We start from the raw sequence: 112,790 nt of genomic DNA, 5'->3' as shown, positions 1-112,790 counted from the left end.
TCTTCCCGATCTCCAACTGGACCGAGTTGGATATCTGGCAGTACATCGCACTGGAAAATATCGACATCGTTCCGCTCTATTTCTCGAAGCCGCGCCCGACGGTGGAACGCGACGGGATGATCCTTGTGGTTGATGACGACCGCTTCCGCCTGGAACCGGGCGAGGAGCCGGAGACTCGCTCCGTCCGTTTTCGCACGCTCGGCTGCTACCCACTGACCGGCGCGACGCTAAGCGATGCGGCCGACATGAACACGATCATTCAGGAAATGCTGCTCGCGACCAGTTCCGAGCGGCAGGGGCGCGCGATCGACAAGGGACAGTCCGCCTCGATGGAAGACAAGAAGCAGGAGGGGTATTTCTGATGGACACGCCCTCTTCCTTCCAGACCGATGCTCTCATCGCCGAGGATATCGACGCCTACCTGCACGCACACCAGCACAAGAGCCTGCTGCGCTTCATCACCTGCGGCAGCGTGGATGACGGCAAATCGACGCTGATCGGGCGGCTGCTGTATGATTCCAAGATGATCTTCGAAGATCAGCTTGCTGCGCTGGAAAGCGACAGCAAGCGCCATGGCACGCAAGGCGAGGAAATCGACTTCGCGCTGCTGGTCGATGGTCTTGCGGCAGAACGCGAACAGGGAATCACGATCGACGTCGCCTATCGGTTCTTCACGACGGAAAAGCGCAAGTTCATCGTCGCGGACACGCCCGGGCACGAACAATATACCCGCAACATGGTGACCGGCGCCTCGACCGCGGACCTGGCGGTGATCCTGATCGATGCGCGCAAGGGGATGCTGCAGCAGACCAGGCGGCACTCGTGGCTCGTCCACCTGCTCGGCATCCGCCACGTGGTGCTGGCGGTGAACAAGATGGATCTGGTTGGCTATGACCAGTCGATCTTCGAGCGCATCGTCGCCGATTACCGCAGCTTCGCGAAGGACATCGGGATCGAGGATTTCACCGCCATCCCGATCTCCGGCTTCAAGGGCGACAACATCACGACCTCCCCGTCCACGAATACGTCCTGGTATGCCGGCCCTGCACTGATCCAGCATCTGGAGACGGTCGAGGTCGACAATGCCGCCGCGCAAGCTCAACCGTTCCGGATGCCGGTGCAGTGGGTCAACCGCCCCAACCTCGACTTCCGCGGCTTTGCCGGGCTGATCGCCAGCGGCACGGTGCGCGTGGGCGATCCGGTGCGGATCGTGCCGTCGGGCAAGACCAGCACTGTCAAGGCCATCACGACTTTCGATGGCGCGCTTCAGGAAGCCGTCGCCGGTCAATCCGTCACCATCAGCCTGACCGACGAGGTCGATTGCAGCCGCGGCGACGTGATTGCCGCTGCGGGCGATCCGCCGCAGGCCTCCGACCAGTTCTCGGCCACCTTGGTGTGGATGGATGAGGAAGCCTTGAAGCCCGGACGCGGTTACTGGCTCAAGCTCGGTACCCAGACCGTCACCGCTACGGTCCAGCCGCCCAAATACGAGATCGACGTCAACAGCCGCGAGCATCTGGCGGCCAAGACGCTTGAAATGAACGCGATCGGCGTTGCCGAATTCGCGACTGATAAGCCGATCACCTTTGAGCCTTATGCCGACAATCGCCACCTCGGCGGCTTCATTCTGATCGACAAGTTCACCAACGCGACCGTTGCCGCCGGGATGATCGCCTTCAGCCTGCGGCGGGCGGATAACGTTCACTGGCAGCCGACCGCAATCACGCGCGAAGATCACGCAGGCCTGAAGAACCAGACCCCGCGGGTGCTGTGGTTCACCGGCCTGTCGGGCTCGGGCAAGTCGACTATCGCCAACGAGGTCGAAAAGCAGCTCAACCTGATGAACCGTCACACCTTTCTGCTCGACGGCGACAATGTACGGCACGGCCTCAACCGCGATCTCGGCTTTACCGAGGCCGACCGGATCGAGAACATCCGCCGCGTCGGCGAAGTCGCCAAGCTGATGGTGGATGCCGGGCTGATTGTGCTCACCGCCTTCATCAGCCCGTTCCGTGCGGAACGACGCATGGTCCGCGATATGCTGCCCAAAGGCGAATTCATCGAGGTTTTCGTCGACACCCCGCTCGATGTGGCAGAAGCACGCGATGTGAAGGGCCTCTACAAAAAGGCGCGATCGGGCCAGCTCAAGAACTTCACCGGGATCGACAGTCCATATGAAACTCCCGAGAACGCCGAAATCCGCGTCAACACGGTGGACATGACCCCGGAAGAAGCGGCACGCTACATCATCGGCCGGATCCTGCCGCTCAAGTAACCGTCACGAGAGGAATCCGACGATGCTGCTTTTCCGTGGTGCCGAGGCCCACAGCCGGTCGCTGGCCAAGGCATTCAGTTGGCGAATATTGGGCAGCATCGATACGTTCCTGCTGAGCTGGCTGTTCACTCGCTCGGCCAAGGCGGCAGGCGCCATCGCTTTCACTGAAGTGCTGACCAAGATGGTTCTATATTACTTCCATGAACGCGCCTGGAGTTCGGTACGCTGGGGCCTGCGAGCGGGCGAAGCCCCGCCTGCAATCGCGGCAAGGGAGGAAGCGGCGTTATGACCGATGCCGCATTGGCCGCGCGTCTGGCCGAAGGGGCCGGGCGTATCGCTTGCGATCTGAGAGCGCGCGGGGAACATTCGGGTAAAGCTCTGTGCGATGCCGGCGATGCGGCAGCCAACCGCTTTCTATGTGACGCGATCCGTTCGGCACGTCCGGATGACGGGTTGCTGTCCGAGGAAGAGAAGGACAATCACGAACGGCTTTCCAAGCGGCGCGTATGGATTATCGACCCGGTCGACGGGACACGTGAATATGGCGAACAGCGCGCCGACTGGGCGGTGCATGTCGCTCTGTGCGTGGATGGCGTGGCCAGCGTCGGCGCGGTCGCCCTGCCCGGCCTTTATGGAGGGGTCGTCTTGCGTTCGGATGCGCCGCGCCCGCTCTCCGCGATGGCCAATCCCCCTCGCTTTCTCGTCAGCCGCACCCGCCCCGCCGCCGAAGCTCAGGCGGTGGCGGCCGAATTCGGCGGAGAGCTTGTGCCGATGGGCAGCGCCGGCGCCAAGGCCATGGCCGTGGTGCGCGGCGAAGCGGAAATCTATCTCCATTCCGGCGGACAGCACGAATGGGACAGCTGCGCACCGGTCGCCGTGGCGCTGGCCTACGGGCTGCACTGTTCGCGCATCGACGGATCGCCGCTGGTCTACAACCGGGCGGACACCTACATGCCCGATCTGCTGATCTGCCGACCGGAATGGGCTGCGCGGGTGCTGGAAGCGGTTGCCCGCCTCTCCCGCGGCGATTGACAGCACAAGAGGCTTGCTCATAGGCGCTCGCATCGCGATTGTGAGGCGCAGCGAACGGGAATGTCGTTCATGGGTAAAGACACGACCAGAGTTCTCGCGGTCGCCTCTGGCGGCGGGCATTGGGAACAGCTGATGCTGCTGCGATCCACGTTGGCACGTTACGACATCCGCTTCGCCACCACCGAACCGGCTATGGCCCTGCAGCATGGCATCACGGAACCCGAAAGCCTGCCTGATTGCAACCAGAATATGCCCTTGCGATCCGCCCTGTGCGCGCTGGTGGCCTTGCGGATCGTGCTCAAGCACCGGCCTCAAGTGATTCTCTCGACCGGCGCGGCCCCCGGCTTCTTCTGCATTCTCGCCGGTCGCCTGATCGGCGCGCGCACGCTGTGGATCGACAGCGTCGCAAATGGCGAGGAGCTGTCGCTGTGCGGCAAGCTCGCCAAGCGTTTCGCGCACGAATGCTGGACCCAGTGGGAGCATCTCGCGCAGGGGCCAAGCCCGCGCTATTTTGGAGCGGTACTGTGATCATCGTTACGGTCGGGATGCAACTCGGGTTCGATCGCCTTATCGAAGCTATGGATGCAATCGCGCCCGAAATCGGAATACCAGTAATCGCGCAGACCGGCATGGGCGCATACCGGCCTCGCAACATGGAAGCGCGCACCAGGATCGCACCCGCCGAGTTCGAGGCACTGGTGGGCGAAGCGCGCCTGATCGTTTCACACGCCGGGATCGGAACCGTGCTGACCACCGCACGTTGCGGCAAGCCGATCGTGCTCATGCCGCGCCGCGCCGATTTGGGCGAGCATCGCAATGATCACCAGATGGCGACTGTCGGCAAACTGGCCGGACGTCCGGGGATTCTGGTCGCCGACGACGAACGTGACCTAGCGCCCCGCATTGCCGATGGGCTGGCGCTGACCGAATGGTCGGCCGCGCAATCGGCTACTGCCCGCCAACTGCACGAAGCGCTCGCCGCGTTCATCGAGAACCGCCCACTCTGAACACCGCGCACCTGTGGCCGGCACCGACACATGGTAAAACTCTCGGCAAGCCTAACGCGATTTTAAGGGCTTTGCGGCCAACGTCCTGCTCGCAAAAGCGGGACCGTTAACTCATGAATGCACCCTTCAATGCCGTCGCCGCGCTCGGCAAGGATGCTCGGCAGCATCCCGCGCCCGACCATCAGGTCGCGGTAATCGGGCTCGGCTATATCGGACTGCCGACTGCCGCGCTGCTCGCCAGCTATGGCTGGAGCGTGTGCGGAGTCGATGTCTCGCAAAAGGTGGTCGATACCGTCAATGCAGGCGGCGTGCATATCGAGGAGCGCGATCTCGACAAGCTTGTGCATGATGCAATCACTGCGCAAACACTGGTCGCTTCAACCGAAGTTCCTTCGGCCAGCTTCTACATGATCGCGGTGCCGACCCCGCTGGGCGCGGATAATGCGCCCGACATCTCCTATGTCGAAGCCGCGGCGCGCGCGATCGCGCCGCGAATCCTGCCCGGTGCCTGCGTTATCATCGAAAGCACTTCGCCCGTCGGCACTACCGAGCGGGTGGCGACGATCATCGCCGAAGCCCGGCCAGATCTGGTGGTGCCGCGCGACGGATCGAACGACGCAGCCGACATCGCGTTGGCCTATTGCCCCGAGCGCGTATTGCCAGGACGGATCGTCAATGAACTGGTGCACAACGACCGCGTAATCGGCGGTGTCACCGCGGCCTGCGCCGAGCGTGCGGCAGTGCTCTATACCAGCTTCGTGAAGGGCGATTGCCTCTACACCACCGCTCGCGTGGCCGAGGCAGTCAAGTTGGTCGAAAACAGCTTCCGCGACGTCAACATCGCGTTCGCCAACGAACTCTCGATGATCGCAGACGTGATCGGCGTGGACGTGTGGGACGTGATTCGGCTTGCCAACCGTCACCCTCGGGTCAACATCCTGCAACCCGGCCCCGGCGTGGGCGGGCACTGCATCGCAGTCGATCCGTGGTTTCTTGTGGCGGGCGCGCCGCAGGCTGCGCGGCTGGTGAAGATGGCGCGCGAGGTCAATGATCACAAGGCAGTGCATACCGAGAACCGCATCCGTACCCTTCTGGATGCAGCACCGCAGGGCAGGGTCGCACTGCTGGGACTCGCCTTCAAACCCGATATCGACGATTTCCGCGAGAGCCCTGCCCTTGAAATCGCGGAAGCGCTCGCGCACACCTACGGCAACCGCATTCTGGTGGTTGAACCCTTCACCGAAGAACTGCCGCCGTGCCTTGCCGGCTCCGGCGCGACGCTGGTCACGCTTGACGCGGCACTGAAGGCAGCGGAGGTTGTTGTCGTGCTGGTCGATCATACCGCCTTCAAACACCTTTCCCCCGATGATCTCACGGGCAAGCTCGTGTTCGACACGCGGGGAATGCTGCGACGATGATCGATACGTGCGCAAAGCCGCGCATCCTCATCACCTTCGGGACCCGGCCGGAAGCGATCAAGATGTTTCCGGTGGTCTTCGCGTTGCGCGATACCGGGCGGTTCGATGTGCGCGTGGCGGTCACCGCCCAGCATCGCGAGATGCTCGATGCAGTTCTGGCGATGGCGGGGATTGAGCCTGATATTGACCTTGACCTGATGCAGCCGGGACAGAGCCTTGATGCCCTGTCGGCCCGAATCATCACGCGCTTCGGCGAGGCGCTGGACACGCTGAAGCCAGATCGTGTGCTGGTTCATGGCGATACGCTGACGACGATGATGGCGACATTGGCGTGCTATTTCAGGCGCATTCCCGTCGGTCATGTCGAAGCGGGTCTGAGGAGCGGCAATATATACTCGCCGTGGCCCGAGGAAGTGAACCGAAAGGTCACCGGCGCGATTGCCGACCTGCACTTTGCGCCGACAGAAACGGCCGCAGCCGCGCTGCGCGCGGAAAACGTTGCCCCCGGGGCCATTCACGTGACCGGCAATACCGTCATCGACGCCATGAGGTTCGCCCGCGCCAAAGTCGCTTCCGATCCGACGCTGGCCCCGGTGGTGGCGCCCCTGCAGGCACGTTTCGCGGGCAGGCGGATCATCGCCGTTACTGCCCACCGGCGCGAAAACTTCGGCGCCGGAATGCAGGAAATCGCCGCCGCGCTGCAGACACTCGCGAAGCGCGATGATGTCGCCATCATCTATCCGGTGCACCCCAATCCCAATGTAGCCGACGTAATGCGTCCTGCGCTGTCGGGCCACGACAACATCGCCTTGCTCAATCCGCTCGACTATCTCGACTTCGTGGCGATGATGGCGGCTTGCGATATCGTGCTCACCGATTCCGGAGGCATTCAGGAGGAAGCGCCGAGCCATCTATTACAGATTATCCGCTCCGGAGCCAGACGATCCTCGCATTTGCAGGTTTCGCGCTGCTGTTGCTGGCTCGGATCGCGGCCGATCAGCGAAAGGTGCGCCAATGATCGGCAGAATTGCATGGCTCGGCAGCTTGCTGGTGCTGGCGGTAATGACTGCCGCTCTCCAGCTGGATCGGCAGGCAGATGCGGACCCGGCGCTGGCTCCGCTGGTGCCCCAGCCCGTGCGCAGCTACGCCCAGACGCAAATAGCCGCGCTTGCAGCCGGTAGCGATAGCGGCGCGCTGGCGGTCGAGGAGGCCCGCCGACTGGTTCGGAGACGTCCCGTCCCGGCGGAGCATCTGACCTTGCTCGCCATCGCCCAGATCAAGGCCGGACAAGCCGAGCAGGCCGGTACGACCATCCAGATTGCCGGACAGCGCGGCTGGCGCGATCCGGTGGCACAGGAAGCGGTTCTGCGCCTCGCGCTCGCAGCCGGCGACAAGCCCGAGGCCGCGCGCCGCTATGCCGCCCTATTCCTGCGTGCCGCAACGCCCAACGAACTGCTGCAGGAAGTCGGACCCGCAGTGCTCGCAGAAACAGGCGGAGCGGGACAGCGCACGCTGGTCGACATCATCAGCGGCACCGATCGCTGGAACGAGGCCTTCCTGCACCGCGGTGCTCAGGTCATGACGCCAGCGACTTTCACGGACATCGCCGCGGCGACCATCGCGCGCGGCACGCGCTTCGATTGCGCTGTGATGGCTCAGACAATCAAGGTTTTGGGACAACGCGATGCGGCATCTGCCGAGCGGCTCAGAGCAGCTGCCGGTGGCCAGTGCGAGAACGTTGCCGGTTGACCGCAGCGGCTTACAGCGTGCGGATGATACCGGAGAAATCCTGTCCCGCATGGTCCTCGGCGAAGGCTTCGTAGATCGCCCGCGCGTGTTCGCCGAGTTCGACCTTGGCCCCCGCTTTCGACGCTGCCTCCATCGCCAGCCGCAAGTCTTTCAGCATCAGTCCGGCAGCGAATCCGCCCTGATAGTCGTTGTCCGCCGGGGTCATCGGACCGACGCCGGGGACGGGGCAATAGGACGTCATCGACCAGCTCTGGCCGGAGGAAACGCTGGAAATGTCGTAGAACGTCTGCGCGTCCAGCCCCAGTTTCTCGGCCATGGCGAAGGCTTCGCAGGTGCCGATCATCTGGATTGCCAGCAGCATATTGTTGCAGATCTTGGCGGCCTGCCCGTTGCCCGCGTCACCAGCGCGGATCACCGCCTTACCCATCGCGGCGAGGATCGGCTTGGCGCGGTCGAACGCCTGCTGGCTCCCGCCGACCATGAAGGTCAGCGTGCCGCCTTTGGCCGCGGCGATCCCGCCGGACACGGGCGCATCGACCATCTGATAACCGTGCTGCTCCGTCACCGAAATCACTTCGCGCGCGGTGGCGACGTCGATGGTGGAGCAATCGAGCAGGATCGCGCCTTCGGGCGCATGGCCGATTACATCGTCCCAATAGACCTGTTTGACGATTGCGCCGTTGGGTAGCATCGAGACGACTGCTTCGGCGCCTGCGCAGGCTTCCTTGGCAGTCGCGAAGGTGCTGCAACCCGCGTCACGCGCGGCGGCGAGCGCCGCTTCGGAAAGGTCGAAGGCGCGGACTTCGTGGCCCGCCTTGACAAGATTGGCAGCCATTCCGCCGCCCATGTTGCCGAGGCCGATAAAGGCGATCTTCATTCTGGCTCCCCTCCTGCTTGCGGAAGGGGCCGAGGGTGGGCCCGCCTCCCAATTATTGTTATGAAGGAGCGGGTTACAGTCCCACCCCTAACCCCTCCCGCAAGCGGGAGGGGGACTGGACTACCGCCCCTTCCACTGCCCTTCACGCTTTTCGATGAACGCCGCCATGCCTTCGGCCTTGTCCTCGCTCGCAGTGAGGATCTGAAAGATTCGGCGCTCAATAATCAGCCCTTGGTCGAGCGTCATTTCAAACGCCGAGTTCACCATTTCCTTGTTCGCTATTGCTGCCATCGGCGGCATTCCAGCGATGGTTGCGGCAGTTTTCAGCGTCTCGGCGATCAGCTCCTCATGCGGCACCACGCGGGCCACAAGATTGCTGCGCTCGGCCTCTTCCGCCCCCATCATCCGGCCGGTGAGGCACATTTCCATCGACTTCGACTTGCCGATCGCCCGCGTCAGCCGCTGGCTGCCACCCATACCGGGGGCAACGCCCAGCTTGATTTCGGGCTGGCCAAACTTCGCCTTGTCGGACGCGATGATGAAATCCGCCATCATCGCCAATTCGCACCCACCGCCCAGCGCGAAGCCGTTCACCGCCGCGATCCACGGCTTGCGGGTCTTCTTGACGATCTCGCTGGTCCAGGGGCTGAAGAAATCGTCGAGGAAGAAATCGGCCGCCGCCTTGTCGCTCATCTCCTTGATGTCGGCGCCCGCAGCAAATGCCTTGTCGCCGCTGCCGGTCAGCACCGCGCACAACTGCGAGCCATCCGCTTGATAGGCGGCGAAGGCGTCGATCAGTTCTTCCAGCACCTTGGAGTTAAGCGCGTTCAAGGCCTGCGGGCGGTTGAGCGTGATGAGCGTGACGGCCTTGTGCCCCTGCGCGTCGGTCTCGGCGGTGATGGTTTCATAAGTCATAGGGGTTTCCATTCCTCATCGGCGGGCAGCGGGGCGAAGATCGCGTCGAGCAATTCCTCGCTCACATCCTCGGGCGTGGCCGGGTCCCACTTGGGATCATTGGTCTTGTCGGTGATCACCGCGCGCACGCCCTCGGCAAAGTCGGGGCGGGTCAGCACGCGGCTGGCGATCCGGTATTCCATGCGCATGTTGTCGGCGAAGTCGGTGAGTTCGGCGCTGGTCGCCAATTGCCGCAGCGCGACCTTGCAGGTCTGCGGGCTCTTGGTGCCGAGCGTGTCGCGCTCCTTCGCCGCCCAATCGTCGCCGCCCTCTGCGGCAGCTTCAAGGCTGGCGAGGATGTCCTCATAGGCGTCGGAGGCGAAATGCTTGGCGATCTTGTCGGCATTCGCTTCGATCCGCGCCTTCGGCGGCGAGCCGACGGGTTCAGACAGGATGCCAGCGATCCGCTCAGGATGATCGTGGATGCGCGCCTTGATATCTTCGAGCATGGCGTGCGGCACGTAATGGGTGGCAAGGCCCGTCCAAAGGCACTCCGCACCATCGAGCCGCGCGCCGGTGAGCGCGAAAAACTGCCCGAGCCTGCGCCCCAGCCGCGAAAGATACCAGCCGCCGCCGACATCCGGGAACAGGCCGATCCCCGTTTCGGGCATGGCGAAGCGGGTGTTCTCGGTTGCGACCCGATACTTGGCGGGTTGCGAAATGCCTACGCCGCCGCCCATGGTGATGCCGTCCATGAAGGCGACGATCGGCTTGGGGTAGGTGAACATCTGGTGGTTCAATTGGTATTCGTCGTGGAAGAACCTGCGCCCCGACACGCCGCCATCGTTCAGCGCCGAATCGCGCAGGAAGGCGATGTCGCCACCCGCGCAGAAGCCACGTCCTTCGTTGTGGTCGAGGATAACGGCCTTGATGCTGTCGTCATTGGCCCATTCGGTTAGCGCTGCGCTCATGGCATGACACATCTCCAGAGTCAGCGCGTGGAGTGCCTTCGGACGGTTCAGCGAGATATGGCCAATCGGGCCATTGGTCGTAATCAGGACGTCATCGGTCATTGGGCCGTGTCTTTCGGTTCGATCAGGTCCCAACGATTGCCAAATGGATCGCTGAAGACCGCAACTGTGCCATAGGGCTCTTGGCGCGGTTGCTCCTCAAACTGCACCCCCGCATCGACAAGACGTGCTTGCGTGGCTGCAAAATCATTAGTGTGGGCAAAGAACCCGACGCGCCCGCCGGTCTGGTTGCCGATGGCGGCAGTCTGCGCGCCATTGGCGGCGCGGGCCAGCAGCAAACGCCCCCCGTCCCCGCCGCCGACCACGACCCAGCGCTTGCCCCCGCCCATGTCGCTATCCTCGATCAGGTCGAAACCCAGTGCGCCGACGCAGAATGCGATGCCGACATCATAATCGGGCACCACCAGCGTTGTCAGGGCAAGCGAAACGCCCATCACTGCCGCAGCAAGTCTCGGCCCACAACCATGCGCATGATCTGGTTGGTGCCTTCGAGGATCGAGTGCACACGCAGGTCGCGCCAGAAGCGTTCGATCGGGTAGTCTTGCAAATAGCCATAGCCGCCGAACAATTGCAGCGCGCGGTCGACGACGGCGCTGCCATTATCGGTCGCGAGCCGCTTCGCCATCGCGGAAAAGCGAGTTTTGTCGGGCGCATTGTCGGTCACCTTGGCCGCGGCGAGATAGAGCAGCGCACGCGCCGCCTCCAGATCGGTCGCCATGTCGGCGAGCGTGAACTGGGTGTTCTGGAACTCGGCAATGGCTTGCCCGAACTGCTTGCGGTCCTTGGTGTAGTTGATCGCTTCGTCGAGGCACCTTTGCGCACCCCCCAGCGAACACGCACCGATGTTCAGCCGCCCGCCGTCCAGCCCCATCATCGCGATGCGGAAGCCTTCGCCCTCGCCGCCGACGAGGTTCTCCACCGGCACGCGCACATCCTCGAGGATCAGCTGAGCAGTCGGCTGCGAATGCCAGCCCAGCTTCTTCTCGGGTCCGCCGAAGCTGACGCCGGGCATGCCCTTTTCGATCACAACGCAGGAAATGCCCTTCGGCCCGTCCTCGCCGGTGCGGACCATTACGACATAGATCTCGTTCGCGCCCGCGCCGGAAATGAACTGCTTGGTGCCGTTAAGCACATAGAAGTCCCCGTCACGGCGCGCGGTGGTGCGCAGCGCGCTGGCGTCCGACCCGCTGGAGGGTTCGGTCAGGCAGTAGCTTGCGATGTGCTCCATCGTGATGAGTTGGGGCAGATATTTCGCCTTCACCGCCTCCCCGCCGAAGCGATCAATGATCCAGGCGGCCATGTTGTGGATCGAGATGAAAGCGCTGGTCGAAGGACAGCCATAAGCCATCGCCTCCATGATCAGCGCCGCCTCCAGCCGCCCCAGCCCGATACCGCCCGATTCTTCGGAAACGTAGATCGCGCCGAAGCCGAGTTCGGCGCTGCGCTGGATCGTGTCGCGCGGGAAGATGTGTTTCTCGTCCCATTCCGCCGCGTGCGGCGTAATGTTGTCGGCGGTGAAGCGCTGGGCCACCTCGCGGATTGCGAGCTGATCTTCGGTGAGCTGAAATTGTCCGTTCATGGCTGGTCCTCTAACGGGGTTGTCGGGCTTAGAAAAGACCGGTGCGCACGGGGGGCTTGCGGATTTTTTATGAGGCGCCGCGCAAATGCTGCAACCTTTTGAGGGCGCGGGACGCATAAGACAGCATGGACCCCAGCCCGCCGCGCCTGATTCTCGTCTACAATGCCGACAGCGGCCTCATCAGCGCCATGAAAGACGCCGTGTGGAAGGTGGTGAGGCCAGCGACCTATCCCTGCTCACTATGCGCGCTGACCTATGGCTGGGTGTCAATGCACGGACGCTGGCGGCGATTTCTCACCAGCTTGCCGACGAACACGATATTTCACCACCGCGATGATTTCGTGCAAGCTTTTCCCGGCATCGACATAGCCTTCCCTGCGATTCTGCTGGCCGAAGGCGATGCAGCCCCGCAAATCCTGGTGAGCGCGGCAGAACTGGATGCCCTGCCGGATCTCGCCGCGTTGATTGTGCTGGTGGAGGCGCGGCTGGCTTGAGGCGGCCTGAGAGCCGGCGTCAGAAGACAACCGCGGGCTCCTGCCAATAGGAGCACGCATCGCCTTCACCAACCTTGAACGCTTTGGCGAAAGCTTGCGCGCTGGGTGCCAGCCTGCGGATCAGGATCACGCCGGTTTCGGTAGGACTGTAGACGGTCAGATCGGGAGCGTCAGGCCCGGTAGCGTAGCCTTGATAGGGCATGATCTTCGCCTCCCGGTCGGCGGTTGCCTCAAGTGCTACCTTCACTGCTTTGCCCGTCCCCCTGATCGTCGCGAAGTTGTTGGTGCGCGCATCGAAGAACGACAGCGACTGGTACGCATCCCACTGCGCCATCGTCACGGTAAGGCGGGGTAGCCCCGGCTCGTCCTCGGGCTGGCTGAGATCATAGCGGCACTAGGCATAGTAGAGATCAGGAGAGGATCGCACCACCGCCTGCGTCTGCGGGGTGATACGCCGGGGCGTGGTGAAATCGTGGAGCGCCACGCCGCGCTGCGCCAGCACGTCCAACGCGCGCGCCATGATAACGCCCGGCGCGAGGTACAGCGTCATTGCATGGACAAGCGCCGCGCTCAACGCCAGCACCGCGACCGGGCCAAGCCAGCGCCTCACGCCGCAACCTCGCACGCCAGCGGCTCGATCCGGGGCGGTCGAAGCACGTCGGCGGGATCGGTCAGCAAGGCATCGTTGGGCATATAAAGCCGCAAGGTAAGATCGAAGCGTCCGGCATTGCGGCTGGAAATCCATAGCCCGCGGCCTTCGGGGCGGCGCGGCGCGACCGTGGCGCCGACCCCTTGGCCGACGATCTCGTCGCCGATGCGCGCGGCCATGTCCTGCCCGGCGTTGATCGACAGTGCCGCGTCGTCATTATCGGGCAGCATGCTGTCGGCGTTGTAGAGCGTGATCGACCACCAGCCCGCAGGCATCGCCCCTGTCGTCAGGCGATAGGTGCAGGCCTCGCGCAGCGGCTGGCCTGCATCATCGGTGGTGCGGGTGAAATAGACGGCCTCGCTCTTGGCCAGCGCCAGCAGACCGTGCCGGGCGACGCGCGCGCGGGTGTAGGCATCCGCCGCTTCGGAACCGATCGCGAAATCGCTGCGCCAGCCGTCCACATCGACATTGCCGAAGGCCAGCGGGTTTGCCCCCGGCAACAGTCCGGCCATCGCCAGCGCCGAGCCGATACCGATACCGCAGCCCGCCGCCACTGCGAACAGATAAACGAAGGCACGCCGCATCAGCCGCTCACCCCTGCTCCGATCACCGCCTCGGCTTCGATCTCCACGCGCCATTCCGGGCGGCAGAGCCACGCCACGCCTGCCATGATCGCCGCTGGCCGCGCAGCGCCGAAAAAGCGCGCATGCACCGCGCCCACCGCCTCCTGATCGGCCGGGTCGGTCAACAGCATTCGGGTGCGCACCACATCGCCCGCACTGCCGCCCAGTTCCTCGATCGCGGCAACGATGATCGCGCAGCAGCGCGTCGCCTGTTGGGCGGCACCGCCGGGCGTTGTGGATCCGTCCGGCTCCACCGGCCCGGTTCCCGCCACGATGATGCGATTGCCGACGCGCACCGCGCGGGCGAAGCCGAACGCCGCTTCGTAAGGCGAACCCGAGGTCGCCCTCTCCCGGATGCTCATCCGCAGGTGATTTCGACGATCTTCATCTGGCCATCGTAACGCACGTTCACACGGTCCTGCCGGTAATCCATCGTCCATGCCGAGTTGGGAGGCCCCCAGCGCAGCGTGCGCGCACCGCTGTCCTTGAGGATCGCCGCACCCATCGCCTGGGTCGCATCATGCCCGATGTGATATTGCGCCGGAGCGGCATTGCAGCTCATCGGCGCCATGCCTGTTTCCGGAGATTCGCCTCCGCTGCCGGTCGCGCAGCCTGCAAGGCCGATGCCGGCCAGCCCGATGCCAGCCAGCCCGATGATTGCAAGTTTCATTGCATCCTCCCTGATACACGCGGCCCATTCCCGCGCCGGAACAGAAGGTATCAGGCGCGCAGCCCTCGTCTAGCCCTTGTGCTTGTCGAGCTCGTCGCCGGCCACCGTCACCACGTGGAGCAGGTTGGTCGCCCCCGGCGTGCCGAACGGAACTCCGGCCAGCACGATTAGCTTGCTGCCCGCCTCGCTGAAGCCGTGCCGCAGCGCCATGCGCTTGCCCTTTGCGATCATCTCTTCGAAGCTGCCGATATCCTTGGTGACAACCGCATGCGCGCCCCACAACAGCGCCACACGGCGGGCAGTGCGGGTGGAGGGAGTGAGCACCAGCATCGGCGTGCCGGGCCGCTCGCGCGCCACCCGCCGTGCGGTCGATCCGCTGGCGGTGAACACCGTGATCGCACTGATCGGCACGGTATCGGCGATGGTCATGCAGGCATGGGCCAGCGCATCCGACGTGGTCGCATCGGGCGGCGTGTCGAGGAACCGCACGCGCTCCTTATAGCCCTCGTCGCGTTCGACCTGCACCGCGATCCGGTGCATCATCGCTACTGATTCCTCGGGCCACTGCCCGGCCGCGCTTTCGGCCGAGAGCATCACCGCATCCGCGCCGTCATAGACCGCATTGGCGACGTCGGAGACTTCGGCGCGGGTCGGAGTGGGCGCTTCGATCATCGATTCGAGCATCTGCGTCGCCACGATCACCGGCTTGCCCGCCCGGCGTGCGGTGTTGACGATCTTCTTCTGCAGCGGCGGGACTTCGTAAGGTTCCAGCTCCACACCCAGATCGCCGCGGGCGACCATAATGCCATCGGCCAGTTCGATGATTTCATCGAGCCGGTGGAGCGCCTGCGGTTTTTCGATCTTGGCGCACAGCGCGACATTGCGGGTGCCGATCAGCTTGCGCGCCTCGGCGATGTCCTCGGGGCGCTGGACGAACGACAGCGCGATCCAGTCCGCCCCGTGTTCGGTGGCAAAGGCAAGATCGCGGCGGTCCTTCGCGGTCAGCGCCGGGATCGGCACCTCGGCATCGGGCACGTTCACGCCCTTTCGGTCGGAAATGACCCCGCCGACCTCGGCGCTGCACAGGATCCGGTCCTCGTCGGCTTCCAGCACCTTCAGCCGGATCTTGCCGTCATTGATCAGCAGGCGTTGCCCGCGCTGCATGATGCCGAACAGTTCGGGATGCGGCAGGCATACGCGGTTTTCGTCGCCCGGGGCATCGTCGCGGTCGAGCGTGAAATGCCCCGAATGGCGGATCACCGCCTGCCCATTCTTGAAGCTGCCGACGCGCAGCTTCGGCCCCTGCAAATCGGCAAGGATCGCGATCGGTCGGGCAAACTGCTTTTCCAGCACGCGGATGGCGTGAATCGCCGCTTCGTGATCGGCGTGCTCGCCGTGGCTCATGTTGAGCCGGAACGCGTCTGCCCCGGCACGCACCAATCGCGCCAGCATATCGGGCGAGCGGCTGGCCGGGCCGATGGTGGCGAGAATCTTGACCTTGCGGCCGCGCGGGTCGATCCTTGACTGGTCGCGTCGTGACATTTTTGGCTATCCCTCTTGGAGGGTGCCTATGGCACAGGCGCGTTTCAACTCAAGGAAAAGCCGCGATGAATAGCAATGCCGATCCGCTCGATAGCCTTGATGATGCGCAGGCCGCTGCAGCCTTCCGCCGGCTGGTGCGCCATCTGCGGCACCGCGACGATGCGCAGAACATTGATTTGATGGGATTGTCAGGCTTCTGCCGCAATTGTCTGGCCGACTGGATCCGCGATGCGGGCTTCCCCGGCGACAAGGAAGACGCGCGCGCGCTGATCCACGGCATGCCGAGCGCGGAGTGGAAAGCGACCCGCCAGACGCCTGCTACCGAGGCGCAACTGGCACGGATGCAAGCCAGTATCGCGAAGAACGCACAGGAATAATTGCGCCGCCGGTTCAATCGGCGCTGCAGGCTGGCTATCGGCACGGGCAACCGATTCTCTTTTCCGATGGAGTTTTCCCATGGCCGATGACGCCAACGCATCCGACGACCGCCTGCGCCTGCTGATCGAGCGCATCGAACGCCTCGAAGAAGAAAAGAAGGGCATCGCCGACGACATCCGCGATGTCTACGCCGAAGCCAAGGCGGTGGGTTACGATCCCAAGATCATGCGCCAGATCGTGCGCCTCAGGAAAATGAAGCCCGATGACCGCAGCGAGCAGGATATGCTGCTGGAAACCTACAAGAACGCGCTCGGCATGGCGTGATCGCGTATGTTTGACCTGGGGGGCGCGCGGCTGTCATTGAATTATCATTCGCCTGTGTTATCTAGATAATACAGCAATAGGAGAACACCAATGGCATCCCCTTGGAAAGACGCGCGCGGCATCACCGTGACCACCACGCCGACGATCGAAGGCCACCCGATCGAGGAATATCTGGGCATCGTCACCGGCGAAGTGATCGTCGGCGCGAACCTGTTCCGCGATATGTTCGCCAATATCCGCGATATCGTCGGCGGGCGTTCGGGCAGCTACGAACGCATCCTTTCCGACGCGCGCAAGCAGGCGATCGAGGAATTGCAGGCCGAAGCGGCCGCACTCGGCGGCAATGCAGTGGTCGGTATCGACCTCGATTACGAAGTGATCGGCAACAGCGGTTCCATGCTGATGGTCAGCGCCAGCGGCACCGCGGTCAAGATTTGACTGCTCACGCCGCGCCATAAAGCGCCGCCAGAACCACGGCATTGTAGACTGCGTGCTGCGCAATGGCCGCGCCAAGGCCCAGCCGCGTACGGGTATAGGCCAGCAGCAACCCGCCGATGATGTGCGGCAGTACCACCAATATGCCCAGCGGGTGGGTGACAGCCTCGTAATTGCCTAGATGCATCAGCCCGAACAACAGGCTGCTGCCCCACACGAACCAGTGGAAATTGCGGGTGAACCATCGCGGCACCTGCGTATCGCGGTCGCGGGTGGCGAGCCATTGCAGCAGGCCCGCCAGCACCACGCCGACCGCCACCAGACCGACGATCCGTGCTGCGCTCTGGTCCAGAAACAGCGCGGCGATGAACAGCGCTTCGGCGGCAAAGCCATAGGCCGCGAACCGCAGCGCCGCCACACGCCCGGCCAACCAGCCGCGATAGAGCAGTTCTTCCAGCAGCGGGGCCAACACAAGAAAGCTGAACAGATCCTCGGCCAATGTGGTGTCCTGTTCGCGCGGCACGGGCAGAATTCCGCCGCCTTTGCCATCGCCTTCGAGCACCGCCAGCGCCTCCCCCGCCAGCCAGCCGATCGTCAGGTCGAGCGCAAACACCAGCGCCAGCACGGCCAGGAGCGCCGTGCTCCACCCCGGCGGCCCACTGCCCGGCGTGGCACGCACCATGAAGCCAGCGAGATCGGCCAGCCTTGCACGCAGACCGATCCGCGCAGGCACGAGCGGCCTTGCGTCCGCGTCCGGCATCGGAGTAAGGCCCGCCCCTAGTTTTCCAACATTCCGGTGAAGTTCGTCCAATGGCAGGCCATTCCAAGTTCAAGAATATCATGCACCGCAAGGGTGCGCAGGACAAGAAACGCTCGGCTATGTTCTCCAAGCTGAGCCGGGAGATTACCGTGGCGGCCAAGATGGGTCTGCCCGATCCCGACATGAACCCGCGCCTGCGCCTTGCGATCAACGCGGCCAAGGCGCAGTCGATGCCCAAGGACAATATCCAGCGCGCAATCGACAAGGCGGCTCAGGCGGGCGGCGAGGATTACGCCGAGATCCGGTACGAAGGCTACGGCCCCGGCGGGGTCGCACTGATCGTCGAGGCGCTGACCGACAACCGCAACCGCACCGCTACCAACGTCCGCACCGCCTTTTCCAAGAATGGCGGCAACCTCGGCAGCGAAGGCAGCGTCAGCCACGGGTTCGAGCGGCGCGGGCTGATCGAATACCCGGCTGGCGCAGGCGACGAGGAAAAGGTGCTCGAAGCCGCAATCGAAGCGGGCGCGGATGATGTCGAATCCTCCGAAGACGGCCACACCATCTGGACTGCCGCAGACGCTCTACACGGCGTGGCGGGCGCGCTGGAGCAATCGCTGGGCGAGGCGGAAAACGTCAAACTGGCGTGGAAGCCGGTGCTCAGCGTCGACGTTGACGAGGATACCGCCGGCACGCTGATGAAGCTGATCGACACGCTCGACGATGACGACGACGTGCAGACCGTGTGGGGCAATTACGAGATCTCCGACGAGGTCATGGAGAAGCTGGGCTGAGAAAGCGCGAATGGCTGCTGGCGATCATGCTCGGGGCCGCGTTCCTGATCGCGATGCTGTGGCGGTTCGGCTTGCGGGTCGGGCTATGACCGCGTGATCATCCTCGGCCTCGATCCCTCGCTGTCCTGCACCGGCTGGGGCGTCATCCGCTGCGACGGCGCACGGATCAGCCATGTCGCCAACGGCCAGATCAAGACAGATGCCAGCGCGCCCATGGCCGCGCGGCTTGCCGCACTTCAGGCGGGGCTGGCGCAGGTCATCGCCGCACACCGCCCGGCGCGCGCCGCCGCCGAGGAAATCTTCGTCAACAAAAACCCGCAGTCGACACTGAAGCTGGCGCAGGCGCGCGGATGCGTGCTGGCGGCGTGCGGGGCGGAGGGCCTCAGCGTCAACGAACACGCCGCGCGGCTTGTCAAGAAGGCCGTGACGGGCACCGGCGGGGCGGAAAAGGCGCAGGTGGCCGCGATGGTGAAGGTGCTGCTGCCGGGCGTGGCGATTGCCGGAGCCGACGCCGCCGATGCGCTGGCAGTGGCGATTGCGGACGCGCATCTTGGGCCGCGAGATTGAACGGCTGGATCGATCATCCCACTCCGGGGAACCCCGGCCGGAAGTAATTTCGCCTGGTCTTCACTCACAGGAAGCCTGAATGACCGCTTTCGGGTAGCGCAGCCGATAGCGGGCATGACTGATGATGGGTGGTTTTTTGCCAGTCAGCGTGAGCGTTTAATCAAATATTTTTAGCAATATCTTATCAGTGCAGAACTGGGGGGCGCTCGAGTTTTACGCTATGCTGAAGTATTTTTTGACCGCTGTCGCGATATTGATCCTTGCAACCGCAACGATCTGGTTTGCGCTACCTCCGAAAGCACGGGAGAGCGAGCGACTTGAGAACCCGCCACCGAAGCCGCCAAACTGCGAAGCTATGCCGAAGGAACTGTTTTACGAAAGCGGAGATGCGTTGCCGGAGGGCATCCGAATAATTCGAGTGGGGGAAACCCGTCTGTTTGTGCCTGCCAAATGGATTGAGAATTATTTTGTTGATTCCCGAAGTGCGCGCCCAGACAGGTACACCTATGATATTCTAGAAAAATTTCGTCCTGACCTTCATGGTGATGAATGCCAGGGCGTTGAGCATACACTCGTTGCAATAGGACAAACTCCACGGTTCGGTGAAAATCGTGGAGATGTTGTCGCTTTTGTTTTGAGGGGTAATTTCGCGCCAAAACAGGTCAAAGGGTCGGATCGGACACGCGGCTTTTCGGTAAGCATCCAAGCGACGAAGAGGCCCGATGGAAGTGTCAGAACCTATCCGCGATACTCATCGACTGGGAATTATTGGGTCCATCCAAGCCCAGACTTCTTCCTAACTAAAGTCGGCCGCGAAACCGCTGCGGTTAGCAAATACGAAGAAGAGCTTCATAAACTTGGAAAATGGCTGATGACCCATCCAAGATATCGAGACAATTCGCACGAATTTTTCCCGCCATCTGAATTCTGAAAGCCCAGCCGTCCATTGATGCCCGCTTCGGGGTCGGAAGCTGAATGGCAGGAAATCGTCGCGACCGCGAAAAGTCTGCCGTTCGGGAAGCGACCCCAATGCAGCCGTTCCTCTCGCAGCAGCCTTGGGTCCCGAGCGGATGGCTGGGAGCTTCTCTTCTATCTAAAGGGGACGCGCCTTTTGGATGGGGAGGTGCTCATCCAGCACGCTCGACGAGGAAAATCTGACGTCCACCGGGTTCGAGTGATGTCACAACCACACGTCGCCCGTCAGGCGATGGACAGGGGTGGAGGTCGCAGCGATTGGGTCCGCGAGCGGGAATGTGGTTTCCGAAAGTCGCGAGGCAGCGCTCTTGCTGGTCGGCTTCGTTGAGGATGTGCAGAGACACCTCTTCCCGATATGGCGTGTCATAGACGTATTCTCCCGGTGAGCCGGGGAGCGCGCGCATGTGTACGTTTTCCTGCAAGATCCCTGGCGCGATCGGCGAGAATGTCTGTTCGTCGGTACCTGCGCGGCGCGCACGGAACACGCCGGGACGCTCGAAAGCCGACGAGGAGAAGAAAAACAGGGTGTCTTCGTCCTCCCAGATAACGTGCGAGGTCGCGCGGGCCATGACCCGGACAGCGCTGCCATCAATATTAGCCAGCAGGCTGACACCCTGGGTGTCGTTCCACCCGCCGTCGAACTGGCGCCAGCGCAGCTTCACGGTAAAGCGTGTGCCTTCCGGCGAAACCTTGGCGTGGTTGAACCAGAAATAAGGGCGCTTGAGCATCAGCTTCGCCCGTTCCTTCAACGGCAGACAGGCAAGCAAGGCATCCTTCGCGGCGCGCAAGGACAGGATCAGGCGGCTTTCGCCCGAATCCAGCGCCATGCTGTAGATGCCATCGTCGTCCGGTGCGCGCCGACCGAGCGGCTCGGTCCCACCGGCAAAGCCATATCCCCCTCGAAGGTAATTCACCCGGTCCATGTTGAGCGCAAGCGCATGGCGACCATCAGGGCAAACGGCATAGACGGCCTTGTCGATCGCCCTGACCTGACCGGTTGCAGGAGACCACGCCCTGGTCACCAGCCGCCCGTCATCACGGTCCGCCCACAGCAGTTCGTCGCTGCCGGGTCGCCACTTCGCCATCGCCCCTTGCTGAAGGCTGAAAGCGGCGCTTTGTCCGACCGGCTCGAACCCGCCATGTTCGCAATCAACCCACCCCACCGTCACGCGGTCATCGGCAGTGACGGGGCGATCGGCATAGTCGAACCGGATTGCAGCGATGCGCGAACTGTCAGCGCTGAAAACCGGGATGTCGTAATAGCAGTGCTGGTGAAACCAGCCCGCAGCGCCGGGCCGCGTCAGTTGGCGCACATGCCAGCCGGTTGCCGCCTGTTCGCTCGTCATGCGACCCGCGTCAGCTTGCGCACGCGGTTTTTGACGGCCCACCACTGTTCCCGCAATTGCTGCACACGCGCCATACGCCGCCAGATTTCGACGCTTTTCTTCCAGTCTGCGGGATCGTTCTTGTCGGGGTCGCGAATACACAGCGCATCGATATCGAATTCGGCTGCACCGTCGAAGAACTCCAGCAGGCGTTCCGCATAGGCCTTTCCTGCGGGCGAGATGCCGGGCGTCAGCAGTCGCTTGCGCATGCGATCATCGACTCCGGCGGTCCATTTGAAGTGATGCACCAGAAACGGCAGGTCGAAGCGCATCTGCGGGTCTTCGAGCCCGTGAAACCGGGACAGGTGCATTCCCAAGGCGTGTGGCCGGACCCGATACTGGGGCAGCGTGCCGTGTCCCCCGAGACCGGGTTCGACGGTTCCGCGGAACAGCATCAGTTTGACCGAGCCGCCCAGATTGATGTCGTCGGTGATTCCGGCGAGAGTGTGCCGCAGTTCTGTTTGCACCGGGTAGGTGTCGAAGATCGATTGACCAGGCGGTGGCAGTTCCTCCAGCCGACCGCTCGCGGCGATCCGATCGATGAAGGGTCCCTGAATGACTTCGTAGCCTGCATTGCTACACCAGGCACACAATTCCGCTGGAGGAACGGGGTATTCATGGAATTCGTCAACGTCCGCCGAGATGACGAAGTCATGCGGCGCCACCTTGTCCTTCTGCAAGGCCCGTCGCTGTTCCCACATGCTGCGACTGGTGTAGGGCGCAATCCAGCGCAGCGCCGGGAGGACATCGAAGGTCCGGGCGATTTCGTCCGCCGCGTCAAGCCCGGCATGATCCGGGTGTGATGCCTGCGACAGGATATGAATATTGGCGGGCGCGATCCCCATCGCGGTGTAATGCGCAAGGAAGTGCGGCAGGTAGCCGAGGTCCGCTTCCACCCCGACGCAGGTGATCAGGTGAAGCTGCACGTCAGCGCCTCCTGATCACGATAGGGTGCAAGCAATTCGCTATCGTTGATCATCATTTCAACCTGCTTGACCTGTTGCGCTTTCCATTTGACCTTATCGCGACTTCGGGAGGCGGGCTTGATCAGGCGGGCCGCGCCTTCGAGCCAGTGTTTGTATGGCGCGATACCAAGCGCTTCGGCGAGCCTCACCAACTCGTTTGTCGGATTGTCCGAAAGATTGTCGTGGTGGATGGTGACGACCGGATTGCCCGCCGCCTCTAACGCGGCGAGGGCGGTTTCCAGCCCGTGAAGCTGGGCAGCATAGGCTTGGACGATCGCTTCGCTCACCTGTTCCGGCACGTCCTCGCCTTGGCTCTTGCGAAGCTCTTGCTCGAACCGGGCGCTGTTTCCGTGCGCAACCCGGAGCCGATCGTAGGTTCGCCCGCGGCGCAGTTCCATCGTTGCGATATTGTCGAACGGGTTGCGCACCACCACGATCCACGCAAGGACCAGTCCGGTTTCGCTATGCAGTCGGTCGGCGAGATCGGGATTTTCCAGCAGCGCCGTCAGCGCCCGGTCGCCCTTCTTGTCGCCGATGACCCTCAGCGTTTCGGCATTGCCCCCGTGGCCGCCCTCCACTTCGTAGCTGTAGCCGTTCCAGAACCGACCCTGTGCCGCGAATCGGCGCGCATTGTCGTGAGCCAGCGCAAGCGCGCTGCGAACCGAAACGCCTTTTGCGACAAGACCCATCAGATCGAGTTCGTGGGCGATGATCGCTTCCGGATGCGCATCCAGCAAGGCTCCGACCACCGAATGGCCGGACCGCGGAAAACCGAGGAACTGGACCAGCATCGACGTTTCGCCGCGACGCATGCCGAGCCCCTGCAGCCGCGCCTTCAGCCCTTTGAGCTTCAGCCGCCAGATCGGGATCGCCCGATGCCGACGCGATTCCTTCCCTTCGAACCATGGCTGGTCGTGCGTTGTCATTCGCCCCAACAGGCCGTTCCTCGTCTATTCGTGTATCAGCCGCCGCGCTCATCCAGGATCGCAGGGCCCTTCGATTTCAAGGCCATGCCAGAGGCTGACTTTCGGCAAGCAAACCTGGTTTAATTTCTCTTCGAAACCCGCCGATATTGATCCGCGGGCGCACGGTTGCACCAGCATGCGCAGGGTGCGGTTTGAGGAGGGCGGCGTATGGAACGGGTGATCGTGCCGAATATCGAGAACGCTCCGGAGTCGAACGGCACAGCACGATTCAGACGGATCGTTGCGTCCTGATATGCAGGGAATCCCTGAGATCAGTGTAGTTTCGAGCTGGTACAATCGTAGCCATGACCTCGAAAATTCGGTCGAATCGGTCCTCGGTCAGGTAGGGCCGACCCTCGAATACATCATCGTCGATGATGCTTCGGACGAGGATGCGACCATCGTGGGCCTGGAGCAGTTCGCCCAAAGCGACCCCCGCGTGCGGCTCTTGCGGAACGACAGGAATCTCGGCTTCACCCGATCGATGATCCGCGCTGTCGGGGAAGCGCGCGGGGCGTATGTCGCGGTCCATGATGCAGGCGATATTTCTCTACCCGGAAGGCTTGCAGCGCAGGTCGACTTTTTCGAGCGCCATCCGGAGCACGTCATGTGCGGAACGCGGGTGCGGAACCATGACCTGAGATCGGGAGTGTCCGATGTCCTGCCGACGAATGTCGATTCTCCATTCAAGGGGATCGAGGGCCAGATCTTCACCCACGGCGAAGTCATGTTCCGCCGCGAGGCCTACGAACAGGTCGGGGGTTACCGCGATCTGTTCTATTACTCGCAGGATACCGACCTGTGGCGGCGTCTGGGGGAAATCGGCAAGCTTGGGCACTTGGACGAGGTTCTGTACGAGCGGCGGATCTTCGAGGAAGGCGTCGAAGGCAACGTGCGCAAGCTGGTCGCGCAGGCGATCTTCGGTAACCTCGCGCGCATCTCGGCCGAGGCTCGTCGTGCGGGGCAGCCCGATCCGATCGAGCGGTATCATGCACTCGCGCTGCTCCAGCAGGACGACGCCGAACGGTTTCGTGATCGTGCCTACGACAGCTTCCGGCATGGCTTCCGTCACGATCAGGACGCGCTGGGTGACGCGATCGCGCAGGTTCCCGCCGGGCTGCTATCGACCAAGGTGCTCGCAGCCTATCTCCTGCTGCGGATCGGGCGCAAGCTCGGTTTCAAGCACTTCCCGAAGTGAGGCCGGGCGGCTGCGGCAGTGGCCGCGACTTTCCGTCAGCATCGAAGCCGACAATTCTTGCGATCAGTTCCGGACTCGCGCGCGAAACACCTTGACCATCAGGCGGAGGACCTCGCGCTCTGCGCCCTCGGGACGACCGGATGCTGTCCACAACAGCATGATCGCGGCAATGTAGGTCGCGATCCCGGCGGCCACGAACCCGCCCAGAACCACAATCGCTTCGGTGCTGCCTTCGCCCAGACCGAAACCTTTGAGAAACACCAGCGCGCCTGCCATCATCGCTGCCGCGAGCGCAGGCCTGATTGCCACGCCGATCTGCTGGGCAACCGACAGATTGACCAGTTTCTCGATCAGCTTGATGTTGACGGCGACATTAAACACGCCCGCCGCAACTCTGCCAGCTAGCACGCCCACCAGCGCGCCGACCGGTGTCGCTTGCCCGATCAGAAGTCCTGCGACCACCAGCGGAAGGCGCACTGCAAGAACCCGCATGTCGCGTTTGAACAAGCTTTTCGTCGCGCCGAGCGCCATGCCCAGCGGCTGGGAGCTTTCCCATTGCTGGACCGCGCTCAGAATTGCGATCGCCTGCATGACCGGCACGGCCGGTAGCCAGCTCTCCCCGATCGCAACCAGCACCAGTGGTTCTGCCAGAACCGCCAGGCCGACTCCCAGCGGCAGCGCGATCAGAACGAGCGCCGCCTGCGCGTTCAGATAGGCCTGACGCAAGCGATCGGGTTGATCCTGCATCCGGGCGAGCGCGGGAAACAGCAGAGTGCGCAAGGGACTGAGACTTTCCTTGACGGGTAACGAACCGAGCCGCGCCCCGAAGGTGTAGTGACCGACTGCCGCCTGCGGCAGCACCAGCCCCAGAACCAGCGGATCGAACCGCCATGTTGCGGTCTTCAACGTGTTGCTGAGGGTCAGCCAGCCGGAAAACGACAGCAGTTCGCGCCCCCCGCGCAACGACAATCGCGGGAGATAGGGGATCACCGCGTATGAAAGTCCCACCCGTAACACTTGGGCCGCAAGGCTGCCGAGCACGAGCGCCCAGTAGCTTTGGTACACCAGCGCGATACCGAGTGCGACCAGCAGACCCGTCAGCTTCGCCGCCACGCTGAGCAGGAAGTCCTGCCAGAAGATCAGGTTGCGCTGGAAAGTGACCAGCTTGGGGTTTTCGAGGCTACCGAACGCGGCGGCAACCGCCAACACCAGCAGCACGTCGCGCAGCCGATCGTCTCCGTAGCCTTGCGCGACCGGGACGGCGATTGCCGCGATGAACAGCCCCAGCAGGAGCGAACGCCCGAGGTTGAGCGTGAAAGCCGTGTGGTAATGATGGTCTTCAGGCTTGCGGTGCTGAACGAGTGACTGGGCCAACGACATCTCCGTCACCGCAGACGCGATTGCAAAGACAGCTTCGGCAAGCGCGACCAGCCCGAAATCGGCCGGACTGAGCAGTCGCGCCAGAACCAGCGTGCTGACAAAACCGATTGCATTCACAATGACGCGGCCTGAACCCAGCCAGAGCGCGCCCTTGATGATCGGCCGCCGCTTATCGCTGCTCAATCGACTGCTCTGCTATTCTTGCGGGATGTTCCGCCGCGGCTGCATGGTGGATCGACGCGGACGAATTCCCGTTGCATCACTCTCTCCGCCGCCTTTGCCGATAGTTGCCAGCCGAGAGTGTAGCTTCCCTGCGTTTGCGCAATTTGATGTATGTTGGATCGCCGGAGAGCATCAAACTCGAAAGCGAGATCCAGGCGGAGAATGGCGCCCGACTTCCGAACAGCACAAACAAGCGCCGCAAGCGGCTCCACCTCAGGGCGAGGAGGCCCGCAGGAACAAAGCGGCCACTGACCCAGAAGCAGATTTGGGCAATTATTCGGCAATGCGTCTAGGAGCGCTCGCCGGTCTGGCATTTTGGGTATTCTCTGCCGAAGGGATTGGCCGCCTCGACCAGGTGTTCGTTTAGAGGTCGCTAGCCAAACGGCAGCTTTTTTCCAAAAGGGGTGGCAGAGCTGCCGTAAATCGCCGACATGACGGATGGTCATTTCGGGCCAGCAGGGGCGTGCAAACAAACAATGAGCAAGATCGATCTGTATGGAATCCCTAACTGCGACACGGTGAAAAGAGCCCGCGTGTGGCTCGAGGCGCAGGGCCGCGATTACGCCTTTCACGATTTCAAGAAGGAAGGCGCCGATCCTGAGCGGGTCGCCGCATGGATCGCTGCCGCCGGGCTCGACGCCGTGTTGAACCGCAAGGGCACCACCTATCGCAAGCTGTCCGACGCAGACAAGGCGCTCGCTGCCGACAGTCATACAGCTGTCGCTTTGCTCGTTCAGCAACCGAGCATCATCAAGCGGCCAATCGTCGAGCATTCCGGCGGCATTCTGGTCGGTTTCAAGGAAGACGAATGGTCCGCAGCCTTGCTTTGATTGCGCTCCTGGCGCTGGCGACCACTCCGGCGGTAGCAGACGATATGCTGATCATCGCGCATCGCGGCGCGAGTGCCGAGCGGCCCGAACATACGCTCGCCGCTTATGAACTCGCGATCGATCAGGGCGCCGATTATATCGAGCCCGATCTGGTCGCGACCAAAGATCTGGTGCTGGTTTCGCGCCACGAGAACGAATTGTCCGGCACCACCGATGTCGCCACCCGCGAGGAGTTCGAAGACCGCCGCCGCGACAAGACCATTGACGGCCAGCGGGTGGCAGGCTGGTTCGCCGAGGACTTCACGCTGGCCGAATTGCGGACTTTGCGCGCGAAGGAACGCATCCCCTCGGTCCGGCCCGCCAACGCGCGCTATGATGGGCTCTATCAGGTGCCGACCTTTGCCGAGATCGTGAAACTGGTGCGCGCCAAGGAGGCCGCCACCGGCAAGCGCATCGGCCTGTATCCCGAGATCAAGCACCCTGAATTCTTGCTGCAGAATGCCGGGATCGATATGGTCGATCTGCTGCTGCGCGACCTGCGCGAGTTGGGCCTCACCTCCGCCGATCCGGTGTTCATCCAGAGCTTCGAAGTCGGCCCGCTCCAACGCCTCGCCCAGCGCAGCGATTTTAAACTGGTGCAGCTGGCCGCGCCGATCGCAGGTCCGGCGGACGAACCGGCGATGCGCTATGCCGAGATGGTGACGCCGACGGGGCTGGCCGAAATTGCCAAATATGCCGACGCGGTGGGCGCGCATATCGGTCTGATACTCGCTCCCGATGGCACGCCGACATCGCTGGTGACGGATGCCAAGGCGGCAGGGCTGGCGGTACATGCCTGGACGGTGCGGCCGGAGAACGAATTCCTGCCGCCGAGTTTGCGTGCCGGCGATGATCCCAAGGGCGATGGCTGCGATGCGTCGCTGTTGCAGATGCTCGCTGCCGCCGGGGTCGCGGGCGTGTTCGCCGACGATCCGGGCCGGGCAGCGGCCTATGTCAAGGATGGCAAAGAGAACCTGCTCTGCACGATCGCGGCGACCGACGCGCCCGATTAGCGCGGCCTAGACCCGCCGCGCGCTAAGGATGTAATTCAGCGCCATATCGTCCGACAGGTGCAGCCCCTTGCCCGGCCGCCATGCGATGCCGCGCTTGGCCGTAACTGTCAGTCCCGCATCGGCCAGCAACGCCTCCAACTCGTCGGGCGTGATGAAATCTTCCCAATGGTGCGTGCCCTTGGGGACATAACCCACCGCCTCCGCCGCGCCGACCAGCAGCACCCGCGACGTTGCCGTGCGGTTCGGGGTCGACAACACCAGCAGTCCATCTGGCGCCAACCGCGCCGCGACATCGCGCAGGAACGCCGTCTTGTCCGCAACGTGCTCGATCACCTCCACACAGGTGACCAGATCGAAGGTGCCGATGTCCAGCCCCGCAACCTCGCCCGCCATGTAGCGCAAAGAGCCCCTTCCCTCGAGGGAAGGGGTTGGGGATGGGTGTTCGGCATCGGCGGACGGAAGCCCCCCCACCCCCGGCCCCTCCCCCCGGGGGAGGAGAGTTTCAAAGCCCATCATCTCGGCATGGGCCGCCGCCACAGCGATGTTTTCCGACGCAGCGTCCACACCGGTCACGTCCGCGCCCAGCCGCGCCAGCGGTTCGCACACCAGCCCGGCCCCGCAGCCGATATCGAGCGCCGCCTTGCCCGCGAGCGGCCTCGCTTGCGCGGCTGCGCCCGGCCAGTGCGCGTCAATCGCGGCGCGGATGAACGCCAGCCGCACAGGGTTCACCTGATGCAAGGACGCCATCGGCCCCTTGGGGTTCCACCAATCCCGCGCCAGTCCGGCGAAGAAATCGGCTTCTTCGGGCCGGATAGTTACATTCGATACGTTTGCGTTTCCCATATTCCCCCCTTAACAGCGCCCGCGAACACTCACCAGCAGGAGCTGCAACTTGGCTCGTATCGTGATGAAATTCGGCGGCACCTCGATGGCCGGGACGGAGCGTATCCGCCGGGTGGCCAATCTCGTGCGTGCGCAGGCCGCGCTCAAGCCCGACGGGACTCGCGATCAGGTTGCGGTCGTCGTCAGCGCGATGGCGGGGGAGACCGACCGGCTGGTCAATTTCTGCCGCGAGGCCAATCCGCTTTACGATCCGGCGGAATATGACGTGGTGGTCGCCAGCGGCGAACAGGTGACCAGCGGATTGTTGGCGCTGACGCTGCAGGCGCTGGGTTGCAAGGCGCGCAGCTGGCTCGGCTGGCAATTGCCGATCCAGACGATCGAGGCCCATGCCAAGGCACGGATCGACAAGATCGACGCCCCCGGCCTGATCGCGGCGCTCGACGCCGGAGAGATCGCGGTGATACCGGGCTTTCAGGGCGTTTCCGAGGATGGCCGCGTCACCACGCTCGGGCGCGGGGGTTCGGATACCTCGGCGGTGGCGGTGGCAGCCGCGATCAAGGCCGACCGCTGCGACATCTACACCGATGTCGACGGGGTCTACACCACCGACCCGCGCATCGTCGCCAAGGCGAAGAAGCAGAAGGCGGTGACTTACGAGGAAATGCTGGAACTCGCCAGCGTGGGCGCAAAAGTGCTCCAGACCCGCAGTGTCGGGTTGGCGATGAAGGAAGGCGTGCGGGTGCAGGTGCTATCGAGTTTCATCGGCGAAGGCGCACCGCCTGCCGATGATCTGCCGGGCACGATGATCGTCTCGGACGCGGAAATGGATGAATTGGTGGAGAACGGCCTGATGGAACGCCAGCTTGTAACCGGCATCGCGCATGACAAGAACGAAGCCAAGATCATCCTCACCCGCGTGCCCGACCGGCCCGGCGCGGTGGCGAATATCTTCGAGCCGCTGGCGGCGGCCAGCATCAATGTCGACATGATCATCCAGAACGTGGGCCGCGACAAGGGCGAGACCGACGTGACCTTCACCGTCCCGCAATCCGACCTCGCCCGCGCGCAGGCGCTGCTGGAGGATCGCCGCGACGCGATCGGCTTCAACCGCATCATCACCGACAGCAAGATCGCCAAGATCAGCGTGGTAGGCGTCGGTATGAAAAGCCATGCCGGGGTCGCCAGCACGATGTTCCGCGCATTGAGCGACCGCGGGATCAACATCCAGGCGATCTCGACCAGCGAGATCAAGGTCAGCGTGATGATCGACGAGGACGAAACCGAACTCGCCGTGCGCGTGCTACACACCGCCTACGGGCTGGATGCAGTTAGCTGACAGGAAACCCGCTTCACCGCCATTAACCTTTTTCGATAACCCACACTTAGGTATTTGGCCCGGACTCTGCCCGCTCGCAAGAATGCGGAAAAAGAAGCGGAGTCGCACCTATGGCCATCAAGGCCCACCTAGAACCTACCGCACCCGGCGAAGGCCAGCGTGCCACGCCTCGCCGCGATCTACGGCTGGAAGCCAGCGGTGTGCTGCCCAGCGGACGCGAGGCGAATGTCGTCGTCCACAATATCTCTGCCAGCGGATTGTTGCTGGAAACCGGGCTGGATCTCGCGACCGGCGAACAACTGGCGCTGGATTTGCCCGAAGCAGGATCGGTGGAAGCCATGATCATGTGGCGCAGCGAGCAGCTTTATGGCTGCGCATTTGCTGCCCCGCTTGGGGCGGCCGCACTTGCCGCTGCGCAATTGCAGGGGCTGCCGGTCACCGAAGCTGCATCAACGGTGATCGCCGCTGGCGCGCAACCGGCAGGGGCCGACGCCGGAGAGGCGCTCGGCCTGCGGCTCAACCGGCTGCGGCGCGAGGCCGGCCTCACCCTTGCCGATGTCGCGCTCCGGCTCGGCGTCAGCAAGCCGACTGTCTGGGCGTGGGAGAAAGGCAAGGCGCGCCCACTGCCCGAACGTATCGATGCCATTGCCGAAGCGCTGGGCGTGTCGTCCGGCGAACTGGCCGAGACGAGGGGTGCAAGCGCCGACATCGGACTGCTGATCGAAGACTGCCGCAAGCGGATTGCCGAAGCCTGCAGCACCACGCCGGGCGCCGTGCGGATCATGATTGAGATGTAAGACTACAGATCACGCATTGCCGCAAAAGCAGACTGCCTGACCCAATTGAACACGATAGCTACCGAAATTTAGAAATATGGTAAACAAAACCCAGAGGTGATTCGTTTTTTAGTCTATTAGATTTACGAAACTAACGAAAACTACAGTATAATTCAGGAAAACAGGGGAAATGTTCTTCCTGAAGATGCAAGGGTTAGTTTCGATATGAATGTGGCTGAAGGCGAATGGCGAATTTATCGTTAAACCGCTGGGGCATTGTCGGCATGAAAATTGGTTTGAGTGATGTGGAGGGCCGTGTGCTTCACGGCCTGATCGAGGATGCCTCGGGCGATATTGTTATCAGGATCGACCGGCGCGGCTTCATCATCCATGCCACTGCCAACATCGCGCAACTCGGGTTCGATTTCAGCGAAGCGCTGCTGCTGCCGCATATTACCGATCTTGCCGAATGCGATCATGCCGCCACCCTCGGCGATCATGTCAGCGCCGTGCTGCAAGGCGCGCAGCCTTCAGGCTGGGTCGAGTTTCCGGTGGCCGCCGCTGCAGCGCAGGATCCCGCTGGCGTCCCACATGGCCAACGCTGGTACGCGTTCAGCTTGCGCCCGATGATCGACAACGACGGCAGCATCGACGGCGCGCTGTGCCTGCTGCGCTCGGTCCAGCGGCTGCGCCTGCTCGAGGGCGAGCTTTACAACCGCGCCGTCACCGACCCGCTGACCGGGCTCGCCAACCGTCAGGCCTTCTGCGCCGGCCTGCGGCGGCATCTGGCAGGCGGCGGCGGTCAGATGGTCGCAGTGTTCGCTGTCGACGGCACGCGCGCGCTGCTGCTGCGTTATGGCCAGCGCACTGCAGACGAGATCCTGTGGGGGTTTGCCAAGTTCCTCGAAACAATGGCGCTGCCCGGGCACGAACTGGCGCAGCTCGATGGCGAACGCTTTGGCGTGCTGCTGCCGGTGATGAGCCTGCGCGCTGCCCGCGAATGGGCCGAAGACGCGGTGCAGACCTTCGCCGCGCTGGCAGTCCCCGCCTCGGCCCGCGCGCCGCAATTGACCGCCAGCGCCGGGTTGGCGCGGGTGGAATGCACAGTCGACTGGACTCTGCGCGAAGCCGAACTCGGCCTCGTGCTGGCGCGCGCGGGGGGCGGTGGGCGGGTTGCCGTTGCCGGTTATCGCCGGGTGGCGTGAAGCACCTTCTTTTACCCGTTTGTCCTGTGCTTGCCGAAGGACTGCACTTCTTCTTCCCCGTGACATGAACAGACAGCGCGGACGCCGCACGATCTGCCTTCGCTGGACTCGGGCAAGCGTATCGCTAAACCGCGTTCATGAGCCACATTGCCACCATCCTGCTGCTCGGTTCGGGCGAGCTGGGCCGCGAATTCGTGATTTCTGCCAAGCGCCTCGGCGCGCGGGTAATCGCCTGCGACAGCTATGACGAAGCCCCCGCGATGCAGCTGGCCGATGGGCGCGAGGTGTTTTCCATGCTCGACGGCGCGGCCTTGCGGGCGGCGGCGGAAAAGTACCGGCCCGATCTGATCGTTCCCGAAATCGAAGCGATCCGCACCGAGGTGCTGGCCGATCTGGAGACGGAAGGGTTCACCGTCGTGCCTTCCGCGCGCGCCGCACAATCGACCATGAACCGCGATGCGATCCGCGATCTTGCGGCGGGCGAATTGGGGCTCACCACATCGCAATATGGCTACGCGCAAAGCTTTGCCGAAGCGCGCGAGGTGGCCGCGCTGATCGGTTATCCGCTGGTCATGAAGCCCGTCATGTCATCATCGGGCAAGGGCCAGAGCAAAGTCGATTCCGCCGAGGCGCTCGAGGCTGCGTGGGAATATGCGGTCGCCAATATGCGCGGCGACCGGGCGCGGGTGATCTTGGAACAGTTCATCGCCTTCGACTACGAAATCACGCTGCTGACCGTCCGGCACAAGGACGGAATTTCGTTCTGCCCCCCGATCGGTCACCGGCAGGAACGCGGCGATTATCGCGAAAGCTGGCAGCCCGCCGCAATGTCACCGGTCGCGCTTGCCAAGGCGCAGGACATGGCCGCGAAGGTCGTCATGGCGCTGCAAGGCGAAGGTCGCGGCTGGGGGCTGTATGGCGTGGAATTCTTCGTTCGCGGCGAGGAGGTGATCTTCTCCGAATTGTCGCCGCGCCCGCACGACACCGGCATGGTGACGCTGGTCAGCCAAGACCTGAACGAATTCGATCTTCACGCCCGCGCCATTCTGGGCCTGCCGGTGCCGGATAGCATCGCTGCGCGCCCAGCAGCCTCCGCCGTGATCCTGGCCGACCGCGATTGCGACGATTTCGCGTTTGAAGGTCTGGCCGAAGCGCTGGCGCTCGATCCCGCAGCCGTCGATGTGCGCATCTTCGGCAAGCCTGTGACCCGGCCCTACCGCCGGATGGGCCTCGCCCTCGCCCGCGCAGCCGATGCGGGAAGCGCGGTCGATCTGGCCAAAGACGCGGCGGCCACAGTGCGCATCACCTATCGCTGATACGCAAACGGGGCGGCCGCGCATGTGCGAGGCCGCCCCGTCAGGTGTTCAATCCAGCGATCAGAAGCTGGCGAGCAGCCCGATCTTTTGCGCCAGCCCCGCCACCCGGCGGGCATTGGCGGCGTTGAGCGCGACCTCGACCTGCGGTCGGTAGCTCTCGCGGGTCTCGGCAACGCAGGCCTTCTGGTGCCGGATCGTAGCGAGATCGCGTGCCGTATAGGTGCCGCAAACCTGATGTGCGGCGCGGGTCAGGCGGCGTTCGAGCGCATCGCGCCCGGCGGCTTTGGTAAGATCAAGGTCACCATAGGGCACGGAGACAGAAGTCGGCTGGGCAACCACCGGCGCAGCAAGTGCAAGGGCGATGGCGGGCAGGACAAGACGAGCGGCCATAATGAAGGTTCCTTTGTAGGTTTGTCCGTCGAAACTGTGCCAACCGGAGGGGAGAGTGGAGAGGACCGGCTGACGCGCCGCCAATGCCAGAAAATCGTTACACGTTGCGGACACACGTAAGAAAGTTTCGTGAAAGAGTAATCATAGTTCGGTCACAGGTTCGACTTGCAACGGCCGCGGTTGCAATGTCACGGTAACCTTGTCCGCACCCTGTCGCCGCTGCGCCGCTTGCGATGCGCGCCGCTTGCGACTAATCGCCCGCCCATGAACAATTTTCCCATCACCGCTGCCTTCATGCAGCGCGGTACGGACTTCCTCGGCTGCGAAACCGCGATCATGTGCGGCGCGATGAGCTGGGTGTCGGAGCGCAACCTTGTTGCCGCGATCTCCAATGCGGGCGGGTTCGGCGTAATCGCCTGCGGGGCGATGACGCCTGAATTGCTCGACCGCGAAATCGCGGCGACCAAGGCGCTGACGACCAAGCCCTTTGGCGTGAACCTCATCACCATGCACCCCGCGCTGTTCGATCTGATCGCGGTGTGCCGCAAGCATGGCGTCACCCATGTGGTGTTGGCGGGCGGCATTCCGCCCAAGGGTTCTGTCGAAGCCATCAAAGATGGCGGCGATACCAAGGTGATCTGCTTCGCGCCCACGCTGGCGCTGGCGAAGAAACTGCTGCGATCCGGCGCGGATGCGATGGTGATCGAAGGGATGGAAGCGGGCGGCCATATCGGCCCGGTCTCCACCAGTGTTCTGGCGCAGGAAATCCTACCCGCGCTGGCTGCCGAACACCTGATCTTCGTCGCGGGCGGGATCGGCCGGGGCGAGGCGATTGCCGGCTATCTGGAAATGGGCGCGGCGGGCGTGCAATTGGGCACGCGATTTGCCTGCGCGACCGAAAGCATCGCCCATCCCGACTTCAAAAAGGCGTTCTTCCGCGCCTCGGCCCGGGAGGCTATTGCTTCCGTACAGGTCGATCCGCGCTTGCCGGTCATTCCGGTGCGCGCCTTGAAGAACAAGGGCACCGAGGAATTCACCGCCAAGCAGCGCGAAGTCGCAGCCCTGCTCGATGCGGGCGAGGTCGACATGGGCGAAGCGCAATTGCAGATTGAACACTTCTGGGCAGGCGCCCTGCGCCGCGCGGTGATTGATGGCGATGTCGAAAACGGCAGCGTCATGGCGGGGCAATCGGTCGGCATGGTGACGAAGGAGGAACCCGCCGCCGAAATCATCGCCGAGCTGATGAGCCAGTGCGAGACGGCGCTCGCCAAGTAACATGGGCGTGAAAAGCATGGGGCCGCTGATACTTACCCTCGCCTGCGCTGACCGGCCCGGTATCACCGCGCGGGTCACGGGCTTCCTGTTCGAGCGCAATTGCAACATCCTCGACGCGCAACAGTTCAACGATCGCGCGGGGAACGGTGGGGGCGACCGCTTCTTCATGCGCGTGGTGTTCGACCCGGATGGCTCAACACCGGAAACCCTGCGCGCCGATTTCGGAGCGCTGGCGGAAGAATATGCGTTCGAATGGACAATGGTGGCCGAAGACCGCCCGCGCCGAACCATCATCCTCGTCAGCAAGTTCGATCACTGCCTGGTCGATCTGATCTATCGCTGGCGCACCGGCGAATTGCCGATCGATCCGGTGGCAATCGTCTCCAACCACCCACACGACGCCGCAATCCGGGTCGATATCGGCGACATTCCGTTCCATCACATCCCGGTGACGCCCGACACCAAGCAGCAGGCCGAAGCCGCCTTCCGCGCGCTGGCCGACGAAACGGGCGCCGAGCTGATCGTGCTGGCGCGTTACATGCAGGTCTTTTCGGACGAACAATCCGAGCATTTTGCAGGGCGCTGCATCAATATCCACCATAGCTTCCTGCCCGGTTTCAAGGGTGCGCGGCCGTACCATCAGGCGCACGAACGCGGCGTCAAAATCATCGGCGCGACCGCGCATTTCGTCACCGCGGACCTCGATGAAGGCCCGATCATCCATCAGGACGTCGAGCGCATCACCCACGCCGACAGCCCCGCCGATCTGGTGCGCAAGGGCCGCGACATCGAACGCCGCGTGCTGGCCGAAGCGGTGCGCCTGTTCGCACAGGAACGGGTGCTGATGAACGGCGGGCGCACGGTGGTGTTCAGGGGTTAGGTCAACATTGCCCGCCATGGGGCGGCGCGCGGGTCGTCGCTTTCCAGTGGGTTCCACACCATGGCCATACGCGCCACTGCCTCGGCTTCAGGCACGCCTGCCGCACAGTCGATCAGGTAGAAGAATGCAGTCACCCGGTAGTTCATGATGCAATGGACATGATGCGGGCCGTGGTGCGCCGCCAGCGCCTGTTCCAGCGCCGCGACATGGTCGCGGGTCGGCGCATCAAAGGGCACCGGGATGTGGGTGTAGGCGATGCCCACCGCCGCCATAAGCGCGGCCTCATCGGCCAGCGCCTCTGGGTGGCTATCCAGCGCGAGGTTGACCACATGGCGTACCCCGATCGCCGCCAGCCGTGCTGGATCATGCGGCTCGAGCTTGCCCGAAGTGGTGATCCCGTCCATCCGCCGCTGCCAGTTGCGGATATCGACGGGGTCACCGCCGCGCATCATTTGCGAGCGATTTTCTTCGCCGCCCCCTCGATCACCTTGTCCTCGTTGGCACGGTGGATCACGTAGGCGCGGATCGCCTCGATCTCGTCCTTGGTGAGCGATCCGGCAAAGCTCGCCATGCCGTTGTCCTTGAGCAAGCCGTCATGGACGACCGCGCTCCATGCAGAGGCGCTCTCCAGTGACCCCGCACGCCGCAGATCGGGGAGCACGGTCGATCCGACCGCGCCCGGCGCATGGCAGACCGCGCAGTAGCGGCCATACTTGGTCTGTCCCACCGCGATCACCTCGGCGCTCGCACGGCTCGGCGGCGGGTCGAGCGGGGTTGCGGCCAGTTCCGGCGCGGGCGGCAGTTTCGCCGTGCCGCCGAGCTTGAACACCAGCAGGCGGCTGATGTTGCGCACCGGCGCCTTGCGCTCGATCAGGTCGCCATCGACGCTGAGCGCATAGGCCCCGCCCCAGCCCGCCAGCACCGCGACATATTGCTCGCCATCGACAGTGTAGGTGACTGGCGGTGCGACCACCCCGGTCTGCGCGGCGAAGCTCCACAGCTTGTCGCCGCTGCCCGCATCATAGGCGTTGAACTCGCTGCCGGTGGTGCCTTGGAACACCAGCCCGCCGCCGGTTGCCAGCAGGCCGCCGTTCCACGGGCCGGGATGCTCGACCGTCCAGCGCGGTTCCTGCTGCACCGGATCCCACGCCACCAGCATACCCTTCAGCGTACCGGCGACCTCCTTGCGGAAGCCTTCGTCGGGCGGCACATCGCCCGCACCCAGATTGAACCCGACATTGAAGCCGCGCGCAGTATCGGGTTTCCAGTCGGCTTCGGGCGCATAGAGCATCCCCGCCTCGAACGCGGGGATGTAAACGAGGTTCTCGCCCGGATGATACGCCATCGGGTGCCAGTTATGCCCGCCCAGCGCGCCGGGCGTCACCAGCGCAGGCTTGCCAGTCTTGTCGACCCGCGTTTCGGGGTTCTCGATCGGACGGCCCGTGTCGGGATCGATTCCGCTCGCCCAGTTCACGCTAACATAGGGCTTGGCGCTGATGAACTTGCCGGTTTCCCGGTCGATCACATAGAAAAACCCGTTCTTGGGCGCCTGCATCAGCACTTTGCGCACTGCGCCGTCGATCGTCATGTCGGCCAGCATGATGTGCTGCGTGGCGGTGTAATCCCACGTTTCGCCCGGAGTGGTCTGGTAATGCCAGACATATTCGCCCGTCGATGGCCGCACCGCGACGATGCTGGACAAGTAGAGGTTGTCGCCCTCCCCCGTCCCGTCCGCGCCGGGCGAACGATAGGCGCGGTTCCACGGAGAACCATTGCCGACGCCGATATACAGCAGGTCAAGCTCGGGATCGTAGGCCATCGAATCCCACACCGTCCCGCCGCCGCCGATCGCGTCTGTCGCGCCCAGCACGTCCATGTTCCACGTCTCGGCGGCCTTTTGCAGATAGGCGGGCGCGTCCTTGGGGTCGCCGCCTTCGGGAACCGTGTAGAACTTCCACAACTGCTCGCCGTCATTGGCATCATAGGCCGCGACAAACCCGCGCACGCCGAATTCGGCCCCGCCATTGCCGATGATTACCTTGCCATCGATCACGCGCGGCGCGCCGGTGATGGTGTAGCTTTTGGATTGGTCGACCGTGACCTTCTCCCACGCCACGTTGCCCGTATCGCGGTCCAGCGCCACCAGCCGCCCATCCAGCGTGCCGAGGAACAGCTTGTCGCCCCATGCCGCGACGCCGCGGTTGACCGTATCGCAGCAGGCCTTGACCGCGGTTTCGCCCGGCACTTGCGGATCATATTGCCACAATGGCTTGCCGGTAGCGGCGTCGAACGCCTTCACCTTGCTCCACGCGGTGGTCACGTACAGCTTGCCGTCGATCACCAGCGGGGTCGCTTCCTGTCCGCGCGCGGTGTCCATGTCGGCAAACCATGCCAGACCCAGATCGCCGACCGTATCGGTGTTGACCGCGTCGAGCGGCGAATATCGCTGTTCGGAATAGGTGCGCCCGTGGCTGATCCAGTTGGCGCTGTCCGCGTCCGCCCCGACCAGCGCGGCATGGGTGATCCCCTCACCCTCCGCGCCCGAAGCATCGAAAATCTGGCTGCAATTGGCCAGCGCCCCTGCTGACAGCAACAAGGCTGCCCCCAGCCCCCACCGCATGATATCCATCGGCTCTGCTCTCCCCGTGTTGTTTTGCCCGGCATGTTGACGCGTGAATCGCCGCTTGTCCATGCTTGCCGCCTCGGCCTATCAGGCGGTGCGAGGGGCCAGCAGGAGTAAACCATCATGTGCGACGAGAACAAACTGGCCGATTGGGCCCGGCAAACGATCAGCCGCCGCCAGTTCGGCGCGCTCGGCGGTGCAGCGGCGCTGGCGGCCTGCGCGCCGGGTGAAGGCACCGGCGTTGTCCAGCCTGCCGCCGCCGGCCTGACCGAACGCGGGGTCAATTTCGCCACCGCCGACGGCACGCTGGACGGATTTTTCGTCCAGCCCGAAAACGGCAATCACCCCGCCGTGATCCTGTGGCCCGACATTGCCGGGATCCGCGAATCAAAGCGCAACATCGCCCGCAATCTGGCGCGCGAAGGCTATGCCGTGCTGGTGGTGAACCCCTATTACCGCGACGTCACCGGCGAACAATTCGCCGATTTCGCCGCCTTCATCGCGGATGGCGGATTCAAGAAGGTCGGCCCATGGCGCGGCAAGCTGGATGCGCCCGCAATCATGCGCGATGCCACCGCCATCGCCGACTGGCTCGACCGTCAGGAAGGCGTCGATCAGGCGCAGGGCATCGGCACGCAGGGCTATTGCATGGGCGGGCCGTTCACCATCTGGAGCGCGGCCGCCGTGCCGTCGCGGATCAAGGCGGCGGCGAGTTTCCACGGCGGCGGTCTTGTCCGGCCGGATAACCCGATGAGCCCGCATAAGGTGCTAGACAAGGTCGATGCCAGCCTGCTGATCGCCATCGCGCAGGACGATGACGCCGAGGCCCCGCAGGACAAGGTCACCTTCGCCGAAGCGGCCGATGCTGCGGATGTGCCAGCGACAGTGCAGGTCTATGCCGGGGATCACGGTTGGATGGTGCCGGACAGCCCGGCCTATGACGCCGCGGCCGCCGCCAGAGGCAAGGCTGATCTGCTGAAGCTCTACGCTGCGGCGCTCTGATCGCGCGAAGGCGCTTTCCTACCGGGCATGGCGGGGCATAGGTTCCCGCCATGCCCGCCCGCCTTCGTCATCACGCAAGGATTTCGCCCGTCGGAGAGCATATTCGCGCGGCTGCGGGCCGGGTTTTCCGGTTCCTGGACTGTGTCTCATGTGTCTCCTACACGGGCGGCGACCCGGCTGCTTGTGACCGGATCACCCCGCGAGGATCGCTCGCACCGATTCGCGGATCGGCGTCAGCGTGTCGCCTTGGCGCGCTCGTTCTCCGCGCCGAAGCGGCCGTGCTTGCGGTACCGCAGCATCCACTTGTCGAGGAACAGGCCCAGCGGGCGCGGCTCGATCCCCATGTCGGCCAGCGTGCGGTGTTCGCCCGACACCACATTGCCCGCCTTCAGCAGCGTCCACTGGTCGCGGCTCATCGGGGTGCCGGGCAGCGCGGCAAAGGTGCTCGACACGCCATCGGGCATGGCGATGAAGCGCCGCTTGCGCCCTTGCGCGGCGGCGATGCGCTCGTGAATCTCCATCATCGTGAGCTGTTCCGGCCCGCCGAGTTCGTAGATATGCCCGCCGTGGCTGTCCGGATGTTCGAGCGCGGTCCGCACCGCCTCGGCCACATCGTCGGCATAGACCAGTTGCAGCTTCACCTCGGGGCCGAACACCGGAAGGACGGGCAGCATCTCGATCATGCCGCCGAACAGGTTGAGGAAATTGTCGTCCTTGCCGAACACGATCGAGGGACGCAGCACGGTGGCGTTCGGAAAGGCGGCCAGCACCCGCTCCTCGCCCAGCGCCTTGGCCCGGGCGTAGGCTGCGGTGGAGCCGACATCCGCCCCGATTGCGCTGACATGCACCATCGCGCGCGCACCCTTGGCGGCGGCGATTTTGGCCATCGTGCCGGGCGCCTCGCCCATCAGCGTCATGAGATCGCCCTCGAATGCGCCGACGAGGTTTGCGATATAGCTGGCCCCGTCGAGCGCGGCTTCGACATGGCTCTCACGCGTGATGTCGCAGGGCATGAACTGCAGCTGCCCGAGATTGGCGAGCGGCTTCAAGGCAAAGCCGCTCTGCGGATTGCGACTGGCGAGCCGCAGCCGCGCACCGCAATCGAGCAGGCTCTGGGCGACGTAATTGCCGATGTAGCCGCTGCCACCGAAGATCGTGACGAGCTGGCCGGAAAGCGGAGAGGAGGAAGTGGGCATGATCGGTTTGCTCTTGCTGGCGGGCCGGAATGCGCTGCGCAATGCTTCAATGCACCGCAGCGGGCAAGAGTTCCTGTGGGAGTCAGGACAGAATCCCGCCTGCGAAGCCCGGCGCGAAGGAGCAAGGCGAGATATCGCGCGAGGTTTGCGTTGACATGCGCCCCCCGCCCTCGCTAAAGGCCCGCCCCTACCCTGCATCCGGCAGCGAAGACCGGAAGCAAACCGTGCCCAGATGGCGGAATTGGTAGACGCACCAGCTTCAGGTGCTGGCGCTCGCAAGGGCGTGGAGGTTCGAGTCCTCTTCTGGGCACCATTTACCCGTTTAGCAGTGATCGCCGGTGGTTGCTAAAACCCCGAAAAACTGCCATTTTTGTCTCACTTTTGATCGCCAATGTCCGGCCCCGTTCGCCGTCAATCGGGGGCCTCTGGTGGCCGAAGAGGGGGCCCGGCCCCCAATTAGCGCGAAAGTTGGCGGCATTTCTGGATTCGGGGCCCCCATGGCACTCACTGCTGTTGAAATTTCGCAAGCAAAACCGAGAGATAAGGAATATAAGCTCAGCGATGGCGGTGGGCTCTACCTGCTCATTCGCCCGAATGGCGCAAAGCTCTGGAAGCACAAAGTGCGAATCCAAGGGCGGGAGCAGAAGCTCTCATATGGATCCTATCCCCTAGTCTCCTTAAAGGAGGCGCGCACAAAGCGCGATGAGACCAAGCTGGCTATGACGCGCGGAGAAAATCCCGTGCAACAGCGCCGTGAGGACAAGCTCGCCGCCATGTTCCGCAATGCCAACCGCTTCGAAGATGTTGCGGAGGAGTTCATTGAGAAGCGGGAAAAGGAGGGCCTAGCTCCAGCCACCATCAAGAAGAGCCGCTGGTTCCTCGACCTTCTACGGCCGTCGATTGGACACCGACCGATTGCGGAAATCACCCCACAGGAGCTTCTCGCCGCTTTGCAGAAGCTCGAAAAAAAAGGGCACCGCGAAACCGCAAAGAAATCGCGCTCGTTCGCAAGCCGAGTCTTTATGTATGGGTACGCAACCGGACGCTGCTCGAATGACCCAGCCACCCCCCTGCGCGGTGCGCTGCTCGCGCCCGTAGCTAAAAGCTATGCAGCAATAACCGCGCCACAGGAGTTCGGCGTGCTGCTACGTGCGATTGACGCATTCGATGGTTTCCCATCGAGCCACTACGCTCTCAAAATCCTACCGCATGTTTTCGTGCGGCCCGGCGAGCTCCGGCTGGCCGAGTGGCGCGAGTTCAACTTCGACAAAGCGGTGTGGGTCATCCCGGAGGGCCGGATGAAGGCCAGAAGGGAACACCGTGTGCCTCTCTCTCGCCAGGTCGTGGGCATGCTACTCGAACTGGCTGAACTCCAAGGACGAGAGGGACTGGTTTTCGCTTCCCTTCATGCACGTGGCCGGCCGATCAGCGAGAACACTGTGAACCAAGCGCTCAGGCGTCTTGGGTATAGCGGTACTGAGATGACGGGCCACGGCTTCCGATCGACCGCTTCAACGTTGCTAAACGAGTCGAACAAATGGCGCCCTGACACAATCGAGCGCGCACTTGCACATGAGGACTCCAATGCGATCCGCAGCATCTACAACCGCGCCCAGTACTGGACTGAGCGGGTGGAGATGGCGCAGTGGTGGAGTGATTATCTCGACGAACTGAAGCACTCAGCGCAAGCGAGCTGACCGATGAGCGTTCGATAAGCACCGCGCAATGGAGTACGACGACTGGCAAGTTATCAGGGGTTTTCTTCTGTCGGGGCACCGATGTGTCTTTCATTCTGATGACCGGGATTTGAAGATTGCTGGCGTCGCGCTGGTTCGGGCGGTGCTTGCGATGTGTCCGCATCGCCACCCACATCAGCGGAGGCCGCAGACCATGGATGAAGGGCATGAGATGTTTTGCCATCTGCGGGCCATTATTGTGGGCCTGATCGCCACACGCTCTACCGCTTAGCCCCGGTGGGGGTGCTGGCGCTTGCATCGTCCCAATCAGCGCCGAAAGTCGCTTTCATTCCAGCGTGGCTCAAATGCCAGTCAGGCACGTCCGGCAGGGCGTGGCGGAGCTGGTTGTAGGTTGACGCAGGCTAAGCCTGTACTGGGCACCGTGCGCGAGCCGACCCCTAGCTTTGCAATGGCTAGCGCGTTGATGGCTCGGTGGCTCCTGCGGATCGCCCGGGTCGAGCACGTCCAAGATTCTTGGAGGAGGCGCCACCCGCTAGTTGGAGGAGTTTAGTGCGCACGCGCCCAAGAGCTACAACTACACATTGACGAGCCTGATTGCGTCAAGGGCGAAAATCCTTTCGCCAATGTATCGGTAAAAGGTGCGAGGGATGCGCTCCTCTCTGCAACGCCCGAGGCAGATCGCGCTGAGTTAAACAGGGCCGCCAAGTGGTTGTGGCGTGCTGAGAGGGCCGTTCTGCGTCACCCTACCTCACCTGCGGAAATTGCGCAGTGCCCGCACGCTATGGCCACGAAAAAAAATATTTTCTGGCGTGCCCCGCCAACGGGTTGTTTCCGCAGCTAACCTCAATCAGAATATTTATCACCGAAGAACAAATCATAAGTGATGTGTTCCGATGACTGTAGATACGATCTTTAGGTGATTTCAAATGAATATATCACGATCTTGTGAACCGCAAAGATGATGATGAGCGCGAGTGTTTATAAATAAATGAAATTTTATATTTGAAATGAGGTCATCAAAATGGAACGGATATTCTACTCAGTCAACGAGACCGTCCAAGTTTTGGGTATAGGTCGAACTTATACCTATGTTCTTATAAATAATGGGACATTGGAATCTCGGAAGGTGGGACGTCGGCGCTTGGTGCGGATAGACTCGGTTCGGCGCTTTGCGAGCGGGAAGGACTAAAAAAGGCATCAGCCTTTTTATGATCGGTTTATGCTGACTTAGCCGCAGCGCAACCATCATAGGATCGGTCGCAGGCAGCAATGACGCAGGAATTGTTGCCGCTCGTCCTAAGCGTTTAGTGGTCGGTGTCCATGGTGGCCCGGAGCGGACCATTCCGTCAATCAACCTCGATGACCAAACCTGGGACAAAGCCGTCGTTTCCCGACGATGTGTCGAACGGCAGTCTTTGTCCTAGTAGCCGACACTCGCTGTTTATCTGACTGGTAAGGCACCGCGACAGCAGCCGTGCCAGTTGCTGAGCGGCAGCTTATCGGCGATCGACTGGATGAAGCTGGCGCAATTTGGGGAGCTATAAGCCTTGCCCGCTTCCTAGCTCAGCTCCATCTCGGTCAAGCGGCCGCCCGTTTCCCACTCCTGCTCGAAAGATCATCGACACCCTTTTGCTTCGACTTCTACGCGCGAAAGGTACCGCCCACCGGGTTCATAGGGGCCAAGCACATCAGAAGCGTCGGCGCCAGATGGCACATTGAGCGGTGTGTGTCGGAAATCGGGATCTGGAACAACGTGTCGAAGCAACAGCCCACCCTGCGCGCTGTTCGCAGCCGGAAGAAAGGCGATGCCACATTCGAATCGCGCATTGGTCGGTCGGCTCTCGGTTGGCGCAACTACGATCGTGTAGTTCCCCGCCGGATCGAGGGGAATATCTTCGTCAGCGAGGCAGTTCGCAGTGCGGTCGCTCGGGAAACGATAAGCGCAAATCGACCAGTACCGGACGTCTCCATCCGCAACATACTGTGCCCCCTCGCGCGTTGCGGATGTCTTCGGTGCTTTCCCTTTCAGCAACAGGGTCTCACCCAAGGCAAAATCAATCATACTGTAGGCATAGGAGTTGTCACGATTCACAAACAGATCGGCAAAGTCGGCTCCGGCAGGAGTGGCAGAGCCACGCCAGTCGAGCGGATTTGAAAAGTCGCCGGGTGCCGCTGGCAGGCCTGTTGGTCCCGGCTCCTGCGGCCGCGGGAGATTGGCAGTTTCTGGACATTTCTGCCCCAGAGGTTCCTCAGTACCCAATGCGTCGATTCGGCTGACCCGCGGCATTGCAATGCCGCCTCCGGGGTGTTGGGCGTCGGGCAGATAGATACGCAGAAGCACGCGGCCTGCAAACTCGCCTGCCGCGTTTTGGCCTAGGCCAATAATGCCATGACCATGTCCTTTTGGCGCCATTGGATCGACCTCGAGGCGCCAAGATCGATCCTCAGCATCACGATCGACACCTGAACGGAACGGGTTGGCATGGCCCGGGATTGGCTCCATGTCTTGATCGATGACCGAGGCCAGGGCGGCATTGGTCGGTAGTGCGTGGATGTTTATTCCCATGTGCCGCGCATGGGGAAACTCTCCTTCCATCGCTAGGCGCTGGCCATGTTTCAGCTGGAAGTCCCCCCTGAGATAAACAACATTCGTTTCGGGGAGAGGCAGATCGATAGGGACGTGCCAAAAGCAGGACGATGCTGCCGCAATCATGGAAATCATAGTTGTCACTCCCCAAGCTTGCGCGATGTCATTGACCGCCACGAGTAAGTTTCTGACAAAAGTTGACCCCAGACACTCAGCTGACGTTGCAAGATTTCATCAGCTTCAAAGCGGCGCTGACTGTTCGAACGTCACCGGCAAAGCGGCCGCGAAAACGGTTGCGCAGCACCGCAAGCAGCATAAAACATACAAGCCGATTGTTGACAATCAGCTTTCGTGATAGGCCAGTCCCGGCATGAACAACCAGATCAACACCGGGCAGTCGGATGAGGGGCGTTCGCGGAATGCAATCCAAGCCGATCGCCAAAATCGCGATTCTCCGCCGACCCCAGCGGAAATTGTTCAGGACCTCTTGCAGCAAATTCAGATGCGGCGCCTTTATCCAGGCGAGCGATTGAAAGAGCAGGAGTTGGCGGCCCAGTATAATGCCAGTCGCGCCCGCGTGCGGGAGGCTCTGCGCCTGTTGGAGAGCAAGGGGGTGGTGGTCATCGAGCCAATGCGGGGTGCGAGCGTGTCTCCGATGAGCAGCGAGGCAATTTTCGAGAGCGTCGAGATCGCAACGAGCCTTTTTGCTGCAGCTGCGCAGCGGGCGAGCAAACGAATCACAGTTGATGAACTGCTCGAGCTTGGGAAGCGTATCGAAGAACTTGATGCGCTGGCGGGCACGTCTGTTGCCCCGGATCGCTTCTTCCGTGTGACACTCCGCCTCGGCCAACTGGTGCTTGATGCTGCGAATGCGCCGAGATTGGCCAGTCTGCTTGCTGACGTTCGAGCTGGTTGGCCGAACATTCTAGGAGCGACCGGCTTCACCACCCCGCCTCTCCGTCGGCGTGCCGTACGAAACTGGCGCGTGCTGCACGCTGCGCTCGCTTCAGGCAATGGTCGAAAAGCCCAGTCCATGGCCATCCAACTGCACGATGATGTTCGGGCAGAAGTCGAGCGCGTGGGCTGGTAACCGTGTCGCAGATTGTTGACAATATTGTCGACAATCTTTCGCTCATTCGATATCAGGGTGAGCAAGGGCTGCCTGAAGAGCCCACGATCAAGGGGGAAGGGATATGAGGGCACAAAGATTTGAAAGATCGCTCGCGTGGCTGTTGCTCGCAGGCGTCAGTACTCCAGTTTTAGCGCAGAATCCCGAGCCGACGACGGTTGAAGCAGAAGATGCAGAAGGCGAGATCGTGGTTACGGCGCAGCGCCGCGACCAGAGTCTTGCGACAGTTGCCGCGGCCGTAACCGTTCTTAGCTCTGAAGCGCTGGATCTGGCAGCAATACGCGACACGCAGGATCTTGTTCGGCTTGCGCCATCTCTGGTTATAACGACTGCATCGAGCGAGCAAACGAATGCTGTGATCCGGCTGCGCGGCGTCGGAACTTCGGGGGGAAATCTCGGTCTTGAAGGTTCAGTGGGCGTGTTCGTCGACGGGATCTATCGGTCGCGATCCGGTATAGCTCTTTCCGAATTGTTCGATGTAGAGCGCATCGAAGTGCTTCGAGGGCCCCAAGGCACGCTATTTGGCAAGAACACTACAGCCGGTGCAATCTTGCTGACCACCCGTGCGCCCACGTTCGAATTCGGCGGCTATGCTGATGTCGTTGTTCAAAATCGGGACGGCTTGCGCGTCACCGGTGCTCTCAACGCCCCTGTCGTTGATGATCTTCTGGCAGTGCGTTTGTCCGGCGCGTACAACAAGCGGGACGGGTTCATCGACGATATCGGTCTTGATCGCGACATGAATAACCGGGATCGGTTCAGTCTGCGCGGGCAAGCGCTGTTCACGCCGACGATCAACTCCACCTTCAGGATCATCGCCGACTATGCGGAGAAAAACGAAGACTGTTGCGCGGCCCCTTACGTCGCTGTGGGGGCTCGTGCACCGGTCATCGCCAGCCTTGGGGGCTTCGTTCCGTCTGATCTGAACAGTTTCGCCGCGGCGAGTTCAATTCTCCCCCGCGCGCGCAGCAAAGAGTGGGGTCTCACCTTCGATGGAAACGTCGATCTGGGGTTTGCCGAATGGCATACATTGCTTTCCTGGCGCGACTTCCAAGCGAGCCGCTCCGGCGACCTTGACTTCAACAGCCTCGATATTGCTCGCATCGCCTTCGAGGATACGAGAGACAAGTTTTTCACTGCTGAGATGACCTTATCGGGGCAAACCGGGCCAGTCGACTGGCTTGTTGGTGCTTTTGCGTTTGACCAGCAGACGCGGCAGCAAAGCGCCAACGTCTACGGGAGCGACATGGAGGCATTTCTTGTGCGTTCGTTTCCAGGCCAAGCAGGCAACCTTGCCGGTAATTTTCCGGCCGGCACTGGCGCCGTCGACCGTCGCCTTTCCCAATCGTCGCGGGGTTTTTCGTTTTTCACGCATAACATTATCGAAGTGCTGCCCAGCCTGAAGCTGACACTGGGGCTGCGCTGGCTGCAGGAAGAGAAAGATGGTTCCGGCCAGTTCCTCTCTAATGGCCCGATCTGCGATCGTCCGGGCGTGCCGGCTGGATTGCGCCTGCTTTGTGCAACACCTGACTACGATGCTACGTTTGCAGATGAAGCACTGGTCGGCACCGCGGGGGTTGCTTACGAACTGTCCAGTCGCTCAGTCGTTCATGTAACTTGGTCTCGCGGCTACAAGGCCGGCGGCATAAATCTCGACCCGTCAGCAGGCCTTGGTTCAGCCGCGGGATTATTGTTCGAACCCGAGCAAGTCGACAACATTGAGATTGGCGCCCGTTATCGTACAGTTAATGGCAAGGCGGCCTTCGCGGTCAACCTGTTCCAAGCCGACTTTACTGACTTCCAGCAGAACGCCTTCGACGGACAGCAATCGATCATTTCCAATGCTGCTGAGGTCCGCTCGCGCGGGATCGAGATTGAGGCGAACCTCAAGCCGGACCGAGCCGTAAGCGTCGACACTTCTTTGACTTGGAATCCGACAGAATACGGGAATGCAACCTCTCCGGCCAATCTGGTCGGACGGCAGATCGTCAACGCCCCCGAATGGATGTGGCAGGCACAGGCGAGGGTTGATCAGCCGCTCTTTGGAAGGGTGTCCGGCTTCGCCTCAGCGAACATCAGGCTCCAGTCCGATATTAACACAGCTGTCAATCTAGCGCCGCAAGCTGAGCAGGACGGCTATTTCCTGCTGGGTGGACGCGTGGGACTCCGCGACACCGCGGGTCGCTGGGAGGTTTCCGCCTTCACCCAAAATCTTGGCGACGTCTATTATCGGCAAATCGTGTTTGCCAGCGTGCTGCAGCCGGGCAGTTTTAATGCTTTTCTCGGTGAGCCTCAAACTTATGGAATTGAGACACGATGGCGCTTCTGAAAATTCGATCCTGCCTTGTCTCGTGCTGTGTGCTGCTCCTCACAGCGTCTCCTCCTGTGGCAGCACAACAGCAGCAGGTGCAGAGCTGCTCGGACGAGCAGATCGTGGACGCCTTTCACCTGTCATTCCCGATCGGGGAGATGATCCGAACCAGAGCCGCCGCGCTTGCTCGGCCCGGAATGGCAACGGCGCCACCCCTTAATCGATTTCGCCACAGGCAGCGATTGTCCACGCCGGAAGATCGCAGAGTTACCGCGCCCAATGTTGATACTCTCTACTCGGCCGCCTGGTTTGATCTTTCTGAAGGCCCCTTACAATTATCGGTTCCGGTCGTTGCCCCGGGCCGATATGTTTCAGTCGCCGTGATGGATATGGCAGGTGACCATCTCGCAATCGTTCACCCGTCGTCAGTCAAAAAGCGGGAACTCTGGCTGCAAGGCCCGGGTGCAAAGTCCAGCCAAGCGGGACAAGATGACATCTATTTGCCAGTTGCGCGCGGATGGATGATCGCGCGGGTCTTCGTAGCCGGACCCGACGACTTGGCTCAGGCAAGGACCATTCAGGAGGCCCTAAGCCTTGCCGGCCATGTTCCAGCTTTGCCAGAGCTGCCGACTGGCACGTCAAGCGCTGACGCGCTGCTGGCCAGCGTCAATACAGAGTTGGCTGCTGGCCCGCCGCCAAAGTCTATAGGTGCTGCTTTGCCGAAACTGCGCTGTGCAGGTCTTGGACTCGAAGGCCCATCGTGGGAGAATCTCCCCGAGCTCGTGAAATCGCGCTGGCGAACACTCATGCCCGAGCTGTTAGAAGATTTGAAGAAGGGCTTCGCGACCGAAACCGTCGGCAGCTGGCGTTCTGTACACCCTGCGACTGGAACTGTTGCCGCTCCCTCGCATGTGCGTGCAGCGATTGCGCTCTCCGGTCTTGGTGCATTGCCCGTCGAAGAAGCGGCATATTTCCGAACCGACGCCGACCGGGACGGAAATCCGCTTCATGGCCGAAATCATTACCGCATTCAGCTGCCGGCAGATGTGCCGACGAAGTCTTTTTGGTCCCTCACAGCCTATGACCTGCAGCCGGATGGAAGGCTCTTCCTATACAGAAACGATATCGACCGCTTCGCGATCAATAGTGCCAGCCAAGATCTCGTCAGGGAGCCGGACGGTTCAATAGTTGTGACGATATCCAGCGACGGCAAGATGGAGCGACATAACTGGCTACCCGTTCCTCCCGGAGCGTTCTCGATGATATTTCGCATTTATAAACCCGACGATGAAAAAGCTTTTGCCGAGTACACGCCGCCAGGTATCGAAGTACAAGATTGAATGCTGTTTTGCCGTACTCATAGGCTGTGGCCTTCTGCAAACGTTGAAGGCTTATTGAGAGACCGCTCGTTCAATCCGGGCCACAGCAAGAAGATGGTTCGCACACCACGGACCCGCCGAAAGCTAGGTGACGGGCAAAGTTACTCGAACCGACTGGCTGTCTCGGAGTACGGAGCGCGCTTCGATCTCCGATCGAAGGCAACGCTATAAGAGGTAACGCATGAAAAAGGCGATGATGGCGGCTTCCTTCCTCGCTCCGGCGGCCGCTGCCCTCGCGTCGTTGGCGAGCGCTTCGGCCTCGAGCGGTGACGTTCCTGCCAAATCTGAGCATGCCTGTACGCTTCGCTTCGATGAGCGCGGGCCTCATGAATGGACGTCATCCTATGAGGCGTGGGTCGACGAGAACCGCAACAGAAGCGTCCTCGTCAGGGTTGCAGTTCCGAGCGGCAACGGGCCATTTCCAATCGTGCTAATGTCGCATGGTCTGGGTGGGAGCCGAGATGGTCTGACCTATCTTTCGGAGCAACTTGCCAGTTGGGGCTTTATCGTTGTGACGATGCAGCACCCCGGGTCCGACCGGAGCGTTTGGGAATCCAAGCCGCGAGGCGCGAGATTTAGGGCTCTTGCCGAAGCAGCTGCCGATCCAAGAGTGGCGATTGATCGCTTCTTGGACGTTCCCTTCGTTCTTGACGAACTCGAAGCGCGTATAATCAGCGGACGGATCAGAGGTGACATAGGCCGAACCGCAGTCGTCGGGCACTCTTTCGGGGCTCACTCGGTTTTCGCTGCCATCGGACGATCGTATAAGGCACAAGGTCGTGTTGTTTCGTTTGGTGATGCGAGGGTAGACTCAGCCGTTGCTCTTTCGCCCCCGCCGCCCCTCAACGGTATGGCGGACGAAGAACTGGCAAAGCTCTACGACGAAGTGTCGGTGCCCGTGCTTCACATAACCGGTCGGCAGGACACTGTGCCGTTCGAGGCCAATTTGGACCCCGAGCTTCGCACGCGTCCGTTCCGCGTAACGTCCAACCCGGACGATCTTTTGCTCGTGTTTGAGAAGGCAGACCACAACGCATTCGCGGGAACGAAGATACGCTTAGACGGGACGAAGGCCCCTGCTCATTATGCAACGGTGCAGCACGATGTGGCGACTGCTGCAACAGTATTCCTGAGAAAACACCTCGTCGCGGACGCCTGTGCGTCAGAACGCACGACTCCTTCCGGGCTGCGAGCTTTGCTTCGTAGCATGGTCGTCATTGAGCCAAGAGAGTAGGGTTTGGGAGTGTTGCGCTGGATTTCGCTATAGTCTCTTGTGTTCTCGCTTGGATTGTCCGGGCGTGCCAACGACAGGATATCGCCCATTCCCGTCCATAAAAAGAGCCGATACGCGGTCGAACGTGGAATGGCGGCTTCCGGTCGAAGCAGACGTTTCCGGTACTGCATCGGAACAGCGTAAATTGGATCGGCAGCTGCCGCCGTCCTAATGGCGGCTTTGCCTCGCTTCTGAAAAATTCCTGCCGTTCAGCTAGCGACCCCGAAGCGGTCGACCAAAAAGTGTCAGGTGCTTGGCATACAGGACCAGATCGATTGGCCCTGCACCGCGTCCGCGCTCAGGTCCCGAATGGTGCGACGAGCTGCTGCGCGGAGGCTTCGGCGATCAGCTTCCCGTCGTCTGTGCGGAAATCCGCGCGAACCGTCAGTAACTGCTTTGTAGTCGCCACGACCCGGGCTTCGATCAACAATGGCTGCGCCCGGCCGACCCTGATGAAGTTGACCTGAAGGTTGATGGTCCGAAACGCGGCATCGGGCGGCACCATGGTCATAGCGGCAAACGCGAGAGCCTGGTCCGCCAGCGCAGCTATGTAGCCGCCGAACAGTGAGCCATCGGAATTCAGCAACTCGGGCGCTGGCGTCCAGTCCTTCTTGATCCAGCCTTCGCCCCATTCCCGGAGGGTGCCAAGCCGCAGCGTCTCCACAACCGGCGGAGTAATCGCCGTGCCCGCAACAAGTGCATCCAACCGCTCCTTTGCCCAAGTCATCGTCATCTCCCCATCCTCGACTTCGACAACGATATGAGCAAAGCTCCGCTTTTTTTACTCCAGTTCCAAGAGGGGCAAGGCATGGCGAGTATGAACGAACAAGTTGTTCCTGAGCAGAGGGTTATCCCGCGCCAGCAACGCTCGCTGGCCACCGTAGACGTGATTCTTGAGGCGGCTGCTCAGGTTCTGGAGATCACGGGCGAGGCTGGATTCAACACCAACGCCATAGCTGAACGCGCCGGCGTGGGGATCGGCTCAATCTACCGCTATTTTCCGGACAAACATGCGATCCTGGTAGAAATGGGCCGGCGCGAGATGGCGCGCGTGGGCGCGGAACTCACCATCGATCCAGGACCCAAAGCGGGCAGCCTCGCTCCCGACCGACAAGCGATCCGAACCTTTCTGCGCGCCTTCGGCGAACGAACACGTGCGCGGCGAGTGGTGGTGTTGGCGTTGCTGGGTCAGCTTTCAGCTGGAGAGTTGCAGGCGGCCTTCGCCCAAGCTGAAGCGGGCATGGCGAGCCGCAGCGGAACTCCGCTGGATCGGATTCAGCTTTTTGTGCTGAGCCGTGCCCTGCTCGGTGCGATGCGAGCTGCCGTGCTGGAAGACGCCGACTTCCTGTTGTCGCAGCAGTTCGAGGATGAGCTCGTCCTGCTTTCGCGGACTTACGCCAGTGCTGCCAGTCGCAGGCTCTATGACTGATACGACGGATTACTGCCCTTCAGAAATCCACCCATCATCGGCCATGAGCGAGGCGTATGCGCGCTCCCGATACCTGCCGGGCAGCTTCAGCGGGTTTCTCACCGAAAGCCGAGATTCTGAAAGCGACCCCACTGTGGACATCGTTCAGCCATGGTTGAGGTATTCAATGAGATGACCCATTTGGAAATGGCATTCCGCCAGACGCCGGGCCACACGACAGCCCGTCTAACCGAGCCATGAAGGTGGTGTAATTGATGCGGGAGTGATGGATATGTTGAGGGCAATCACTCTTGTTATGTTGTTTTTCACTACAACAAGCTGCTCCAGTCTCGGCTTTCTATTTTTTTCGAATAATGTCGATCGGGATATAGATGTATCGTATCGAGAAGAGTTCATCACTCTCGCACCATCAAGCCATTCCGAACGTTTTCGTCGGTCCAGCAATCCAATCCCCATGTCAGTAGCTGTAGGTGATTGCAAATATGACTATGATGAAAAGCGATTCTTCGATGCTGTTTCAGCTAGAGACTTAGAGAAATTCGACAGGCGGGTTCGTTTCGTCATGGAAATCGCGATCCATCCAAATGGTGAGATTCGATTGTATCAATTTAATCCCGATACCCGGGCTAGGGTCTTTGAAATCCTGCCGGCGGGCTACCGGATAACGCCAATCAACAAGGATGGGGAAGCGGATTGCTAGAGCCAGTAGCCTAGCTTTTAACCAACTGACGTGAGGCCCATATGCACTGCTAGCCCACGTCGGACCGCGCGGGTCTCGGGTTTTCCGCCTTGCTCAGGTGATGAACCCGACATTCCGAAATCCACCCACGACCGGCCGTGAGCAGGGCTGATGCGCGATCCTGAAAGCGGTCTTGCGGCTTTGCCACGCTTCTGAAAAATTCCTGCCGTGCGGGAAGCGACCCGTTGCAGATATTGGCCCCTCATGGATTGATCTCGAATGCTCTCATCTAATCGAATTGGCGCGCTCGAAATTGCCGAAGCACTTTCTCAACACATCGGCTCATACGTCGATCTCTACTCGATTGAATTTCTGGCAGTCGAGGATAGCCGCATCCACTGCTGGTATCAAAACCCGCTGGCCGACGGCACAGTGTTTCACATTGAGATGGTGCGCACTGACAGCAAGTGGTCGCTGCACCTGAGTGAACATCCACCGGGGACTGAGCAGCAGATAGAACCACCGTAGCGGCAGCTTGCCACCCAGAATTGTCATAAGCCAGGCCGAGGACACACGCTGAAAGCTGCCGGTCGCCTACCACGGCATCGGCCGGACGCTTACGAATTCTCATTCATCTTTGCCTCCGCCTTCTGCTTTTCCAGAGCCCGATAGATGGTCATGCGCGACACGCCGAGATCACGGGCAATCTGTGCTTTAGGCACGCCTTCCGATGCCAAGCGGCAAATAGCGTCATCGTTGACCCGCTTCTGCCGGCCTTTGTAGACGCCCTTGTCTTTAGCCGCATCGATACCGGCCCGCTGCCGGTTGCGGAAGAACTTGAGTTCCATGTCAGCCACCATGCCGAGAATGGTGATGACCATGCGGCCCATGTCGCCTGCGGTCGTCACCTCCGGCTCAAGGACCCGCAGTGAAGCTCCCTTGGCGTCCAGCTCATGAACCAAATTTAGGACGTCGCGTGTCGATCGGCCGAGCCGATCAAGTCGATGGACGACCAGTTCGTCACCTTAGCGCAGAAACTCAAAAACCGTGGCAAGCTCAGTGCGGCCGTCGCGGAATGCCCCGGAGCTTGTCTCGGCACGGATAATCTCGCAGCCCGCCGCCTTCAGCTTGGCCTGCTGAATTCCCAGGTCTTGGCTCGTCGTGCTGACGCGGGCGTATCCGATGCGAGGCATGGCAAGATGTCACATTAAGGTGGTTGACGCCCTGATACTGTCACAAAAGCCGATTTGCCACTCATTTGTTACGATTTATCTTGTCACACCCAATGATCGCTTATGAGTGTGCCCAAATGTTATAGCCGGATCCGAAACCGCCCAAGCTCTCCACAACCTCAGAGTTCTGCCGATTTTGGTGTAAAAACTGGCTAAAGTGCACCGTGCATTTTCAATGACATAGCGATTCAGCTGTAAAAATTTTATGGTGCTTCTGAAAGGGCGATTTACCTGCAGATAGCTTGCCAACTTCTAGCTTACCCGATGAGCCCTAGCCGGGCTAAACTTGAACGTTCGGAGGTAGCTCGATGTGGCTCTAGTCCGAACGAAGCCAAGTATCAAGACGGCGTACAACCTCGGATATGTCTGCCCCACGAAGGCAGCATTCCCAAACGATAGCTGTTCGCCAACCTGCGCATTGAAGTTGTGCAAGGTTTCTCGCGTCTCTTGATCTGTTGGAGTCAAATTTTGCCTGCCAGAAGTCAGGACGGGTGGCGGGTGTGCTGGTGTATTTACAGCCAACATGACGGTGCCAGAAGCAACCATGGACTTGGATCGCCGCCTTCCGTCGCGGCATTACAATGTCTGGAGTGCCGGCGAGGTCGCGTGCGTGCAACCGAAAGCGATGACCAAGGGCATGCAGCTCTCGGCGCAAGCGAACCTCGGGTCGAGTATCTCGCGACCTGATGCCGGACATCATCCGAGAACGAATTTCTCTTGATACGATGTCTGTCATTTTTGTCCTGGTAGCGTTGAGCAGACCTGGTATGAAGCCTCAATGAATTCAACTCAGGTCTTTCGCACAATCGATCTTTTCGCTGGTCCGGGTGGTCTCGCGGAAGGATTTACGACGGCGCAAGGGCCAGCGGAATTTAAGATCAAACTTTCCGTTGAAATGGATCCGGGCGCCTTTTCCACGCTCCGACTGAGGAGCTTCTTTCGCAATCTTGAGCCCCCCGGGCGCGACGACTATTTTCGTTTCGCAAGAGGCGAAATTTCGCTCGAAGAGCTTAGGCGCAAGCACTCCTTGGCATGGGAAATGGCGGAAGCAGAAACCGCCATGTTAGAGCTTGGCAAGCCGGAGGACGACGTCCAACTCGATAGGCGCCTCGACGAGCTTCTCAAGGAAGGTGGCGACAATTTTGTGGTTGTTGGGGGACCACCTTGTCAGGCCTATTCGCTTGCTGGCAGATCGCGTAATGCGGGGATCGCTGACTACAGCCCGGAGAAGGACAGGCGCCACTTCCTGTTCCGCGAGTACATCCGAATTCTTGGTAAGGTGCGCCCCCGTGCCTTCGTCATGGAGAATGTGAAGGGCATCCTCTCATCGTCGGTTTCCGGCCGACAAATCTTCCAGCTGATCCATGGCGATCTCTCGAATGCAGCTGGTCCGGGCAGCTATTGCCTATACTCCCTTTCGCCAAACCCAGAAAAGTCAGGTTACCTGCTTCGGGCTGAAGAGCATGGCGTGCCCCAAGCTCGACACCGGGTGATCATTCTCGGGCTGCGACGAGATGTCATTACCAACTTTGATCCCAACGCGATCCGTCTCCCTAAAATGGGCAAGCAAGTCACGGTAAAGGAAGCCATTGGTGACCTTCCTGTCTTGCGAAGCGGGCTCAGCAGGGGAGAGGACACCTTCTTGCGCTGGAAGGAGGCCGTAGCTGGTGCCTTCCTTTCAGCGGCCGATGCAGCTCAAGAGCATTCATGTCTGCAGAGTAAACTCCGTCAGCATTACAAGACCATTTTGAACAGTCCAATGATCGAGCGAACCTCGAATACGTATGGGAGAACGTTTCCTTCCGAGTACGCCGTGGAACTTCGTGACGAACGTTTGGTGTGCCCGCCTAACCACGAAACAAGGGGGCACATGCCATCCGACCTTGCCCGCTATGCCTTCTGTTCGACATTCGCGGAGCTTATAGGGCATGCTCCGTCGGCCCGGAACTTCCCCGAAGCGCTCGCGCCGGATCACCAGAGCTGGAATTCAGGGAAATTTGCGGATCGTTTCAAGGTACAGGTTGGGGGCAGGCCTTCATCGACTGTGACCAGTCATATTTCCAAGGACGGCCACTATTTCATTCACCCCGATCCAACGCAATGTCGTAGCCTAACCGTTAGAGAGGCTGCCCGCCTTCAGAGTTTTCCCGACGACTATATCTTCCTCGGCAACCGTACTTCACAGTATGTGCAGGTAGGCAACGCTGTCCCGCCTCTGCTAGCCCGACAGATTGCCGGGGTCCTTGGGATTCTGCTCTCGGAGGACATCGGACAGGTTAAGGCAGCCTAGCCCATCGACTCCACCGGCGCCCCTTCATCGGCAAGCCGGTTGATCAAAAGCTTCATCGCGTTTCTTTCCGCTCTCGAAAGTGTCAGATTTCCCGCGGCAAGCTTTTGCAGCGCACGATTCGATTTGTCTGAAAGAATGCGTCGCTGATCGGCGCTTGCCCGGACCAAATCAGCTTTCGGAACGATCGAAAAAAGGACAACATCAAGATCGATTTCGGTATCGATCCTTTTGGTATCGCGCCCTGATTTCTTTATATTTTTTGCTTCAAACTCATCAAGTGTGATGTGATCGGGAAGCGAGGGGACCCTCAATTTGCTTTTCGATATGTTCTCCCAACATGCCTGCATCTTGCAGTATTCGCCGACGTTACGGACAGCAGCCGGCGCATCCTTGATCGCCGCAGCGATTTGAGGCGCAAGCTGTTCGAGAAATTCCTGCAGCTCTTCGGGCACATCCTGTGTCGACCAGATCGCATCCCAGTTGATAGTGGCGCGTCCCAACTGCTTCACATGATGGGCAAGCCAAGACAGCGTATATGTAACTGTCTGTGACTTGTAACCACGATCCTCCTGATACCAGTCCGACTGACCGATCATTTTGTCTGTCCACCGGAACAGGAACGCCATCGAACATGCCTTCTTGAACCAAATTTCGTTATATTCAGCCTGTGCGGCCTTCCAAGATTTGGTCGTTTCAGTCGCAAAATGCATGAAGCATTTTTGTGCGCCCTTCGACACGATATCCGGTCTGCACTCAAAGGTGACGACGTATTTGGCAAGGTCAGTCTTCACCATGACCTTCGCCTGCGGGAACTCGAGTTGGTACTTCCTCCGTTCCGCCTTGCTCGCGTAGGCCATACCGTCGCGATATTGGCCTCGTGCTCGCTCATAGAACCACTTCTCGCCAATCAGGGCACCATCCTTTGGAGGGGCTGCCAACACCCGGGAATAGCGCTCCATCTGTAAGTGGAACGGATGGTTCGAGAAGAAATCTGCTTCTGATATTCGGTTCTGCGTGTTCGCCCATCTTGAAATGCGCGGCACGACCGTCTCGACGGAATCGGGCGGAATCACCGACAGTTTCATCTGTACGTGAATTTTGTCGAGCGGCGACTTACCGATATCCTTCGCGTAGAGGATCGAGGCCGTGGTCTGTCCTCCGTTGACGATCTGAAGATCGCGGATCGAAGAAATCCCAAGCTGGCCATCGTTCAGCTGCTTAAGCTCCACGCCAGATGCCGTTGCAGTCAGTCCGTTATTGTAGGCGAAAAACATCTCCGGCTCTTCCCGGATGGTCTTGAGGATCCCCTGGTTTACCTTGGTCCTCGCTTGCAGGTAGGTTCGTACGTTCTGTTCGAGCAACCTGGCGCCGTAGAGACCATAAACGTCAGCCAGAATATCGCCTGGCAAGGCGAGAAGGTACGATTCATGGTCTCCAGACGTCGTCGATGCTCGAAGGCAAGGAAGCGCGTCGCCTACTATACTTTCAAGATCGACCTCGATGGCTTCGGGTGCCGATCGCGACTTCTGAATTTCGGCGTACCTGGAAAGGTCGAGAACAGTGTAGACGACGGGCACCCCGGCGACGTCGGCCATAAGCAACGGAGGTCTGCGCGCGGCAAGCCTTGCATTGGAGAATAGTATAACCCGAAGCCGTCGGATGGACTGTTGGTTCATGTAGACTGGATATGCTGCGGAAAAACACTGGCTGCTGTCCTCCAGTGAGTTGATAAACTCAGGCGCAAGGGCGTTCTCGAAGAAGTTAGTAGCTTGCCTCAGCGCAGAATCCATACGTGCCGCTTGTAGAGACTGCAGTGCACGACCTTCGCGAAAGTCACAGACAGCGAGATAGAGTGTGCCTCGATCCGCATCAAAAGCGTGACCGTCCACCCTGTAGGGCTTCGATCCGCCTTCCTTTCGACAGTGCGCATATTCGAGATCGATCGTGTCGCCATTCTCGCTGGCGGCCTCCGCGTAAATCTCGAAAAAAGCCTCTTCTTGAAAAAGTCCGCTGGCCTCAGCTTCGAGCATGACGTCCTCGCGAAGTTCCTCGAACGCGGCGTCGAGATCATCCATTGATCAGTTCCTCGAATGTAGCTTCGAGATTGACCGCGAACGGCTGGCAGTCAGAAACGCTTACCTTGTATCGAACCTGCTGGACGCCGGATCTGAGCTCGCCTCTCTCGATTCTAGGGAAATCGTCGCGAACCTCGAAAAGTGACCTGTCCAGTAATGTCCACGTTTCATCGTCGTATTCGGGGTGCGGTTCGTATCCACCTCCCAACAACCCTATTTCGAGAAGATTCGATGCGGCTGTCCCGGCATCTTTAGCAATGCCTGCAAGTTCATTTGCGATCAAATTCAATGTGCAGGATCCCAATGAACTTTGTAGGGCAGGGGCAATACCTTGATTGCAAATCATTATCTTGCCCTGAACGGGATCAAGCTGATCCTCTGATGAAATGGAAATCATCCGATCGGCGGTCACGACCTGTGTCTTTACTTCGAATATCATTGAGCCAATCACAAAGTCTTGTTCATGTTTTTCGTGCCCGGTCCACGCATGGAGTGCGGGCGTTATGCCTATCCGAGGTAGTAGCTCATCCCTTAGAAACAAAAGTTCCCCAACGAGCCCTATTCGTTCGCTCTTGGTGAGCCGTTTCTCTTGCCGGCGCTTCAACATCTCGTGCCAGCGATGAATTGCCGCGAGGGTACGCACAAAACCTTCTGAGGTCCTCTGCGTCGTGCTGGATTGTGTGGCGAGCATCAGTCCGGTGCACATGAGAGCGAAATTCTGAAGGTCGGCCTCGTCCTGCAAAAGTAGCACAAGGCGAAGGCGCCCGCTTCTGGGCTCCTCGAGCTCGATTGTGATACCCATCACCCTAGGCAATGTGGGAACTCCGCCAACCGGCCTGTCCGCGTCGAGCAGAAACACGTAGTGTCCGCGATTGTCGCGTCCGATGCGGAAATCCAAAGGATGCTCGCTGTCGGCGAGCAGCACATTTCGCGTTCCAGATTCTGCTGGCGGATCGAGACACTCCCATGCCTCAAGCATCCTGATCTCCCGCTATTGCCTCAGCGTCGTCGTCGTCTTCCTGCTGATATTGAAGTTCCAACTGTGCCCTGTAGACCGCATTGACCTGGTAAGTGTGTTCCTTGGCCGGTTTTCTGGTCTCGGGCATGCAGAAGGAGAGTGTCACGACCGGGCTTCCGATTTTCAGATCATCATCCGACTGTTCCTTGTGATCTTTATCATTCCGTAAAGAAGGCTCGAATACATGAACGAGCATCATCGGCCGCTTGCGAACGCTGCACGCTGCGCGTTCCTTCTTGTACTCGTCATTATTGAAACGCTGGGTCGCGGTTTTTGACTGCACGTCGTCCAGACCGATCCACGCGTCAGGCTGATCGGCGACGCGGCTTCTAGCCCCATAGACCCGATATGCGCCGTCTTTGACGACGCCCTTATCGCGACTTCTCAATCGAATAGTCTGTGCGGCAAAGGGCTTCGATTCGCCCGATTGCTTCATCGGTATCGCCACGTCCCATTCGGACAACTCGTCGGTGATACGATCTTGGACGTAGTCTTGGAAAAGTGAGGAGTCCGAAATCTTGGCGAGATCCACGTGTGGTCCGAAATAGAACTTGCCGATCAGGTCCAGCACGTCTCTGCCCCCGGCGCGCCACGCCACATAAGATGGCGCAACATCTACCGGTTTGCCCAAACTCTCCAGAAATTTGGTGACGGCCGTCATGTTCTCGGCGCCCTTCTGGGCGTCGTTCGGCAACGCATGCCCTTCGACATGCCGGGCTGAATAGTCCTGAGCGACCGTCACTTTTGCAGCGGTCCTCATCTTGTTTGCTGCTGTTACGCGTATCGCCAGCGGACTCTGGCGAACCTTCAGGCCGAAGTCGGCGGGCGTGCGGTTCGCGGCTTTCATGCGCTTCACTTCCTTGCGCAGTTCCTCTGCCGCCTCGTCGACGTATTCGTAGTGGTTGAAAGACATCTTGGGGAGATAGAGCCGACAGATATTCTCGTACCCCAGCCGGTAGCCGAACCAACGGGCCATCTGCATCAGGGTGTCGCTCGCAGCCACGTTCCTTAGAAGATAGGAAACAGTCAGTCCCTCAAGTGTCAGCCCGCGGGAGAGTGCCAAGCCGCCAATGGCGATGACGTGTAGTCCGTGCTCCCTGTTCAGCGAATAGTCTAGCACCCCCCCTTTCATGTTGACCGTGCGGACCTCAATGCTTTGAATTCCCTCGTTGAGACAGGAAAGCACCTTTGGCCATTTCCATTCGGTTACCGAGTATTCCTTCTCGAAGCTGACCCTGAAATCTTCCATTGTTTCGTCTTGGATGTTGTCGGGACTGAGTGAACCATGGACCGAGACCGCATCCTTGAGCTCCGAAAGGTACTCATGGACGTGACCTAGTACTTGCGCTTGAATTGCATTGAAGCGACTCACGTTGATCATCATCGAGCAGTGGGCATTCCCCCTGTCCTGCAACACCCGGATCGCTCGAGTAAGGCAGAATACGCGGACCGCATCTTTCAAGGTTTCTGGGAGGTCGACGACAGGGTCGCCGCTTTTGTGCTTCAGGGGCAGAAGTGCGTGGTAGTCGTCGACGGTCCTGACCATCGTTTTACGGAGGTCTCCGCCCTCCCGAAAGACTCGATGTGAACCGACGTAGTTCGACGGCGGATCGAGGGCCTTGATGAAATTGCTTGGGAAAAGGTCGTCATTCTCCATTTCTTCCGGTGAATCCGGGTCGATGAAAATGTTGGCAAATGGAGTTGCGGTGTAGCCGACATATGCGGACCGTGGGAAACGGGCGAGGATCTGCCGGATGATCCCGTTGATCGCCGTCGTCAGTTTGGGGTCCTTGGCGGTGTTTATGGAAGCATTGTCCGCCTCGTCGTCGATAAGCAGCAGAGGCAATTCGAATCCACCCGTCTGCTCCTGTTCGTCGATCCACTTCTCGAGCCTCTCGAGAACCGCTTTATTCTTCTTGGTTACGAAGATCATCGGCTCCTTGTGTCCCGTCAGGCCAAAGTAGATCCCGTCCATGCCGGCCTTGAAATCCGAATCTCTGGTCGTGCCAACTGCGGGGATCCGCCGCTCTGTCGCAAATCTCTGGATCGGCAGCGACTGCTGGGCGGCGGCGTTTGCAACCGAGATTTTCCCGATGAAGGTTTCGTCGAGACGCTCCTGGGTCTGCGTGCGTAGGGAATTGGTGATGCCAGCAAGAAGTATGATTACGCGATAGCCTGCGTCAGCAGCCTTACAAATGAGCGCAGAGTAATTGGTCGTCTTGCCCATTTGCACATTGCCCATGACCATGCCCCTGACCGCTTCGTAAGCAGGGTCGAGCGGATCGCCGCAAAGGTCGAGGATTTCGTCCGTGTCGGAATCCAAGGTGGCAACGACGTTCGATGGAAGTGCGCCGGTTTCGCGGTAGAATTTGCTCAGCCGGTTCCAGTAGTAGAAACGAAGGTCAGCTTTTTTCCTCGAAAGCCACGGACGGTGACCCTTCGAGATGACCGCTCCGCGACGCTGGGTTACCCGGAAGCTCGCTTCAAGTTCACGGACGATATATACGGTCCCGTCGTCGCCGAGATTGTTGAAAGGTCCGTCGAGCACAATCTCTTCGATTTTGCCTTCCGGCAAACCGGCCCCGCTTGCGAAAAGGTCGACATATTCCCGTTCGATGGTCATTCGGAAATAGGCTAGTTCGGCATCATGCATTCTCTGACCATCCCTTTGCCATCAGATGCTCCTCAACGGTCGCAGTATGTGCCGCCCATGGCTCGGTCACTCGCAGCAACGCTCGAAGCTTTTCGAACGACCCTTCCGAGCATACGAGCAGGGCTGGCAGTGCGGTATCAAGTCGCTCGATAAAGGCATCCCGATCCAGAGCGCTTTGGTTCATCTGTCCTGGCCTGCTCGTGAAGTCTTCCCCGATGCTGATAGCTGGAAAGCAGTCTTCGATGACCCCGAGTGCGGCCCCAAACCACTGCGCAACCTCGGAATCGTCGTGCTCGAGCATATTCGCAATCAGCGGATGTTCCCGGTTGAGATAGTAACGCACTTCGCCGTTGCGGACGTATTTTGCCCAGACGGGCGTCCTGCCATCAGCTGGTTTGATCCTACCACCACGCGACTGGAAAACCTTGCCGGACTGCCCTTTGAGCGCCTTGACGATCTCCCTCAATCGCGATCGTAGCCCAGAGGGCAACTGAGCCTCCGATTTGTCGACCGTAATCTTCCAGATGGCGTCAAGGCTGTTGGGAATGTTGACCGCAATCCTGACAAGCTGCGACAGCTCGCCATGACGGACCAAGCGAAACCAAGTTCCATGCATGATCAATCTGTGCTGGCGGTAGATGTAAAATCCTTGATTTCGCACGAACCCCTCTTCGCCGCCGAGCTTTTCGTGCTCGTGCGAAGATATCTTTGAGAAGTGCGGAAGGATGAAAGCTTGGACATTGAATGGTTTTCCATCCAGTTCGAGGTGCTCGACTGGCTTGATCTGTGTCGCTGGATGGTCGCGAAGAAACGGATCGATTGGGCTGAGCTCCCCTCCGTTAAGAGAAATTTTCAGCTTCCGGAGGCCATGCTCTCCCGCCAGATATCGGTGAAATGTGAGGGCCAGTTCTGACTTGGCATGCGCGACCAGCTCGTTGAACTCTTTGCTTTTTACCCTGCCATATTCGGAAAGCCGATCACACTTGGTCCAGATGATCTCGGTTCCGTCGCGCTGAAGAAGGCGGGGATCTGCAAGTTCCTCGATTTCCTTTAGGTCGAGAATGCCCATCTTCCAGTCCGCAAGATCGTCTAGATCCCAGCTCGCTCCTGATAGTACCCCATCCCGCCGTGTCAGCACCGTTAGATGCCTGCACTGTGACAGAGATGCCGACTTCATACCCCAGCCGAAGCGACCAAGGTCATCAGCTGTGCGTTCTTCGTCGGGGTTGGCGCTTGCTGGACGCATCGCTCTATAGAGCTCGTCCTGTGTCATTCCATGGCCATCATCGAATATGCGGACGACGGGCTCACCATCGTTACGAAAGCAAAGTATGTCGATAGCCCGGGCCTTGGCCTTGATGCTGTTGTCCAACAGGTCGGCTAGCGCGCTTGGCAGATTGTAATTGCCGAAACTCCGCGCCGAGGTCATTAGCGCCGCCGCGTCAGGCGGATTGTTCCTGTAAGTGACCAATTGCTTGTCCCCGCCTTGCTCGCTTAGCCTCCCGTTCTCACATAGTGATCAATAATTTGCAACGAAGCTGACTGCCTGCAGCAGGATCAAACTAGCGGCTGCACGAGCACCCCTATAGCACCATGGTACCGCCCATGCTTCAGCTGTGGCGACGTCGCTGATCACGCTCGACGGGGGCTTGGGAGGCCGCCTATTTCAGCTATTCAATTGAATGAATTTATGCCTATATGATCTCCTGAAAGGAAATCTTATGGTCGCCGCCGCTGTTGCCACCCGTAATAAGGCTGATGTCCTCACTGCTGCCATCGCCCGGATTGCCGAGCTTTGGGGGCTGAGCAACACCAAGCTCGGTACGGTTCTGGGCGTATCGATGGCGACGGCGTCGCGGTTGCGCAGCGGACAGGCGTGGCTCGATCCAGCAACCAAGTCCTTCGAGGCCGGCCAGTTCCTGTTGCGGTTGTTCCGTAGCCTGGACGCCTTACTCGGTAGCGATGATGTGGCCGCCAAGCAGTGGCTGGCGACAGACAACCTCGATCTTGGCGGCAAGCCAATTGAACAGATCGACACAATGAGGGGCCTGATCGAGGTTTGCGACTATGTGGACTTCTACCGAGCTCGCGTCTGAGCATATCGCCTATGCCGGGCGGGTCTGGCGTGTGGTCGAGGCCCAGCATCGGATTTCAACGAACCGGTTGGCGACAAATTCCGGGGACCAGCTTGCGCTTGAGCTGCTCGCCGAGGAGGTAAAGCCGCAGATGCCGGAAAGCGCGCGGCATCTCGATTTCCTGCTCGCAGCGCCCTTTCGTTATGGCCACACCCGGTCCAGTCGCTTTCGGCGCGCCGGTGAGAAGCCGGGCATCTTTTACGCCAGTGAACGCGAGAGCACAGCGATTGCTGAGACCGCCTACTGGCGCCTGCGCTTCTTTTCCCGATCACCTGGTTTCACGCCGCCATCGACGACAAGCGAACACACCAGCTTTTCGGTGAAGGTCGGCACCGAGAAGGCGCTCAATCTCACAGCGGAGCCGTTTGCTGCAACGGTCGAGCTATGGACAGATCCGGACGACTATACCGCCTGCCAGGACCTCGCGGGCGCAGCGCGCGAAGCTGGAACGCAGGTGATCCGGATCATTTCGGTCCGCGATCCGGAGCAGGGGTGCAATATTGTGGTGCTCGATCCAGCGGCTTTGGCAGAACGCGCGCCGCGTCGCGGCAAAACCTGGCATTTGCGCTTTGAGGCGGGTCAGCTCGTGGCGCTTGCAGCTTTTCCGTCGAATGAGCAGTTCGTGTTTTCGGCCAGCGGCTTCGGGATCGGCTAGCGCCTCAGCCAGGCTCGCGGAGCACCCGTTCAAATGCCGTCTGGTAGGCGTGGGTGCGCTCATTAAGCCAGTCGGCCATCCGATCCCAATTGGCCCGGTCATGCGTGTCGATCGATAGGCTCCGAGACAGGAAGCTCGTCTGGCCGCCGGGAGGGGCACCCAGCTCTTCGGAAAGGCGCAGTAGCCATGGTCCGAGTTCGCGCGCCATGTCTTCCATGGCACCGCCGCGGGGCGGTCGCACAAAAATGCCGACAGCGCTCCGGGCAATGTACTGCACCAAGGCCGCATCGGTCCCGAGAAGTGCAGTCCACATCGAGCTGGTCGCAGCTGGCTTGCCGTACGCCGGATGCCGATTGCAGAAATGCGTCCAGAACTCGAGCCGGTGTTGACCGAGGTCGCTCAGCCCCGCCTCCACCGACCGCTTTTGTTGGGCGAGCTGGCGGTTCCAATTGTTCGGCCGCTCGATCACCTCGAACAGTGGCGCAAGCGGGGATTCCCCAATCCGGACGACACGGACGCGCACGGCAAAAAACGCGAAGGGGTCAACCGTATGTTCGTTAAGCCACCGGATGGCAGAGAGGTGCTCGTCGCGGAAATTCGGCGCAACCCAGATCATGGTGTGGGTTTCAAGGCCTGCGAGATAGGTCATGATCTGGCCAAGGTGGGTGTGATCGGAGCCCTCGAGCTGGTTTTCTATCAGCACCACGCTGTCATCAACCGGATTGCGGGCGAGGATATCGGCGCTGAAAGTGCCAACTCTCGCCTCTGTGCCGGTCAGCTCGAGCGGAATGCCGACTGCGGCGGCGAGGCGATCGAGATTTTCCGCGAGCCAGGGAGTGAAGCGGTGGGCCTCATGGGCCCAGGCCTCGCGCAAGGGAACATCGGCTAGGGTTCCGAAGATCGTCTCGCCGGTCATCATCGCTGCTCCCTCGACTGAATAATCAGATAGCGGGGAAGGCCCTGACATGCATAGCCGATTTTCAATGGCTGTTCATTCATGGCGGCTCTCGACCAAGCTGCGGCGCTCTCCTGTCGGACGCACCAAGCTCTGATCAAGGAAAAGCGCCAAAGCTACGGCGACTTTGGTGCACCATCTCGCGCAATCGCTCGGGTTGAAGAACCTCGACTGCCGTCCCCCAAGCATAGAGGTGCCAGCACATCTCGAGCAGTCCGGACGCTTTGAACCGTACCAGTAGAGAGCCGTCTGGCTCGTCCTCGACCGATTGGGTCGGGTGAAAGACGAAGCGGCGGGCATGTGCCGCCGCCTCCGGTGAAAAGCGCCAGACGACGTCGCCATACTCAGCCGAATTCTCGAAGGATCCGAACCCCTTTTCGGCATGGCGTCGGATATCGAAACCGTGATCGAACTCGAAGGAGTCCTCCAGCACCTCAGCCGCTTGGATTTCCTCAACGCGGAAGTGTTGCAGCGGTGCGGATGGCGGCTTCGCGGTGTCTCTCGCGACCAGGTAGCGGCGAACACCCAGCAAGAGACCGTGGGGCGCGACAATACGCTCGACCGGCTTAGTCTGGCCTCGCTTTCGATAGGGAAAGCGGAGCAGAAATGGCCCCTTCAGCGCTTCATAGATCGCCATATCGACGTCGCGGTTGGCGGCAGGTTTTGGCCCGGGACGAGCCGCGTGGCCCAGCGCCTCGAGCAGGGCTTCCTCGTCGACTGCAAGGCGGGTGCCCTTTTCCGGCGGGACAAGCGCCCTCACCTTCTGGTCAAGGTTTCTCGCAAGTGCCGCTTCTTGCAGCATGCCAGCCTGTTCGAGTTGCACGATCCCATTCGATAGTGCGGCCAGTTCTTCTGGCGAGGGCGACAGAAGCGCTGCAACATGGCGAGCGGGCATACGCCACCGCTTTTTGCGATCTTCCCCCTCGTGGGTTTCCGTCTGCGGAAATGCCCCCTCAAGCGCCTCGGTCATCCTTTGCGCGGTCCGATAGACGCAGCCGAATTCTTGCATGATCTCGTCAAGCGACACGCCGCTGCGGCGCGTCGCCATCATCGCGAGCTTCAACAGGTCCTGTGCCTTGGCGAACGACATCGGAAATCTCCATGACAGGTTTTGTCATGCTGAACGGGCATAGCTTATGGTAAGGAGCTATGCATGCGATTTATCGAAGGAAATTTCCGCTTCTCAGCCTCGGACCTGATGCGCTTCAAGGGGTGTCGCCATGCGACCCTCCTCGATCTGCGACTGATTGAACAAGGGGATATCAGCCCCAGGGATGACAGTGCTGAAGCATTGCTCCTGCAGCAGCAGGGAGACGAGCACGAACTGGCCTTTCTGGAACAGCTTCGCGCTGAAGGTCGGTCAATTACCGAAATCCCTAAAGACGGGCTGTCACTCGAACAATCGGTCGAGTTGACTCACGGTGCCATGGCGCAGGGCGCCGATGTCATCTTCCAAGGTGCCCTGCTCGATGGAGCGTGGGGTGGCTACACCGACTTCCTTGAGCGCGTTGAACGCACGTCAGCGCTCGGTCCCTGGTCCTACGAAGTTGTCGATACCAAGCTCAAGCGCAAGCCGGATCCCAAGCATGTGCTGCAGCTGTGCCTTTACAGCGATCTCCTCGCGAAGGTGCAAGGGCTGGCTCCTGAGGCAGCGCATCTCCAGCTTGGCGACGGCAGCCGATACACTGTTCGTTTGGCCGATGTCTCTGCCTATGCGCGGCATGCGCGCTCAATGCTTGAAGGGTTTGTGGCCGAACGCCCTGCGACCCGCGCCGAGCCCAACGCCTCCTGTGGCCTTTGCCGCTGGAGCGATCATTGCAATGCGCAGTGGGAGCGGGGCGACAGCCTCGCACTTGTCGCAGGCATAACCCGCAGCCAGCGCCAGAAGCTCGAGGCGGCCGGGGTTGCCACCATGGCGGCGCTTGCCGATAGGGCGGAACGTGTGCCCAAAATGGCCGCCGAGACGCAGCGAAAGCTTGTGGCGCAAGCCAGACTCCAGACGGCCCGGCGCACCGGCGCAGGCCCGTCCTTCGAGTTGCGCGAACCGGAGCCGGGCAAGGGCTTCGGTCTTTTGCCTGAACCAGCGGAAGGCGACGTGTTCTACGACATTGAAGGCGACCCATACTTTCCCGGAGGCCTCGAATATCTCCATGGCGTCTGGCTCATGGATGACGGCGAATGGCAGTTCCGAGCCTTCTGGGCGCATGATCGCGAGGAAGAAGGGCAGGCAATGCGCGACCTTCTCGCCTTCCTCGTCCAACGCATGCGACGATATTCAAAGGCCCATATCTATCACTATGCCAACTACGAGATTGCAGCGCTTCGGCGCCTGACCGCGGCGCACCGCACCGGCGAGGCAGCGCTGGATCAGTTGCAACGCGAGCGCAGGTTCGTCGACCTGTTCAAGGTCGTCGGTGGCGGCCTTATCGCGTCCGAGAAGGGCTATTCGATCAAGGATCTCGAAGCCTTCTACATGGAAAAGCGCGCCGCAGACGTCTCGACAGCCGGGGCCAGCGTCGTCTTCTATGAGCAGTGGCGGCAGACCAGGGCACAGCGGCTCCTCGATGAGATCCATGACTACAACCGGACAGATTGTATCTCGACACAGCTGCTCAGGGATTGGTTAGTCCGAGATGTGCGGCCTGCGGGCATGCCATGGCCGACCTTGGCAGAAGCACCTGCCGGCGGCACGCTTTCGAACGTCGAGGCGGAGGATGCTGAACTGGAGGCCCTTCGCCAGCGCCTCGAGCCCGTGCGTGTGCGGCTTGGCGATCAAGTCGCCACCTTGCTGCTTGACCTGAGCCAGTTTCACAAGCGGGAGGACAAGCCTGCCTATTGGGCCATCTTCGACCGGCTCGCCCAGGAAAGCGAGGAACTGCTCGACGACCTCGACTGCCTCCAAGGTCTTGAGGCCATAGATGCCCCAGTTCAGGTGACCACCAGGTCCTCGGAACGGACCTACCGCTTTCCGGAGCAGGAGACCAAGCTTCGGGCGGGCAAAGCCCCCTGCATCAAGCCCGCTGCCATGCCGGAAGACGTGCAGCTTCAATCGATCAATCATGACGAGCGCACGCTGGTTCTGCGCCGCTCGCACGCGAAGGGGCCCCTCCCCGACAGGCTCGATCTTCTGCCGCCCAAGCCAATCCGGAACCATGTGCTCCGCGATTCACTGATGGCTGTCATCGAAGAAATGATCGCCAACACGGGACGCGTTCCGGCGCTTGAGCATCTTCTAACCCGCACCCTTCCAGTATTCAGCGATGGGCAGCGGCCAGACGGGATCGTCCGAGAGGATGATGACCTTCCAAATGCGACGAGCCGTGCAATCGCAGTCATGGACAAGACGACCCTCGGCATCCAAGGCCCGCCCGGGACGGGAAAGACCTATGTCAGCGGCCTGTCGATCGCCGATCTCGTACGGTCGGGAAAGCGTGTCGCCGTTGCCTCAAACAGCCACAAGGCAATCGGCAATCTCCTCAAGGCGATCGCCGAAAGAGCGCAGGACCGAGGCCTCGCCTGTTCCATCGTCCAGAAGGTCTCCGATGCCGAGGATGCTGACGATCATCCGGCGATCATTGCCGTCACCGACAATAATGCGCCCGAGATCCGGTCCGCGAATGTCGTCGGTTCGACCGCTTGGCATTTCGCGCGTTATGACGCGCCTGCCTTCGACTATCTGTTCGTCGATGAGGCCGGGCAAGTCTCGCTCGCCAATATTCTGGCTATGGGCCGCTGCGCGCACAACATCGTCCTTGTCGGTGACCCGATGCAGCTTCCACAGCCGCTTCAAGGAAGCCATCCAGGAGAGAGCGGGCTCTCCTGCCTTGAATACTTGATCGATGGTCACCGGGTCATTCCGCCTCAGCGCGGGATCTTTCTCCCAGAAAGCCGCCGCATGCATTCCGGGATCTGCCGGTTCATTTCGCAGGCCGCCTATGAAGGACGGCTCGGGAATGATGAGGCTGCAGCGGCGCAGACGCTTGTCTCCCCCTCGGGCACAAGCCTCCTGGGCGCACGCCTCGAACCAATCGAACACGCCGGGCGATCGCAGGTCTCGCCCGAGGAGATCGCAGCCATTCGCGGGCAGATCGAGGCGATGGTGGGTTCGGTCTACCGAGACCGGAAAGGCAAGCAACGCGTGGTCACCCACGACGATATTCTCGTCGTCGCCCCCTACAACGCTCAGGTAAACGCCCTCAGAGTCGCACTGCCACCTGACATCCGTGTCGGCACGGTCGACAAGTTCCAAGGTCAGGAGGCACCGATCTGCCTTGTGTCCATGACAACCTCCAGCGGCGAGGAGATGCCTCGCGACCTCGCGTTTCTGTTCTCGCTCAACCGGATCAATGTCGCGGTCTCCCGCGCGCAGGCGGCAGCCATCGTCATTGCCAGCCCTCTGCTGCTTGAAACTCCGTGCCGGACGGTTGAAGACATGGCGTTGGTGAACGTCCTGTGCCTTCTTAATGAACTTGGGCATGACAGGTTTTGACGTGCTGGTCTGCGATAGTCCTCTCATCGAAAGAAGGAGCATCGCAGATGGCTTACTGGGACCTTGGAATGAAGCACATCGTCGACGTTGACGGGCAACTGCTCGCGATCGACGCCGATGTGATCGACACCACGCGCTTGCTGGAAAAGGCGAACCGGCCGACGGATAGTCACCTCGCCATGGTTCGGGCCGGCGAGCGCATTCTGCTCCAGCCCCGGCAGTTGATCCGGCTTCCCGCCGATGAAGTTCTCTTCTTTGAAACCGACGACAATACAGTACACTATGGCGATCATCGTCTCGCGGCATAGAGCGACGCGAAGGCCTAGGCGGTTATTGAGGAGGTGATGAGATGCAGACTGATAATGCTTCAGGGAAGAACATTATCATCTTCTCAGACGGGACCGGGCAATATGGCGGCGTACTGCCCGACCAGCGTCTGTCCAACATCTACAAGATGTACCGCGCCATGCGCCCCGGCACCCAGACCGGCTTCGATCCTGCCGACCAGGTTGCCTACTATGATCCCGGTCTGGGGTCAGGGGAACTCGGAGGCAGGGTTCGAAACATCCTTGCAGCCGCATTTGGCACGGGCATCAGTGAGAACATCATCGATTGCTATGAGGCCATCCTGCGCCACTACGAGGATGGCGACCGGATCTTCCTTTTCGGCTTCAGCCGAGGGGCCTACACCGCCCGGTGCGTCGCAAACGTGATGAACCTGTGCGGGATTCCGCGTCATGGCGAAGACGGAAAGCCGCTTCCGACAGGTGGCGTCGCCCTGCGCAAGATTGCCGAAGAAGCGGTCTACCGCGTCTATGAGCATGGCTCCGGCCGGGATCGCGGAAGGTATGAACTGGAGCGCGAGGAGCTGGCACGGCGCTTCAGGTTGAAATACGGCAGCGAAGGCCTGGGTGCCAAAGGCGAGTCCCAGGGCAATGTCGCCCCGACGTTTGTAGGCGTGTTCGACACGGTCGCCGCCCTAGGGACGGTGATCGTCAAGAGGGTGCTCTTCTTCCTGGCGGTACTCAGCGGCTTCCTCGCGCTTGCCGCCTGGATGATTGATCTGGGCCTCACGTGGAAGATTCTCGCATCAATCCCTGCGGCATTCTTTGCTGGGAGCTTGGTCTGGTCAGCGAAGAAGCAGTTCAAGTTCATCGAGAACCCGCCGCAGGGTGGAAAAATGAGCTGGCACTTCGCAGCCTGGAACCTCAAGCACTACGACCGCTTCCTCGACAGCAGCGTCGGCTACGCGAGGCACGCGCTCTCGATCGATGAGAACCGAAAGCGCTTCCCCCGGGTGGGCTGGGGGAATAGCGGCGATACGCTCGAGCAGGATCGCGGGCCACTCAAGTGGATGAAGCAGGAGTGGTTCGCAGGCAATCACTCTGACGTCGGTGGGAGCTACCCGGAAGACGAATCCCGCCTTTCCGACATCTCCCTGCAATGGATGGTCGACGAGCTGAAATCGATACCGGACCCACCGCTGGCCGATGATCGCTTCGTGCAGACCTTTCCCGATCCGCTTGGCATTCAGCATGATGAGGTCAGGGCCAGCCTGGAGCTCTGGCCGCGCTTTTGGCCGACATGGGCGAGATTTGGTTGGTCAGCCGAGACAAGGAAAATCCACCCTGAGGCTGTCCTGCACGAGAGTGTCCTTGTCCGATTCGCCGCAGCTTCCGTGTCTAAATTTGACCAGCGGGCTCCCTATCGGCCGGAAAACCTTCGACGGCATGGCAGCACGGCGGGCTACTATCCAGCATCCGATTGAAGCCGTGTGAAAATTTGAGAGACTTTCCCCACCACTCCGCGCAACGTCATGCCGGGATTCGAAGGGACCAGAGCGATGAAATTGCTGCTAGCGAGCTTGGGATTGGCACTGGCCCTTTCTGCGGCGCCCGTTTCGGCGCAGCGGTTCGTATGTCGCGGGACGACGAATTCGCCATATCCGCAAGTCGTCTCGACCTACCATGATCACCAGCGCGTTGCTCCGGGCGCACGCGGGCTGACGGACCAGTTCACGTCATTCTCGGCGGTCTTCGACGATGCTGATGACGATGATGGCGACGGACAGCCCGATCTTCGCCTCAATCCCGAATACGTCGTGTATGAGCTGCGAGGCCTCGCGCCAGGGCGTAACGGCAATTTCGACGAACCACCCGTCTCCATTGACCGCCCGAGCAAGTGGTATGCCTCCCCCGGGCTGGTGCCGCTTGTCGAGGCGATACAGGGTGTCACCAATCGCCGTCTCGACGACAGCTACAGCGGGGCTGGGACAGTGTGGAACCGCGGACATCTCGCGATGAGCGACCATTCCCAGCGCATCAGTCCCGAGGCAGGCTGCAACACCCATGTCTTCTGGAATGCCTCTCCGCAGGCCGCAGACCTGAACCAGGGGCCTTGGCTGCATCTCGAGAACTACTCCGCCGCCGTCTCGAACAAGTATCGCAGCATCTGGGTGATCGCCGGCCCGATCTTTGATCCTGCCACACCAAAGCTTACGATTGGCGACCCGGATGAGCTGAAGGTCGAGATTCCCGACGCCTTCTTCAAGATCCTCATCCACGAGAGCCCCTCGGGCATCGACACGCTGGCCTTTATCTTCGAGCAACCGAATGCACTGGATGCTGACGAGAAACCCGTGCCGACGCAGACATGGGTCAATTGCAACCGGGCGAGCCGGCTCGGCCATGTCTACGATCACCGGCCCAACCTTGTTACGATCGGGGAAATCGAGCGAAGAACCGGGCTCAAGTTCTTCCCGGGCCATCCTGATCGGCAAACTCTCCTAGGAAAGCGGCCGCGGAAGCTTTGGCCGATCGAGACCCGCTTCTGGGATAGCAGTACGCCGTGTGGCGGGCAGCGGAGCCATCCGTAATGGAGGCAAGAGCTTCAACTATGGCAGCCTGCGATATCGGCCAGTGTGAGCCGGCTGCATTGCTTTTGCGCGATCTTTCCTTCTCGCTGGCAGGACGGCCGCCGCGCTGGTCCATTTGGCCTACCCGTCCACACGCAGTGCACCGCTCCGACAATAAACCGTTCAAAGGTATGAACGTGTCAGCTGCCGACCAGACCCGGTCGCTCAGATTGGCTGCGTTGAACGTCTTTTTTAGCCGAAAGCGGTCGATCTTGGTGGGGAAAGCAGAAGATCAGCAAAGCGCCCCAATAGCGGTCCTTCGCGCGGCGACATCGTTTCGCCGCAAGCTTCTGCTTCCGCGTTCCGGCCTTACCAGGATGAACGAAACAGCTAAGGTCAGGGCACGCAAGTGGCGCTGGAATTTTGGAGAGGCGGTCGCAAGGTGTCGCAGAACGACTTCCTCAAGGGGCTTGGAGAAGAGCTTCTAAACAATGCGCTCGAAGCGTATGCCGAGAAGCTTCACGGCAAGGCGGCGTCGGTCGTTGATCCCGAGACCGGAAAGCACGCAGCGGTCTTCGTTCGTCGCGTCGGTCGTGAGCAGTTGACGATCCACACCAGCGGGTCGCCGGGCTTCGCGCGGGCGCTGGAGGAGCGGCTAGGATTGAACAAGGGGGAGGTACACGGCGTGAACGACCCGGCTGAGCGCGAGCGTCTCGTGTATCTAGCGCACGCAAGCGAGGACAAGCCGGTGGCAAAGCCGCTGGCCGCGGGGCTTCTCGAGCGCGGCATCCCCGTCTGGTACGACAATTGGGAGATCGGCTACGGCGACAGCCTGCGCCGAAAAATGGAGCAAGGGCTGGGCGAGTGCACCCACTTCGTGGTGCTGCTGACGGAGACGTCGATCAGCAAGCCGTGGGTGAACGAGGAGATCGACGCGGGCCTGATAAGCGCGGTCGAAGGGAGCGCGAAGTTCATTGGGCTGCGTTACGGGCTGCCGCTCGCCTCCGTTTCCCTGTTCCTGCGCACGCGATTGACGCCAGAGTTCGTGCCCGGTCCCGAGGGTCTCGACGCGCTCGCGGCCGAAATCTTCGGCGTCAGCAAGCGCCCGCCCTTGGGCGAGAAGCCGCGGTACGTTCAGACGCACGAGGCAGGCTCGACCTGGTCGACGGCAGCGCGAGTCGTCGCGGAATACTTCGTGCGCAACAGCGAGCACGCGCAGTCAATGGACCCTCAGGCGGACTATTCGACTATCGAGCAGGCGACTGGCCTGCCGCGCGTCGACGTTCGGATTGGGGTTCTCGACCTAGCCGGCGCCGGACTGATCGAGAAGCAGGACTACCTTGGCAGCGAGTCGGCGCTGTGGCCGAAGTCCGACCTATTCGTCACTTTCGACAAGATGTTCATGGACTGGGATCCCGAGCAGGACGCCCGTGATCTGGCCGTGCGATTGCTTAACCTCGACGTCGACTATATTGGCTGCGAAGAGGTCGCTCAGTCGCTTGGGTGGCCGGCGCGGCGGTTCAACCCCGCGATCGGCTACCTTGTCTCGGCGCGCGTCGTCACGAGCCATGAGTATATGGGCGGCGGAGCGTTCTGGCCTCCGGCCGTGAGCGTCGGCGACGAACTGCTCCGGTTCGTGCGTAGCCTGTGACAGCCTGTTTCGGTCTGCGCGGACGAAGCGCGCGGGCGATCGCTCTTGATCTTCTATCCCAGAATGAGGATATTAGACGATGGCGCGCACGTTGATCGAGGGGAGAAGCCGCTCGATTGGGTGGGCTCGTCAATGAACGACTTTCTCGCCTTTCCTGAAGGCGTAAAGGACCAGATGGGCAACGCCCTAGGGCTGGCACAGTTTGGCGGCAAGCACCCCAAGGCGAAGCCGTGGAAAGGAGCCGGTGCGGGCGTCTTCCGTGGTCGACGATCATGACGGCGACACCTTCCGGGCGGTCTATACGATGCGCTTCAAGGAGGTCGTGTATATACTGCACGCCTTCCAGAAGAAGTCGCCCAAGGGGATCAAGACCGCCCAGCCGGACGTAGATCTGGTGAGCACGCGCCTGAAGCTGGCGGAACAGGATTATGAGGCGCGATATGGCAAGCCGAAGTGAGGATGTGATCGACAAGGCCGAGGAGACGGTAACGCGCGGAAGCGGCAACGTCTTCGCCGATCTAGGCTATTCGGATGCCGAGGAGCGGCAGACCAAGCTGCGCCTCGCGCACGCGATCAACGGCGTGATCGCGCGGCGTCGGCTGACCCAGGTCACTGCCGCCGACCGGCTCGGCATCGGCCAGCGCAAGGTCTCGGCGCTCGCCAATTACAAGCTCGAAGGCTTCTCGGTCGAGCGCCTGATTACCCTGCTGACCGCGCTCGATCAGGACGTAGAGACCGTGATCCGCAACATGCCGCGCTCGCGCCCGTCTGGCCGAATCTCGGTCATCGCGGCGGCGGGAGGGCGCTGAGGGTGAGCGGTTCCCTGTTCGGCTCAGGCCTGCGCGTCCAGGCCGCGGTCAAGCGCAAGGTGTTCGTCAGCTACCATCACGGCGGCGATCAGGCCTACTACAATACGTTTTCCAATGCGTTTCACGACACCTATGACGTGATCACCGACAACTCGCTCGAACGAGAGATCGACAGCGACAACGTCGAATACGTCATGCGCCGCGTTCGCGAGAACTATATCACCGGCAGCTCCTGCACTATCGTTTTGGTCGGCAAGGACACGCACGCGCGCAAATATGTTGATTGGGAGATCAAAGCGACGCTCGACGCGAGCCACGGACTCATCGGGGTGAGGCTGCCGACAGCCCCTGTAAGCGCACAGAACACCGTGACCGTGCCTGGCCGCCTGCACGACAACATTCAGTCCGGCTACGCGCTCTGGGTGTCGTGGGCGGACATCACCGGGAGCGCGCAGGCGTGCCAGCGCTACATCGAAGCTGCGAACGCGAAGGACAAGTGGCTAATTGTCAACACGCGTGCGCGCCGGCTCCGTAACGGCTGATCGTGGCGCTCCCCACCCGTCCGTTCTTGGTCGTCTACATCGCGTGGCACCCCGGTTTCGCGGCTGGACCGGCGATCGCCGAGGTCCTCTACGATCATTTCCGCCGTAAGCTGTTCGAGAACGTCGCGGGCGGCACGGGGCTGAGCGTGCTCTACCGCGCGACCCCGCCCGCCGGACAGGCCGCGCCGCTGCCGATCGACTTCGATGAAGGGGAGACCGCCGCGGTCATTACGCTCTTTGACGAGAGCTTCGCAGCCGACGCCGCATACATGGCGTGGCTGAAGGACACGGCTGAACGGGCCGAAGCGAGTGGGCTGGGCACGCGGGTGTTCCCGGTCGCGATGGACGCGGCGCTCACCCAATCGGGCATGGTCGAGCAGGCGGTCCGCTGGGACAAATGGGACGGCACAGATATCGCTGCGCGCAGTCGTCGGCTCATCTCTAGTCTCACCTATCAGTTCGCGCGCATGCTCCGCGCCTACTTGGAGCGCCTCCGGCACCCTGATGACGCCGACGATGCCTTGGAGCGCTACCTCAAGAAGGTTCAGGTATTCCTGAGCCACTCGAAGCGCGACGACGATGGCGAGCGGATTGCCAAGGTGATCCGTCAGGCCCTATTCGATGGTGAGGGTCTCTCCAGCTTCTTCGACGTCCATGACATCGCGCCGGGCTTGCCATTCGACAAGGTGATCCTGAACCAAGTGCGGGTAAGCGCGGTAGTCGCCATCCACACCGATAGTTTCTCGTCGCGCGAGTGGTGCCGGCGCGAGATCATCGAGGCCAAGCGAGCGAGCGTGCCTCTGGTGGTCGCGAATTGCCTTGCCGACCGCGATGAACGAGGCTTCCCATACATGGGCAACGTACCCGTGGTGCGGATGAACCCAGCCCGGGTTGATCGCATTGAAGACGTAATCGGCCGTTTGCTTGACGAGGTGCTGAAGGACTTTCTCTGGCGCTGTCGTGTCGAACTCGTGCGGAAGTCGGCCGGCGATCGCGTGCGCTTCCTGCCCCGCCCGCCAGAGCTGATCTCGCTGGCTGGCCTCGATCGCGCCGCCGACAGGCCGACGATCCTCGTCTATCCCGACCCGCCGCTCGGCGCGGAAGAGCAGCGTCTTTTCGAGGAGATTGCGCCCGACGTGCGGCTGCGCAGCCTCACTGAATGGGTTGCCGAAGCGGAGGCCGCGACATGAGCTATCAGGAGCCGCTCAGCCAGAAGGCGATCGCAATCGCGATCTCCGACAGCCCAGACATGGCCGCGCTCGGCTTGGCGCCCGAGCACCTTCGAGACGCCATGGCCGAGATCGCCCGTCATCTGCTCGCGATGGGCGCGCGGCTCGTCTATGGCGGCGACCTCCGCGCGAATGGTTTTACCGAGCTCTTGTTTGAGCTCGTCGCCCGCTATCGGCGCGACGCCGATCTGGACGACGCGCGACCCGCCGTCGTGAACTACCTCGCTTGGCCCATCGTCGTCTCGAAGTCGGCAGTCGAGCTACAGGGCTTGGCCAAGGAGCTGACCGGCTTAGCAGAGCTTCATTGTCTCGATCGACAGGGGGGCGAGTTGGAGCTGGATCGGCTGAATGACGCCGGCCAGCCCGAAATGACGGACGCCGATTGGGCCGATTCGCTGACGGCCATGCGCGATGTCCTGACCGACGCCAGCGACGCCCGGGTTGTGCTTGGCGGTCGCGTTGAGGGCTACAAGGGACGCATGCCTGGGATCGCCGAGGAGGCGCTGACGGCCCTTCAGGCCGGACAGCCGCTGTTCCTACTCGGCGGATTCGGCGGCTGCGCTCGCGACGTCGCCGCGCTGCTTGGGCTGGCGGTTCAGAGCTCAGCTCCGGCCACTTGGGTCGGGCACGATGCATTCCAGCCTTTTAACGGCTCCGGGCTTCGCAACGGCCTCACCGCGGAGGAGAATGCGGTGCTTGCCCGTACCGTACACGTCGATGAGGCGGTGGCGCTGGTGCTGCGCGGATTGCTGCGGCTCGCCGCCCGTCCGACCGGGACCGCCTGATGGCGCTTCTTACCGAAGCGGAGGTGCTCGCCCGCGCCGCGCGCATGACCACGCTGAGAAAAAGCACCGCGCTCGAGAGCCTGACCGAGACCGCGTCTGCCGGTGCGACGTTCGACGTCTTCCTGAGCCACTCCTCGAACGAGCCTGAAAGCATCTTGCTCGGTATCAAGGGGTATCTCGAGGGCTCGGAGTTGAGCGTCTACGTCGATCGGTACGCCGATCCGCCTCTCATCGGAGGAAGTGACGCCGGGGACGGCTGAGACGCTACGCGGGCGGCTGCGAGCGTCCACGTCGTTGCTTTACGTCTATAGCCGCCACTCGAAGCTGTGCCGCTGGATGCCGTGGGAACTCGGCTTCATGGACGGGGCCGGGAAACGGATCGGCATTGCCCCGGTTGCCGAGACCGCCCGTAGCAGCTTTGCCGGCGAACAGTATCTCGGGCTATAAGCGCCATCTCTGCGCTGACCTGATCAAGCTCCGCCTCGGCCTCACGGCGCTGCGCTTCGGCGGCCTCGCACAGCAAAGTCGCATCTCGCACTTTGTCCTTCGCCTCGGAATACCGCTTGAGTACGCGCTGCTCCTGCGATGCCCAGCTCTGGTTCGTGCGGGTCGCGTTCACAGCGGCAAATTGGCGCGCGAACATCGGATGCCGACCGTCTTCGACCACTACCGGGATCGCTGCCGGATTCATCTTCACCGAGGCCATGATCGCGAAGAGAACTTGCGCAGCCTTCCTGCCCTCGGCGAACGACATTTCTCTATCGTCGGCCCCCTCGGCGTAGTCGAAAAGCCGCTCTACGATCTGCGCGTCCATCTCGGACATAGCCATGCCCTCGCCCTCATCAACCGACATTCTGGGCCTCCATGAATTGCGGCGCTGTCTACGAGAAAGCGCCCTTCGCCAAGCGGCAAGCGACGGTTCTTTGCGCGCCACAAATATCAAACTAGCTTGCCAAAACAGACAGCGCAGACGCTACGCGACTCCGGCAATTTTGTCCGTAGACGTCTACGAAGCCGAGGCCAGCCAACATGGCCCATACGGGAGCCCGTATTTGGTAGACAAGTCCACCAACATCATATGACGCGCAATACCGCTAATCTGGGCAACTGCCCGAGATTTGCTTGCGCCTTGTCCATGGACAAGGTGAGGTGACCCTACCCTCGATCCGCGCGACATTTGCGCAATCGAGAAAGCCGTTTGTCCACAGCAGCCTGTATCCAATCGTTGGTCGTGTCCCACGGGTTTTGGTCCTTCGCCTCGCTCCGGAAGGAAGTGCAAAGCTAGACAGCAGGCCAGCCTCCATCGCACCGCGATGAGCCGTGCTTGTCTACAGCGCGTTGCTGTCGTTCGATCTCCACTGAAGGAGAAATCTCGCCCAGACCGGCACGCCACAAAACCCAAGATGGCATTACGGCAAACGCTTGCGGCATTCGCCGCGTTGTCGCTCAAAGCAGGTCGCAGTCTCGAGGTCATCGAGCGCCATCAACTGCTGCAGTCTTCATGAGAAATTCTCTGCGCGCGACGACCTGCGCCACGCAATCAGATAGCCAGCCGAGCTTCTCGCAGTCTTGGAGCACGCCCGCGAGAAGACCGACCGTGCGCCGTGATTTTTGGAAGAACCGAGCACCTAGGAACGGGCGATCCATGCATGCCTCTCGCAGCAATCGTTGCGTCGGCCGTCCTGCTACGAGGGCTTGCTATCAGGCGCAGACGCAGCCGCTGGCGCGTGGTCCGCATGAGAGCGCCTACTCCAGTGGCTGGAGCTGCCGAACCAGCGTCAGCGCCTCGACTTCGGTCATGACCAGATGGCTTTTGGGCGCCGGTTCCGAATCCTCAACGCGGTCGATGAGGTGACCAGCGACGACTTGGCAGCCGTGCCAAAAAAGCTTGCTACCATCGCGATAGTAGCTGGCTGACAACCAACGTTGAACTGCGGCCAAAGCAATCCTGGAGAATCTTGAGCAGGTGCCTGCGGGCGCCGTTATCGCGCAGGTCGAGCTCCCATTCGTGATGACGGCTGCCCGCTGCCCGCCGCGATCGTATCCGCAGAACACCCATGCCTTGCGCGACCGAGCGGGATGCAACGCAGCGCGCGCTTGGCGCATTGTTGGTGAGGCAGATAAGCGGCTCTTCGATATTGATCGCATTGTTCAGATGCAATTTCCTGCCCGTGCAAATCGCAACGGGCACAAACCTCCTGCCAACTTTTGCTGAGCAAACGGAAGATGAAGGTTTAAAGGAAAAGAGCAGCAAGCCCAACGGCTGAAGGGTTTACCATCTCAGGAAACCGTCAGCAGGAGCCGTCAATCTTCCCGGTCACTCTAGCAAGGCCGCCACCGGCTACGGAACAGTATCCCGCACGATCCCACCTTGCGCCGCTGTCTGATCCCGATCGCAATAAAGACGCATAGAACATATAGTGAACATTAACGCCAATCCACCACCCCGGCCCCAGCTCAGAACCAGCCACAACGAATGAAAGGATTACCCCATGACTTACCCAAGAAAGCGCAGCGCACGCGGAGGCGATTGCGACGCGGTCGGCTCCAAACGCAAATACGGCGCTGGCCCAGTCGGACGTTACTACGAGGACTGCGCAACGCCCGCTTGCGAACTCTTCTCGACGTTCACCTTCGTCAAATGCTTCCGCCAAGACGAAAGGGAGCTACCTACTCCCTTGGCCGAGCTTATCGGTCCGCGGCTTGCCCCGGCGCCTGGCTACCAGGCATCGAGTCCCCTTGCTGATGCCCGCCGCGATTTCGTGCTCCCACGTGAGGCGCCGAATACCATCAATTCGATCGCTGAAATCCTCGCCGCCTTCGACAGTGTCCCTCCACTCCGGCGCGATGTGATGATCGAAATGAAGTTTATCCTTCGCCCGTCAACAGCTCCGCACCTTGCCTTTGAGGCGGTGCGCGAATTTGCTCGCCGCCATTTTGCCGGACTGCGCGGTCTTGCCGCGATGCTGGTGCTGCACCTCCCTGGCCGGAGTGGCGCAGTTGGCGACAATCACATCCATCTGTTCGTCCCTGCCCGGCGCCTTACCCCTGAGGGGTTCGGGGCTAATGCCGGCAGGCTGGTTCATGATGAGGGGTTTGAGGAAGTGACAGCGGCCTGGAGCGAGTGGCGACAGGATCAGGGCAACGTCGGCCCCGCCGGAGCTAAAACATGAATGGCAACTTTGAAGCTACGTTCGACGTCGAACCGCGCGATTTCGATCCCAATCAGCGGAATTATCCGCCACTCTATCCCGATGCGCGGATGTATCTCCATCTTGTCTGGGACGCAGATGGGCGGATCGCGGGCTTCGGTGGCTTGTTCGAGCACGTAGAAAGCGCGGTAGGACGCCAAGGGTACACTGCGTCCCACACGCTCCGCCTCATCTCTGCTGGCCTCTGCCCAACCCGTGGCCAACGCGTCGCTGTAAGCGATGCCCATGAGCGCAATGTTCTGACCCGTCTCATGCTAGCGACCGAACACCTCGGTCAATTAGTCACCGCGAGGGTCAACCATGATGAGGTCGAGCGGTTAGATGACCGTCTTGAACGGCATGGCCTGACCTCAGTGATCCCCTACAGCTGGTTTTACAAATTCGTTGCCGCTCTCGGCCCTAATGAAACGCTAGTCAGCAGGTGCCATGATCTTGGCATTCCCTGCATGCCTGACCTGCAAGTGACTCAGGCTGATGAAGCCGACAAGGCGCGCCTCCATGCGATCGTGGCCGCGCTCTTGTGCGTCCACCAGTATCAGGCTGATCGGCGTACAGGCCAAGTCAGTTCCGGTGGCTGCGCTAACTTGGCAGCTTGGATCCAGCGAGACCCGGGTCTTGTTGCGATCTATCGGCTTTCAGAGGCAATCGCACGGCAGGAGGGCTCAAATTTATGGACTGGATAACTGTATGGAGATCCAGTTCACATCCCCTCGATGAGAGTCGGCAGAGCGCAAGAAGACCAGCAGCCATTTGCACCTTCCTAGCCGAGGCGGCACCACGGGCGACAATCTCATTCACCTGTTCTTGCCGAAATGGCGGCTCACCACCGAAGGGTTTGGGTCTCATGCCACCGGAGCTACGCCCGCTCAGGCAAGCATAGGCCCGCCTGCGGTCTGCTTTTTGTCAAAGCTGGCTGGTTTAGCTGTCAAAGGGTGAATGGCTATCCGCCTCCGCAAGCATGAGAGTTGATTCGGGAATGCTGAAGGTGCAGACACCGAGGCATCGAGGACCCGAACCATTTTTACAAAATGAGTCCTGGGGCCGAAATGGGGGCCCGCTGATATGAGGTGAGCAAGTAAACTGCCTTATTCAAGGCTTTACATTTATTTTTCGAGTCCTCTTCTGGCACCAGTTCTTTAAACTATGGCGTAGCGGCGCCTATTTTTAGGCACACCATCGAAAAACTGAACATCTGGGGGCCTGTGTTCAGTTGCAAATGCGGCTGATTTGGCTGCGGCGTTCGGGAGTGGGTCGCTCTTGCATCAAGTTTCGCCGAATCGCGGCAGTTCTACACATTGCGCCGGAAAATACCTCACAGTCCTGCGGGTGGCTTGCCCATTTGCCAATTCCATCGTGAATGACCGTGCAGATCGTGAAAGGCCTGCGCGGCAATGGTCGGAACTGAGCGGCTGATGAGCTATTCACCAACCATGTTCAGTTCTTTCGTCCCCGCTCGCAGCATGCTGCTTGCCATTTTCATGCTGATGGCCGGCAATGGCGTGATGTCTACCTTGGTCAGTTTCCGGTTGGAAAGCGCAGGGATGCGCGCCGGGATCATCGGTCTTGTTGCGACGTCCTATTTCGCCGGACTCACTATCGGAGCCTTGCGCGCCTCACCGATCATTCGCCGCGTCGGATATATCCGCACTTTTGCCGCAGCGGTGTCGCTCCTTTCCGCGACCACTCTGGCCTATGCACTGTTCCAGAACGCAGGGTTCTGGGCCCTGCTGCGTTTCATCGACGGGCTGTGCATAGCAGCGGTCTTCATTTGCCTTGAAAGCTGGCTGAACGAGCGAGCGGAGCCCAGCACCCGCGGCTCGGTTCTCGCTGCTTACATGATCTCCCTTTATGCCGGACAGGCGCTTGGGCAGTTCCTGCTCAACCTCGATACGTTCGCTGCAGCCCCTTTCGTGGCATCTTCCCTGCTCGTGTCGCTGTCGGTGCTGCCGATTGCACTCACGCGCTTGCAGGAACCCGCCGTTTCGCAGCAGGATCCGCTAACGATTCGGGGACTCTACGCAGCATCGCCGCTCGGGGTAGCGGGGTGCGGCATGACCGGGCTGATGCTCGGTGCATTCTACGGTCTGGGCGCTGTCTATTCGCGCCGCGTGGGCCTCGAGATGTCCGAGGTGGCGCTCTTCATGAGCGCGGTGATCGCCGGGGGAGTCGCGCTCCAATGGCCGGTCGGGTGGTTGTCCGATCGTTTTGATCGGCGCGCGGTCATCGTGGCAACGCTGCTGGGCACTACGGCGGTTTGCGCCGGACTGGCCTGGTTCGGCCGTCCGGACCCCGTGCTTCTGGTTCTGGGTGCGATTTTCGGCGGGCTGAGCTTCGCGCTCTATCCACTATGCGTTGCACATACGAACGATCATCTCAACGCAGAGCAGCGGGTAAGCGCAAGCGGCGGTCTCGTGCTTGTCTATTCCGTTGGGGCAGCGATCGGTCCCACTGCGGCTTCGGGGGTGATGATGACTGTCGGTGTAGGCGGGCTGTTCCTGTTCATCGGTGGCTGTGCCTTGCTCACGCTCGTCTTCGCGCTTTGGCGACAGTTTCGCGGCGAACCTGTGCCGAGCGAACTGCAACAACCCTACCAGATACTGCCGCGCACCACGCCTGCGGCTGCCGAACTGGACCCGCTTCCGCGCGCTGCTGACTGACGATTGTGGTTTTTTGAACAGATTGCCGTTCGCTGCGTTTCGTTGGGGAGATCAGAAGCCAGCAGGAAGGTATCTTGTCCGATCCGGTTCTGAAAGAAGCGGCGCCCTTGCGGAAAAGCGTGCGCATCGCGGTCAACCCGCCGGTTTTCTATATTTCGGCGGGTTTGATCCTGCTGTTCGCCGGGTTTGGCGCTGTGTTCGCGCAGCCGGCGTCGGTGCTGTTCTCGCGCTTGCAAGCGGTCATCGTCGCGGACTTCGGCTGGTTCTACGTTGCCGCCGTCGCCGGGTTTCTGATTTTCGTTATCTATCTGATGTTCAGCCGCCACGGCGACGTGAAACTCGGCCCGGACGAGAGCGAGCCAGACTACAGCTATCTTTCATGGTTCGCGATGCTGTTCAGCGCGGGAATGGGGATTGGGCTGGTGTTCTTCGGGGTTGCCGAGCCCATCCAGCACTACGCCGCTCCGCCGATCGGTGAAGGCGGCACGGTGGAGGCGGCACGGCAGGCGATGGTGCTGACATTCCTGCACTGGGGGTTGCATGCCTGGGCAATCTACATCGTCGTCGGGCTTGCATTGGCGTATTTTTCGTTCCGCCGCGGGCTGCCCCTGGCGCCCCGTTCGCCGCTTTATCCTCTGATCGGGCGCCGCATTTACGGTCCCGTCGGCCATTCGGTGGACATCTTCGCGGTCATCGGCACGATGTTCGGGGTGGCCACGTCGCTGGGTCTGGGCGTTCTTCAGGTGAATGCCGGTCTCGCGTACCTGTTCGGTGTTCCTGTTTCGGCGACCACTCAATTGCTGCTGATCGCGCTGATCACCGTCATCGCGACCTTTTCGGTCTTCCTCGGGCTCGACAAAGGGGTGAAGCGCCTGTCCGAACTCAACATAATCCTGGCGATCCTGTTGCTCGGCTTCGTCCTGTTTGCCGGGCCGACCATTTTTCTGCTCGACGCCTATCTGCAGAACATCGGCGCCTATCTCGATTCGCTCGTCCAGCGCACCTTCCGTCTTTACGCCTACGAGCCGAATCCCTGGCTCGGCAACTGGACCCTGTTCTACTGGGGGTGGTGGATCGCGTGGTCGCCGTTCGTGGGCATGTTCATCGCCCGCATCTCCCGCGGCCGGACCATCCGGGAATTCATCGGCGGCGTGCTGCTGGTGCCGGTATTGTTCAGCTTCCTGTGGATGACAGTGTTCGGCAACACCGCGATTGCGCTCGACATGAGCGGGGTCGCGCCCATTGCCGATACTGCCCTGACCAACCTACCCGTCGCCCTGTTCGAGACCTTGGCCGCGCTGCCATTCGGTGCTGTGACGTCCTTCATCGCGACGCTTCTGGTGATTACATTCTTTGTCACATCTGCGGATTCGGGCGCGCTGGTCATGGACACGATCACATCGGGTGCAGCCGAAAACCCTCCGGTGTGGCAGCGCATCTTCTGGGCTGTTTGCGCCGGCACCATTGCCGGTGTGCTGCTGCTCGCAGGCGGGCTCCAGGCTCTGCAGACCGCGGCCATCGCCAGTGCCCTGCCGTTTGCCGTCGTGATGATTTTCATCTGCGTCGGTCTGCTGCGGGCGTTGCAGATGGAGAGCGAGGATACCTCGATCGATCTTTCCAATGCCGAGACGGCCGCCGCCGATCCTGATCTCAGCTGGCAGCAGCGGCTGACCTCACTGATGCATCACTTCAGCGCAGACCAGATCGCAAGCTACATTGGTTCGACCGCGCGTCCGGCGCTGGAGGCAGTCGCCGATCAAATGCGCGAAAGCGGCTTTTCTCCGCAATTGTCCGAGGAAGAGGGCCGCCTCGACCTGCGAATCCCGCACGGCGAACGGGGCGATTTCCAGTACACGCTGCGGTCGCGTAGCTTCCTCTCGCCCAGCTTCATCTGGCTTGAGCGGCCCCAATCATCGGGAGCGGAACAGCGCCATTTCCGGGTAATGGCGCACAGTTCGGAGGGCGATCAGCCGCACGATGTTACCGGCTTTACACAAGACCAGCTGATCAACGATCTGCTCAATCGATACGCGCGCTTCCGCCATACGCGCAGGATGCGATGAACATGGCGAAGATCACCGATCACCATCTGGAACACGCCCGGCAGATGTTCCTTTCCGAAAAGTCGCGGCGCGAAGCGATCCGCGGCAGCCTCAGCACCCCAGTCGCGGCGATTTCCTTCGCGGTGTTCGCCCTTGGCACGCTGAGCGTGGAGATCGACGTGGCGCGCTTGGGGCATTTCTCGACATTGGCCATTTTGTGCCTGGCCGTGTGCTCTGTGATCGCGCTGTCCGCCTCGGCTTATCAGGTGCTGCTGTCGGAGTGGTTGTTCGTCTATCACGAGCCTCCACGGCTACCCGATCTTGCAGGCGGGGATGGATCAACCGGTGGTGCCGAAGATAGCGCATGGGGCGTTCTCGCCGCCAGTTATGCAGTGGCTTATGAAGAGCTGTTGAAGGGCAACGCGATCAGCGCGATCCGACGGACATGGGCGTTGCGACTGATCCTTCTATCGCTCCTTCTGCAAGCGCTGGCGTTCCTGATCCTGCCTTTTCATCGCGGAGGGTTTTAGCCATGACACTATCGGACAAGCTCTTTACCAGGCGCCGCCGCGTTCCCCGCTTTTCCGCGCTCCCCCGGCGGACCCGTCAGCGGCTTGCAGAGGCCTGCCGTGATCTGACGCGGACGGAGAACGAGATGGCGGACAAGCTCGGCCTCGATACACCGCCGCGACTGATGCTGGTGGACGAGGAGGAGGCCGTTATTCTTTTGAAGACTGATCGGGACTGCACTGACTGATCCGTCCCTGCCGACCGGTGCCTATTGAGCGGCAGCCCGCGTCAGCCGTGCCCGTGCCTCGCTTTCACCGATCAGCGGGAGCAATTCGCCCATGTCCGGACCATGATCCATGCCTGTGAGAGCCTGCCGTAGCGGGAGAAACAGAGCCCTGCCCTTGCGCTCGGTGGAACTCTTCAGCGCCGCAGTCAGAGCGCCCCAAGGATCGCTTCCCCATTCAAGCGCTGCAGCGGCGGCGGCGAGATAGCTGCGGTCATCTTCGGAAAACTCCGGCTGGTCGATCGGACCGATCACCAGCCGCCACCACTCGCCTGCCTCGTCGACACGGGCGAGGTTCGGACGGATCGCGTGCCAGCCGGCCTCGTCCATGCCATCGGGCAGGCGCGCCTGCACCGCTGTATAGTCCAGTTGATGGACGATAGCGGCGTTGAGGCGCTCGAGATCCTCCTCATTGAACTTGGCAGGCGCGCGGCCGAAGGTCGCAAGGTCGAAGCTGGCCACCAGAGTACTGCGGTCCGCGATCGGTTCGACAGGTTGCGATGTGCCGAGCCGCGCCAACAGGGCGATGACCGCCTCAGGCTCGATCCCGCGCTCGCATAGGGCATCGCTACTCAGCGAACCGAGCCGCTTCGAAAGCTTCCCTTCGCGGCCAACCAGCAGCGCCTCGTGGGCGAAGCATGGCACCTTTTTTGCTGCACTTTCTTGCGCAGCAAAGCCTGCAGCAAAAAGTGCGGTAAAGATCTGAATTTGCACAGCGGTGTTCGAAACATGATCCTCGCCGCGCAGCACCTGCGTGATGCCCATATCGATATCGTCGACCGCACTCGGCATCATGTAGAGCCATGAGCCACCAGCCCGGCGTATGACGGGATCGGACAGCTGGGCAGCGTCGAATTTCTGCGGCCCGCGGATGCCGTCGTTCCACGCGATTGGCTCCTCATGGTCGAGCAGGAACCGCCAGTGCGCAGGCGTACCTTGCGCTTCCTTCTCGGCGCGTTCGGCGTCCGTCAGGCCCAGCGCAGCACGGTCATAGTTTGGCGGCAATCCGCGGCCGAGCGCAATCTTGCGCTTGATCTCCAGCTCCTGCGCACTTTCGTAACAGGGGTATATGCGGCCAGCATCCTTGAGCCGCGTGAAAGCATCCTCGTAGCGCTCCAAGCGATGCGACTGGCGTTCCTCGCGATCCCAATCGAGGCCGAGCCAGGTGAGGTCAGCCTTGATCGCGTCGACATATTCCTCACGGCTGCGGGCCGCATCGGTATCGTCGATCCGCAGGATGAAGGTGCCCCCGGCCTTGCGCGCCAGCATCCAGTTGTGCAGCGCGGTGCGGATGTTGCCGACATGCAGGCGGCCGGTGGGTGACGGGGCGAAACGGGTAATTGTGCTCATGGCTCGCCCGTTAGCGCGGCTTGCGCATTATTGCGAGTAGAGCGTTGCGGATCGGCCAGCGCCGGACAATTCGATCCCGTTCGATGGTGTGCGCTGCGCTTCACTGACCGCATCGATCGCCGCAGCGAGATCGAACACGGCGCGGGGAAAGCTCGTTCGGGCGAGACAGTCGGGCGCGGGCGAAACAACGCGGGTGGTTGCGAGGGCGTTCCCTTCGAGCGTGTAATCCCACGCAAATCCACCGCAGGCTGCATCGGAGACGATGCGGCTGTCCGTAACGGTCAGGGCGAGGCCGATAGGGGCATCGATTGGCGCGCCGTCGATTCCGGCGACGCGATATGCGCCCTCAAGATTGCCCACCGGAGCGGTGGCGGGCGAGTTCGCAGTTGGGGTAGACTGCGCGGTATCGGGTGCGGAGGTCGGCTCGCGATTAGGGCTGCAGGCGAGCAGTGCAAGGCAGACGAGCGGGATGAACTTCTTCATGCCTCCCCCTATCACGGGTTCTCCGACATGTGAGCCGGAATCAGGCGGCCCGCAGTTCCGCCGCGGCGAGCGCCAGCGCACCTTCCCACAGGCTGTGCAGCCGGTCGTTGCGGATCAGGCCGATAAGCGCAGCTTCGAAGCCGATCCTGTCGGCGGCGGCGGCAGCATCGATAAATGCGCCGATAGTCGCTTCATCGTGGCTCATCAGACGGCAGCAGAAACGCGAGACGTGGATGTTTTCGGGCCAGTTCGCGGAGATGGTCTGCGCCAAGATCAGCGATTTGGCGGCAACGTCCACGCTACCGAGCCTGACTGCCAGTTCGGGCACGGGGTCACGCCCCATCCGTTCGTGCAGCGCGATCAGCCGCAGCGCATGGATGAATCGCCCCGCGATCGGTCCCAATTGCTCGATGCGCGGTGGGGCGGCCAGGGCGGCAATGATATCGCGGGTCGTGGCGGAGGACTGGTGCTGCCGGGACATGAAACCTCGCTTGTGCTGCTTGCCTGTGGAACAGACATCGGAATAGCCTTTATGCGAGTGAGTTGCAATAGCATAATTGCCCGGTTGCCGATTGTGTTCACAGAAAACCCCGCCGGAACCGAAGTTCCGGCGGGGTATCTGTTAGCGCCATGCGGGTGTGCGGGAGGGGTTTATTCCTCGCCGGCGTCATCCGCATCGGCAGCCGGGGCCGCAGCCGCCATCGCTGCCATCGCTGCCTTCATCTTCTCTTCCGATCCGACCGCATCCGGTGCCGGTTCTGCTTCACGTTGGCCAGTTGCGGCAAGAGCATCCTGCTGCTTCTTCCAAGCGGCCTTGAGCGCGGCGTCGCGGCTGTTGGCGGTGACACGCAGGCGGTTCATGCCCGCGCCGGTACCGGCGGGGATGAGGCGGCCGACGATCACGTTCTCCTTCAGCCCGATCAGGGTGTCCTTCTTCCCTTCGACCGCCGCCTGCGTCAGCACGCGGGTGGTTTCCTGGAACGAGGCCGCCGAGATGAAGCTGCGGGTTTGCAGCGACGCCTTGGTAATGCCGAGCAACACCGGAGTACCGCTCGCGCCCTGCTTGCCCTTGGCCAGCTTGCCGTTGATCTCCAGCATTTCCGCCAGATCGACCTGCTCGCCCGGCAGCAGGGTGGTGTCCCCGCCATCGGTGATCTCGACCTTCTGCAGCATCTGGCGAACGATCACCTCGATGTGCTTGTCGTTGATCTTCACGCCCTGCAAGCGATAGACTTCCTGGATCTCGTTGACGAGATATTCGGCCAGAGCTTCGACGCCCATCACCTCGAGGATATCGTGCGGGTTGGGCGAGCCGGAAACAAGGGTGTCACCCTTCTTCACGAAATCGCCTTCCTGCACATCGATCACCTTGGTTTTGGCGATCAGGTATTCCACCGGATCCCCTTCCTCGGGAATGATCGCAATCTTTCGCTTGGCCTTGTATTCGCGGACGAATTCGATCCGTCCGGAAATCTTGGCGATAACCGAAACGTCCTTGGGCATGCGCGCCTCGAACAGTTCGGCCACTCGCGGCAGACCGCCGGTGATGTCGCGGGTCTTGGCGGCTTCGCGGCTGGCACGGGCGAGAATGTCGCCAGCTTCGACCGTCTGGCCATCCTCGACCGACAGGGTGGTGCCCGGCGCGAGCATGTAACGTGCCGCTTCGATCTCCCCCGAGCCTTCGGCCAGCAGCGTGAGGCGCGGACGCAGGTCTTCCTTCTTCTTGCGACCCGTCGCCCGGTTTTCGGTCACCACGCGCTGCGCAATCCCGGTGGCATCATCGACCGCTTCCTCGAGCGTGATGCCCTCGGCCAGATCCTGATACTTCACCACGCCCGATTGCTCGGTGATGATCGGCAAGGTGAACGGATCCCACTCGGCTAGTCGAGCGCCGATCTTCACGTGCTCGCCATCCTTGAACATCAGCACCGTACCGTAAGGCACCTTGTGCATCTCGCGCTCACGGCCTTCGGCGTCGATCACCGCAATCTCGCCGTTGCGGGCAAGGCTGAGGATACGACCGCGCTTGTCGGTGATGGTGGGCATGTCGCGAAGCTCGACGCGGCCATCCGAAATCGCCTCGAGGTGCGAAGTTTCGTTGAGCTGCGCCGCGCCGCCGATGTGGAACGTCCGCATCGTCAGCTGGGTGCCGGGTTCACCGATCGATTGCGCCGCGATAACGCCGACGGCTTCACCGATGTTGACCGGCGTGCCGCGCGCCAGATCGCGCCCGTAGCAGGTGCCGCAGACGCCCTGTTCGGCTTCGCAGATCAGCGGCGACCGAATCCGGGCGGACTGCACTTCGGCCGCCTCGATTTCCTTCACCATCGGCTCGTCGAGCAGCGTGCCGGAGGGGACGATCACTTCGCCGGTTGCGGCGTTGATGATGTCTTCGGCCACAGTGCGCCCAAGAATGCGCTCACCCAGCGAAGCGATCACAGAACCGCCCTGAACGATGGCGCGCATCTCGAGCGCGTTTTCGGTCTTGCAGTCTTCTTCGACAATGACGCAGTCCTGCGAAACGTCGACCAGACGGCGGGTGAGGTAACCCGAGTTTGCCGTCTTCAACGCCGTATCCGCAAGACCCTTACGGGCGCCATGGGTGGAGTTGAAGTACTCAAGAACGGTCAAACCTTCCTTGAAATTCGAGATGATCGGGGTCTCGATGATCTCGCCCGAAGGCTTGGCCATTAGACCGCGCATTCCGGCAAGCTGCTTCATCTGCGCTGGCGAACCACGCGCACCGGAGTGGCTCATCATGTAGATCGAGTTGATCTGGGCTTCCTTGCCCTCTGCGTCGATCGGGGTCGCCTTGATCTCAGCCATCATCGCGTCGGCGACCATGTCACCGCACTTTGACCAGGCATCGATCACCTTGTTGTACTTTTCCTGCTGGGTGATCAGGCCGTCCTGATACTGCTGTTCGTAACCGGCCACCAGTTCCTTGGTCTCGTCGACCAATTTGATCTTGGCGTCGGGGATGATCATGTCATCCTTGCCGAAGCTGATCCCGGCTTTGAACGCGTAGCGGAAGCCGAGGCTCATGATCGCGTCGGCGAACAACACCGTGTCCTTCTGGCCGGTGTGGCGGTACACCTGATCGATCACATCGCCGATCTCACGCTTGGTGAGCAGGCGATTGATGATGTCGAACGGCACCTTGTGGTTCTTGGGCAGGCATTCGCCGATCAGCATCCGGCCCGGGGTGGTTTCGAAACGCTGCATCGACACCTTACCGGATTCGTCGGCCTGCGGAACGCGGGCGAGAATGCGGGTGTGCAGCGTAACCGCCTTGGATTCGAGCGCATGGTGCACTTCGGCCATGTCGGAGAAACGCGGCAGGCGTTCGACCTTTGTGCCATCGGCGTTTTCAAGGTATTCGGCATGCTTCTCCTGCCGCTCCATCGAGAGGTAGTAGATCCCCAGAACCATGTCCTGCGAAGGCACGATGATCGGCTTGCCGTTGGCGGGCGAGAGGATGTTGTTGGTCGACATCATCAGCACGCGCGCTTCGAGCTGGGCTTCCAGCGACAGCGGCACGTGGACCGCCATCTGGTCACCATCGAAGTCGGCGTTGAAGGCCGAGCAGACCAGCGGGTGCAGCTGGATCGCCTTGCCTTCGATCAGCACGGGCTCGAACGCCTGGATGCCCAAGCGGTGCAGCGTCGGCGCGCGGTTGAGCAGCACCGGGTGTTCGCGGATCACCTCGTCGAGGATGTCCCAGACTTCCTTGCGTTCCTTCTCAACCCACTTCTTGGCCTGCTTCAGGGTCATAGAAAGACCCTTGGCATCGAGGCGCGCGTAGATGAACGGCTTGAACAGCTCGAGCGCCATCTTCTTGGGCAGGCCGCACTGGTGCAGCTTCAATTCCGGCCCGGTGACGATCACCGAACGGCCTGAATAGTCGACGCGCTTGCCGAGCAGGTTCTGACGGAAGCGGCCCTGCTTGCCCTTGAGCATGTCGGAGAGCGACTTCAGCGGACGCTTGTTGGCGCCGGTTATGACACGGCCACGGCGGCCGTTGTCGAACAATGCGTCAACCGCTTCCTGCAACATGCGCTTTTCGTTGCGGACGATGATGTCCGGCGCGCGCAGTTCAATCAGGCGCTTCAGACGGTTGTTGCGGTTGATCACGCGGCGATAGAGATCGTTGAGATCGGACGTCGCAAAGCGGCCGCCATCCAGCGGCACCAGCGGGCGCAGTTCGGGCGGGATCACGGGGATCACTTCAAGGATCATCCATTCGGGGCGGTTGCCCGAATCGATGAAGCTTTCGACCACCTTCAGCCGCTTGATGATCTTCTTCGGCTTGAGCAGCGACTTGGTGGTCGCGAGCTCTTCCATCAGCACGTCACGCTCGTTCTCGAGGTCGAGTTCCGCCAGCATGATCTGCACGGCTTCCGCGCCGATGCTGGCGCTGAAGGCGTCCTCGCCATATTCGTCCTGCGCTTCGAGCAGTTCGTCTTCGGTCAGCAGCTGGTACTTTTCGAGCGGGGTCAGGCCCGGCTCGATCACCACGTAGCTTTCGAAGTAGAGAATGCGCTCAAGCTGCTTGAGCTGCATGTCGAGCAGCAGGCCGATGCGCGACGGCAGCGACTTCAGGAACCAGATATGCGCGACCGGCGCGGCCAGTTCGATGTGGCCCATGCGCTCGCGGCGCACCTTGGTGACAGTGACTTCGACGCCGCACTTTTCGCAGACGACGCCCTTGTACTTCATGCGCTTGTACTTGCCGCACAGGCACTCGTAATCCTTCACAGGGCCGAAGATGCGCGCGCAGAACAACCCGTCACGTTCGGGCTTGAACGTGCGGTAGTTGATGGTTTCCGGCTTCTTGATCTCGCCATAGGACCACGAGCGGATGCGCTCCGGGCTGGCGATGCCGATCTGAATCTGGTCGAAGGTTTCGGGCTTCGCCAGCTGGTTGGTGAATTTCGTGAGTTCGTTCATGACTTGCTTCCCGCTGATGGGATGAATTCAGATGGGCGAGGGGTGCGGGGGCCGGAAACTTGCGTCCCGGCCCGCCGCGCCTCTATTCCGCTGCGATCGCGCTGTAATCGGTCTGGTCGCCGTCATCCTCGTCGAGGATCGACTTCAGTTCGACGTTAAGACCCAGCGAGCGCATTTCCTTGACGAGCACGTTGAAGCTCTCGGGAATGCCGGCCTCGAAGGTGTCATCACCCTTGACGATCGCTTCGTAGACCTTGGTGCGACCGACCACGTCATCGGACTTCACCGTCAGCATTTCCTGCAAGGTGTAGGCCGCGCCGTAGGCCTGCAGCGCCCAGACTTCCATTTCGCCGAAACGCTGTCCGCCGAACTGCGCCTTACCGCCCAGCGGCTGCTGGGTGACGAGGCTGTACGGCCCGATCGAACGCGCGTGGATCTTGTCGTCGACGAGGTGGTGCAGCTTGAGCATGTAGATGATGCCCACGGTGACTTTGCGGTCGAACGCCTCGCCGGTGCGGCCATCATACAGCGTGGACTGACCCGAAGAATCGATCCCTGCCTTGATCAGCATTTCCGACACGTCCGGCTCGCGCGCGCCGTCGAACACCGGGGTGCCCATCGGAACGCCTGCTTCGAGGTTGCCCGCCAGTTCGACGATATCGGCCGTGGTGCGGCTGTCGAGATCTTCGAAATACTGCTCGCCGTAGATGTCCTTGAGACGATCCACGACTGCAGCCGGCGGTGCGACATTGGCGTAATCTTCGGCAGCGTTCGGATTGGCAGCGCGCCATTCCTCCAGCTTGCCCTTGATCTCGTGACCCAATGCACGCGCCGCAAAGCCGAGGTGCGTTTCAAAGATTTGCCCGACGTTCATGCGCGATGGCACGCCCAGAGGGTTGAGCACCAGATCGACCGGCGTCCCGTCTTCGAGGAACGGCATGTCCTCGGCCGGCAGGATGCGGCTGATCACGCCCTTGTTCCCGTGGCGGCCGGCCATCTTGTCGCCCGGCTGCAGCTTGCGCTTCACCGCGACGAACACCTTGACCATCTTGAGCACGCCTGGAGCGAGTTCATCGCCGCGTTCCAGCTTTTCCTTACGGTCTGCAAACTTGGCATCGATCAGGCCGACGGCTTCGTCGTACTGCGACTTCACTGCTTCGATCTGCGCCTGACGGCCATCTTCAGCCACCGCGAACTTGAACCATTCGTGACGTTCGATTTCCTCGAGCAGTTCCTCGGTGATCTCGACGCCCTTCTTCGAACCCTTAGGAGCAGCCGATGCGGTCTGGCCGATCAGCATGTCGCGCAGGCGGTTGTAGGTCGCACGGTTGAGGATGGCACGTTCGTCCGCCGCATCCTTGCGGAGGCGTTCGATTTCCTCGTTCTGGATCGCACGGGTACGGTCATCGATCTCGATCCCGTGGCGGTTGAACACCCGGACCTCGACGATCGTGCCCGCCACGCCCGGCGGCAGCCGCAGCGAAGTGTCGCGCACATCCGAAGCCTTTTCGCCGAAGATGGCGCGCAGCAGCTTTTCTTCCGGCGTCATCGGACTTTCGCCCTTGGGCGTGATCTTGCCCACGAGGATGTCACCGGGGTGCACTTCGGCGCCTATATAGACGATGCCCGCTTCGTCGAGGTTGCGCAGGGCTTCCTCGCCGACATTGGGAATGTCGCGGGTAATGTCTTCCGGCCCGAGCTTGGTGTCGCGCGCCATGACTTCGAATTCCTCGATGTGGATCGAGGTGAACACGTCGTCCTTCACGATGCGTTCGCTGATCAGGATCGAGTCCTCGTAGTTGTAGCCGTTCCACGGCATGAACGCGACGAGGCTATTCTTGCCGAGCGCCAATTCACCGAGATCGGTCGAGGGGCCATCGGCAATGATGTCGCCCTGTTCGATCACGTCGCCCACCTTCACCAGCGGACGCTGGTTGATGCAGGTGTTCTGGTTGGAACGCTGGAACTTCTGCAGCGTGTAGATGTCCACGCCCGACTGGCCGGGTTCGACATCGCCGATCGCACGGATCACGATACGGGTGGCGTCGACCTGGTCGACGATCCCGCCGCGACGGGCGGCAATTGCCGCGCCGCTATCACGCGCCACGGTTTCTTCCATCCCGGTGCCGACCCAAGGCGCTTCAGCCTTGACCAGCGGGACAGCCTGGCGCTGCATGTTCGAACCCATCAGCGCGCGGTTGGCGTCATCGTTTTCCAGGAACGGGATCAACGAAGCCGCAACCGAAACCAGCTGCTTGGGCGAAACGTCCATCAGCGTCACGTGTTCACGCGGCGCCATCAGGTTGTCGCCGTTGTGGCGGGCGGAAACCAGTTCCTCGACGAAGCTGCCATCTTCATTCAGCTCGGCCGAAGCCTGCGCCACGGTGTGCTTCTGCTCTTCCATTGCGGAAAGGTAGATCACGTCGGTCGTCACGTTGCCGTCCACCACCTTGCGGTAGGGGGTTTCGATGAAGCCGTACTTGTTGACCCGGCTGAAGCTCGCCAGCGAGTTGATCAGACCGATGTTCGGGCCTTCCGGCGTTTCGATCGGGCAGATGCGGCCGTAGTGGGTCGGGTGAACGTCGCGCACTTCGAAGCCAGCGCGTTCACGGGTGAGACCGCCCGGGCCCAAGGCCGAAACGCGGCGCTTGTGGGTGACTTCCGACAGCGGGTTGGTCTGATCCATGAACTGCGACAGCTGCGAAGATCCGAAGAATTCACGCACCGCGGCAACCGCAGGCTTGGCGTTGATCAGATCGTTCGGCATGACGGTCGAGACATCGACCGAGGACATGCGCTCCTTCACGGCGCGCTCCATGCGCAGCAGGCCGACGCGGTACTGGTTTTCCAGCAGCTCGCCCACCGAACGGACGCGGCGGTTGCCGAGGTTGTCGATGTCGTCGACTTCGCCCTTGCCGTCCTTGAGGCCGACCAGTTCCTTCACAACGGCAAGGATGTCTTCCTTGCGCAGGGTGGTGACAGTGTCTTCGGCATCGAGGCCGAGACGCATGTTGAGCTTCACGCGGCCCACGGCCGACAGGTCATAGCGTTCGGCATCGAAGAACAGACCTTCGAACAGCGCCTCGGCAGTTTCCTTCGTCGGCGGTTCGCCCGGACGCATCACCTTGTAGATGGCCTCAAGGCCTTCATCACGGTTTTCGGCCTTGTCGGCCTTCAGCGTGTTGCGGATCCACGGCCCGGTGTTGATTTCATCAATGTCGAGCAGTTCGAGCCGGTCGATCCCGGCCTTGTCGAATGCCTCGACATGTTCGAGCGTCAGTTCATCGCCCGCTTCGATATAGATGCGGCCCGTGGATTCATCGATCATGTCGCACGCGGCATAGCGGCTGACGACTTCTTCAGTCGGCAGCAGCAGATCGGCGAGGCCATCCTTGGCTGCCTTGTTGGCAGCGCGCGGCGAAATCTTCGTACCGGCGGGGAACACTTCTTCTCCGGTCGCAGCATCGATCAGCGGGAAGGTCGGCTTGGACCCGCGCCATTGTTCGGCCACGAACGGTATCTTCCATCCATCCTTGGCGCGGTCCCACACCACGGTGTTGTAGAAGTGCGAGAGAATGCCCTCGGCATCGAGGCCGAGCGAATAGAGCAGCGCGGTGACCGGCAGCTTGCGCTTGCGGTCGATCCGGACGTTGACGATGTCCTTGGCGTCGAATTCGAAGTCCAGCCACGAACCGCGATAGGGGATCACGCGGGCAGCGAACAGCAGCTTGCCCGACGAATGGGTCTTGCCGCGATCGTGATCGAACAGCACGCCCGGCGAACGGTGCATCTGCGAGACGATCACACGCTCGGTGCCGTTGATGATGAAGGTGCCGTTATCCGTCATGAGCGGCATGTCGCCCATGTAGACGTCCTGCTCCTTGATATCGAGGACCGAGCGGGTTTCGGTTTCCTGATCCACCTCGAACACGATCAGGCGCAAAGTCACCTTCATCGGGGCAGCATAGGTAATGCCGCGCTGACGGCATTCGGTGGTGTCGTATTTCGGATCTTCGAGTTCGTAATGCACGAAATCGAGTTCGGCGGTGCCGGCGAAATCGCGGATCGGGAACACGCTGCGCAGCGTCTTTTCGAGGCCCGAGACATAGCCGGTCGCCTTGTCCGAACGCAGGAACTGTTCGTAGCTTTCGCGCTGCACCTCGATCAGGTTCGGCATCTGCACCACTTCGTGAATGTCACCGAAGATCTTGCGGATGCGCTTTTTCGCGGTGCCCTGCGCCTTGCGGCTGCGGATGACGGGCGTCTTCGCCTTGGTTGCCATGGAGGAGTGGGCCTCTTTGATTGGGCCGCGCGAAGGTGCCGCGCGGACGGGTAAAATCGCTGTCGTTCGACGCAGAAAAAATGCCGCATCCGACGCAAGAACGCCGCATGGCCATCCCCCGTGTCCGGTGGGCGCTGGCCGCAGCATTCTGTTTGCATCGCGAGATTGGCGTCCCGCCGCTTCCATTTCGGGACCGATCCCCGCGAATGAATCGGTCTTGCTCGAAGCTTGCGTGAGGGGCGCATGTAGGATCGCACCCCCGGCCTGTCAACGCTCGGGCCGTCGCAGTTCGTCGCACGGTGCGCTTTTGCCGGAAAAAGAGGCGGGTCATATCGTTTTTCAATATTATTGATTGACGATAAGCCGTGAATCGGATTAGAGAGGGTTTATCGAGCAACGATGTGCCCCTTAAAGGAGAACGATATGCCGCCCTTTGCCAACCCCGCATTCGCCGCGCTCATCGCCATTGCTCTCACGCTAAGCTCCATCGGCGCGATCTTCGCGGTTGCCCCTGCGCAGGCAGCAGCGCCCGCCGCATTTGCAACTGTCGAGCTCGCTTGAGAGCGCAACCGGAGACATGATCATGACCCTCGCTAAAGACGACTTGCTGCTCAAACTCGGCAAAGTCATCGCCCTTGTGCTTCAGGCTCTTTGCGTGCTGGGAGGAGGCGTTTTTTTCCTTCTCATCGTGGTTGTCACACTGATGAGCGAAGGCATGCTGCCCGGGCTGGCCGACGCAGAGTCCCTCCCGGACGCAGCAAAGTATCCGCTTTTGACGGCCTTTATCGGCCTCACAGTCATGGCAAACTTTGCTGTAATGTTCTTCTTCTTCGGCAAGATGCGCGCGCTTATCGAGAGCGCCAGCAAGGGCGACCCCTTCATCCCTGACAACGCGCGGCGCCTCAACGCGATGGCGTGGCTGCTTCTCAGCTCGCAGGTTCTAACCGTGATCGTCGGTGAACTTCGCGTCTTTGCCTTCAGCCTTATCGACCCCCAAAGTCAGAACACATTCGACATCCGCCCTAACGATCTGGCTGGCTTCCTGATCGTTCTGGTGCTCTTCATCCTCGCCCGCGTGTTCCGCCATGGTGCCGCTATGCGCGAAGACCTCGAAGGGACCGTGTGATGCCCCCCGTCAACGACGAGATCGAAGGAACCCGGATCATGGTCAAGCTCGATGACCTGCTCCACGCCCGCCGCATGACTCTGACCGAGCTGGCCGAGCGGGTGGGCCTGACGCTCGCTAACCTGTCGATCCTCAAGACCGGCAAGGCCAAGGCGATCCGCTTCTCCACCCTCGCCGCTATCTGCCGCGAACTGGACTGCCAGCCGGGTGACCTGCTCACCTATGCCGGAACCGACCCGAAAGACTGAATCGATGGCGGGGACGCGCGTCCCCGCCACAAAATCAGAACAGCAGCGCAACCACGATCAGGATAATGATCAGCGTTCCGAGGCCTATGGTAACATTCCGTCCCATCGTTCTTCTCCTTGTTGTTGACCCCAGGAGAAGGATGTTTCGCGCCGGAATGTTCCATGCTTGACTATCAGCCGCAAATCCGTAGAGGCCACCCCCGATCCCTTAACGGGATTGTCCGGCGGGCCTTATTCGGGTTTCGCCGGTCATCCGTCCGAGACAGTTGGTGAAGGCAATCGGGCCTTCTTAATTTCCAGCCTAGACGGGGAAACGAGATTCCGGCGGCCCAGCGCAAGCAGCCGCCCGCGTGCTCTGCCATAATGGCGGCACACACCCTCCTTCCCTTTCGACGGACTCGCCCGTGACGGAGCCCCGGCTCTGCCATGGACAAACGTAGCCGGTCGCTCAGGAGCCATCCTGCGCGGCCATTAGTGAAGGAGTATGGCATGGATCGTTCGCAGAAAGCCGACGCGGTTGCCCAGCTCAATGCGGTCTTCTCCGAAGTTGCTGTGGTGGTTGTCACCCGTAACGTCGGCATGACGGTGGCTCAGTCCACCGCCCTGCGTCTGAAGATGCGCGATGCTGGCGCCACCTACAAGGTTGCGAAGAACCGTCTCGCCAATCTCGCTCTTGAAAACACCGACTATGTCGGGCTCGGTGACATGCTCACCGGTCCGGTCGGGCTGGCCTGGTCGACTGACCCGGTCGCGGCTGCAAAGGCCGCTGTCGAATTCGCCAAGACGAACGACAAGCTTGAAATCGTCGGCGGTTCGATGGGTTCGGTCGTTCTCGACGAAGCCGGGATTCGGGCACTTGCCTCGATGCCGAGCCTCGACGAGTTGCGCGCCAAGCTCATCGGTCTGGTCAACGCACCTGCGACGAAAATCGCTCAGGTCGTTACCGCGCCCGCCGCGAAGGTCGCCCGTGTGTTTGCCGCTTACGCGGACAAGGCAGCCTAAGAGACGCTATTCGTCAGACGACACAATCTTGGGGTTCAGGACATGGTGTCCGGCCCCGCCACAAATTGGAGTGAACCATCATGGCTGATATTGCCAAGCTTGTTGAAGAACTTTCGAAGCTGACCGTCCTCGAGGCGGCTGACCTTGCCAAGGCCCTCGAAGAAGCATGGGGCGTTAGCGCCGCCGCTGCTGTCGCGGTTGCTGCCGGCCCGGCCGCTGCTGCCGAAGCTGTCGAAGAGCAGACCGAATTCGACGTCATCCTGACCGGCGACGGCGGGAAGAAGATCCAGGTCATCAAGGAAGTCCGCGCGATCACCGGCCTGGGCCTGACCGAAGCCAAGGCGCTCGTCGAAAGCGCGCCGAAGGCCGTCAAGGAAGGCATCAACAAGACCGAAGCCGAAGAAATCAAGAAGAAGATCGAAGAAGCCGGCGGCACCGTCGAGCTCAAGTAAGCCTTCTTCCGGCTCTATCGGAAAAAAACAACGAGGCGGCGCCGGCAACGGCGCCGCCTTTTTCTCGTCCATCCACGCTGGCGGCCGCCGCAGAGTTGTCATGCGGCGCAAATTTAAGACGCCGATCGGAACTGTCTCCAAGATGGACGATTCCGGAAATGTCAGTCCGAAGTTACTTTACACCTTGTTAATAAGGCCTAACATTCCCTTACCGAGTCGCCGAGTCGAACAGACTTCGAACGCCAAAAGAGGGGGATACATCCCTCACCCGACGTTCCTTGGTAAATGGGAGGGGTTTTCATGTTATTTGCGAAGGCGGGCCTTGCGGCTGCCGCGATCGTTATTGCCGCGCCCGTTGCGGCGCAGGATCTGGTGCACCAGCCGATCAGCCCGACGTTCGGCGGAAACCCGTTCAACTCCAACCACGTCCTGGGCGTCGCCAACGCCAACAACAACACCCGCGATCCGCGTTCGACGTCCACCAATTCGCAGGCTGACATCTTCGCCAGGCAGCTTCAGTCGCGCCTGCTTTCAGCGCTGTCCTCGCAGATCGTCGACGCTATTTTCGGCGACAATCCGCAGGAACAGGGCATTATCAGCTTTGGCGGGCAGACCATCGAATTCTTCCGGTCCCTGGATGAAGTGACCCTCATCATCCGCAATGACGAGACGGGTGAAGAAACCCGGATCGTGGTGCCGCTTTTCATCGAGGTGAACTGAGGTTCCAATGCGCTGTTTCGTCACCCCCGCTCTGGCCAGCATGGCTGCGCTTGCGCTTTCCAGCTGCATGAGCATGCCGCAAGATGGGCGCAATTCGATGGCGACCACCACCAGCCTCGCCTATTTCCCGAAGAAAACCCAGACGCAGAATCTGCTCCACCAGCTCCCTGCGCCACAGCGCCAGGTGGCCATTGCGGTTTACGGCTTCACCGACCAGACCGGCCAGTTCAAGCCGAGCGATGTCGGGCAGACATTGTCGCGAGCTGTGACGCAGGGCGCCAGCTCGATGCTGGTCAAGGCGCTGCAGGACACCGGCAATCGCAGCTGGTTTACCGTGGTCGAGCGTGAGCGGCTCGACAACCTTTTGCGCGAACGCCAGATTATCGGAGAGATGCGCAAACGCTATCTCGGCGAACAGGAAATCGATCCGAACGCCCTGCCCGCGCTGCTGTTTGCCGGCGTGCTGCTGGAAGGCGGGATCGTGGGCTATGATACCAACACGGTAACGGGCGGTGCAGGCGCGGCGTTTCTCGGGATCGGTGCACGCACCGAATACCGGCAGGACACTGTGACAGTCTACCTTCGTGCCGTATCCGTGCGGACCGGCGAGGTGCTCGCCAACATCACCGCTTCCAAGACAATTGCCAGCCAGGCCTTGGGCGCCAGTGCCTTCAAATTCGTCGCGTTTCGCGAACTGCTCGAAGCTGAAGCCGGGATCACCTCGAACGAGCCAGATCAGGTCGCGCTGCAGCAGGCAATCGAGAAGGCTGTTTATGGCCTCGTGCTCGAAGGGGTCGAACTCGACCTCTGGCGGTTTGAGGATATGTCTTCCGCGCAGCAGCTACTCGCAGCGTACCGCGCCGAGCGTGACGGGGTCTACGACGCCAGCGATATCCAGAAGGCGGTCAAGCGCGCCGGCTCTCTGACCGCGCTGACCGTGATCGATGCGGACCGGGACGAGAACAAACGCGACGGTTCGTGATGTTGCAAGAATTTCCCGAACGGCCTGCCAGCCGGAAGGGATAATCCAGAGAGCGCGAAAAGCGCCACTGGGCCGCAAAAATAAGCACGCAAAGGAGCTGCCACTCCGATGCGCGCGAGAAAAGGCTTGCGATTACCTAAGCAGCCCGGCGTCTCATCGCGCCGTGGCCAGCGGTTGGTATCGCCTAACGTTGAGGCGGATGCAACCATGAATGCCGACCGGCAAGCGACAGAACCGCCCCGAAGGCGCACCCCGGTGCGCCCTGGGGTGCTTCGGTTCGCCTGCAAAAGCGGCGCGGCACGCATTCTGACGGCGCGCTCGGCACCCTCCCCTCACGCAAACAAGGCTTCCCGTTCGGACCTTCCCGGTCCGGAACGGGCAACAACGCCGGGACACGCACGATCCCGGACGCAATCGGGCAAAAACACCGGGGCATTCACGATCCCGGAGAAACAATACCCACGCGCAGTCGCACACCCAACCTCAACATGAAGGAAATTGTGATGAAGAAGACTATCCTTACCGGCGCCTCGATCCTGGCGCTTTCCGTCGCCGCTCCGGCCTATGCCCAGAGCACCTCGGACATCGACCAAGACGGCAACGCCAACTCCGCGACCGTGGGTCAGACCGGCTCCAACGATTCCGACATCGATCAGGCCGGCAACAATGCCGCTGCGACCGTCAACCAGAGCGGGTCGGGCAATGACTCCGACATCATTCAAGCGGGCAATGACACCACCTTTACCGGTGGCCCGAATACCGGCAAGTCGGTTGCGGCAAGCGTGACGCAGGACGGCAGCAACGGCTTTTCCGAGGTCAACCAGACCGGCGGCCGGAACAGCGCCACGGTCGTACAGACCTCGACTGCCAGCGGTATGAGCTCCGAAATCGTACAGGACAACGCAAACGGCGCCGGCAACACCGTATTGGTAACCCAGAGCGGCATCGGCAGCGGCAAGGATTCCGACACGGGTTCGTTCGTCACCCAGACCGGCGCTGCAAGCGTCGCCAACATCCAGCAGAACGAAGGCACCCTCGACGCAAGGAGCGAGGTGATTCAACGCAGCTTCGCAAACCGTGCTGAAGTTATTCAGCAGAACGGCGCGGCGGATTCTTACATCGAGCAGAACAATGCCGCGATGAAGGCCGAAGTCTTTCAGGACGGCTCCAGCACGTCCGAAATCTATCAGTCCGGCGGAAGCAACAATGCTGGCGTGCGTCAGGTTGGTGAAGGCAACTTTTCGGGTGTCGACCAGAATGGCACTGGTGGCGATGTAGGCGACCCCAATATCAACAACGCTGAGGACGGCCTGAATCTATCCAATTTCGACACGCGTGTCGGCGTGTTTCAGGACGGTAACGACAACCGGTCTGAAATTACACAGAACGGCATCGACCAGTTCGCCGATGTCGAGCAGTTCGGTGACGACAACATCTCGAACGTGACGCAGAATGGCGACAACGCGATCGCCAACGTCTTCCAGGACGGCGACCGCAACCGCTCCGATATCGTCCGCCAAGACTACACCGGCGGTTCGGCCACCAACCTCGCGACGGCTTCGGTTTCGCAGATCGGCGACGACAACCTGTCGACCGTGACGCAGGACGCCGCCCCGGCATCGGCCATGGTGTCGCAGACCGGGAACCAGCTGACGTCGACCGTTAACCAGACTGGCCCCAACAGCACTGCCATCGTCAACCAGTCGGGCTTCCTGAACTTTGCCACCACCGTCCAGTCTGGCACAAACGGCCTTTCGACCATCAACCAGTCGAACGTCGTCGACCTTGCCAATCAGGCGGGTGCTCCGGGACGTGTGCTCGTTACGCAATCCGGTGACAGTGCCGAATCCGAAGTCACGCAGAGCGGGGGCAGCTTCAACCAGATCAACGTGCTTCAGGATGGCGACAACTTCTCGTCCGTCGTCCAGACCGGCTCGCGTCAGGGTGCCGAAGTCCAGCAGGGCGGCGGCGACGGCAACCAGTCCTTCATTCGCCAGAACGGCACCCGCAACTCGGTCGGCAACGACATCTTCGGCGGATCGATCGTCGGTGTCCGCCAGACTGGCAACCAGAACTTTGCAGACGTGGATCAAGATCCGTCGTCCGGATCTTTTGCGACTGTCTTCCAGTCCGGGGATCTTAATGAGGCGCGGGTGACCCAAGAAGCCGATAGCATCGGCGGCTCGTCCACCAACGCCGACATCGATCAGCGCGGAAACAGCAATGAGGCCACGATCAACCAATCGTCGACCTTCGTGCCCGCTTCGCAAGTCGCGAAGATCGACCAGCGCGGCGGCGACAACAACGTCGCAACCACCGTCCAGAGCGGCCAAAGCAACGAAGGTCGCGTTTTCCAGACCGGCGATGCCAACAACTCGTCGCTGACGCAGCAGGGTCTCCTTGCCAACGCCACCATCGACCAAGATGGAACCGGCAACCAGTCGACCGCGACCCAGGGTTCGCCAACCCGCACGACCGGTTCGCAGACCTTCGAACTGACCCAGGTCGGCACGGACAACCAGTCGACGCTGGAACAGTTCGGCTCGGACAACACCGCAACGGTCAGCCAGAATGGTGAGCGCAACAACTCGATTATCGACCAGGGCGGAGCCGACAACGATATCGTCGGGCTATCGTCGGCGGGCATCTTCCAGGACGGCAACGACAACAAATCGACCGTGACGCAGGGCGCGAATTTCGGCCTCGTGACCGTCGACCAGATCGGTGACAACTTGACCAGCACCGTCACGCAGACGGGTTCGGTCAACAGCTCGATCGCCGACGTCGATCAGGTGGGTACGTTCAACGGAAGCACGATCACCCAAACCTCGATCGGTGACGGCAACGGTGGTCCGGGCCGTCAGATGACGGCAACAGTGATCCAGGAGAACACCGGCAACGACAGTTTCGTCACCCAGACGAACACCCAGGGACCGCCGGCGGTTTCGGGCAACGATGCGCTCATCAGACAGACCGGGATGGATAACCTCTCCGAGCTGTTCCAGGATGGCCATCAGAACGATGCCGATCTGCTGCAGTCGGGTAACGACAACACGGCGACCGTCTCGCAGACCGGCGAAGACAACTTCTCCGACATCCTGCAGAGCGGCCATGACAACACCGCGACCGTGACGCAGACCGACCTCGGCAACTCGTCGACCATCAGCCAACTCGGCACCAACAGCACGGCGACGGTGACGCAGGGCAACTGATGACGTGACTTACCGGGCGGGCCGTGCTGGTCCGCCCGGATAGTTTTTGCGGATGCAGTTCGGTCCCGATCGAAAACATCCGGTTCAATCGCAAGCAACTTGCAACATGAAGGAAAACAACATGAAAAAGACTATCCTTACCGGCGCCTCGATCCTGGCGCTCTCGATGGCCGCTCCGGCCTTTGCGCAGAGCGTCTCGGATATCGACCAAGCCGGCAACGCCAACTCCGCGACCGTGGGCCAGACCGGCTCCAACGATTCGGACATTGACCAGACCGGCGACAACTTGACGGCCACCGTCACGCAAAGCTCGTCCGGCAACGATGCCGACATCATCCAGACCAGCCAGTTCAACGAAGCCAAGATCGTTCAGAGCGGGACCAACGGCTCTGCGGATATCAACCAGAACGGCGACGGCGAGGACGCAGACAAGCGTAACCAGGCTTTGGTCACCCAGGCCGGCGACAGTGCCGACGCAATCATCACGCAGGAAGGCGCCGATCGCAACGACGCCGAAGTCAACCAGAACGGCAACAGCTTCGCCCAGATCCTCCAGACCGGTGTGTCGCAGGAAGCCGAAGCATGGCAGACCGGTGACGGCAACGATGCGTTCATCACCCAGAACGGCAACTCCAACCAGGTCGGCAACGCCCTCAACGCCTCGGCGGCCGGGATCGTGCAGACCGGCGACGACAACATCGCCAGCGTCGATCAGGATCCCTCGACCTTCTCGACGGCGGGCATCAACCAACTGGGTAACGACAATGACGCCACTATCCGCCAGGAACAGCGCGGCGGCGCGGGCGCCGGCCGCAGTGACGCCTTTGTCACGCAGAACGGCGATCTCAACAACGCTGCGATCAACCAGCTGACCGACGACCAGCCGGCCCGGCAGGATGCCGAGATCATCCAGACCGGCACCAGCAACACCGCCACCACCAACCAGTACGGTCAGGACAACGAGGCGAATGTCGATCAAAACGGCGAGAGCAACGAATCGACTGTGACCCAGCAGGGCACTAAGGCGTTCGCCACCATCGACCAGGATGGAACGGGTAACAAATCGACGGCAACCCAAGGTAATCCCAGCGGCACCACCCAGCTGCAGAACCTGGTAGTTGTTCAGGATGGCACCGACAACGTGTCGACTGCGACGCAGTTCGGTTCTGAGAACTCGGCTAACGTCTTCCAGGATGGCAATCGCAACACCTCGACTGTGACCCAGCCGGGTTTCGACAATGATGTGGTCGGCCTCATGTCGGCCGGCATTAACCAGATCGGCGACGATAACACGTCGACCGTCACGCAGCGGGCCAATTTCGGCCTCGTGACCGTCGATCAGGTCGGCGACTTCCTGACCAGCACCGTTACGCAGAGCGGCGCAACCAACAGTTCGGTCGCCGATGTCGATCAGTTCGGCTCGAACAACACGAGCACGATCCTGCAGAGTGCTTCGCAAGCCACGGGTCCGGGCCGCGAGATGACCGCCAATGTCCTACAGGACGGCACCGGCAACATCAGCGACATCAGCCAGACCAACACCCTCGGCGCCCCGCCGGTGTCGGACAACCTGGCCGAAGTCGACCAGTCGGGCACCGGGAACTTCTCGGACATCGATCAGGACGGGCATGCGAACACCGCCGACGTGACCCAGAGCGGTTCGCTGGCGGACAGCTTCATCATCCAGTCCGGCAGCAACAACTCGGCGACGGTCGACCAGTCGGGCAATACCGACATGTCGAACATCAACCAGAACGGCTCGAACAACATCGCGAGCGTGACGCAGGGCCTTTAAGCCCGACACCCAGCTCCCCGGGCGAGACATTGCGCTCGTCCGGGGAGCATTTTTCGATTACAAGGATACCGTTATGGCTCGTATCGGACCCCTCACCATCTCCTTCGCTGCGCTTTCATCCGCGCTGTTGATGGTTACCGCTATGCCGGCCCTTGCGGATACTGATAAGGTTCCGCCGGGCGATCCGTGCGGCTCGGGGCCGGGTGTCGGGAAGGGCAATCCCTGCAACGGCAACAACGGAAACGAAGGTGCCAACGGCAACGCCCGTTCGGGACAGCCGGAATTCCAGGAAATTGAGCTTCCGCCCAGCGAGGACACCGGGGTGTTCATTTCGCAGATCGGTACGACGAACCGCGCCGAGGCGGATCAGGGCAACAACCGCAGCTTCACACGGATCGCCCAGAACGGCGGCGAAAATACCGCGGATGTTACCCAGGGAGCAAGCGGCACGCATTATGCGAGCATCGGCCAGACCGGTGATGCAAACAAGGTGGTGGCCCTTCAGGAAGGGTCCGGCCAGACCGTGCTTCTGCTGGCGCAGCAAGGCGACAACAACACCGCCGCAATCGCGCAGACGGATGGCGGACAGCGCTATTCAGCGGCCGCAGTCATGCAGAACGGTAACGGGAACAGCTTGATCCTCGTCCAGGACGGTGACGACAACCAGGCTCGGCTGACCCAGAGCGGCGACGACAATATCATGACCGCAAGCCAGATCGACAATGGCAACCGGCTGGAATGGAACCAGATCGGCAATGGCCTCTCCGATCTGGGGATCGAGCAGACTGGCGGCAGCACCGTTCAAATTACGCAGAGCAGGCCCGGAGGCTAGTGGCCAACGCAATGCTCATTCATCTGCCCTTCGTCCGGATCATCGCGCTCACTGCAGCCGGGCTGCTGCTGCCGAGCGCAGGCTTTGCCCAGAACGCTGCTGGCGCGGCGAGCAAGACCGAAGCGATGCAGATCGGCGAACCTGAAGACGCGCCGGATCGGGCCGATCCGGCAGGCAAGGCCTTTCTTGACGAGCGCACACCATCCCGGTCACGCTCCAGCCTGATGCAGGGGGACGGCGACCAGATCGGTACAAAGTCCGGCAACGGGACACCCCAAACACAGATCACGGCCCTCGGCGAAAGCGGCTCGCGCATGGCGCAGTTATCGAAGGCCGACCTCGACGCCACCCTCGCCCAGCTTACGCCGGCCGAACGCCGGGTGTTGCTGCAAACGATCGAAGGCACCGACATCTGCGACAATCCGCCTGCAGTCGCCGCGGTCATCGCGCTGTGCCGGACGCGGATTGAAACCCGCTCGGGCGAGTTTACCGCCCCGCCCGAACAGCCGCTTTCGGCAGAGGAGCGGCTTCTGCGCGGCGGGATCGACGAAACCGGAACGCCGTCGATCCAACGCGTGATCGACCGCCTTTCGCGTGTGACCATCGCGTCTTCGAATGATTTCAGCAATCAGGCCATCGCTTCGATCGCGCTTGCCCCGCCGCCTGAACCGCCGACGGGCGAGGAAGACCAGAATGGCCTTGGTACAGGCCTCGGCAATGAAACCGAAGCGCTTATCAATGCCATCGTCCAGCAACTCGGCGGCGCGGGTGTCGGGCCATGATCTGGTCTGCCCTGCTCCCTTCGCTGCTGCTCCCGCTCGCCTCCAGCACGGTGGTTGCCATGACAGATCGTCCAGAATCCCTTACGCTCGACATTCGCGAACATGGGGGCGCGCTCGAAGTGCAGTTGATCGGGGATTCCTCCCGGACCCAGAGCGTCAGCTATGTGCTCGAGGTCAGCGGGCAATCCACCTCACGCCATCGCGGCAAAACCACGTTGACGGCCGATGCCCGCACGGTGCTGTCAACCATCAGAGCCAATGCCGGCGATAAGTGGTGCGTGCGGCTGCTTGCCGAAGAGGAAGGCCTGCCGCCCTACGAAATCCTACAAGGCAATTGCACCGCTGAAGAATGATCGTCAGCGGCGGACCTGATCGACCCCGGTGCTGCCGATACCGCGTTCGGGGGTAGTGATTTGGTCCATGTGCACCTTGCGTGCGGCCTTGGGGCGAGTGTCCACCATTCCCACGTTGAACTCGTCATAGACGGGATCGTAGCTGATCGGGATGCCTTGCGCCTTTAGCTGCGCGAGCGGCAGGTAAAGCTCGCCCGCCGAAGATGCCCGGATGCGCGCAATCTGGTCCGCATCGTAACGGTCACCGAGCAATTCGACGATCGAGCCGAGCCGCACCTCGAGCCCGCTGCCGGTCTGCCGGAAATCGACCTTGCCAGCTGTTTTTCCGTCGACTCTCGTGGTCAGCTGCGACTGGATGTCGATCTGGAGCCCGTCGCGCTGATCGAACCCGGATGCGGACTGATGCGGCTTGGCAATAGGCAGCGGCGCGAGCGCCGCGGTGTTTGCTAACGCGCGCCCAATCGGTGCCGGCGCCGCTACCGGAGTGGGCGGCCGACTGGGAACGGCCGCAGGAGACGATGCGAAGCGAGCGACTGCGGATGCCGGTGCGGATGCCGGTGCGGATGCCGGTGCGGATGCCGGTGCGGGAGCAGGTGCAGGTGCGTGCGCCGAAACTGGCGCACGCCCGGCAGGCGGAAGTGAGGGCTTCGGCGCAGGCACAGCCGAGACCGGAGCACTCGGAATTGCAGCAGTACGCATCGCCGCAGCAGATGCGGGGGTCGCGGTGCCTGCGGATGAGGGAGCTGGCACAGCCAACGCCGAGGTTGTGCCGACCGGCGCTGATGAAGGGCCGGCCATCTTCTCAGTCTGTCCAGCCGAAAACTCGTGAGCCGATGCAGGCGCGGCAAACGGCTTGGCCGTTTTCAGCCCTGCCGATCGGGCTGCAGCAGCAAGCCCGACCCCTTTAGGCGCGGGCACCGTCATGGCAGAAGCGGGCGCGATCTCCTCCAGAGCCGGACGGCGACCGGGCGCGGCATCGCGCACGCCTCTCGGCACGGAAACGGAACCGAGAATAGCGACGTCTGGCACCCCCGTGACAGGCGGTCCCAAAGAGGCGAACGGCCCCCGCCCCCCGCTTGGCATCGGCGCGGCAGTCGCAGAAGCGTTCAGAAGTGCTGCGTCCGATTGGTCCGGCAGTGAGAACGTCCCGGCTTCCGGCTCGGCTGCGGGCCGGGCCAGCGCCACGGGCGCGGCCGTGATGGCGGGCAGCGCCACCTTTTCGGCCACCAGTTCAGGCGATCTGTCAGACAGCGGCTGCGAAGCCGAGCCGCGCTCGGTACTGGCAACATTGGCGTCGAAGGTCGGGCGCGAAACGGGCAGGTCCTCGGGCACGAAGGCAGCAGTTTCGCGGACAGGGACTGGTGTCGTCAGAGCGTCTGAACGCAAAACGGGAGCCAGCAGCGAGCGCAAGCCTTCTGGTGGGCGACTTTCAGGCGCAATCGCCAGCATTGAGGGCGGCGCCGACGGCGCGGGTCGATCATATGTGGGCATTGCCTCAGGCATGTGCGATCGCAGGCGTTGCGGATCGCCAAGGTCCCCGGCTCCCAACGAGAACCCGGGCAATGTCAGCGCCGCAACCACCGCTACCGTGCCGGGAAGTGCCCTCGCCCAAAGCATGCGCGAGATGGTGATCGAACTGGTACCACTCAATGAGGCAGCATGCACAGCACGCGCGGTCCGCCAGCGCGGATCGTCGCATTCCATACCAATTGCGCCGTCATCCTGCACTACGTCAGCCCCCAAAGCTTCCGATCATCTAGCAGTCAGCGTGATTCGCGAAAGCGAAAACGACGGAAAAGCGCGGGTTTCCCAAGTTGAGACAGCCGCGATTTCGTATCCTCCAGCGTGATGGCCTGCGCCTCCTCGGCCAAGCCATCACGCTGGTGCGACCAATTCTGCTTCCACCGAATCGTCCGTCGCCCTATGGCGACCGGCTCGCCTGCTGGCGGGCAGGATCCGACCATGCAGCAAGCAGCACCTCTCTCGACGCCCGGCTGGGGGCAGGAAATCCGTGCGACTCTGGCGCTGACGGGGCCGTTGGCCGCTGCAAACCTGCTGCAGATGCTGACCTATGCGGTCGACGTCATCTTCATTGCCAGACTGGGTGAGGAACAACTGGCTGCCTCCGCGCTGGCCGTGTCGCTGTTCGGGCTCGTGCTGTGGGCGCTGACCGGGCTGACCGGCGCGGTGGCGCCCTTGATCGCGGAAGCGATCGGCACCGGCGCGCCTTCGGTGCGCCCGGTCCGGCGTTCGGTGCGGATGGCGCTGTGGCTGGCGGTGCTGAGCGGGATCGTGGGCATGGGACTGTGCCTGCTGCTCGATCCGGTGATGGAGATTTCCGGCCAGCAAGCCGGAATCCGCAGTCTGGCGAACGAATACAACAACGTCATCGTCTTCTCGATGGTGCCGATGCTGCTGGCTGCGGTGCTGCGCAATTTCGTCTCGGCCCTGGGCCGCCCGATTTTCGCGACTGCGATCACCGGGCTCGGCATTTTCGTCAATGCGCTCGCCAATTACGCCTTCATTTTCGGCAATCTCGGCGCGCCCGCGATGGGGCTTTCGGGCGCCGCGGTAGCGACCATCCTCACCTCGCTGTTCACGCTGGGTGCCTATGTCGCGGCGATCAGGCATGATCTGCGGCTTCATCGTTACCGCGTGTTCGGCCGCTGGTGGGCGCCCGATTGGCAGCGCTTCCGGCTGATTCTGCTGATCGGCACACCGATTGGGCTGACGATCACGGCAGAGGCGG

General features: G+C 61.3%; 107 protein-coding genes, 1 tRNA gene and 3 pseudogenes (2 of these 111 cut by a window edge). 72 read left to right on the top strand and 39 right to left on the bottom strand.

Annotated features, from left to right (window positions below; genetic code table 11):
- The 9 genes from cysD to J3454_RS11345 all read left to right on the top strand — a co-directional run.
- Positions 1–362, top strand: partial view of a sulfate adenylyltransferase subunit CysD gene (gene cysD / locus J3454_RS11385; RefSeq protein ID WP_502878586.1) — the final stretch only. The gene continues 541 nt to the left of window position 1, outside the view; only the last 362 of its 903 coding nucleotides appear in the window; the start codon falls outside the window, past its left edge; it ends in the stop codon at positions 360–362.
- Positions 362–2,275, top strand: a complete 1,914-nt coding sequence (cysN, locus tag J3454_RS11380) for a sulfate adenylyltransferase subunit CysN (RefSeq protein ID WP_349513862.1) — start codon at positions 362–364, stop codon at positions 2,273–2,275. The genes cysD and cysN overlap by 1 nt, the downstream gene beginning before the upstream one ends.
- Before the next feature lie 22 nt (positions 2,276–2,297).
- Positions 2,298–2,564, top strand: coding sequence for a DUF2061 domain-containing protein (locus tag J3454_RS11375; RefSeq protein ID WP_349513861.1), 267 nt, complete (start codon positions 2,298–2,300; stop codon positions 2,562–2,564).
- Positions 2,561–3,307 carry a 3'(2'),5'-bisphosphate nucleotidase CysQ gene (locus tag J3454_RS11370; RefSeq protein WP_349513860.1) on the top strand — a complete coding sequence of 249 codons (747 nt, stop codon included), beginning with the start codon at positions 2,561–2,563 and terminating at the stop codon, positions 3,305–3,307. The genes J3454_RS11375 and J3454_RS11370 overlap by 4 nt, the downstream gene beginning before the upstream one ends.
- 69 nt (positions 3,308–3,376) lie before the next feature.
- Positions 3,377–3,835, top strand: a complete 459-nt coding sequence (locus J3454_RS11365) for a glucuronosyltransferase (RefSeq protein WP_349513859.1) — start codon at positions 3,377–3,379, stop codon at positions 3,833–3,835.
- A complete protein-coding gene (locus tag J3454_RS11360) occupies positions 3,832–4,314 on the top strand; it encodes a glycosyltransferase (protein WP_349513858.1) in 483 nt (160 codons plus the stop codon). The genes J3454_RS11365 and J3454_RS11360 overlap by 4 nt, the downstream gene beginning before the upstream one ends.
- Positions 4,315–4,427: 113 nt before the next feature.
- Positions 4,428–5,732, top strand: a complete 1,305-nt coding sequence (gene wecC, locus J3454_RS11355) for a UDP-N-acetyl-D-mannosamine dehydrogenase (protein WP_349513857.1) — start codon at positions 4,428–4,430, stop codon at positions 5,730–5,732.
- Entirely contained in the window at positions 5,729–6,913 is a 1,185-nt protein-coding gene (gene wecB / locus J3454_RS11350) for a non-hydrolyzing UDP-N-acetylglucosamine 2-epimerase (protein ID WP_349513856.1), read from the top strand. The genes wecC and wecB overlap by 4 nt, the downstream gene beginning before the upstream one ends.
- Positions 6,855–7,481, top strand: a complete 627-nt coding sequence (locus tag J3454_RS11345) for a hypothetical protein (RefSeq protein WP_349513855.1) — start codon at positions 6,855–6,857, stop codon at positions 7,479–7,481. The genes wecB and J3454_RS11345 overlap by 59 nt, the downstream gene beginning before the upstream one ends.
- 10 nt (positions 7,482–7,491) lie before the next feature.
- Here the strand turns inward: J3454_RS11345 and mmsB are convergent.
- The 5 genes and pseudogenes from mmsB to J3454_RS11320 all read right to left on the bottom strand — a co-directional run.
- Positions 7,492–8,370: pseudogene (gene mmsB, locus J3454_RS11340) on the bottom strand (3-hydroxyisobutyrate dehydrogenase); the annotation flags it as partial.
- A 108-nt stretch (positions 8,371–8,478) separates the two neighbouring features.
- On the bottom strand, positions 8,479–9,273 hold the full coding sequence (locus tag J3454_RS11335) for an enoyl-CoA hydratase-related protein (RefSeq protein ID WP_349513853.1): 795 nt from the start codon (positions 9,271–9,273) through the stop codon (positions 8,479–8,481).
- Positions 9,270–10,325, bottom strand: coding sequence for an enoyl-CoA hydratase/isomerase family protein (locus J3454_RS11330; protein ID WP_349513852.1), 1,056 nt, complete (start codon positions 10,323–10,325; stop codon positions 9,270–9,272). Before J3454_RS11330 ends, J3454_RS11335 begins: the two co-directional genes overlap by 4 nt.
- Complete coding sequence (locus J3454_RS11325) at positions 10,322–10,717, bottom strand: VOC family protein (RefSeq protein ID WP_349513851.1); 396 nt, start codon at positions 10,715–10,717, stop codon at positions 10,322–10,324. Before J3454_RS11325 ends, J3454_RS11330 begins: the two co-directional genes overlap by 4 nt.
- The gene (locus tag J3454_RS11320) at positions 10,717–11,862 is read right to left on the bottom strand and encodes an acyl-CoA dehydrogenase family protein (protein ID WP_349513850.1); all 1,146 of its coding nucleotides are present in this window, start codon (positions 11,860–11,862) and stop codon (positions 10,717–10,719) included. The genes J3454_RS11325 and J3454_RS11320 overlap by 1 nt, the downstream gene beginning before the upstream one ends.
- A 125-nt stretch (positions 11,863–11,987) precedes the next feature.
- Here J3454_RS11320 and J3454_RS11315 point away from each other — a divergent pair, with 125 nt between their 5' ends.
- Complete coding sequence (locus tag J3454_RS11315) at positions 11,988–12,356, top strand: hypothetical protein (RefSeq protein ID WP_349513849.1); 369 nt, start codon at positions 11,988–11,990, stop codon at positions 12,354–12,356.
- Positions 12,357–12,375: 19 nt separating this feature from the next.
- Here the strand turns inward: J3454_RS11315 and J3454_RS11310 are convergent, their stop codons facing one another.
- From J3454_RS11310 to pyk, 6 genes are all read right to left on the bottom strand, one after another.
- On the bottom strand, positions 12,376–12,690 hold the full coding sequence (locus J3454_RS11310; protein ID WP_349513949.1) for a hypothetical protein: 315 nt from the start codon (positions 12,688–12,690) through the stop codon (positions 12,376–12,378).
- 60 nt (positions 12,691–12,750) lie between these two features.
- Entirely contained in the window at positions 12,751–12,966 is a 216-nt protein-coding gene (locus J3454_RS11305) for a hypothetical protein (RefSeq protein ID WP_349513848.1), read from the bottom strand.
- Positions 12,963–13,589, bottom strand: coding sequence for a DUF1214 domain-containing protein (locus J3454_RS11300; protein WP_349513847.1), 627 nt, complete (start codon positions 13,587–13,589; stop codon positions 12,963–12,965). The genes J3454_RS11305 and J3454_RS11300 overlap by 4 nt, the downstream gene beginning before the upstream one ends.
- Positions 13,589–13,990: a RidA family protein gene (locus J3454_RS11295; protein ID WP_349513846.1), complete on the bottom strand. Its 402-nt coding sequence runs from the start codon at positions 13,988–13,990 to the stop codon at positions 13,589–13,591. Before J3454_RS11295 ends, J3454_RS11300 begins: the two co-directional genes overlap by 1 nt.
- Positions 13,987–14,298, bottom strand: coding sequence for an I78 family peptidase inhibitor (locus J3454_RS11290; RefSeq protein ID WP_349513845.1), 312 nt, complete (start codon positions 14,296–14,298; stop codon positions 13,987–13,989). The genes J3454_RS11295 and J3454_RS11290 overlap by 4 nt, the downstream gene beginning before the upstream one ends.
- Before the next feature lie 69 nt (positions 14,299–14,367).
- On the bottom strand, positions 14,368–15,840 hold the full coding sequence (gene pyk / locus J3454_RS11285; RefSeq protein WP_349513844.1) for a pyruvate kinase: 1,473 nt from the start codon (positions 15,838–15,840) through the stop codon (positions 14,368–14,370).
- A gap of 65 nt (positions 15,841–15,905) precedes the next feature.
- Here pyk and J3454_RS11280 point away from each other — a divergent pair, with 65 nt between their 5' ends.
- From J3454_RS11280 to J3454_RS11270, 3 genes are all read left to right on the top strand, one after another.
- The gene (locus J3454_RS11280) at positions 15,906–16,217 is read left to right on the top strand and encodes a DUF1244 domain-containing protein (protein WP_349513843.1); all 312 of its coding nucleotides are present in this window, start codon (positions 15,906–15,908) and stop codon (positions 16,215–16,217) included.
- Positions 16,218–16,296: 79 nt separating this feature from the next.
- Complete coding sequence (locus tag J3454_RS11275) at positions 16,297–16,542, top strand: DUF2312 domain-containing protein (RefSeq protein WP_296722632.1); 246 nt, start codon at positions 16,297–16,299, stop codon at positions 16,540–16,542.
- 120 nt (positions 16,543–16,662) lie between these two features.
- Positions 16,663–16,980, top strand: coding sequence for a heavy metal-binding domain-containing protein (locus J3454_RS11270; RefSeq protein WP_349513948.1), 318 nt, complete (start codon positions 16,663–16,665; stop codon positions 16,978–16,980).
- A gap of 4 nt (positions 16,981–16,984) precedes the next feature.
- On the opposite strand, the gene J3454_RS11265 is transcribed toward J3454_RS11270, so the two are convergent.
- Positions 16,985–17,737, bottom strand: a complete 753-nt coding sequence (locus tag J3454_RS11265) for a CPBP family glutamic-type intramembrane protease (RefSeq protein WP_349513842.1) — start codon at positions 17,735–17,737, stop codon at positions 16,985–16,987.
- A gap of 50 nt (positions 17,738–17,787) precedes the next feature.
- Here J3454_RS11265 and J3454_RS11260 point away from each other — a divergent pair, with 50 nt between their 5' ends.
- The 3 genes from J3454_RS11260 (at position 17,788) to J3454_RS11250 (ending at position 20,029) form a co-directional block, all read left to right on the top strand.
- On the top strand, positions 17,788–18,531 hold the full coding sequence (locus J3454_RS11260; RefSeq protein ID WP_349513841.1) for a YebC/PmpR family DNA-binding transcriptional regulator: 744 nt from the start codon (positions 17,788–17,790) through the stop codon (positions 18,529–18,531).
- A gap of 93 nt (positions 18,532–18,624) precedes the next feature.
- A complete protein-coding gene (ruvC, locus tag J3454_RS11255; protein WP_349513840.1) occupies positions 18,625–19,098 on the top strand; it encodes a crossover junction endodeoxyribonuclease RuvC in 474 nt (157 codons plus the stop codon).
- 220 nt (positions 19,099–19,318) lie between these two features.
- The gene (locus J3454_RS11250; protein ID WP_349513839.1) at positions 19,319–20,029 is read left to right on the top strand and encodes a hypothetical protein; all 711 of its coding nucleotides are present in this window, start codon (positions 19,319–19,321) and stop codon (positions 20,027–20,029) included.
- A 196-nt stretch (positions 20,030–20,225) separates the two neighbouring features.
- Here J3454_RS11250 and J3454_RS11245 read toward each other — a convergent pair whose 3' ends face one another.
- From J3454_RS11245 to J3454_RS11235, 3 genes are read right to left on the bottom strand one after another with little or no spacing between them, the layout of a single operon-like run.
- Complete coding sequence (locus tag J3454_RS11245) at positions 20,226–21,419, bottom strand: TolB-like translocation protein (protein ID WP_349513838.1); 1,194 nt, start codon at positions 21,417–21,419, stop codon at positions 20,226–20,228.
- Positions 21,416–22,384 carry a hypothetical protein gene (locus J3454_RS11240; RefSeq protein ID WP_349513837.1) on the bottom strand — a complete coding sequence of 323 codons (969 nt, stop codon included), beginning with the start codon at positions 22,382–22,384 and terminating at the stop codon, positions 21,416–21,418. The genes J3454_RS11245 and J3454_RS11240 overlap by 4 nt, the downstream gene beginning before the upstream one ends.
- Positions 22,369–23,349, bottom strand: coding sequence for a hypothetical protein (locus J3454_RS11235; RefSeq protein ID WP_349513836.1), 981 nt, complete (start codon positions 23,347–23,349; stop codon positions 22,369–22,371). The genes J3454_RS11240 and J3454_RS11235 overlap by 16 nt, the downstream gene beginning before the upstream one ends.
- A gap of 292 nt (positions 23,350–23,641) precedes the next feature.
- On the opposite strand from J3454_RS11235, the gene J3454_RS11230 reads away from it, so the two are divergent.
- On the top strand, positions 23,642–24,586 hold the full coding sequence (locus tag J3454_RS11230) for a glycosyltransferase family 2 protein (protein ID WP_349513835.1): 945 nt from the start codon (positions 23,642–23,644) through the stop codon (positions 24,584–24,586).
- Between the two features lie 63 nt (positions 24,587–24,649).
- On the opposite strand, the gene J3454_RS11225 is transcribed toward J3454_RS11230, so the two are convergent.
- Positions 24,650–26,149 (bottom strand): lipopolysaccharide biosynthesis protein, encoded by a 1,500-nt coding sequence (locus J3454_RS11225; RefSeq protein WP_349513834.1) that lies wholly within the window; start codon positions 26,147–26,149, stop codon positions 24,650–24,652.
- A gap of 515 nt (positions 26,150–26,664) precedes the next feature.
- Here J3454_RS11225 and J3454_RS11220 point away from each other — a divergent pair.
- A complete protein-coding gene (locus J3454_RS11220; RefSeq protein WP_349513833.1) occupies positions 26,665–27,018 on the top strand; it encodes an arsenate reductase in 354 nt (117 codons plus the stop codon).
- A complete protein-coding gene (locus J3454_RS11215) occupies positions 26,997–28,070 on the top strand; it encodes a glycerophosphodiester phosphodiesterase family protein (RefSeq protein ID WP_349513832.1) in 1,074 nt (357 codons plus the stop codon). Before J3454_RS11220 ends, J3454_RS11215 begins: the two co-directional genes overlap by 22 nt.
- A gap of 6 nt (positions 28,071–28,076) precedes the next feature.
- On the opposite strand, the gene J3454_RS11210 is transcribed toward J3454_RS11215, so the two are convergent.
- Positions 28,077–28,913 (bottom strand): methyltransferase domain-containing protein, encoded by an 837-nt coding sequence (locus J3454_RS11210; RefSeq protein WP_349513831.1) that lies wholly within the window; start codon positions 28,911–28,913, stop codon positions 28,077–28,079.
- A gap of 49 nt (positions 28,914–28,962) precedes the next feature.
- Here J3454_RS11210 and J3454_RS11205 point away from each other — a divergent pair, with 49 nt between their 5' ends.
- From J3454_RS11205 to purT, 4 genes are all read left to right on the top strand, one after another.
- Positions 28,963–30,249, top strand: coding sequence for an aspartate kinase (locus J3454_RS11205; protein ID WP_502878585.1), 1,287 nt, complete (start codon positions 28,963–28,965; stop codon positions 30,247–30,249).
- 110 nt (positions 30,250–30,359) lie between these two features.
- On the top strand, positions 30,360–31,046 hold the full coding sequence (locus tag J3454_RS11200) for a helix-turn-helix domain-containing protein (protein WP_349513830.1): 687 nt from the start codon (positions 30,360–30,362) through the stop codon (positions 31,044–31,046).
- A gap of 263 nt (positions 31,047–31,309) precedes the next feature.
- Positions 31,310–32,230, top strand: coding sequence for a GGDEF domain-containing protein (locus J3454_RS11195; protein ID WP_349513829.1), 921 nt, complete (start codon positions 31,310–31,312; stop codon positions 32,228–32,230).
- A gap of 137 nt (positions 32,231–32,367) precedes the next feature.
- The gene (purT, locus tag J3454_RS11190) at positions 32,368–33,546 is read left to right on the top strand and encodes a formate-dependent phosphoribosylglycinamide formyltransferase (RefSeq protein ID WP_349513828.1); all 1,179 of its coding nucleotides are present in this window, start codon (positions 32,368–32,370) and stop codon (positions 33,544–33,546) included.
- Positions 33,547–33,606: 60 nt separating this feature from the next.
- Here the strand turns inward: purT and J3454_RS11185 are convergent, their stop codons facing one another.
- Complete coding sequence (locus J3454_RS11185) at positions 33,607–33,936, bottom strand: UrcA family protein (protein WP_349513827.1); 330 nt, start codon at positions 33,934–33,936, stop codon at positions 33,607–33,609.
- Between the two features lie 264 nt (positions 33,937–34,200).
- On the opposite strand from J3454_RS11185, the gene J3454_RS11180 reads away from it, so the two are divergent.
- Together J3454_RS11180 and purU are read left to right on the top strand one after the other, a co-directional pair.
- Positions 34,201–35,211 carry an NAD(P)H-dependent flavin oxidoreductase gene (locus tag J3454_RS11180; protein WP_349513826.1) on the top strand — a complete coding sequence of 337 codons (1,011 nt, stop codon included), beginning with the start codon at positions 34,201–34,203 and terminating at the stop codon, positions 35,209–35,211.
- 16 nt (positions 35,212–35,227) lie between these two features.
- Positions 35,228–36,091, top strand: a complete 864-nt coding sequence (purU, locus tag J3454_RS11175) for a formyltetrahydrofolate deformylase (protein ID WP_349513946.1) — start codon at positions 35,228–35,230, stop codon at positions 36,089–36,091.
- On the opposite strand, the gene J3454_RS11170 is transcribed toward purU, so the two are convergent.
- Both J3454_RS11170 and J3454_RS11165 read right to left on the bottom strand, forming a co-directional pair.
- The gene (locus tag J3454_RS11170) at positions 36,088–36,543 is read right to left on the bottom strand and encodes a protein tyrosine phosphatase family protein (RefSeq protein ID WP_349513825.1); all 456 of its coding nucleotides are present in this window, start codon (positions 36,541–36,543) and stop codon (positions 36,088–36,090) included. The two genes, purU and J3454_RS11170, sit on opposite strands and share 4 nt — an antisense overlap.
- Positions 36,540–38,720 carry a PQQ-dependent dehydrogenase, methanol/ethanol family gene (locus tag J3454_RS11165; RefSeq protein WP_502878584.1) on the bottom strand — a complete coding sequence of 727 codons (2,181 nt, stop codon included), beginning with the start codon at positions 38,718–38,720 and terminating at the stop codon, positions 36,540–36,542. Before J3454_RS11165 ends, J3454_RS11170 begins: the two co-directional genes overlap by 4 nt.
- A 117-nt stretch (positions 38,721–38,837) precedes the next feature.
- Between J3454_RS11165 and J3454_RS11160 the strand changes: the two genes are divergently transcribed.
- On the top strand, positions 38,838–39,716 hold the full coding sequence (locus J3454_RS11160) for a dienelactone hydrolase family protein (RefSeq protein WP_349513824.1): 879 nt from the start codon (positions 38,838–38,840) through the stop codon (positions 39,714–39,716).
- Positions 39,717–39,949: 233 nt separating this feature from the next.
- Here J3454_RS11160 and J3454_RS11155 read toward each other — a convergent pair whose 3' ends face one another.
- The gene (locus J3454_RS11155) at positions 39,950–40,912 is read right to left on the bottom strand and encodes a complex I NDUFA9 subunit family protein (protein WP_349513823.1); all 963 of its coding nucleotides are present in this window, start codon (positions 40,910–40,912) and stop codon (positions 39,950–39,952) included.
- Between the two features lie 226 nt (positions 40,913–41,138).
- Between J3454_RS11155 and J3454_RS11150 the strand changes: the two genes are divergently transcribed.
- The 3 genes from J3454_RS11150 to J3454_RS11140 all read left to right on the top strand — a co-directional run bounded on the left by J3454_RS11150 (position 41,139) and on the right by J3454_RS11140 (position 43,798).
- Positions 41,139–41,225, top strand: a tRNA-Leu gene (locus J3454_RS11150).
- Positions 41,226–41,409: 184 nt separating this feature from the next.
- The gene (locus J3454_RS11145; protein WP_349513822.1) at positions 41,410–42,609 is read left to right on the top strand and encodes a tyrosine-type recombinase/integrase; all 1,200 of its coding nucleotides are present in this window, start codon (positions 41,410–41,412) and stop codon (positions 42,607–42,609) included.
- A 1,021-nt stretch (positions 42,610–43,630) separates the two neighbouring features.
- Positions 43,631–43,798 carry a helix-turn-helix domain-containing protein gene (locus tag J3454_RS11140; protein WP_349513821.1) on the top strand — a complete coding sequence of 56 codons (168 nt, stop codon included), beginning with the start codon at positions 43,631–43,633 and terminating at the stop codon, positions 43,796–43,798.
- Positions 43,799–44,224: 426 nt separating this feature from the next.
- Here the strand turns inward: J3454_RS11140 and J3454_RS11135 are convergent, their stop codons facing one another.
- Positions 44,225–45,373 (bottom strand): hypothetical protein, encoded by a 1,149-nt coding sequence (locus J3454_RS11135; RefSeq protein WP_349513820.1) that lies wholly within the window; start codon positions 45,371–45,373, stop codon positions 44,225–44,227.
- A 193-nt stretch (positions 45,374–45,566) separates the two neighbouring features.
- Between J3454_RS11135 and J3454_RS11130 the strand changes: the two genes are divergently transcribed.
- From J3454_RS11130 to J3454_RS11115, 4 genes are all read left to right on the top strand, one after another.
- On the top strand, positions 45,567–46,286 hold the full coding sequence (locus tag J3454_RS11130) for a GntR family transcriptional regulator (protein WP_349513819.1): 720 nt from the start codon (positions 45,567–45,569) through the stop codon (positions 46,284–46,286).
- A gap of 103 nt (positions 46,287–46,389) precedes the next feature.
- Positions 46,390–48,654, top strand: coding sequence for a TonB-dependent receptor (locus J3454_RS11125; protein WP_349513818.1), 2,265 nt, complete (start codon positions 46,390–46,392; stop codon positions 48,652–48,654).
- Positions 48,642–49,976, top strand: coding sequence for a DUF1214 domain-containing protein (locus J3454_RS11120; RefSeq protein ID WP_349513817.1), 1,335 nt, complete (start codon positions 48,642–48,644; stop codon positions 49,974–49,976). The genes J3454_RS11125 and J3454_RS11120 overlap by 13 nt, the downstream gene beginning before the upstream one ends.
- A gap of 220 nt (positions 49,977–50,196) precedes the next feature.
- Positions 50,197–51,249, top strand: a complete 1,053-nt coding sequence (locus J3454_RS11115; protein WP_349513816.1) for an alpha/beta hydrolase family protein — start codon at positions 50,197–50,199, stop codon at positions 51,247–51,249.
- A 337-nt stretch (positions 51,250–51,586) separates the two neighbouring features.
- Here the strand turns inward: J3454_RS11115 and J3454_RS11110 are convergent, their stop codons facing one another.
- A complete protein-coding gene (locus J3454_RS11110; protein WP_349513815.1) occupies positions 51,587–52,021 on the bottom strand; it encodes a PaaI family thioesterase in 435 nt (144 codons plus the stop codon).
- A gap of 84 nt (positions 52,022–52,105) precedes the next feature.
- On the opposite strand from J3454_RS11110, the gene J3454_RS11105 reads away from it, so the two are divergent.
- The 3 genes from J3454_RS11105 (at position 52,106) to J3454_RS11095 (ending at position 53,924) form a co-directional block, all read left to right on the top strand.
- A complete protein-coding gene (locus J3454_RS11105; protein WP_349513814.1) occupies positions 52,106–52,717 on the top strand; it encodes a TetR/AcrR family transcriptional regulator in 612 nt (203 codons plus the stop codon).
- 262 nt (positions 52,718–52,979) lie between these two features.
- Positions 52,980–53,417 (top strand): hypothetical protein, encoded by a 438-nt coding sequence (locus tag J3454_RS11100; RefSeq protein WP_349513813.1) that lies wholly within the window; start codon positions 52,980–52,982, stop codon positions 53,415–53,417.
- A gap of 258 nt (positions 53,418–53,675) precedes the next feature.
- Positions 53,676–53,924, top strand: coding sequence for a hypothetical protein (locus J3454_RS11095; protein WP_349513812.1), 249 nt, complete (start codon positions 53,676–53,678; stop codon positions 53,922–53,924).
- 89 nt (positions 53,925–54,013) lie between these two features.
- Here J3454_RS11095 and J3454_RS16205 read toward each other — a convergent pair whose 3' ends face one another.
- The gene (locus J3454_RS16205; protein WP_502878591.1) at positions 54,014–54,412 is read right to left on the bottom strand and encodes a recombinase family protein; all 399 of its coding nucleotides are present in this window, start codon (positions 54,410–54,412) and stop codon (positions 54,014–54,016) included.
- On the opposite strand from J3454_RS16205, the gene J3454_RS16200 reads away from it, so the two are divergent.
- Positions 54,401–54,607 carry a hypothetical protein gene (locus tag J3454_RS16200; protein ID WP_502878583.1) on the top strand — a complete coding sequence of 69 codons (207 nt, stop codon included), beginning with the start codon at positions 54,401–54,403 and terminating at the stop codon, positions 54,605–54,607. The two genes, J3454_RS16205 and J3454_RS16200, sit on opposite strands and share 12 nt — an antisense overlap.
- A gap of 337 nt (positions 54,608–54,944) precedes the next feature.
- Here the strand turns inward: J3454_RS16200 and J3454_RS11080 are convergent, their stop codons facing one another.
- Positions 54,945–55,364: a very short patch repair endonuclease gene (locus J3454_RS11080; RefSeq protein WP_349513811.1), complete on the bottom strand. Its 420-nt coding sequence runs from the start codon at positions 55,362–55,364 to the stop codon at positions 54,945–54,947.
- Between the two features lie 42 nt (positions 55,365–55,406).
- Here J3454_RS11080 and J3454_RS11075 point away from each other — a divergent pair, with 42 nt between their 5' ends.
- Complete coding sequence (locus J3454_RS11075; protein WP_349513810.1) at positions 55,407–56,918, top strand: DNA cytosine methyltransferase; 1,512 nt, start codon at positions 55,407–55,409, stop codon at positions 56,916–56,918.
- Here the strand turns inward: J3454_RS11075 and J3454_RS11070 are convergent.
- The 4 genes from J3454_RS11070 to J3454_RS11055 are packed head-to-tail and all read right to left on the bottom strand — an operon-like array spanning position 56,915 to position 64,135.
- Positions 56,915–58,993: an AIPR family protein gene (locus tag J3454_RS11070; protein WP_349513809.1), complete on the bottom strand. Its 2,079-nt coding sequence runs from the start codon at positions 58,991–58,993 to the stop codon at positions 56,915–56,917. The two genes, J3454_RS11075 and J3454_RS11070, sit on opposite strands and share 4 nt — an antisense overlap.
- Complete coding sequence (locus J3454_RS11065; protein ID WP_349513808.1) at positions 58,986–59,972, bottom strand: PD-(D/E)XK motif protein; 987 nt, start codon at positions 59,970–59,972, stop codon at positions 58,986–58,988. The genes J3454_RS11070 and J3454_RS11065 overlap by 8 nt, the downstream gene beginning before the upstream one ends.
- Positions 59,965–62,664 carry a Z1 domain-containing protein gene (locus tag J3454_RS11060; RefSeq protein WP_349513807.1) on the bottom strand — a complete coding sequence of 900 codons (2,700 nt, stop codon included), beginning with the start codon at positions 62,662–62,664 and terminating at the stop codon, positions 59,965–59,967. Before J3454_RS11060 ends, J3454_RS11065 begins: the two co-directional genes overlap by 8 nt.
- Complete coding sequence (locus J3454_RS11055; RefSeq protein WP_349513806.1) at positions 62,657–64,135, bottom strand: ATP-binding protein; 1,479 nt, start codon at positions 64,133–64,135, stop codon at positions 62,657–62,659. Before J3454_RS11055 ends, J3454_RS11060 begins: the two co-directional genes overlap by 8 nt.
- A 250-nt stretch (positions 64,136–64,385) precedes the next feature.
- On the opposite strand from J3454_RS11055, the gene J3454_RS11050 reads away from it, so the two are divergent.
- The gene (locus J3454_RS11050) at positions 64,386–64,760 is read left to right on the top strand and encodes an antitoxin Xre/MbcA/ParS toxin-binding domain-containing protein (RefSeq protein ID WP_349513805.1); all 375 of its coding nucleotides are present in this window, start codon (positions 64,386–64,388) and stop codon (positions 64,758–64,760) included.
- Positions 64,761–64,791: 31 nt separating this feature from the next.
- A complete protein-coding gene (locus J3454_RS11045; RefSeq protein ID WP_349513804.1) occupies positions 64,792–65,454 on the top strand; it encodes an RES family NAD+ phosphorylase in 663 nt (220 codons plus the stop codon).
- A 4-nt stretch (positions 65,455–65,458) separates the two neighbouring features.
- Here J3454_RS11045 and J3454_RS11040 read toward each other — a convergent pair whose 3' ends face one another.
- Together J3454_RS11040 and J3454_RS11035 are read right to left on the bottom strand one after the other, a co-directional pair.
- Complete coding sequence (locus J3454_RS11040; protein ID WP_349513803.1) at positions 65,459–66,373, bottom strand: hypothetical protein; 915 nt, start codon at positions 66,371–66,373, stop codon at positions 65,459–65,461.
- Between the two features lie 133 nt (positions 66,374–66,506).
- Entirely contained in the window at positions 66,507–67,499 is a 993-nt protein-coding gene (locus tag J3454_RS11035) for a helix-turn-helix transcriptional regulator (RefSeq protein WP_349513802.1), read from the bottom strand.
- A 63-nt stretch (positions 67,500–67,562) separates the two neighbouring features.
- Here J3454_RS11035 and J3454_RS11030 point away from each other — a divergent pair, with 63 nt between their 5' ends.
- From J3454_RS11030 to J3454_RS10975, 12 genes are all read left to right on the top strand, one after another.
- Positions 67,563–70,898, top strand: a complete 3,336-nt coding sequence (locus J3454_RS11030) for a TM0106 family RecB-like putative nuclease (protein ID WP_349513801.1) — start codon at positions 67,563–67,565, stop codon at positions 70,896–70,898.
- Positions 70,899–70,945: 47 nt separating this feature from the next.
- The gene (locus J3454_RS11025; protein WP_349513800.1) at positions 70,946–71,206 is read left to right on the top strand and encodes a hypothetical protein; all 261 of its coding nucleotides are present in this window, start codon (positions 70,946–70,948) and stop codon (positions 71,204–71,206) included.
- Between the two features lie 41 nt (positions 71,207–71,247).
- Positions 71,248–72,666 (top strand): T6SS phospholipase effector Tle1-like catalytic domain-containing protein, encoded by a 1,419-nt coding sequence (locus tag J3454_RS11020; protein WP_349513799.1) that lies wholly within the window; start codon positions 71,248–71,250, stop codon positions 72,664–72,666.
- Between the two features lie 75 nt (positions 72,667–72,741).
- The gene (locus J3454_RS11015; protein ID WP_349513798.1) at positions 72,742–73,773 is read left to right on the top strand and encodes a DNA/RNA non-specific endonuclease; all 1,032 of its coding nucleotides are present in this window, start codon (positions 72,742–72,744) and stop codon (positions 73,771–73,773) included.
- Positions 73,774–74,161: 388 nt separating this feature from the next.
- Positions 74,162–75,403 carry a toll/interleukin-1 receptor domain-containing protein gene (locus tag J3454_RS11010; RefSeq protein WP_349513797.1) on the top strand — a complete coding sequence of 414 codons (1,242 nt, stop codon included), beginning with the start codon at positions 74,162–74,164 and terminating at the stop codon, positions 75,401–75,403.
- A 132-nt stretch (positions 75,404–75,535) separates the two neighbouring features.
- Positions 75,536–75,679, top strand: a complete 144-nt coding sequence (locus J3454_RS11005) for a hypothetical protein (protein WP_349513796.1) — start codon at positions 75,536–75,538, stop codon at positions 75,677–75,679.
- On the top strand, positions 75,663–75,860 hold the full coding sequence (locus tag J3454_RS11000) for a type II toxin-antitoxin system RelE/ParE family toxin (RefSeq protein WP_349513795.1): 198 nt from the start codon (positions 75,663–75,665) through the stop codon (positions 75,858–75,860). Before J3454_RS11005 ends, J3454_RS11000 begins: the two co-directional genes overlap by 17 nt.
- Complete coding sequence (locus J3454_RS10995) at positions 75,844–76,212, top strand: helix-turn-helix domain-containing protein (protein ID WP_349513794.1); 369 nt, start codon at positions 75,844–75,846, stop codon at positions 76,210–76,212. Before J3454_RS11000 ends, J3454_RS10995 begins: the two co-directional genes overlap by 17 nt.
- 2 nt (positions 76,213–76,214) lie before the next feature.
- Complete coding sequence (locus tag J3454_RS10990; RefSeq protein ID WP_349513793.1) at positions 76,215–76,754, top strand: TIR domain-containing protein; 540 nt, start codon at positions 76,215–76,217, stop codon at positions 76,752–76,754.
- Between the two features lie 2 nt (positions 76,755–76,756).
- Positions 76,757–77,944 (top strand): toll/interleukin-1 receptor domain-containing protein, encoded by a 1,188-nt coding sequence (locus tag J3454_RS10985; protein WP_349513792.1) that lies wholly within the window; start codon positions 76,757–76,759, stop codon positions 77,942–77,944.
- Complete coding sequence (locus J3454_RS10980) at positions 77,941–78,768, top strand: hypothetical protein (protein ID WP_349513791.1); 828 nt, start codon at positions 77,941–77,943, stop codon at positions 78,766–78,768. The genes J3454_RS10985 and J3454_RS10980 overlap by 4 nt, the downstream gene beginning before the upstream one ends.
- Positions 78,768–79,028: a hypothetical protein gene (locus tag J3454_RS10975; protein ID WP_349513790.1), complete on the top strand. Its 261-nt coding sequence runs from the start codon at positions 78,768–78,770 to the stop codon at positions 79,026–79,028. The genes J3454_RS10980 and J3454_RS10975 overlap by 1 nt, the downstream gene beginning before the upstream one ends.
- 95 nt (positions 79,029–79,123) lie before the next feature.
- Here the strand turns inward: J3454_RS10975 and J3454_RS10970 are convergent, their stop codons facing one another.
- Complete coding sequence (locus tag J3454_RS10970) at positions 79,124–79,621, bottom strand: hypothetical protein (protein ID WP_349513789.1); 498 nt, start codon at positions 79,619–79,621, stop codon at positions 79,124–79,126.
- A gap of 838 nt (positions 79,622–80,459) precedes the next feature.
- Between J3454_RS10970 and J3454_RS10965 the strand changes: the two are divergent.
- Positions 80,460–80,649, top strand: a pseudogene (locus J3454_RS10965) (IS3 family transposase); the annotation flags it as partial.
- Between the two features lie 129 nt (positions 80,650–80,778).
- Here J3454_RS10965 and J3454_RS10960 read toward each other — a convergent pair.
- Positions 80,779–80,890: pseudogene (locus J3454_RS10960) on the bottom strand (IS66 family transposase); the annotation flags it as partial.
- Positions 80,891–81,446: 556 nt separating this feature from the next.
- Between J3454_RS10960 and J3454_RS10955 the strand changes: the two are divergent.
- From J3454_RS10955 to J3454_RS10930, 6 genes are all read left to right on the top strand, one after another.
- A complete protein-coding gene (locus J3454_RS10955) occupies positions 81,447–81,941 on the top strand; it encodes a hypothetical protein (protein WP_349513788.1) in 495 nt (164 codons plus the stop codon).
- Positions 81,938–82,663 carry a hypothetical protein gene (locus J3454_RS10950; protein WP_349513787.1) on the top strand — a complete coding sequence of 242 codons (726 nt, stop codon included), beginning with the start codon at positions 81,938–81,940 and terminating at the stop codon, positions 82,661–82,663. Before J3454_RS10955 ends, J3454_RS10950 begins: the two co-directional genes overlap by 4 nt.
- Before the next feature lie 747 nt (positions 82,664–83,410).
- Positions 83,411–84,637 carry an MFS transporter gene (locus J3454_RS10945; RefSeq protein ID WP_349513943.1) on the top strand — a complete coding sequence of 409 codons (1,227 nt, stop codon included), beginning with the start codon at positions 83,411–83,413 and terminating at the stop codon, positions 84,635–84,637.
- A gap of 74 nt (positions 84,638–84,711) precedes the next feature.
- Entirely contained in the window at positions 84,712–86,700 is a 1,989-nt protein-coding gene (locus tag J3454_RS10940; RefSeq protein WP_349513786.1) for a BCCT family transporter, read from the top strand.
- Between the two features lie 2 nt (positions 86,701–86,702).
- Positions 86,703–87,209, top strand: a complete 507-nt coding sequence (locus J3454_RS10935) for a hypothetical protein (protein WP_349513785.1) — start codon at positions 86,703–86,705, stop codon at positions 87,207–87,209.
- A 2-nt stretch (positions 87,210–87,211) separates the two neighbouring features.
- The gene (locus J3454_RS10930) at positions 87,212–87,436 is read left to right on the top strand and encodes a hypothetical protein (protein WP_349513784.1); all 225 of its coding nucleotides are present in this window, start codon (positions 87,212–87,214) and stop codon (positions 87,434–87,436) included.
- A 21-nt stretch (positions 87,437–87,457) separates the two neighbouring features.
- Here the strand turns inward: J3454_RS10930 and gltX are convergent, their stop codons facing one another.
- The 5 genes from gltX to rpoB all read right to left on the bottom strand — a co-directional run bounded on the left by gltX (position 87,458) and on the right by rpoB (position 98,537).
- Entirely contained in the window at positions 87,458–88,822 is a 1,365-nt protein-coding gene (gene gltX, locus J3454_RS10925) for a glutamate--tRNA ligase (protein ID WP_349513783.1), read from the bottom strand.
- Between the two features lie 27 nt (positions 88,823–88,849).
- The gene (locus J3454_RS10920) at positions 88,850–89,305 is read right to left on the bottom strand and encodes a hypothetical protein (protein ID WP_349513782.1); all 456 of its coding nucleotides are present in this window, start codon (positions 89,303–89,305) and stop codon (positions 88,850–88,852) included.
- Between the two features lie 40 nt (positions 89,306–89,345).
- Positions 89,346–89,786 carry a DNA-directed RNA polymerase subunit beta' gene (locus J3454_RS10915; protein ID WP_349513781.1) on the bottom strand — a complete coding sequence of 147 codons (441 nt, stop codon included), beginning with the start codon at positions 89,784–89,786 and terminating at the stop codon, positions 89,346–89,348.
- A 170-nt stretch (positions 89,787–89,956) separates the two neighbouring features.
- Positions 89,957–94,255: a DNA-directed RNA polymerase subunit beta' gene (gene rpoC, locus J3454_RS10910; protein ID WP_349513780.1), complete on the bottom strand. Its 4,299-nt coding sequence runs from the start codon at positions 94,253–94,255 to the stop codon at positions 89,957–89,959.
- Between the two features lie 82 nt (positions 94,256–94,337).
- On the bottom strand, positions 94,338–98,537 hold the full coding sequence (rpoB, locus tag J3454_RS10905; protein WP_349513779.1) for a DNA-directed RNA polymerase subunit beta: 4,200 nt from the start codon (positions 98,535–98,537) through the stop codon (positions 94,338–94,340).
- A gap of 423 nt (positions 98,538–98,960) precedes the next feature.
- Between rpoB and J3454_RS10900 the strand changes: the two genes are divergently transcribed.
- The 12 genes from J3454_RS10900 to csgH all read left to right on the top strand — a co-directional run bounded on the left by J3454_RS10900 (position 98,961) and on the right by csgH (position 110,041).
- Positions 98,961–99,098 carry a hypothetical protein gene (locus tag J3454_RS10900; protein WP_349513778.1) on the top strand — a complete coding sequence of 46 codons (138 nt, stop codon included), beginning with the start codon at positions 98,961–98,963 and terminating at the stop codon, positions 99,096–99,098.
- A 16-nt stretch (positions 99,099–99,114) separates the two neighbouring features.
- Complete coding sequence (locus J3454_RS10895; RefSeq protein WP_349513777.1) at positions 99,115–99,663, top strand: DUF2975 domain-containing protein; 549 nt, start codon at positions 99,115–99,117, stop codon at positions 99,661–99,663.
- Positions 99,663–99,911 (top strand): helix-turn-helix domain-containing protein, encoded by a 249-nt coding sequence (locus J3454_RS10890; RefSeq protein WP_349513776.1) that lies wholly within the window; start codon positions 99,663–99,665, stop codon positions 99,909–99,911. Before J3454_RS10895 ends, J3454_RS10890 begins: the two co-directional genes overlap by 1 nt.
- Positions 99,912–100,400: 489 nt before the next feature.
- Complete coding sequence (rplJ, locus tag J3454_RS10885; protein WP_349513775.1) at positions 100,401–100,913, top strand: 50S ribosomal protein L10; 513 nt, start codon at positions 100,401–100,403, stop codon at positions 100,911–100,913.
- An 80-nt stretch (positions 100,914–100,993) separates the two neighbouring features.
- On the top strand, positions 100,994–101,365 hold the full coding sequence (rplL, locus tag J3454_RS10880) for a 50S ribosomal protein L7/L12 (protein WP_296722523.1): 372 nt from the start codon (positions 100,994–100,996) through the stop codon (positions 101,363–101,365).
- Between the two features lie 300 nt (positions 101,366–101,665).
- Positions 101,666–102,085, top strand: a complete 420-nt coding sequence (locus tag J3454_RS10875) for a curli assembly protein CsgF (protein ID WP_349513774.1) — start codon at positions 101,666–101,668, stop codon at positions 102,083–102,085.
- A gap of 7 nt (positions 102,086–102,092) precedes the next feature.
- Entirely contained in the window at positions 102,093–103,067 is a 975-nt protein-coding gene (locus J3454_RS10870; RefSeq protein ID WP_349513773.1) for a CsgG/HfaB family protein, read from the top strand.
- Between the two features lie 503 nt (positions 103,068–103,570).
- A complete protein-coding gene (locus tag J3454_RS10865; RefSeq protein WP_349513772.1) occupies positions 103,571–106,279 on the top strand; it encodes a beta strand repeat-containing protein in 2,709 nt (902 codons plus the stop codon).
- A gap of 121 nt (positions 106,280–106,400) precedes the next feature.
- Positions 106,401–108,074: a beta strand repeat-containing protein gene (locus tag J3454_RS10860; protein WP_349513771.1), complete on the top strand. Its 1,674-nt coding sequence runs from the start codon at positions 106,401–106,403 to the stop codon at positions 108,072–108,074.
- 73 nt (positions 108,075–108,147) lie between these two features.
- On the top strand, positions 108,148–108,906 hold the full coding sequence (locus tag J3454_RS10855; protein WP_349513770.1) for a hypothetical protein: 759 nt from the start codon (positions 108,148–108,150) through the stop codon (positions 108,904–108,906).
- A gap of 11 nt (positions 108,907–108,917) precedes the next feature.
- Entirely contained in the window at positions 108,918–109,688 is a 771-nt protein-coding gene (locus J3454_RS10850) for a hypothetical protein (RefSeq protein ID WP_349513769.1), read from the top strand.
- On the top strand, positions 109,685–110,041 hold the full coding sequence (csgH, locus tag J3454_RS10845; RefSeq protein WP_349513768.1) for a curli-like amyloid fiber formation chaperone CsgH: 357 nt from the start codon (positions 109,685–109,687) through the stop codon (positions 110,039–110,041). The genes J3454_RS10850 and csgH overlap by 4 nt, the downstream gene beginning before the upstream one ends.
- A gap of 3 nt (positions 110,042–110,044) precedes the next feature.
- Here the strand turns inward: csgH and J3454_RS10840 are convergent, their stop codons facing one another.
- The gene (locus tag J3454_RS10840) at positions 110,045–111,373 is read right to left on the bottom strand and encodes a hypothetical protein (protein WP_349513767.1); all 1,329 of its coding nucleotides are present in this window, start codon (positions 111,371–111,373) and stop codon (positions 110,045–110,047) included.
- Between the two features lie 630 nt (positions 111,374–112,003).
- Here J3454_RS10840 and J3454_RS10835 point away from each other — a divergent pair.
- Positions 112,004–112,790, top strand: partial view of an MATE family efflux transporter gene (locus tag J3454_RS10835; RefSeq protein ID WP_349513766.1) — the 5' portion only. The gene runs 650 nt beyond the window's last position; the window shows 787 of its 1,437 coding nt (coding positions 1–787); it begins with the start codon at positions 112,004–112,006; the stop codon falls past the right edge of the window.

Origin of the sequence: Erythrobacter sp. NFXS35 (assembly GCF_040148725.1) — a bacterium.
In the GTDB taxonomy this organism is placed as follows: Bacteria; Pseudomonadota; Alphaproteobacteria; order Sphingomonadales; family Sphingomonadaceae; genus Erythrobacter.
Note: the sequence above shows the minus strand (reverse complement) of the source record. Positions and strands in the feature narration are given on the sequence as shown.

What these genes read in the sequence shown, in the direction of transcription:
- cysN (WP_349513862.1), top strand. Translation starts at nt 362, where the DNA reads ATGGACACGCCCTCTTCCTTCCAGACCGATGCTCTCATCGCCGAGGAT.
- J3454_RS11375 (WP_349513861.1), top strand. Translation starts at nt 2,298, where the DNA reads ATGCTGCTTTTCCGTGGTGCCGAGGCCCACAGCCGGTCGCTGGCCAAG.
- J3454_RS11370 (WP_349513860.1), top strand. Translation starts at nt 2,561, where the DNA reads ATGACCGATGCCGCATTGGCCGCGCGTCTGGCCGAAGGGGCCGGGCGT.
- J3454_RS11365 (WP_349513859.1), top strand. Translation starts at nt 3,377, where the DNA reads ATGGGTAAAGACACGACCAGAGTTCTCGCGGTCGCCTCTGGCGGCGGG.
- wecC (WP_349513857.1), top strand. Translation starts at nt 4,428, where the DNA reads ATGAATGCACCCTTCAATGCCGTCGCCGCGCTCGGCAAGGATGCTCGG.
- wecB (WP_349513856.1), top strand. Translation starts at nt 5,729, where the DNA reads ATGATCGATACGTGCGCAAAGCCGCGCATCCTCATCACCTTCGGGACC.
- J3454_RS11335 (WP_349513853.1), bottom strand. Translation starts at nt 9,273, where the DNA reads ATGACTTATGAAACCATCACCGCCGAGACCGACGCGCAGGGGCACAAG.
- J3454_RS11330 (WP_349513852.1), bottom strand. Translation starts at nt 10,325, where the DNA reads ATGACCGATGACGTCCTGATTACGACCAATGGCCCGATTGGCCATATC.
- J3454_RS11325 (WP_349513851.1), bottom strand. Translation starts at nt 10,717, where the DNA reads ATGGGCGTTTCGCTTGCCCTGACAACGCTGGTGGTGCCCGATTATGAT.
- J3454_RS11320 (WP_349513850.1), bottom strand. Translation starts at nt 11,862, where the DNA reads ATGAACGGACAATTTCAGCTCACCGAAGATCAGCTCGCAATCCGCGAG.
- J3454_RS11315 (WP_349513849.1), top strand. Translation starts at nt 11,988, where the DNA reads ATGGACCCCAGCCCGCCGCGCCTGATTCTCGTCTACAATGCCGACAGC.
- J3454_RS11310 (WP_349513949.1), bottom strand. Translation starts at nt 12,690, where the DNA reads ATGGCGCAGTGGGATGCGTACCAGTCGCTGTCGTTCTTCGATGCGCGC.
- J3454_RS11300 (WP_349513847.1), bottom strand. Translation starts at nt 13,589, where the DNA reads ATGCGGCGTGCCTTCGTTTATCTGTTCGCAGTGGCGGCGGGCTGCGGT.
- J3454_RS11295 (WP_349513846.1), bottom strand. Translation starts at nt 13,990, where the DNA reads ATGAGCATCCGGGAGAGGGCGACCTCGGGTTCGCCTTACGAAGCGGCG.
- J3454_RS11290 (WP_349513845.1), bottom strand. Translation starts at nt 14,298, where the DNA reads ATGAAACTTGCAATCATCGGGCTGGCTGGCATCGGGCTGGCCGGCATC.
- pyk (WP_349513844.1), bottom strand. Translation starts at nt 15,840, where the DNA reads ATGTCACGACGCGACCAGTCAAGGATCGACCCGCGCGGCCGCAAGGTC.
- J3454_RS11280 (WP_349513843.1), top strand. Translation starts at nt 15,906, where the DNA reads ATGAATAGCAATGCCGATCCGCTCGATAGCCTTGATGATGCGCAGGCC.
- J3454_RS11275 (WP_296722632.1), top strand. Translation starts at nt 16,297, where the DNA reads ATGGCCGATGACGCCAACGCATCCGACGACCGCCTGCGCCTGCTGATC.
- J3454_RS11265 (WP_349513842.1), bottom strand. Translation starts at nt 17,737, where the DNA reads ATGCCGGACGCGGACGCAAGGCCGCTCGTGCCTGCGCGGATCGGTCTG.
- J3454_RS11260 (WP_349513841.1), top strand. Translation starts at nt 17,788, where the DNA reads ATGGCAGGCCATTCCAAGTTCAAGAATATCATGCACCGCAAGGGTGCG.
- J3454_RS11250 (WP_349513839.1), top strand. Translation starts at nt 19,319, where the DNA reads ATGCTGAAGTATTTTTTGACCGCTGTCGCGATATTGATCCTTGCAACC.
- J3454_RS11245 (WP_349513838.1), bottom strand. Translation starts at nt 21,419, where the DNA reads ATGACGAGCGAACAGGCGGCAACCGGCTGGCATGTGCGCCAACTGACG.
- J3454_RS11235 (WP_349513836.1), bottom strand. Translation starts at nt 23,349, where the DNA reads ATGACAACGCACGACCAGCCATGGTTCGAAGGGAAGGAATCGCGTCGG.
- J3454_RS11230 (WP_349513835.1), top strand. Translation starts at nt 23,642, where the DNA reads ATGCAGGGAATCCCTGAGATCAGTGTAGTTTCGAGCTGGTACAATCGT.
- J3454_RS11220 (WP_349513833.1), top strand. Translation starts at nt 26,665, where the DNA reads ATGAGCAAGATCGATCTGTATGGAATCCCTAACTGCGACACGGTGAAA.
- J3454_RS11215 (WP_349513832.1), top strand. Translation starts at nt 26,997, where the DNA reads ATGGTCCGCAGCCTTGCTTTGATTGCGCTCCTGGCGCTGGCGACCACT.
- J3454_RS11210 (WP_349513831.1), bottom strand. Translation starts at nt 28,913, where the DNA reads ATGGGAAACGCAAACGTATCGAATGTAACTATCCGGCCCGAAGAAGCC.
- J3454_RS11200 (WP_349513830.1), top strand. Translation starts at nt 30,360, where the DNA reads ATGGCCATCAAGGCCCACCTAGAACCTACCGCACCCGGCGAAGGCCAG.
- J3454_RS11195 (WP_349513829.1), top strand. Translation starts at nt 31,310, where the DNA reads ATGAAAATTGGTTTGAGTGATGTGGAGGGCCGTGTGCTTCACGGCCTG.
- purT (WP_349513828.1), top strand. Translation starts at nt 32,368, where the DNA reads ATGAGCCACATTGCCACCATCCTGCTGCTCGGTTCGGGCGAGCTGGGC.
- J3454_RS11185 (WP_349513827.1), bottom strand. Translation starts at nt 33,936, where the DNA reads ATGGCCGCTCGTCTTGTCCTGCCCGCCATCGCCCTTGCACTTGCTGCG.
- J3454_RS11180 (WP_349513826.1), top strand. Translation starts at nt 34,201, where the DNA reads ATGAACAATTTTCCCATCACCGCTGCCTTCATGCAGCGCGGTACGGAC.
- purU (WP_349513946.1), top strand. Translation starts at nt 35,228, where the DNA reads ATGGGGCCGCTGATACTTACCCTCGCCTGCGCTGACCGGCCCGGTATC.
- J3454_RS11170 (WP_349513825.1), bottom strand. Translation starts at nt 36,543, where the DNA reads ATGATGCGCGGCGGTGACCCCGTCGATATCCGCAACTGGCAGCGGCGG.
- J3454_RS11165 (WP_502878584.1), bottom strand. Translation starts at nt 38,720, where the DNA reads ATGGATATCATGCGGTGGGGGCTGGGGGCAGCCTTGTTGCTGTCAGCA.
- J3454_RS11160 (WP_349513824.1), top strand. Translation starts at nt 38,838, where the DNA reads ATGTGCGACGAGAACAAACTGGCCGATTGGGCCCGGCAAACGATCAGC.
- J3454_RS11155 (WP_349513823.1), bottom strand. Translation starts at nt 40,912, where the DNA reads ATGCCCACTTCCTCCTCTCCGCTTTCCGGCCAGCTCGTCACGATCTTC.
- J3454_RS11145 (WP_349513822.1), top strand. Translation starts at nt 41,410, where the DNA reads ATGGCACTCACTGCTGTTGAAATTTCGCAAGCAAAACCGAGAGATAAG.
- J3454_RS11140 (WP_349513821.1), top strand. Translation starts at nt 43,631, where the DNA reads ATGGAACGGATATTCTACTCAGTCAACGAGACCGTCCAAGTTTTGGGT.
- J3454_RS11130 (WP_349513819.1), top strand. Translation starts at nt 45,567, where the DNA reads ATGAACAACCAGATCAACACCGGGCAGTCGGATGAGGGGCGTTCGCGG.
- J3454_RS11125 (WP_349513818.1), top strand. Translation starts at nt 46,390, where the DNA reads ATGAGGGCACAAAGATTTGAAAGATCGCTCGCGTGGCTGTTGCTCGCA.
- J3454_RS11120 (WP_349513817.1), top strand. Translation starts at nt 48,642, where the DNA reads ATGGCGCTTCTGAAAATTCGATCCTGCCTTGTCTCGTGCTGTGTGCTG.
- J3454_RS11115 (WP_349513816.1), top strand. Translation starts at nt 50,197, where the DNA reads ATGAAAAAGGCGATGATGGCGGCTTCCTTCCTCGCTCCGGCGGCCGCT.
- J3454_RS11110 (WP_349513815.1), bottom strand. Translation starts at nt 52,021, where the DNA reads ATGACGATGACTTGGGCAAAGGAGCGGTTGGATGCACTTGTTGCGGGC.
- J3454_RS11105 (WP_349513814.1), top strand. Translation starts at nt 52,106, where the DNA reads ATGAACGAACAAGTTGTTCCTGAGCAGAGGGTTATCCCGCGCCAGCAA.
- J3454_RS11095 (WP_349513812.1), top strand. Translation starts at nt 53,676, where the DNA reads ATGCTCTCATCTAATCGAATTGGCGCGCTCGAAATTGCCGAAGCACTT.
- J3454_RS16200 (WP_502878583.1), top strand. Translation starts at nt 54,401, where the DNA reads ATGGACGACCAGTTCGTCACCTTAGCGCAGAAACTCAAAAACCGTGGC.
- J3454_RS11080 (WP_349513811.1), bottom strand. Translation starts at nt 55,364, where the DNA reads ATGACAGACATCGTATCAAGAGAAATTCGTTCTCGGATGATGTCCGGC.
- J3454_RS11075 (WP_349513810.1), top strand. Translation starts at nt 55,407, where the DNA reads ATGAATTCAACTCAGGTCTTTCGCACAATCGATCTTTTCGCTGGTCCG.
- J3454_RS11070 (WP_349513809.1), bottom strand. Translation starts at nt 58,993, where the DNA reads ATGGATGATCTCGACGCCGCGTTCGAGGAACTTCGCGAGGACGTCATG.
- J3454_RS11065 (WP_349513808.1), bottom strand. Translation starts at nt 59,972, where the DNA reads ATGCTTGAGGCATGGGAGTGTCTCGATCCGCCAGCAGAATCTGGAACG.
- J3454_RS11060 (WP_349513807.1), bottom strand. Translation starts at nt 62,664, where the DNA reads ATGCATGATGCCGAACTAGCCTATTTCCGAATGACCATCGAACGGGAA.
- J3454_RS11050 (WP_349513805.1), top strand. Translation starts at nt 64,386, where the DNA reads ATGGTCGCCGCCGCTGTTGCCACCCGTAATAAGGCTGATGTCCTCACT.
- J3454_RS11040 (WP_349513803.1), bottom strand. Translation starts at nt 66,373, where the DNA reads ATGATGACCGGCGAGACGATCTTCGGAACCCTAGCCGATGTTCCCTTG.
- J3454_RS11035 (WP_349513802.1), bottom strand. Translation starts at nt 67,499, where the DNA reads ATGTCGTTCGCCAAGGCACAGGACCTGTTGAAGCTCGCGATGATGGCG.
- J3454_RS11030 (WP_349513801.1), top strand. Translation starts at nt 67,563, where the DNA reads ATGCGATTTATCGAAGGAAATTTCCGCTTCTCAGCCTCGGACCTGATG.
- J3454_RS11025 (WP_349513800.1), top strand. Translation starts at nt 70,946, where the DNA reads ATGGCTTACTGGGACCTTGGAATGAAGCACATCGTCGACGTTGACGGG.
- J3454_RS11020 (WP_349513799.1), top strand. Translation starts at nt 71,248, where the DNA reads ATGCAGACTGATAATGCTTCAGGGAAGAACATTATCATCTTCTCAGAC.
- J3454_RS11015 (WP_349513798.1), top strand. Translation starts at nt 72,742, where the DNA reads ATGAAATTGCTGCTAGCGAGCTTGGGATTGGCACTGGCCCTTTCTGCG.
- J3454_RS11005 (WP_349513796.1), top strand. Translation starts at nt 75,536, where the DNA reads ATGAACGACTTTCTCGCCTTTCCTGAAGGCGTAAAGGACCAGATGGGC.
- J3454_RS10995 (WP_349513794.1), top strand. Translation starts at nt 75,844, where the DNA reads ATGGCAAGCCGAAGTGAGGATGTGATCGACAAGGCCGAGGAGACGGTA.
- J3454_RS10980 (WP_349513791.1), top strand. Translation starts at nt 77,941, where the DNA reads ATGAGCTATCAGGAGCCGCTCAGCCAGAAGGCGATCGCAATCGCGATC.
- J3454_RS10975 (WP_349513790.1), top strand. Translation starts at nt 78,768, where the DNA reads ATGGCGCTTCTTACCGAAGCGGAGGTGCTCGCCCGCGCCGCGCGCATG.
- J3454_RS10970 (WP_349513789.1), bottom strand. Translation starts at nt 79,621, where the DNA reads ATGTCGGTTGATGAGGGCGAGGGCATGGCTATGTCCGAGATGGACGCG.
- J3454_RS10950 (WP_349513787.1), top strand. Translation starts at nt 81,938, where the DNA reads ATGAATGGCAACTTTGAAGCTACGTTCGACGTCGAACCGCGCGATTTC.
- J3454_RS10945 (WP_349513943.1), top strand. Translation starts at nt 83,411, where the DNA reads ATGTTCAGTTCTTTCGTCCCCGCTCGCAGCATGCTGCTTGCCATTTTC.
- J3454_RS10935 (WP_349513785.1), top strand. Translation starts at nt 86,703, where the DNA reads ATGGCGAAGATCACCGATCACCATCTGGAACACGCCCGGCAGATGTTC.
- J3454_RS10930 (WP_349513784.1), top strand. Translation starts at nt 87,212, where the DNA reads ATGACACTATCGGACAAGCTCTTTACCAGGCGCCGCCGCGTTCCCCGC.
- gltX (WP_349513783.1), bottom strand. Translation starts at nt 88,822, where the DNA reads ATGAGCACAATTACCCGTTTCGCCCCGTCACCCACCGGCCGCCTGCAT.
- J3454_RS10920 (WP_349513782.1), bottom strand. Translation starts at nt 89,305, where the DNA reads ATGAAGAAGTTCATCCCGCTCGTCTGCCTTGCACTGCTCGCCTGCAGC.
- J3454_RS10915 (WP_349513781.1), bottom strand. Translation starts at nt 89,786, where the DNA reads ATGTCCCGGCAGCACCAGTCCTCCGCCACGACCCGCGATATCATTGCC.
- rpoC (WP_349513780.1), bottom strand. Translation starts at nt 94,255, where the DNA reads ATGAACGAACTCACGAAATTCACCAACCAGCTGGCGAAGCCCGAAACC.
- rpoB (WP_349513779.1), bottom strand. Translation starts at nt 98,537, where the DNA reads ATGGCAACCAAGGCGAAGACGCCCGTCATCCGCAGCCGCAAGGCGCAG.
- J3454_RS10900 (WP_349513778.1), top strand. Translation starts at nt 98,961, where the DNA reads ATGCCGCCCTTTGCCAACCCCGCATTCGCCGCGCTCATCGCCATTGCT.
- J3454_RS10895 (WP_349513777.1), top strand. Translation starts at nt 99,115, where the DNA reads ATGATCATGACCCTCGCTAAAGACGACTTGCTGCTCAAACTCGGCAAA.
- J3454_RS10890 (WP_349513776.1), top strand. Translation starts at nt 99,663, where the DNA reads ATGCCCCCCGTCAACGACGAGATCGAAGGAACCCGGATCATGGTCAAG.
- rplJ (WP_349513775.1), top strand. Translation starts at nt 100,401, where the DNA reads ATGGATCGTTCGCAGAAAGCCGACGCGGTTGCCCAGCTCAATGCGGTC.
- rplL (WP_296722523.1), top strand. Translation starts at nt 100,994, where the DNA reads ATGGCTGATATTGCCAAGCTTGTTGAAGAACTTTCGAAGCTGACCGTC.
- J3454_RS10875 (WP_349513774.1), top strand. Translation starts at nt 101,666, where the DNA reads ATGTTATTTGCGAAGGCGGGCCTTGCGGCTGCCGCGATCGTTATTGCC.
- J3454_RS10870 (WP_349513773.1), top strand. Translation starts at nt 102,093, where the DNA reads ATGCGCTGTTTCGTCACCCCCGCTCTGGCCAGCATGGCTGCGCTTGCG.
- J3454_RS10865 (WP_349513772.1), top strand. Translation starts at nt 103,571, where the DNA reads ATGAAGAAGACTATCCTTACCGGCGCCTCGATCCTGGCGCTTTCCGTC.
- J3454_RS10860 (WP_349513771.1), top strand. Translation starts at nt 106,401, where the DNA reads ATGAAAAAGACTATCCTTACCGGCGCCTCGATCCTGGCGCTCTCGATG.
- J3454_RS10855 (WP_349513770.1), top strand. Translation starts at nt 108,148, where the DNA reads ATGGCTCGTATCGGACCCCTCACCATCTCCTTCGCTGCGCTTTCATCC.
- J3454_RS10850 (WP_349513769.1), top strand. Translation starts at nt 108,918, where the DNA reads ATGCTCATTCATCTGCCCTTCGTCCGGATCATCGCGCTCACTGCAGCC.
- csgH (WP_349513768.1), top strand. Translation starts at nt 109,685, where the DNA reads ATGATCTGGTCTGCCCTGCTCCCTTCGCTGCTGCTCCCGCTCGCCTCC.